Source organism: Natronolimnohabitans innermongolicus JCM 12255 (genome assembly GCF_000337215.1).
In the GTDB taxonomy this organism is placed as follows: Archaea; Halobacteriota; Halobacteria; order Halobacteriales; family Natrialbaceae; genus Natronolimnohabitans; species Natronolimnohabitans innermongolicus.
This window is the reverse complement of sequence record NZ_AOHZ01000081.1, coordinates 1-113,944: the sequence shown is the minus strand read 5'-3', so window position 1 is coordinate 113,944 and position 113,944 is coordinate 1. Positions and strand designations below refer to the sequence as shown.

General features: G+C 64.9%; 107 protein-coding genes and 3 pseudogenes (1 of these 110 cut by a window edge). 46 read left to right on the top strand and 64 right to left on the bottom strand.

Annotated features, from left to right (window positions below; genetic code table 11):
- Together C493_RS17055 and C493_RS17050 are read right to left on the bottom strand one after the other, a co-directional pair.
- Positions 1-735, bottom strand: the 5' portion of a protein-coding gene (locus C493_RS17055) for a PQQ-dependent sugar dehydrogenase (protein WP_007260730.1). The gene continues 501 nt to the left of window position 1, outside the view; the window shows 735 of its 1,236 coding nt (coding positions 1-735); its start codon is at positions 733-735; its stop codon lies beyond the left edge, outside the window.
- Between the two features lie 178 nt (positions 736-913).
- Positions 914-2,041: an RNA ligase gene (locus C493_RS17050; protein ID WP_007260729.1), complete on the bottom strand. Its 1,128-nt coding sequence runs from the start codon at positions 2,039-2,041 to the stop codon at positions 914-916.
- A 118-nt stretch (positions 2,042-2,159) separates the two neighbouring features.
- Here C493_RS17050 and C493_RS17045 point away from each other — a divergent pair, with 118 nt between their 5' ends.
- From C493_RS17045 to C493_RS17035, 3 genes are all read left to right on the top strand, one after another.
- Positions 2,160-2,606, top strand: a complete 447-nt coding sequence (locus tag C493_RS17045; RefSeq protein ID WP_007260728.1) for a hypothetical protein — start codon at positions 2,160-2,162, stop codon at positions 2,604-2,606.
- A 98-nt stretch (positions 2,607-2,704) separates the two neighbouring features.
- Positions 2,705-3,379 carry an RNA ligase partner protein gene (locus C493_RS17040; protein ID WP_007260727.1) on the top strand — a complete coding sequence of 225 codons (675 nt, stop codon included), beginning with the start codon at positions 2,705-2,707 and terminating at the stop codon, positions 3,377-3,379.
- Positions 3,380-3,554: 175 nt separating this feature from the next.
- Entirely contained in the window at positions 3,555-4,082 is a 528-nt protein-coding gene (locus C493_RS17035; protein WP_007260726.1) for a DUF7097 family protein, read from the top strand.
- A gap of 15 nt (positions 4,083-4,097) precedes the next feature.
- Here the strand turns inward: C493_RS17035 and ppc are convergent, their stop codons facing one another.
- The 5 genes from ppc to C493_RS17010 all read right to left on the bottom strand — a co-directional run bounded on the left by ppc (position 4,098) and on the right by C493_RS17010 (position 12,887).
- Positions 4,098-6,788, bottom strand: coding sequence for a phosphoenolpyruvate carboxylase (ppc, locus tag C493_RS17030; RefSeq protein ID WP_007260725.1), 2,691 nt, complete (start codon positions 6,786-6,788; stop codon positions 4,098-4,100).
- A 478-nt stretch (positions 6,789-7,266) separates the two neighbouring features.
- Entirely contained in the window at positions 7,267-8,214 is a 948-nt protein-coding gene (locus C493_RS17025; RefSeq protein ID WP_007260724.1) for an isocitrate lyase/PEP mutase family protein, read from the bottom strand.
- A 75-nt stretch (positions 8,215-8,289) separates the two neighbouring features.
- Positions 8,290-8,934, bottom strand: a complete 645-nt coding sequence (locus C493_RS17020) for an isochorismatase family protein (RefSeq protein ID WP_049889442.1) — start codon at positions 8,932-8,934, stop codon at positions 8,290-8,292.
- Between the two features lie 36 nt (positions 8,935-8,970).
- A complete protein-coding gene (locus C493_RS17015) occupies positions 8,971-10,830 on the bottom strand; it encodes a hydantoinase B/oxoprolinase family protein (protein WP_007260722.1) in 1,860 nt (619 codons plus the stop codon).
- Positions 10,827-12,887, bottom strand: a complete 2,061-nt coding sequence (locus C493_RS17010; RefSeq protein WP_007260721.1) for a hydantoinase/oxoprolinase family protein — start codon at positions 12,885-12,887, stop codon at positions 10,827-10,829. The genes C493_RS17015 and C493_RS17010 overlap by 4 nt, the downstream gene beginning before the upstream one ends.
- Before the next feature lie 153 nt (positions 12,888-13,040).
- Between C493_RS17010 and C493_RS17005 the strand changes: the two genes are divergently transcribed.
- Together C493_RS17005 and C493_RS17000 are read left to right on the top strand one after the other, a co-directional pair.
- A complete protein-coding gene (locus C493_RS17005; RefSeq protein ID WP_007260720.1) occupies positions 13,041-13,709 on the top strand; it encodes a helix-turn-helix domain-containing protein in 669 nt (222 codons plus the stop codon).
- A gap of 418 nt (positions 13,710-14,127) precedes the next feature.
- A complete protein-coding gene (locus tag C493_RS17000) occupies positions 14,128-14,430 on the top strand; it encodes a hypothetical protein (RefSeq protein ID WP_007260719.1) in 303 nt (100 codons plus the stop codon).
- A 41-nt stretch (positions 14,431-14,471) separates the two neighbouring features.
- Here the strand turns inward: C493_RS17000 and C493_RS16995 are convergent, their stop codons facing one another.
- From C493_RS16995 to C493_RS16970, 6 genes are all read right to left on the bottom strand, one after another.
- Positions 14,472-15,182: a phosphoglycerol geranylgeranyltransferase gene (locus C493_RS16995; protein ID WP_007260718.1), complete on the bottom strand. Its 711-nt coding sequence runs from the start codon at positions 15,180-15,182 to the stop codon at positions 14,472-14,474.
- A gap of 73 nt (positions 15,183-15,255) precedes the next feature.
- Positions 15,256-16,260: a hypothetical protein gene (locus tag C493_RS16990; RefSeq protein WP_007260717.1), complete on the bottom strand. Its 1,005-nt coding sequence runs from the start codon at positions 16,258-16,260 to the stop codon at positions 15,256-15,258.
- Between the two features lie 304 nt (positions 16,261-16,564).
- Positions 16,565-17,494 (bottom strand): branched-chain amino acid transaminase, encoded by a 930-nt coding sequence (locus C493_RS16985; RefSeq protein WP_007260716.1) that lies wholly within the window; start codon positions 17,492-17,494, stop codon positions 16,565-16,567.
- A gap of 161 nt (positions 17,495-17,655) precedes the next feature.
- Positions 17,656-19,764, bottom strand: coding sequence for a copper resistance CopC/CopD family protein (locus C493_RS16980; RefSeq protein ID WP_007260715.1), 2,109 nt, complete (start codon positions 19,762-19,764; stop codon positions 17,656-17,658).
- A 3-nt stretch (positions 19,765-19,767) separates the two neighbouring features.
- Positions 19,768-21,009: a YncE family protein gene (locus C493_RS16975; RefSeq protein WP_007260714.1), complete on the bottom strand. Its 1,242-nt coding sequence runs from the start codon at positions 21,007-21,009 to the stop codon at positions 19,768-19,770.
- Positions 21,010-21,116: 107 nt separating this feature from the next.
- Positions 21,117-21,644 (bottom strand): winged helix-turn-helix transcriptional regulator, encoded by a 528-nt coding sequence (locus C493_RS16970; RefSeq protein WP_049889437.1) that lies wholly within the window; start codon positions 21,642-21,644, stop codon positions 21,117-21,119.
- Positions 21,645-21,953: 309 nt separating this feature from the next.
- Here C493_RS16970 and C493_RS16965 point away from each other — a divergent pair, with 309 nt between their 5' ends.
- A complete protein-coding gene (locus C493_RS16965) occupies positions 21,954-22,382 on the top strand; it encodes a DUF7471 family protein (RefSeq protein WP_007260712.1) in 429 nt (142 codons plus the stop codon).
- Positions 22,383-22,431: 49 nt separating this feature from the next.
- Here the strand turns inward: C493_RS16965 and ribB are convergent, their stop codons facing one another.
- From ribB to glpK, 8 genes are all read right to left on the bottom strand, one after another.
- Complete coding sequence (gene ribB / locus C493_RS16960; protein WP_007260711.1) at positions 22,432-23,154, bottom strand: 3,4-dihydroxy-2-butanone-4-phosphate synthase; 723 nt, start codon at positions 23,152-23,154, stop codon at positions 22,432-22,434.
- Entirely contained in the window at positions 23,151-23,858 is a 708-nt protein-coding gene (locus C493_RS16955; RefSeq protein ID WP_007260710.1) for a DUF120 domain-containing protein, read from the bottom strand. Before C493_RS16955 ends, ribB begins: the two co-directional genes overlap by 4 nt.
- A 174-nt stretch (positions 23,859-24,032) precedes the next feature.
- Positions 24,033-24,839: a DICT sensory domain-containing protein gene (locus tag C493_RS16950; protein ID WP_007260709.1), complete on the bottom strand. Its 807-nt coding sequence runs from the start codon at positions 24,837-24,839 to the stop codon at positions 24,033-24,035.
- 130 nt (positions 24,840-24,969) lie between these two features.
- Entirely contained in the window at positions 24,970-26,004 is a 1,035-nt protein-coding gene (gene twy1 / locus C493_RS16945; protein WP_007260708.1) for a 4-demethylwyosine synthase TYW1, read from the bottom strand.
- A 102-nt stretch (positions 26,005-26,106) separates the two neighbouring features.
- Entirely contained in the window at positions 26,107-26,394 is a 288-nt protein-coding gene (locus C493_RS16940; RefSeq protein WP_007260707.1) for a hypothetical protein, read from the bottom strand.
- A 655-nt stretch (positions 26,395-27,049) separates the two neighbouring features.
- Complete coding sequence (locus tag C493_RS16935) at positions 27,050-27,733, bottom strand: HAD-IIB family hydrolase (protein ID WP_007260706.1); 684 nt, start codon at positions 27,731-27,733, stop codon at positions 27,050-27,052.
- A gap of 147 nt (positions 27,734-27,880) precedes the next feature.
- Positions 27,881-29,020 carry a hypothetical protein gene (locus tag C493_RS16930; protein WP_007260705.1) on the bottom strand — a complete coding sequence of 380 codons (1,140 nt, stop codon included), beginning with the start codon at positions 29,018-29,020 and terminating at the stop codon, positions 27,881-27,883.
- Complete coding sequence (gene glpK / locus C493_RS16925) at positions 29,017-30,561, bottom strand: glycerol kinase GlpK (protein ID WP_007260704.1); 1,545 nt, start codon at positions 30,559-30,561, stop codon at positions 29,017-29,019. The genes C493_RS16930 and glpK overlap by 4 nt, the downstream gene beginning before the upstream one ends.
- Before the next feature lie 305 nt (positions 30,562-30,866).
- Here glpK and glpA point away from each other — a divergent pair, with 305 nt between their 5' ends.
- From glpA to C493_RS16905, 4 genes are all read left to right on the top strand, one after another.
- Positions 30,867-32,630, top strand: coding sequence for an anaerobic glycerol-3-phosphate dehydrogenase subunit GlpA (gene glpA, locus C493_RS16920; protein ID WP_007260703.1), 1,764 nt, complete (start codon positions 30,867-30,869; stop codon positions 32,628-32,630).
- Position 32,631: 1 nt separating this feature from the next.
- Positions 32,632-33,984, top strand: coding sequence for a glycerol-3-phosphate dehydrogenase subunit GlpB (glpB, locus tag C493_RS16915; RefSeq protein WP_049889436.1), 1,353 nt, complete (start codon positions 32,632-32,634; stop codon positions 33,982-33,984).
- 130 nt (positions 33,985-34,114) lie between these two features.
- Positions 34,115-35,503 (top strand): anaerobic glycerol-3-phosphate dehydrogenase subunit C, encoded by a 1,389-nt coding sequence (locus C493_RS16910; RefSeq protein WP_007260701.1) that lies wholly within the window; start codon positions 34,115-34,117, stop codon positions 35,501-35,503.
- Positions 35,504-35,508: 5 nt separating this feature from the next.
- Positions 35,509-36,699: a Cdc6/Cdc18 family protein gene (locus C493_RS16905; protein ID WP_007260700.1), complete on the top strand. Its 1,191-nt coding sequence runs from the start codon at positions 35,509-35,511 to the stop codon at positions 36,697-36,699.
- 171 nt (positions 36,700-36,870) lie between these two features.
- Here the strand turns inward: C493_RS16905 and C493_RS16900 are convergent, their stop codons facing one another.
- On the bottom strand, positions 36,871-37,797 hold the full coding sequence (locus C493_RS16900) for a DUF368 domain-containing protein (RefSeq protein WP_007260699.1): 927 nt from the start codon (positions 37,795-37,797) through the stop codon (positions 36,871-36,873).
- Between the two features lie 278 nt (positions 37,798-38,075).
- On the bottom strand, positions 38,076-41,156 hold the full coding sequence (locus tag C493_RS16895; protein ID WP_007260698.1) for an oligosaccharyl transferase, archaeosortase A system-associated: 3,081 nt from the start codon (positions 41,154-41,156) through the stop codon (positions 38,076-38,078).
- Between the two features lie 184 nt (positions 41,157-41,340).
- On the opposite strand from C493_RS16895, the gene aglG reads away from it, so the two are divergent.
- The 3 genes from aglG to C493_RS24245 all read left to right on the top strand — a co-directional run bounded on the left by aglG (position 41,341) and on the right by C493_RS24245 (position 43,007).
- The gene (gene aglG, locus C493_RS16890) at positions 41,341-42,300 is read left to right on the top strand and encodes a glucosyl-dolichyl phosphate glucuronosyltransferase (protein ID WP_007260697.1); all 960 of its coding nucleotides are present in this window, start codon (positions 41,341-41,343) and stop codon (positions 42,298-42,300) included.
- Between the two features lie 67 nt (positions 42,301-42,367).
- On the top strand, positions 42,368-42,661 hold the full coding sequence (locus C493_RS16885; protein WP_007260696.1) for a DUF433 domain-containing protein: 294 nt from the start codon (positions 42,368-42,370) through the stop codon (positions 42,659-42,661).
- Between the two features lies 1 nt (position 42,662).
- A complete protein-coding gene (locus C493_RS24245) occupies positions 42,663-43,007 on the top strand; it encodes a DUF5615 family PIN-like protein (RefSeq protein ID WP_007260695.1) in 345 nt (114 codons plus the stop codon).
- Between the two features lie 42 nt (positions 43,008-43,049).
- On the opposite strand, the gene C493_RS16875 is transcribed toward C493_RS24245, so the two are convergent.
- From C493_RS16875 to C493_RS16865, 4 genes are all read right to left on the bottom strand, one after another.
- Positions 43,050-43,517 carry a nucleotidyltransferase family protein gene (locus C493_RS16875; RefSeq protein ID WP_007260694.1) on the bottom strand — a complete coding sequence of 156 codons (468 nt, stop codon included), beginning with the start codon at positions 43,515-43,517 and terminating at the stop codon, positions 43,050-43,052.
- A 62-nt stretch (positions 43,518-43,579) separates the two neighbouring features.
- On the bottom strand, positions 43,580-44,470 hold the full coding sequence (locus tag C493_RS16870) for a glycosyltransferase (protein ID WP_007260693.1): 891 nt from the start codon (positions 44,468-44,470) through the stop codon (positions 43,580-43,582).
- Positions 44,471-44,793: 323 nt separating this feature from the next.
- On the bottom strand, positions 44,794-45,555 hold the full coding sequence (locus C493_RS22810; protein ID WP_152421193.1) for a hypothetical protein: 762 nt from the start codon (positions 45,553-45,555) through the stop codon (positions 44,794-44,796).
- Entirely contained in the window at positions 45,545-45,745 is a 201-nt protein-coding gene (locus tag C493_RS16865) for a hypothetical protein (protein WP_007260692.1), read from the bottom strand. Before C493_RS16865 ends, C493_RS22810 begins: the two co-directional genes overlap by 11 nt.
- A gap of 375 nt (positions 45,746-46,120) precedes the next feature.
- On the opposite strand from C493_RS16865, the pseudogene C493_RS16860 reads away from it, so the two are divergent.
- From C493_RS16860 to C493_RS22805, 3 genes and pseudogenes are all read left to right on the top strand, one after another.
- A pseudogene (locus C493_RS16860) lies at positions 46,121-47,307 on the top strand (ISH3 family transposase).
- Between the two features lie 225 nt (positions 47,308-47,532).
- Positions 47,533-47,665: pseudogene (locus tag C493_RS23900) on the top strand (IS1595 family transposase); the annotation flags it as partial.
- Between the two features lie 72 nt (positions 47,666-47,737).
- Entirely contained in the window at positions 47,738-48,586 is an 849-nt protein-coding gene (locus tag C493_RS22805) for a hypothetical protein (protein ID WP_152421192.1), read from the top strand.
- A gap of 46 nt (positions 48,587-48,632) precedes the next feature.
- Here C493_RS22805 and C493_RS22315 read toward each other — a convergent pair whose 3' ends face one another.
- A complete protein-coding gene (locus C493_RS22315; protein WP_152421191.1) occupies positions 48,633-49,838 on the bottom strand; it encodes a glycosyltransferase family 61 protein in 1,206 nt (401 codons plus the stop codon).
- A 90-nt stretch (positions 49,839-49,928) separates the two neighbouring features.
- Entirely contained in the window at positions 49,929-50,762 is an 834-nt protein-coding gene (locus C493_RS22800; RefSeq protein WP_152421190.1) for a hypothetical protein, read from the bottom strand.
- Between the two features lie 336 nt (positions 50,763-51,098).
- On the opposite strand from C493_RS22800, the gene C493_RS16855 reads away from it, so the two are divergent.
- Positions 51,099-52,544 (top strand): oligosaccharide flippase family protein, encoded by a 1,446-nt coding sequence (locus tag C493_RS16855; protein WP_007260688.1) that lies wholly within the window; start codon positions 51,099-51,101, stop codon positions 52,542-52,544.
- 88 nt (positions 52,545-52,632) lie between these two features.
- Here C493_RS16855 and C493_RS16850 read toward each other — a convergent pair whose 3' ends face one another.
- A complete protein-coding gene (locus C493_RS16850; RefSeq protein ID WP_007260687.1) occupies positions 52,633-52,890 on the bottom strand; it encodes a winged-helix domain-containing protein in 258 nt (85 codons plus the stop codon).
- A 292-nt stretch (positions 52,891-53,182) separates the two neighbouring features.
- On the bottom strand, positions 53,183-53,446 hold the full coding sequence (locus C493_RS16845; protein ID WP_007260686.1) for a hypothetical protein: 264 nt from the start codon (positions 53,444-53,446) through the stop codon (positions 53,183-53,185).
- 221 nt (positions 53,447-53,667) lie between these two features.
- On the opposite strand from C493_RS16845, the gene C493_RS23645 reads away from it, so the two are divergent.
- The 5 genes from C493_RS23645 (at position 53,668) to aglF (ending at position 57,557) form a co-directional block, all read left to right on the top strand.
- Positions 53,668-54,222 carry a hypothetical protein gene (locus C493_RS23645; RefSeq protein ID WP_007260685.1) on the top strand — a complete coding sequence of 185 codons (555 nt, stop codon included), beginning with the start codon at positions 53,668-53,670 and terminating at the stop codon, positions 54,220-54,222.
- The gene (locus C493_RS16835) at positions 54,215-55,339 is read left to right on the top strand and encodes a hypothetical protein (RefSeq protein ID WP_007260684.1); all 1,125 of its coding nucleotides are present in this window, start codon (positions 54,215-54,217) and stop codon (positions 55,337-55,339) included. Before C493_RS23645 ends, C493_RS16835 begins: the two co-directional genes overlap by 8 nt.
- 464 nt (positions 55,340-55,803) lie before the next feature.
- On the top strand, positions 55,804-56,115 hold the full coding sequence (locus C493_RS16830; protein ID WP_007260683.1) for a hypothetical protein: 312 nt from the start codon (positions 55,804-55,806) through the stop codon (positions 56,113-56,115).
- On the top strand, positions 56,112-56,615 hold the full coding sequence (locus C493_RS16825) for a PIN domain-containing protein (protein ID WP_007260682.1): 504 nt from the start codon (positions 56,112-56,114) through the stop codon (positions 56,613-56,615). Before C493_RS16830 ends, C493_RS16825 begins: the two co-directional genes overlap by 4 nt.
- A 204-nt stretch (positions 56,616-56,819) precedes the next feature.
- Entirely contained in the window at positions 56,820-57,557 is a 738-nt protein-coding gene (gene aglF, locus C493_RS16820; protein WP_007260681.1) for a UTP--glucose-1-phosphate uridylyltransferase AglF, read from the top strand.
- A gap of 13 nt (positions 57,558-57,570) precedes the next feature.
- Here the strand turns inward: aglF and C493_RS16815 are convergent, their stop codons facing one another.
- The 3 genes from C493_RS16815 to C493_RS16805 all read right to left on the bottom strand — a co-directional run bounded on the left by C493_RS16815 (position 57,571) and on the right by C493_RS16805 (position 58,861).
- Entirely contained in the window at positions 57,571-57,957 is a 387-nt protein-coding gene (locus C493_RS16815; RefSeq protein WP_007260680.1) for a PIN domain-containing protein, read from the bottom strand.
- Positions 57,957-58,181: an antitoxin VapB family protein gene (locus C493_RS16810; protein WP_007260679.1), complete on the bottom strand. Its 225-nt coding sequence runs from the start codon at positions 58,179-58,181 to the stop codon at positions 57,957-57,959. The genes C493_RS16815 and C493_RS16810 overlap by 1 nt, the downstream gene beginning before the upstream one ends.
- 134 nt (positions 58,182-58,315) lie before the next feature.
- Positions 58,316-58,861, bottom strand: a complete 546-nt coding sequence (locus C493_RS16805; protein ID WP_007260678.1) for a CDP-2,3-bis-(O-geranylgeranyl)-sn-glycerol synthase — start codon at positions 58,859-58,861, stop codon at positions 58,316-58,318.
- 225 nt (positions 58,862-59,086) lie between these two features.
- On the opposite strand from C493_RS16805, the gene C493_RS16800 reads away from it, so the two are divergent.
- The 4 genes from C493_RS16800 (at position 59,087) to C493_RS16785 (ending at position 62,647) form a co-directional block, all read left to right on the top strand.
- Positions 59,087-60,265, top strand: coding sequence for a M24 family metallopeptidase (locus tag C493_RS16800; RefSeq protein ID WP_007260677.1), 1,179 nt, complete (start codon positions 59,087-59,089; stop codon positions 60,263-60,265).
- A 90-nt stretch (positions 60,266-60,355) separates the two neighbouring features.
- Positions 60,356-61,648 (top strand): glutamate dehydrogenase GdhB, encoded by a 1,293-nt coding sequence (gene gdhB, locus C493_RS16795; protein WP_007260676.1) that lies wholly within the window; start codon positions 60,356-60,358, stop codon positions 61,646-61,648.
- 131 nt (positions 61,649-61,779) lie between these two features.
- Positions 61,780-62,169, top strand: a complete 390-nt coding sequence (locus tag C493_RS16790; RefSeq protein WP_049889440.1) for a PIN domain-containing protein — start codon at positions 61,780-61,782, stop codon at positions 62,167-62,169.
- A 148-nt stretch (positions 62,170-62,317) separates the two neighbouring features.
- Positions 62,318-62,647, top strand: a complete 330-nt coding sequence (locus tag C493_RS16785) for a hypothetical protein (RefSeq protein WP_007260674.1) — start codon at positions 62,318-62,320, stop codon at positions 62,645-62,647.
- A 147-nt stretch (positions 62,648-62,794) separates the two neighbouring features.
- Here the strand turns inward: C493_RS16785 and C493_RS16780 are convergent, their stop codons facing one another.
- Complete coding sequence (locus tag C493_RS16780; protein ID WP_007260673.1) at positions 62,795-63,766, bottom strand: NAD(P)-dependent oxidoreductase; 972 nt, start codon at positions 63,764-63,766, stop codon at positions 62,795-62,797.
- Positions 63,767-63,916: 150 nt separating this feature from the next.
- Here C493_RS16780 and C493_RS16775 point away from each other — a divergent pair, with 150 nt between their 5' ends.
- The 3 genes from C493_RS16775 to C493_RS16765 all read left to right on the top strand — a co-directional run bounded on the left by C493_RS16775 (position 63,917) and on the right by C493_RS16765 (position 67,371).
- Positions 63,917-65,266, top strand: a complete 1,350-nt coding sequence (locus C493_RS16775; RefSeq protein ID WP_007260672.1) for an amidohydrolase — start codon at positions 63,917-63,919, stop codon at positions 65,264-65,266.
- A complete protein-coding gene (gene ilvA, locus C493_RS16770; RefSeq protein ID WP_007260671.1) occupies positions 65,263-66,519 on the top strand; it encodes a threonine ammonia-lyase in 1,257 nt (418 codons plus the stop codon). The genes C493_RS16775 and ilvA overlap by 4 nt, the downstream gene beginning before the upstream one ends.
- 75 nt (positions 66,520-66,594) lie before the next feature.
- The gene (locus C493_RS16765) at positions 66,595-67,371 is read left to right on the top strand and encodes a hypothetical protein (protein ID WP_152421189.1); all 777 of its coding nucleotides are present in this window, start codon (positions 66,595-66,597) and stop codon (positions 67,369-67,371) included.
- Between the two features lie 168 nt (positions 67,372-67,539).
- On the opposite strand, the gene C493_RS16760 is transcribed toward C493_RS16765, so the two are convergent.
- The 4 genes from C493_RS16760 to C493_RS16745 form a co-directional block, all read right to left on the bottom strand.
- Positions 67,540-68,901: an aminotransferase class III-fold pyridoxal phosphate-dependent enzyme gene (locus C493_RS16760; protein ID WP_007260669.1), complete on the bottom strand. Its 1,362-nt coding sequence runs from the start codon at positions 68,899-68,901 to the stop codon at positions 67,540-67,542.
- A gap of 104 nt (positions 68,902-69,005) precedes the next feature.
- Positions 69,006-70,646 (bottom strand): BCCT family transporter, encoded by a 1,641-nt coding sequence (locus tag C493_RS16755; protein ID WP_049889439.1) that lies wholly within the window; start codon positions 70,644-70,646, stop codon positions 69,006-69,008.
- Positions 70,647-71,199: 553 nt separating this feature from the next.
- Positions 71,200-71,847, bottom strand: coding sequence for a hypothetical protein (locus C493_RS16750; protein ID WP_007260667.1), 648 nt, complete (start codon positions 71,845-71,847; stop codon positions 71,200-71,202).
- Positions 71,848-71,975: 128 nt separating this feature from the next.
- Complete coding sequence (locus C493_RS16745; RefSeq protein ID WP_007260666.1) at positions 71,976-73,256, bottom strand: amidohydrolase; 1,281 nt, start codon at positions 73,254-73,256, stop codon at positions 71,976-71,978.
- Between the two features lie 213 nt (positions 73,257-73,469).
- Between C493_RS16745 and C493_RS16740 the strand changes: the two genes are divergently transcribed.
- Together C493_RS16740 and C493_RS16735 are read left to right on the top strand one after the other, a co-directional pair.
- Positions 73,470-74,072 (top strand): hypothetical protein, encoded by a 603-nt coding sequence (locus C493_RS16740; RefSeq protein WP_007260665.1) that lies wholly within the window; start codon positions 73,470-73,472, stop codon positions 74,070-74,072.
- Between the two features lie 50 nt (positions 74,073-74,122).
- Complete coding sequence (locus tag C493_RS16735; RefSeq protein ID WP_007260664.1) at positions 74,123-74,629, top strand: DUF4870 domain-containing protein; 507 nt, start codon at positions 74,123-74,125, stop codon at positions 74,627-74,629.
- A 233-nt stretch (positions 74,630-74,862) separates the two neighbouring features.
- Here C493_RS16735 and C493_RS16730 read toward each other — a convergent pair whose 3' ends face one another.
- Positions 74,863-75,684, bottom strand: a complete 822-nt coding sequence (locus C493_RS16730; protein WP_007260663.1) for an alpha/beta fold hydrolase — start codon at positions 75,682-75,684, stop codon at positions 74,863-74,865.
- A 203-nt stretch (positions 75,685-75,887) separates the two neighbouring features.
- Between C493_RS16730 and C493_RS16725 the strand changes: the two genes are divergently transcribed.
- A complete protein-coding gene (locus tag C493_RS16725; protein ID WP_007260662.1) occupies positions 75,888-76,574 on the top strand; it encodes a helix-turn-helix domain-containing protein in 687 nt (228 codons plus the stop codon).
- Positions 76,575-76,582: 8 nt separating this feature from the next.
- Here C493_RS16725 and C493_RS16720 read toward each other — a convergent pair whose 3' ends face one another.
- From C493_RS16720 to C493_RS16685, 8 genes are all read right to left on the bottom strand, one after another.
- Positions 76,583-76,972, bottom strand: coding sequence for a Rid family detoxifying hydrolase (locus C493_RS16720; protein WP_007260661.1), 390 nt, complete (start codon positions 76,970-76,972; stop codon positions 76,583-76,585).
- Between the two features lie 23 nt (positions 76,973-76,995).
- A complete protein-coding gene (locus tag C493_RS16715; protein ID WP_007260660.1) occupies positions 76,996-78,378 on the bottom strand; it encodes an aspartate aminotransferase family protein in 1,383 nt (460 codons plus the stop codon).
- Positions 78,379-78,669: 291 nt separating this feature from the next.
- Complete coding sequence (locus C493_RS16710) at positions 78,670-79,839, bottom strand: ion channel (protein ID WP_007260659.1); 1,170 nt, start codon at positions 79,837-79,839, stop codon at positions 78,670-78,672.
- 140 nt (positions 79,840-79,979) lie between these two features.
- A complete protein-coding gene (locus C493_RS16705; RefSeq protein WP_007260658.1) occupies positions 79,980-81,224 on the bottom strand; it encodes a lactate racemase domain-containing protein in 1,245 nt (414 codons plus the stop codon).
- 67 nt (positions 81,225-81,291) lie between these two features.
- Positions 81,292-82,134 (bottom strand): phosphatase PAP2 family protein, encoded by an 843-nt coding sequence (locus C493_RS16700; RefSeq protein WP_007260657.1) that lies wholly within the window; start codon positions 82,132-82,134, stop codon positions 81,292-81,294.
- Positions 82,135-82,207: 73 nt separating this feature from the next.
- Entirely contained in the window at positions 82,208-84,982 is a 2,775-nt protein-coding gene (locus C493_RS16695) for an AAA domain-containing protein (protein ID WP_007260656.1), read from the bottom strand.
- A 67-nt stretch (positions 84,983-85,049) separates the two neighbouring features.
- Positions 85,050-86,246, bottom strand: coding sequence for a carboxylate--amine ligase (locus tag C493_RS16690; RefSeq protein ID WP_007260655.1), 1,197 nt, complete (start codon positions 86,244-86,246; stop codon positions 85,050-85,052).
- A complete protein-coding gene (locus C493_RS16685; protein ID WP_007260654.1) occupies positions 86,239-88,173 on the bottom strand; it encodes an asparagine synthase-related protein in 1,935 nt (644 codons plus the stop codon). The genes C493_RS16690 and C493_RS16685 overlap by 8 nt, the downstream gene beginning before the upstream one ends.
- A gap of 598 nt (positions 88,174-88,771) precedes the next feature.
- Between C493_RS16685 and C493_RS16680 the strand changes: the two genes are divergently transcribed.
- A complete protein-coding gene (locus tag C493_RS16680) occupies positions 88,772-89,347 on the top strand; it encodes an SPW repeat domain-containing protein (RefSeq protein WP_007260653.1) in 576 nt (191 codons plus the stop codon).
- Positions 89,348-89,356: 9 nt separating this feature from the next.
- Here C493_RS16680 and C493_RS16675 read toward each other — a convergent pair whose 3' ends face one another.
- Entirely contained in the window at positions 89,357-89,626 is a 270-nt protein-coding gene (locus C493_RS16675) for a hypothetical protein (RefSeq protein ID WP_007260652.1), read from the bottom strand.
- Positions 89,627-89,784: 158 nt separating this feature from the next.
- On the opposite strand from C493_RS16675, the gene C493_RS16670 reads away from it, so the two are divergent.
- A complete protein-coding gene (locus tag C493_RS16670) occupies positions 89,785-90,336 on the top strand; it encodes a helix-hairpin-helix domain-containing protein (protein WP_007260651.1) in 552 nt (183 codons plus the stop codon).
- Positions 90,337-90,435: 99 nt separating this feature from the next.
- On the top strand, positions 90,436-91,518 hold the full coding sequence (locus C493_RS16665) for a mechanosensitive ion channel family protein (RefSeq protein ID WP_007260650.1): 1,083 nt from the start codon (positions 90,436-90,438) through the stop codon (positions 91,516-91,518).
- Between the two features lie 27 nt (positions 91,519-91,545).
- On the opposite strand, the gene C493_RS16660 is transcribed toward C493_RS16665, so the two are convergent.
- Positions 91,546-92,376, bottom strand: a complete 831-nt coding sequence (locus C493_RS16660; protein WP_007260649.1) for a YgaP-like transmembrane domain — start codon at positions 92,374-92,376, stop codon at positions 91,546-91,548.
- Between the two features lie 129 nt (positions 92,377-92,505).
- Between C493_RS16660 and C493_RS16655 the strand changes: the two genes are divergently transcribed.
- Positions 92,506-92,952: a nuclear transport factor 2 family protein gene (locus tag C493_RS16655; RefSeq protein ID WP_007260648.1), complete on the top strand. Its 447-nt coding sequence runs from the start codon at positions 92,506-92,508 to the stop codon at positions 92,950-92,952.
- Positions 92,949-93,170, top strand: coding sequence for a hypothetical protein (locus tag C493_RS16650; RefSeq protein ID WP_007260647.1), 222 nt, complete (start codon positions 92,949-92,951; stop codon positions 93,168-93,170). Before C493_RS16655 ends, C493_RS16650 begins: the two co-directional genes overlap by 4 nt.
- A 112-nt stretch (positions 93,171-93,282) precedes the next feature.
- Here C493_RS16650 and C493_RS16645 read toward each other — a convergent pair whose 3' ends face one another.
- Both C493_RS16645 and C493_RS16640 read right to left on the bottom strand, forming a co-directional pair.
- A complete protein-coding gene (locus tag C493_RS16645; protein ID WP_007260646.1) occupies positions 93,283-94,245 on the bottom strand; it encodes a zinc-dependent metalloprotease in 963 nt (320 codons plus the stop codon).
- 60 nt (positions 94,246-94,305) lie between these two features.
- On the bottom strand, positions 94,306-94,641 hold the full coding sequence (locus C493_RS16640; RefSeq protein ID WP_007260645.1) for a hypothetical protein: 336 nt from the start codon (positions 94,639-94,641) through the stop codon (positions 94,306-94,308).
- Positions 94,642-94,797: 156 nt separating this feature from the next.
- Between C493_RS16640 and C493_RS16635 the strand changes: the two genes are divergently transcribed.
- The 4 genes from C493_RS16635 (at position 94,798) to C493_RS16625 (ending at position 97,603) form a co-directional block, all read left to right on the top strand.
- Positions 94,798-95,025: an LSM domain-containing protein gene (locus tag C493_RS16635; protein ID WP_007260644.1), complete on the top strand. Its 228-nt coding sequence runs from the start codon at positions 94,798-94,800 to the stop codon at positions 95,023-95,025.
- Positions 95,022-95,198: a 50S ribosomal protein L37e gene (locus C493_RS22310; RefSeq protein WP_005577453.1), complete on the top strand. Its 177-nt coding sequence runs from the start codon at positions 95,022-95,024 to the stop codon at positions 95,196-95,198. The genes C493_RS16635 and C493_RS22310 overlap by 4 nt, the downstream gene beginning before the upstream one ends.
- Positions 95,199-95,544: 346 nt before the next feature.
- A complete protein-coding gene (locus C493_RS16630; protein ID WP_007260643.1) occupies positions 95,545-96,243 on the top strand; it encodes a DUF4013 domain-containing protein in 699 nt (232 codons plus the stop codon).
- Between the two features lie 166 nt (positions 96,244-96,409).
- Entirely contained in the window at positions 96,410-97,603 is a 1,194-nt protein-coding gene (locus C493_RS16625) for a threonine synthase (RefSeq protein WP_007260642.1), read from the top strand.
- A 52-nt stretch (positions 97,604-97,655) separates the two neighbouring features.
- Here the strand turns inward: C493_RS16625 and C493_RS16620 are convergent, their stop codons facing one another.
- From C493_RS16620 to C493_RS16610, 3 genes are all read right to left on the bottom strand, one after another.
- Positions 97,656-98,372 (bottom strand): DUF502 domain-containing protein, encoded by a 717-nt coding sequence (locus C493_RS16620; RefSeq protein WP_007260641.1) that lies wholly within the window; start codon positions 98,370-98,372, stop codon positions 97,656-97,658.
- Between the two features lie 84 nt (positions 98,373-98,456).
- Complete coding sequence (locus C493_RS16615) at positions 98,457-99,338, bottom strand: proline dehydrogenase family protein (RefSeq protein WP_007260640.1); 882 nt, start codon at positions 99,336-99,338, stop codon at positions 98,457-98,459.
- Positions 99,339-99,392: 54 nt separating this feature from the next.
- On the bottom strand, positions 99,393-100,394 hold the full coding sequence (locus tag C493_RS16610; protein ID WP_152421188.1) for an ABC transporter substrate-binding protein: 1,002 nt from the start codon (positions 100,392-100,394) through the stop codon (positions 99,393-99,395).
- Positions 100,395-100,681: 287 nt separating this feature from the next.
- On the opposite strand from C493_RS16610, the gene C493_RS16605 reads away from it, so the two are divergent.
- On the top strand, positions 100,682-101,068 hold the full coding sequence (locus tag C493_RS16605; RefSeq protein WP_007260638.1) for a MaoC family dehydratase: 387 nt from the start codon (positions 100,682-100,684) through the stop codon (positions 101,066-101,068).
- A 93-nt stretch (positions 101,069-101,161) separates the two neighbouring features.
- On the opposite strand, the gene C493_RS16600 is transcribed toward C493_RS16605, so the two are convergent.
- The 7 genes from C493_RS16600 to C493_RS16570 form a co-directional block, all read right to left on the bottom strand.
- A complete protein-coding gene (locus C493_RS16600) occupies positions 101,162-101,356 on the bottom strand; it encodes a hypothetical protein (RefSeq protein WP_007260637.1) in 195 nt (64 codons plus the stop codon).
- Between the two features lie 121 nt (positions 101,357-101,477).
- Entirely contained in the window at positions 101,478-102,473 is a 996-nt protein-coding gene (locus tag C493_RS16595; RefSeq protein ID WP_007260636.1) for an AIR synthase family protein, read from the bottom strand.
- 323 nt (positions 102,474-102,796) lie between these two features.
- Positions 102,797-103,453, bottom strand: a complete 657-nt coding sequence (locus tag C493_RS16590; protein WP_007260635.1) for a ribonuclease HI family protein — start codon at positions 103,451-103,453, stop codon at positions 102,797-102,799.
- Between the two features lie 671 nt (positions 103,454-104,124).
- On the bottom strand, positions 104,125-105,090 hold the full coding sequence (locus C493_RS16585) for a phosphatase PAP2 family protein (protein ID WP_007260634.1): 966 nt from the start codon (positions 105,088-105,090) through the stop codon (positions 104,125-104,127).
- Between the two features lie 104 nt (positions 105,091-105,194).
- Positions 105,195-105,614 (bottom strand): DUF4870 domain-containing protein, encoded by a 420-nt coding sequence (locus C493_RS16580; protein ID WP_007260633.1) that lies wholly within the window; start codon positions 105,612-105,614, stop codon positions 105,195-105,197.
- 127 nt (positions 105,615-105,741) lie between these two features.
- Positions 105,742-106,746, bottom strand: coding sequence for a TIGR04024 family LLM class F420-dependent oxidoreductase (locus C493_RS16575; RefSeq protein WP_007260632.1), 1,005 nt, complete (start codon positions 106,744-106,746; stop codon positions 105,742-105,744).
- A 199-nt stretch (positions 106,747-106,945) separates the two neighbouring features.
- Complete coding sequence (locus C493_RS16570) at positions 106,946-107,722, bottom strand: SDR family NAD(P)-dependent oxidoreductase (RefSeq protein ID WP_007260631.1); 777 nt, start codon at positions 107,720-107,722, stop codon at positions 106,946-106,948.
- 216 nt (positions 107,723-107,938) lie between these two features.
- Between C493_RS16570 and C493_RS16565 the strand changes: the two genes are divergently transcribed.
- The 3 genes from C493_RS16565 to C493_RS16555 all read left to right on the top strand — a co-directional run bounded on the left by C493_RS16565 (position 107,939) and on the right by C493_RS16555 (position 110,614).
- Positions 107,939-109,165 (top strand): lactate 2-monooxygenase, encoded by a 1,227-nt coding sequence (locus tag C493_RS16565; protein WP_007260630.1) that lies wholly within the window; start codon positions 107,939-107,941, stop codon positions 109,163-109,165.
- Positions 109,162-109,902, top strand: coding sequence for an HAD family hydrolase (locus tag C493_RS16560; RefSeq protein ID WP_007260629.1), 741 nt, complete (start codon positions 109,162-109,164; stop codon positions 109,900-109,902). Before C493_RS16565 ends, C493_RS16560 begins: the two co-directional genes overlap by 4 nt.
- A 100-nt stretch (positions 109,903-110,002) precedes the next feature.
- A complete protein-coding gene (locus C493_RS16555; protein WP_007260628.1) occupies positions 110,003-110,614 on the top strand; it encodes a TetR/AcrR family transcriptional regulator in 612 nt (203 codons plus the stop codon).
- Between the two features lie 99 nt (positions 110,615-110,713).
- Here C493_RS16555 and C493_RS16550 read toward each other — a convergent pair whose 3' ends face one another.
- Positions 110,714-112,021, bottom strand: a complete 1,308-nt coding sequence (locus C493_RS16550) for an MFS transporter (RefSeq protein ID WP_007260627.1) — start codon at positions 112,019-112,021, stop codon at positions 110,714-110,716.
- A gap of 491 nt (positions 112,022-112,512) precedes the next feature.
- Here C493_RS16550 and C493_RS16545 point away from each other — a divergent pair, with 491 nt between their 5' ends.
- Entirely contained in the window at positions 112,513-113,574 is a 1,062-nt protein-coding gene (locus tag C493_RS16545) for a phosphotransferase family protein (protein ID WP_007260626.1), read from the top strand.
- A gap of 44 nt (positions 113,575-113,618) precedes the next feature.
- On the opposite strand, the pseudogene C493_RS23895 reads toward C493_RS16545, so the two are convergent.
- Positions 113,619-113,849 (bottom strand): annotated as a pseudogene (locus C493_RS23895) (IS200/IS605 family transposon protein TnpB); the annotation flags it as partial.
- Between the last annotated feature and the right edge of the window lie 95 nt (positions 113,850-113,944).

The following is a 113,944-nucleotide window of genomic DNA, read 5'->3' as shown; positions in this document are numbered from 1 at the left end:
GATCGCGTCTTCTACGTCGTCCCCGTCGACGGCGTCGCCGTCTGCTCGAGGGAGTTCCGTCCCCTCGCTGTCGACGAACGGGTTGTCGTCCGGAACCGACCCGTCCGGCTCGAGGCGCAGCGTCGCGCCGAGTTCGTTCGTCGGGTCCTGGGAAACGTGCTCCGGGCCGAAATCCTTGAATTGCCGGTCGCCGGTCGTCACGTAGAGTGCGCCGTCGGGACCGAAAACCGCACGCGAGCCGAAGTGGCCGCTGTCCTCGACGAACGGCTCCGCGACGTGGAGTTCCTCGAACTCCTCGAGGGCACCGCCCTCGCCGTCGTCGTCGACCTCGAGTCGGCCGCGGCCGAGGTGCGTCGCCGACTCGCCGTCGTCGTTCGTCGCGGCGTAGGTCAGGTAGACCCAGGGCTCCTCGTCGAAATCGGGGTGGAGGGCGACGTCGAGCAGTCCGCCCTGACCCTCGGCGAAGACGTCCGGCGTGCCATCGATCGTTGCAGCCTCGTCTTCTTCCCTATCGATCAGGCGCAGCGCTCCCTCCCGTTCCGTCACGAGCAGCCACGGCTCGTCCGGCACGAATTCGAGGGCCCAGGGGTGGGCCAGCCCGTCGACGACGGTCTCGACCTCGCCGGGGAAATCGTCCTCGTCGTCGAGCAGACTCGTACAGCCCGCGACGGAGAGCGCGCCCGCCGTCGCGCCGGCCGCGAGCAGGGATCGTCGGGTGTACTCTGGCGTGGACATCGGTGGACTCCCGTCTCGACTATCGTCCGGAGACAGTTGAAGGGTATCCCAGCGACCGCCTTCCGACCGCGTTCGCTCGAGTCCCGACCTCGCGCTCGTACGGACGACCGTCCGTCAGTTCCGGCGCACCCGCGACACGTCCTGCGATTGCGCCGGTACAGTGGTACAGCAGACCGTCTCACTCCCGAACGATGTGCCCCTCGAGGTAGTTTCGCGTCTTGTCGGTGGTCGATTGCGTCCGCTTCAGGAACGTACAGACGCGGTCGCCGTCCTCGCGGCGATCGGCTTCGATCTCGAGGTCGAGTCCCTGATTGCAGAGGTGCTCGAGCAGGGCGTCGACGGCCTCCGGGGCGGCACGGACGGTGTGACGGTCGCCGGCGTCGGCGCCCTCGTCGACAGCGTCGATCGTCTCCCGCATCGAGAGCAAGATCGCCTCACCCAGATCGTGGGCGCGCTCGCGCGCGGCCGCGTCGGACTCGTCCCACTCGACGCTCTGGAACGCCTCGCGGACGAGCCGGCGGAACACGAACGATCGCCCGTAGTCGAACGGCAACGAGAAGGCGTACGCGAGGTCGCCGCGGTTCGCGGCCGCGGTCGTGTACTTGAGTTGCGTCCGACCGTCGGTCGACTTCATCACGACGCCTTCCCGCCCCTCGTCGTCGAGCGCGTCGACGATCGGTCTGACCCAGCTTGCGGCGTCCTCGACGGCGTACGTCCCGAACAGTCGAACCTGCGGAACGCCGAACCGATCGTAGCGCTCGCGGCGCATCTCGACCGGCAGGGGTTCGCCCGTCTCGCGGTCGCGCCAGTCGAACGCCCGAAACGCGAGCGAGTCGATTTCGGGGTAGTCGTGGGCCGTGTAGGGATTCTCCGGCCCGACCATCTCGCCGCAAACCATCGCCTCGGGGTGGGCGTCGAAGAGCGCCTCGAGGTCCAGCCGTCGCTCGACGAGTCGGGTCGTGAACGGGCAGATCATCCCGCTGCGGGTGAACGCGAGCACGTCGCCGTCGACCCGGGCCACTCGAACGTTGTAGCCGTTTAGCTTCTCCTCGACCGCGATTTCGGCGGTGTCGGCCGCGAACTGCGCCGGAATACCCGTCCCGAGGACGAGCGCCCGCGGGACCTTCGGGAAGCCGCGGACGACCGCGCCGTCGAGTAACGCGGTGCCGCGCTCGACGCCCTGTCGGTGGTCCGGAAGGTGGCGGTACGACCGACCCTCGTACTCGCGGCGCTCGAGGTTCGACTCGAGGGTTCGGAAGGCCCCCTCGCCGATCCCGAGCGTTCGGTGGTATTCGGTAACACTCATCACGAAGCGGTACGGCGCGGCGGGGCAAAAAACGCGCACCCGAAGCCGTCGGCCCGGCCGGTCGCGGCGGTTCCCGGAAACGGAATTCTCATCGGTCTCGAGGCACAACGACAGTTCAATGCGACTCGAACTTCGCGTCTGTCAGCACTGTCTCGAGGGCGACGACGGACACGGCGGCGAGCAGAAGTCCCAGCTCCTCCAGGATATGGTCAGCTGCGCCGAGGTGATCCAGGAGCACAAAGACGCACTGGACCTCGAGGCCGTCCACATCCGGCGGGTCCGCGACGACGAACAGGGCAAACCCGAGGCGCTGCCCGTCGTGGCGGCGACGATCCAGAACGACCAGATCGTTCTGAACGACACGCAACTGGTCGCGGAGGGCGAAGACGGTAACATGTTGCTGTACGCCAATCCGGACGACATCCTGACGGTGCTCGCGGGCAACGTCGACGAGATCAGCAAGGTCGCCCCCGGCGACGTCTCCGTCGAACTCTCCTCGATCGGTGCGGAGATCGTCTCCGAGGCCGGGCTGGGTGCGGATCCGGAGAAACAGCCCGACGTCTAGGCGCCGTTCCGGCGGTCGAAGCGTAGCCCGCGACGCGGATCCATTTCCGGCCCGCGACCCGGGTCCACTTATTTCCCCGTTCGCCACGAACACGCGGTATGGCCACCGAGGCGTTCAAACAGCGGTTCGTTCTCGACACCTCGCTGTTTATCACCGAGGAGATCCGCCGCGACGACGAGTCCCTCGAGGACGCCGTCCTCCGGTTGCTCGAGTTGATCGCGAACGCGCGCCTCAACCTCGGCATCTCCTGTTACGTGCCGCCGACGATCCACGACGAGTTGACGACGATGCTCGCGGCGCGAGATGTCGACGACGAAATCTACTCGAAGCTCAACACCTGGGTGATCCGAAAACACCCCGATCGGTACGCGGTTTCGGTGCCCGCGAACGTCGTCTACAGCTTCGTCGACGAGATGAGCGACCGCGTCGACCGCGGGCTGCGCGTCTCCGAGGAAGCCGTCCGCGAGGTCGAGGCGATCGACGACGGACCGCTCGCGGATCACGAGCACATGACCGAGACCGACGCCGTCATCTCGGATCTGCGCGAGAAGTACCGTCGGGCGATGCGCACCGGCGTCCTCGACTCCCGCGAGGACTTCGACCTCCTAATCTTGGCCCGCGAACTCGAGGCCGGCGTGGTCACCGAGGACAACGGGATCATCGACTGGACCGAGGACTTCGGGCTGCGCTTTATTCGCGGGCGGGAGTTTCCCGACCTCCTCGAGCAGTACCTGACCGCGGTCGATTCGGACTCGAAGCGGACGGTCGACTGAGGCGGGCCATCGTAAGAGGCCGACTCGAGCAGTCGCTCGTCGTTGTCGTCGATCGGTACCATATCGTTCGTTTCGTTCGTACCGTTCGCGTCGGTCACGATCACACCGGACGGTCGCTCGTCGAACGGCAGCCGTGAGGTTCAACTCCGCCGCGTTCGAACGGGTGCTAACAGACATGGAGAAGACGCCACGGGGAACGTCGGTCGGCGTCGACGATCCCTACGAGTTCGCCGGCGTCTGTGACTACCTCACCGGCGACGGAAACTGCCGGTACGCATTCGACCACTACGAACACGACCCCGAGTTCGCCCGCGAGCGCGCCGAAGACGACTACGAGTGCCCCGTCGTCGACCCCGAGTCGGACTGGTCGTGGGCCGACTGTCCGCAGTTCCGGTCTCGCAACCGCGACCGAGAGTGCGTCCGCTGCGGGCTTGAGGAAAAACGGATGGCCCACGACGACGAGCGCCCGTTGCTCGAGGAGCACCACCTCTCCTACGCTCGAGACGGCGAGCGGCTGACCCACGAGATCACGGTCTACCTCTGTCGGTGGTGTCACGCCAAGGTCCACAACTCGTGGGCGCGGATCACCGACGACGCGTCGCCGGAACCCGACGCCGTCGCGGAACTCGAGGGGCGCCGGAGTCGCGAGTACGACGAACTCGGCTTCGAGTCGGCCGCGGAGCGATACGGCGAGGACGAGTAGAGTCGGAGCCTCCCTCTACCCGGTGTTTTTCATCCCGGCGGCGATCCCCTTGACCGTCAGCCGCAGGGTCCGTTCCTCAAGGTCCGTGCGGTGATTCTGCCCGAGCAGGTGGACCTGCAGCAGGTTCAACGGATCGACGTAGGGGTTGCGCCGCTCGAGGTTCTCGCCGAGCCAGTCGCGGGTGTGGAGCGTCTCGCGCTGGGCGATGGTGGTGATCAGGTCGCTCGCGCGCTCGTACTCCGCGGAGACCCGCGGGAAGAACCGCTCGCGGAGCTCCTCGTCGGCGAGGTCGGCGTACTGGTCGGCGATCTCGAGTTCGCTACGCGACAGCGAGAGCGAGGCGTTGTCGAGCGTGGTCCGGAAGAAGGCCCACTCGTCGTACATCTCCTGGAGGGTTTCGACGGCTCCACCGTCGTCCAAGTAGGCGTCGATCCCCGATGCGATCGCGTACCAGCCGGGGAGGATACACCGCGACTGGGTCCAGGAGAACACCCACGGGATCGCTCGCAGGTCCTCGACGGTGCGCTCGCCGCTGCGCGAGGCCGGCCGCGATCCCAGGTCGAGGTTCTCGATGACGGTGATCGGCGTCGCCTGCTCGAAGTAGCGGACGAAGCCGTCGCTCTCGAGGAGGTCGCGATACTCCCGGCGGGCGGCGTCAGCCATGGTCTCCATGGCCTCGACCCACTCGTCGGGGACGTCTTCTTCGGGCTGGTCCATCGCGTCGAGGCGCGCGCGCAACTGGGCGTTGAGCATCTGTTCGATGTTGCGCTCGGCGATGCGGGGGTTGGCGTACTTCTCGGCGATGGCCTCGCCCTGCTCGGTGAACTTGACCTGCCCCGTCACGGTCGAGTTCGGCAGCGCGAGCAACGCTTCGTTCATCGGGCCGCCGCCGCGGGAGATCGAGCCGCCGCGGCCGTGGAACAGCCGCATCGTCACGTCGTGGTCGTCGCAGATCTCCCCGAGGCGGCGCTGGTTCTTGTACAGCGACCAGTTCGCGGCGAGAAAGCCGTTTTCCTTGTTCGAGTCGGAGTAGCCGAGCATGATCTCCTGGGTTCGGCCGCGGGCCTCGAGGGCCTGCGCGTAGGCCTCGTTCTCGAACAGCGTCCCCATGATCCGTCGGGCCCCAGAGAGGGCGTACTCGGTCTCGAGCAGCGGCACGATGTCGATCCCAGAGTGCTCGGGCAGGGAGACGACGCCGGCCTGATCGGCGAGGAACAGCACCTCGAGGACGTGACTGGGCTCTTCGGTCATCGAGATGGCGTAGGTGTCGATGGCCTCGACGCCGTATTCGGTTTGCCAGTCGCCGAGGCTGTCGAACAGCGTCAACACCCGTGCGGAGTCGTCGGAGAGATCCGCCGTGTCCGTGAGGTCGACAACGGGATCGTCCTGGAGGACGGCGTCGGTCAACAACTCGACGCGTTCGTCCTCGGAGAGCGCTCGGTAATCGATGCCCTCTCGCTCGAGGGCTTCGGCGATGGCGTCGGTATGTTTCTGCTGGTGTTCGCGCAGGTCGAGGCTGGCAAGCGAGAAGCCGAAGGTGGCGACCTGCCGGCGGATGGGGTCGACGTGGGCGTCGACGACGCTCTCGGCGCCGTTGTCCCGCAGGCTCTCGGCGATGATCTCGAGGTCCTCGAGGAGGTCGTCGACGTCGTTGTAACCGCCCGGGCGCACGTCGCCGACGCGTTCGAGGCGCTCGCGCATCAGCTTGAGCTTCTGGCGGTAGGGCTCGTCGGGGTAGCGCTCCTCGGCGGTGCGTGCGCTGCCGGGCAGGCGCTCGCGGTCGTCCTCGAGGGAGGCCGCGAACGACGAGCCGGGGTCGATGCGACTGCCGTCCTGGCTGAGGACGCCCGAGAGGCGTTTGAGTTCGTCGCGGTACTTCTCGAGGACGACCTCGCGCTGAGTCTCGAGGGTGTTGGCGGTGACCTCGGGGGTGACGTAGGGGTTGCCGTCGCGGTCGCTGCCGGCCCACGAGCGGAACTCGAACAGTTTGGGAATCTCGAGACCGCCGTCGATTTCGTCGTCGATGGCGTCAGCGAGTTCGTCGTAGACCTCGCCGACGACGTCGAACAGCGTGTTCTCCAGGTACCACTGGACGTTTCGGGCCTCGTCTTCGGGTTCGGGCTGGCGGTTGCGGACCTGGGGGGTCTGCCAGAGGCTCGTCACCTCGGCGTCGATATCGCGCCAGACCTGTCCCGCTTCCTTGTCGGTCAGTAGCCGTTCGTCCAGCGTCTCGATGTGCGTCGAAATCGTCCGCAGCTTCGACTTGACGGTCTTCCGACGCGCCTCCGTCGGGTGGGCCGTAAACGTCGGCTCGATCAGGACGTCGTCGAGCACCTGCGTTACCGTCTCCGTGTCGCTCTCGCCCAGTTCCGCGGCGGCGGTCTCGAGGCTGTCCTCGAGGGTCCCCTCCTGGGAGGCCGTTCGGATCGTGCGAACGCGCTCGCGTTCCTCCGCGAGGTTGATTAGCTCGAAGTAGGTGGTAAAGCCGCGAGCGACGATCCCCTGCTGGTGGGGGGAGAGTCCCTCGAGTTCCGAGATCAGCGGTTCCCGGGACTCGAGGTCACCGGAGCGATAGTCGATCGCTGACCGGCGACACGACTCGACCGTATCGAACGCCCGACGCGACGTCTGGTCCTCGAGGACGTCGCCGAGCAACGCACCCAGTTCGCGGACGTCCTGTCGAACCGCCCTGTTGTGTAGAACCATACCGAGACCGTACGACTACGACCCCAAAAATCCCCGTGTAGACGGCCTACACGGACGATAATAGAAGTAGATGATAGTTACTGGCGGTTATTATTTCCCCGGAAATTGAATAAATACCAATAGCGGGCGACGACAGTAGCTGTGGGCTGCTCACCGCCGTGAGCCGCCTACTGGCGACCGGTCACAACTCGACACCGAGTACTCATTTTCGAGTTGCCAACTCCGGCGCCATTAACTATCACGAACGTCCGTTGTGGTTTCGCGAGTTCGAACGCGCCGTACTCCGCCGGCGCGCGGTGTGACCGTCGCCAGCGACGTCCCCGGCAGCGGGCCGTCAGAGTGGCCATCGATTAGTACTGCCGGACAGACCTATTCGACGCTCGGTCGCTCGAATTCGGCCGTCGCTGTCGGAGACGGCTAGACGTTCGCGACCGACGGTGCACTGACTGCTGTCCGGCAGCATACCGGGCGCCGTCGATCACTCGCCCTCGAGGTCGTCGCCGAGCGATCCCTCGTACTTCTCCTGGTCCTCTTCGGGGAGGTACCGCTCCTCCCACTCGACGACCTCGGGGAAGCCCGAGAACTCGTGGAGGCTCCCCAGCGGCCGGTCGTTGAACGCGTCGTCGATGTCCCGCATCGCGTCGACGGGGTCCTCGGCGAACGCCGCCAGATCGGCGTGGACGTTCGCGATCGTCGACAGCGTCGACGCGATCGGAAAGAGCACGAGGTCGAAGCCGTACGACTCGAGCGCCTCCAGCTCGACGTACGGCGAGGAGCCGAGGTCCCCGACGAAGTTGTAGACGAGCCATCCATCGACCTCGCGCCCGATGCGCTCGAGTTCATCCTCGTCGGTCGGCCCCTCGACGAAGGCGACGTCGGCGCCGGCCTCGAGGAAGTCGTTGACGCGGCCGATCGCCTCGTCGAGCGAGCCGTCGCCGGTGCCGCGGGCGTCGGTTCTGGCGATGAGCACGAACTCCTCGCCGCGCTCGTCGCGGACGTCGGCGGCGGCGCGGATCTTGCCGACCGCCTCCTCCCGTGGAACGACCTGTCGGCCCTTCGTGTGGCCACAGCGCTTGGGGAAGGTCTGGTCTTCGATGTGGATCGCGCCCACGCCGGCTTTGATGTACTCGCGGACGGTTCGGACGACGTTCGTCGCGTTCCCGTAGCCGTTGTCGGAATCGGCGATCAGCGGCACGTCGATGCGCTCCTGGATGGTCGCCGCGTTGTCGATCATCTCCGGCATCGTGATGAGGCCGGCGTCGGGGTAGCCCGTCTTCGAGAGCGAGGTTCCGTACCCGGTCATGTAGATGGCGTCGAAGCCGACGGCGTCGGCGACGGCCGCGGTGAGCGGGTCGTGGACACCGGGACAGACCAGCAGTTCGTCGCGCTCGAGCAGTTCGCGGAGTTGGGCACCTGCGTCGGTCATGGCCGATCACTCGGGAGTAGCGGGGAAGTCGGTGTCGATGCGGTTCGCGGGTCGTCGGTGGAATCGGGCGTTGTCTCACTCGTCATTTGCAGGGAACGTCTCGAGTCGCTCGAGGAGGTGGTCGGTCGTCACGACGTCGCCGTACTTCGCGTCGATGTCGAAGAGGTTCGCGTGATGCGGGCCCTCGGCGCGGTCGCCGACGGCATCGGCGGGGACGATCGTTCGGTAGCCGTGCTGGAGGCTGTCGACCGCCGTCGCGCGGACGCAGCCGCTGGTCGTCACGCCCGTCAGCACGAGCGTGTCGACCCGATCCGTCGTCAGTTCCGTCTGCAGGTCGGTCCCGAAGAAGGCGCTCGCGTACTTCTTCAGAATCACGCGCTCGTCATCGACGGGCGCGACGCGGTCGTCGACATCGACCGCGTCGGTGCCCAGTCGCAGTTCGCGAAGCGCAGGCACCTTCTCGACGAATCGCCCGGCGTCGCCGTAGGACTCCTCGTAGGCGACCGTCGTGAAGTACCGCGGCAGGTCGCGCTTGCGGAAGGCCTCGAGCAGTCGGCTCGTCTCCGCGAGGACGTCCTCGACGTCCGAGCCGAGACTCCCCTCGGGATCGGTGAAGGCGTTGATCAGGTCGATCACGAGCAGTGCGGGACGGTCGCCGAGGCCGACGCTCGAGCCGAAGTCGGTCTCGTCGTAGCCGTCGAAGTCGTGTGGCCAGTCCATCGTGCGGTGGGTGGTGTGGCGTTCGTCTCCCACGAGTCAGTCGTGTCGATCCTCGAACTCGCGGCGTTCAGCGGCGATGCGTTCCTCGAGGTCGGCGTCGTCCGGCAGCGGCCCGTAGTCGAAGGCCGCGGGCTCGTCGCGTTCGGACCGGAGCTCCTCGCGGCGGTCCGCGGTCGCCGCCTCGTCCACGCCGCCGTCGTCGGCGAGGACGACGCCGTACTCGTCACTGGCAGCTGATTCCGTCACGAGGCCGCGCTCGACCTCTTTCGCGACGACCGCGGGGTCGCGCTCGAGCGGGTCGCCGAGTCCGCCGCCGCCGGCGGTGCTGAAGACGAGTTTGTCGCCGGCCGAGACGGGAACGTTTTCGACCTTCGAGGGGAGCTCCTCCTCGGTGCCGTCGGTTCGGAGTAATTTCTTCTCGCTCGTCTGGGCGTGCTTGCCGCCGTCGACGCCCCACGGGTACGTGTGGGCGCGGTCGTCCTGGAACGTGATCGCGCCCTCGGCCTCGAAGGTGTAGACCTTCGTGATGCCGTGGCCGCCGCGGAACTCGCCGGCGCCGCCGGTGTCGGCGCGGGTGCTGTACTCGTCGATGGTCAGGGGGTAGTAGGCCTCCTGGTACTCCGCGGGGACGGTCCGGAACAGCGGCCACCAGGAGTGGCCGTCGAGACCGTCGCCGCCCGGCCGCGCCGGAATGCCGCCGTAGAGGATCTCGAGCATCTGGAAGTCGTTGCCCTCGGAATCGGTGCCCGCGTAGACGAGGTTCGGCGAAGTCCCGTAGCTGCCGGCCACGGAGAAGCCGTCGATGAGCTTCGAGAACGTCGCCTGCAGGACGTCGAACTGGCGGGCCATCAGCGGCAGGCGGTTGCCGAGCGCCGCCGGGAACTCCGGCTGGACGACCGAGCCCTGGGGCAGCGTCACCTCGAAGAGGTCGTAGTAGCCGTCGTTGAAGGTGAGCAGGGGGTCGAAGGCCATGATGAGGAAGACCCCGGTGAACATCTTGAACATCTGCTCGTTCAGCAGGAAGTTCACCGTCCCCGGCACCTGCTCGTCGGTTCCGGTCCAGTCGAGGTAGACCGTATCGCCCTCCCGGTAGATCTCGAGGTGGAGCTTGATCGGCCCGTTGCCCATCCCGTCGTCGTCGACGTAGTCCTCGAAGGTGTAGCGCTCGCCCTCGGGGACGAACTCGTGGATGAGGTCGATCATCCCGGCGCGAGTCCGGTCGAGGATGGCGTCGCAGGCCTCGACGTACGTCTCCTTCCCGAACCGGTCACAGAGTTCGTGGACGCGCGTCTCGGCCGCTTTCGTCCCCGCGGCCAGCGCCTTGATGTCTGCCTCGGCGTGCTCGGGCAGGCGCGTGTTGTGCGCGAACGTCTCGAGCAGTTCGCTGTCGAACTCGCCTTCCTTGTAGAGTTTGACCGGCGGCAGCCGCATCCCCTCCTCGAAGATGGTCGTCGCCTGGACGGGCATGCTGCCCGGCGTCTTCCCGCCGACGTCCATCAGGTTCCCCCACTGGCTCGAGAAGCCCACGAGATCGCCCTCGTAGAAGATCGGACGCAACAGGAGCATGTCCGGCGTGTGCGAGACCGCGCCGGCGCAGGCGTAGGGATCGTTGGTCGCGATCACGTCGCCGTCGTTCAGGTCGTCCCGGTCGAACGGCGAGTTCTCGAGGATGGTGTCGATGGCGGAGCCGAACTGGCCCATCACCATCCGCCCCTGGGCGTCCGCGATGAGCGGGAACTGGTCGGACTGCTCGCGGATGACGGGGCTGATCGCGGTCGTTTCGACGACTCGGTCCATCTCGTGGCGGGTGTTCGAGAGCGTGCTCTCGATGATGTCGAGCGTGGTCTGGTCGACGTCGTGGTCGCCGACGAAGTCGGGGGTTGCGGTGTCGCTCACTGGTCTTCACCTCGGGTGATTTCGATGTTCGCGTAGCGGTCGATCGTCGCGACGTGGTCGGGCTGGACGACGACCGTCGAGTCGTCGTCGGTGACGATCGCCGGCCCGTCGAGTTCGTTGCCCGGCCGCAGTTCGGTTCGGTCGTAGATCGGCGTCTCGTCGGTGTCGCCGTCGAAGTAGACGTCGTCGACGTCGATCTCGGCGTCGCTCGGATCCGCATCGCCCAGTTCGCGCTCCTCGATCGTGACGCCCTGTAGCATCCCCTTCCCGATCACGCGAAGGTTGGCGATCTCGAGGGGCGCGTCGAGCGAGAAGCCGAACTGGCGGTCGTGGCGCGCTTCGAAGTCGTCTCGGATCTCGGCGAGCCCGGTCTCGCGGAGCTCGTCGATCGCGATCGGGATCGACATCCGGATGTCCTGGCGGAAGTACCGACACTCGGCGACGTAGTCGAACGCGTGGTCGTCCTCGGGAACGCCCTCCGAAGCGAGCCACTCGCCGGCCTCGGCCTCGAGTTCACGCAACTTCTCGTAGACGTCCTCGCCGTCGACGTCGTCCTCGGTCTCGAGGTAGGTCTCGGAGAACTCGTTCTGGACGTCCGAGGTGAGAAAGCCGAACGCCGACATGACGCCCGGTCCCGGCGGGACGATCAACGGATAGGCACCCATCACGTCCGCGAGCGCGTTGGCGTGCATCGGCCCCGCGCCGCCGAAAGCGACGAGCCCGAACTCTCGAGGGTCGTAACCGCGCTCGACGCTTACGACGCGCAAGGCGCCGTGCATGTTCTCGTTGACGATGTCGAGGATCGCTTGCGCGGCCTCCTCGACCGTGCTCCCGCGCTCGTCGGCGACCGTCGCGACGGCGTCGCGGGCGGCCTCCCGATCGAGTTCCATCCGGCCGCCGAGGCGAACCGACTCCGGAATCCGACCGAGAACGACGTTGGCGTCCGTGACGGTTGGCTCCTCGCCGCCCTGTCCGTAACATGCGGGCCCGGGATCCGCGCCGGAGCTCTCGGGGCCGACCTGCAGCGACCCGCTCAACTGGACGCGGGCGATCGATCCCCCGCCCGCGCCGACCGTGTTCACGTCGACGGAGCGGGATTTGAACTCGCGATAGCCCACCTTCGTCTGGCGCGTCGTCTCCGGACTGCCGCCCTCGACGAGCGAAACGTCCGTCGAGGTGCCGCCCATGTCGAGGGTGAGCACGTCCGGGACGCCCTTCTTCGAGGCGATCGTCGCCGCGCCGACGACGCCGCCGCTCGGCCCCGAGAGCGCGAGTTCGACCGGCCGCTCCGTGGCCGCGCCGGAACTCATCAAGCCGCCGTCGGAGCGGACGACGTTCATCGTCGCCGTCGAGCCGGCGTCGGCCAGCGAGTCGTCCAGCTCCTCGAGGTACTCGATGACCGTCGGGCGCGCGTAGTCGTTGATGACCGTCGTCAGCGTTCGCTCGTACTCGCCGTACTCCGGAACGATCTCCGAGGAGATCGACACCGGCAGCTCCGGGGCTTCCTCCGCGACGATCTCTCGAACCCGCTCCTCGTGGGCCGGGTTGAGATACGCGTTCAGCAGGGCGACCGTCAGCGACTCGACCCCGGCGGCCTCGAGGTCGCGGACGGCCTCCCTGACAGCGTCCTCGTCGAGGGGCGCCGTCTCCTCGCCGTCGGGCGAACTGATCGTCCCGTCGACGCCGCGGGTGTCGACCAGATCCGCGAGCGGCTCCGGCTTCTCCATGTCCATCCAGCCGTACAGCGGGCCGGGGGTCCACGCTCGAGCCAGGTGGAGGACGTCCTCGTGACCCGAGCTGGTGATGAGGCCGACTCGCGCTCCCGTCTCCTCTAAGAGCATGTTCGTCACGACCGTCGTGCCGTGAAAGAGGAGTTCGAGGTCGGCGACCGACGTGTCCGCCTTCGTCGTCGCTTCCTCGATGCCCCGAATGACGCCCCTGGAGGGGTTTTCGGGTGTCGAGAGCACCTTGTCTATCGTGAGTTCGTGTGTCGCTTCGTCGAAGACGATCACGTCCGTGAACGTCCCACCGACGTCGACGCCGAGGTTATGTGTCATATGGTATCGTACAGTGTGGGGTGTGGTCGCGTTGGGGAGTAAGGATTCCCCCAACAGCTGTTGGTCCGTTATATTCTCCGTTCGCTACTCGGCCGATTCCCGGTTCGACGCGCAGCTTTTTATCCTTGGGTTGTCTCCACACACCACGCTGAGATGTTCACCGCGACGCTTCATTTCACCCAGCACCGAGAGTGCATCCTCCGACGGCTCACGGCGGATCTCGAGTCGCCCATTCCGATCGAAATCGAGGAGATTCAGAACGGGTTCGTGACGTTCGTCCTCCGGGCGGGCCCGCACGCGGACCCGTTTCAGTCGGCACTCGAGGACGCGGACCACGTCGAACACGTCGACCGACTCGACGAGGAAAATCTGCTCGTGACGAAACCGTCCTGCGGGGCGTATTCGGCGATCTACCAGAACCACGGGACGCTGCGGCGGGCGAATACGGTCTCGGGGCGCCAGCGCGAGTACAACGTCCTCGTCTTCCGACGCGAGGATCTCAAAGCCATCATCGACGACTTCGAAACGTTCGGAACCGTCACGCTCGGCAAGCTCGAGGAGTTCCGGGCGACCGACTCGCCGCTGACCGAGCGCCAGCGCGAGGTCGTCACCGAAGCCCTCGCGCGCGGCTACTACGACTGGCCCCGCGAGATCACGAACGAAGGGCTCGCCGAGGAACTCGGAATCAGCCGCGCGACGCTGCACGAACACCTCCGCAAGGCCGAGCACACGCTGCTCTCGGCAGCGCTGGCAAACGGGTACCGGCAGACCGGTCGCGGCCAGTTCGAGCGCGTCGACCTCGCGCTCGAGGGTGACGATTGAGCGACTCGTGTGGACTCGAGTCGTAACAGTAGATAGTAGTACAGTTTCTTTATACAGAGTTCTGTGCGAAACTCGTGTTCAATATAGGTGGAGACGTTACCGTTAGCAGCCGCGAGCGAACGGAGTGAGCGAGCGGGCCAAGGAATCCCTCGAAGCCGCGCCAACGGCGCGGCTGAGGGGGTGACGCCGCGCTTTTCATCAACGTTTTGCCGAGTGCGGTCGCGAAGCGACCGCACGCAGAGCAAAAGGTTGGCACCTGTAGGTGACGAATCGACCAATTAAAATTCGCGGTTCTACCTGAATAAAGAAGCCGTATTACCAACTACTGGTAACGCAGCATTGACTGCACCTCTCGAATCCGACTCGAGCACGCCGCAGTTCCCGAGTCGTTTTGCCGGTAGGGAGCGTATAGCCGCCGATGTCGACGACGTGTGCGCTGTGTCGGCGCGTCGTTCCCGACGAGCGTATCGACGACCCCCAGGTCGTACAGGAACACCACCTCCGACCCGAAGAGCGCGCCTCGAGTCCGACGGTACTGCTCTGTCGCCCCTGTCACAAGCAGATCCACGCCGTCTTCTCGAACGACGAACTCCGCGACGAGTACGATACGATCGCTTCGCTCCGCGCTGCGAATCGGTTACAGGCGTACCTCGAGTGGATCCGCAACACGCGAAAACTCGATATTCAGGTCGAAAACGGCGACCGAACGCGGTCGGGCTGACGGCCGTTTCGCTCGCCGCTCGAGTTTCGGCCGACTTCCGCTCAGACGTCTCGAGCCGCCTCGACCGTCTCGCGAACCGCCTCGACACCCTCATCGTGGGCCAGGTCGCCGACGACGATCACGTCGGCGTACTGGGCCATCGTCGCCGCCGACTCGTAGTCGTGGATTCCGCCGCCGTAGAACAGCGTCGACTCGTCGGTCGCCCCGGCGGCCGCCTCGACGACGTCCTCGTCGCCGAACGTACCGGAGTACTCGAGGTAGACGATCTCCTGGCCGAACATCCGCTCCGCGGTCTCGGCGTAGGCCGCGACGTCGTCGGCGTCGAGATCGCAGTCGGCCTCGGTGTAGGTCGCGACGTCGGATTCGGGGTTCATCACGATGTAGGCCTCCGTCCAGGTGCGATCCCAGTCCATGTCGCCGTCGAGGCGGACCCACTCCTTGTGGGCGCCCGTGATCCAGAACGGCGAGCCGGCGTTGAAGACCGTCGGGATGAGATACCCCTCGAGCGCGCGGTTGTCGATGACGACGTCGGGGCTCGAGGGTTCCTGGTAGAGGGGGACGTTGTGTTCGGCGCAGGCGTCGACGACGGCTTCCATGTTCTCCTCGGTGATCCCCATCGTCCCCCCGACTTCGATCGCGTCGGTGCCGGTCGCACAGAGATCGCCGTAGGTGACGCCCTCGGGAAGCTCCTTGTCCGGATCGATCTTGAGAATATGGTTCCAGTCGTCCCAGGGGCGAGTAGAGGTAGTCATACCGCCCCGTTTCCCGACAACCGGCAAAAACGCTACGAATCGGTCGCCGGTCGAAAACACCCCGAAGAATCGCTCACGAGCCCCGTTCGGCGATGCGCGCGGAGAGATCGAGGAGGTCCCGGACGGCCGACAGCGCCTCGTCGACCGCCGACGGATCGACCTCGAGGCTCCCGCGACCATCGTCGCCGGAATCAGCCGCTGAATCGGCCTCGCTCGAGTCGGACGCGAGCGACGGGACGGACAGGCGTAACACGAGCGTCTCGCCGTCGGTCAGGAAGTTCGTCGTCGGCGGGAGTACGGTCGCGTACCGGGCGGCGAAGGGCTGGAGGTGCGCCGCGGCGCCGGGGATGCGGAGCTCGATGGTCCCCTCTCGTAGCGAGTGGAGGAGGCGATGGTCGTCGGCGAGCGACGGCCCGTCGATCGCCACCGTCGCGCTGTCGGTCTGCGCCGACGCGTCGGCCGCCTCGAGGTCGACCGACGGCTCGCGTTCGGCCAGGTGGGCGCGGTAGTCGTCGACGATCGTCGGCGCGTCAGATGTGCGTCCCCGATCACCGATCGCAGCCGCGAGCAGCGACGCCCGAAACGCGCCGCGTTCGGTGTCGCGGGCGGCGAACCGATCCCGAAGCGACTCGAGCGAGATCGTCGCGTCCATCGGTGACTCGGCGCCGGTCGTCCCGGTCTCGAGCGCGGCCGCCGGTGCGACCGCTACCGTCTGGCAGTCGTCCCACTCTCCGTCCAGCGCGCGGTCGCGTCGCGTCCGAATCGACTCGAGTGCGTCCGCGTCCGCGTCGGCTTCGAGTGCAGTGTCGATCGTCAGGACGAGGAGGACTCGTTCGTCCGCGATCTCGAGGCCAGCCTCGATCGCGGCCCGTTTCCGGTCGGCATCGAACTTGACGGTTTCAGTCCCGCCGAGGGAATCCCGCGCCTCGAGGACGGTCGTCGGTTCGGTCTCGCCCTCGAGACCGCTCGCCTCGAGCAGCCACGAGCGAAACGCGGCCGAACACGTCAGTTCCTCGAGGACGATCAGCGAGACGTCTCGAGCCGTAACCGACTCGAAGCGAACGGGGTCCGTGGGCATCTCTCTGTCTCGGTGCTGGCGGGCCGCCGACAAGAGCGTTCGGCTCTCGAGTCGATCGTCCGAACCTATCGTTCAGTACAGCGAAGTTTTTTTACCGGGGTCCTCCCTCATTCGCTTCGCTCACTCGGTCGAACCCCGGCAAAAAACGTCGATGAAAAAAGGCCGCCGTCGCGGAGTTTCACTCCGCTCCGGCGGTGAATCGCTCACTTCGTCCGCGAATGCTCGAGCGCAAGCGAGCGATACGGTTCCGAACGCTGATTCGAATACAAGTCAGCGGAGCGTCACTGCGCCCACGCGGCTCAGTTCAGACGTACTCGAACCACTCGTCGTACGCGTCGGTTTCGCGCTCGACGATCTCGAAGAATCGCTGCTGGATCTCCTCGGTGACGGGCCCGCGCGAGCCGTCGCCGATGACGACGTTGTCGACCTTCCGGATGGGCGTGACCTCGGCCGCGGAGCCGGTAAAGAACAGTTCGTCGGCCGTGTTGAGTTCGCCTCGAGAGATCGAGACGTTGTCGTGGACCGTGTAGCCGAGATCCTCGGCGATCTCGATGACCGTGTCGCGGGTGATGCCGTCGAGGATCGACTCCGAGAGGCCGGGCGTGTGAATCTCGCCGTCGCGGACGAGGAAGATGTTCTCGCCGGGCCCTTCGGCGACGTTGCCCTCCTTGTTGAGGACGATCGCTTCGGCGTAGCCGTTCCGTCGCGCCTCCTCGCCGGCGAGCATGCTGTTGACGTACAGGCCCGTCGTCTTCGCGTTCGTCGGAATCTGACTCGAAGCGTGCTTGCGCCACGAGGAGATCATGACCTCGATGCCCGCTTCCAGAGCCTCCTCGCCGAGGTAGGCTCCCCACGGCCAGACGGCGATCGCCGTTCGGGTCGGACAGTCCTCGGGGCTGACGCCGAGGGAGTTGTAGCCGTAGAAGGCGATCGGGCGGATGTAACAGGACTCGAGATCCTGGCGCTGGATGAGCTCTTTCGTCGCCTCGGTCAGTTCCGCTTTCGTGTGATCGATCTCCATCTCGTAGGGCTTTGCCGACTGGTAGAGCCGATCCAGGTGCTCCTCCCAGCGGAAGATCGCGGGGCCCTCCGCGGTGTCGTAACAGCGTGCGCCCTCGAAGACGCCGCTGCCGTAGTGCAAGCCATGTGTGAGGACGTGGACCTGCGCGTCGTCCCAGTCGACGAACTCGCCGTCCATCCAGATCGTGCTGACGTCCATCTCGTCGAATCCCATGATCGAGAGTGTTACGAGCCACTGTACTAAGTGTTCGCGATTTGCGAATGGGATGGAGCGCTCGAGTCGGGGCGTTACTCGACGCGGACCGGATAGTCGCGGAATCGACGCGGGCCGGATAGTCGCGGAATCGACACGGGCCGGGTGGTCGCGACGCCGACCTAGCTCGAGCGATCCCGGAACCGAACGACTTCAGTGACGACGGCGACCGTGCCGCCGACGCCGATAGCGACGGCGCCGAACTGCAAGAGCGTGGCGAACGCGCCGTCGGTCTCGTCACCGACGTCGTGGTCTGCGTGCTCGTCGTCGTGGTCTGCGTGTTCATCACCGTGGTCGTGCTCGTTATCACCGTGGTCGTGGTCTTCCTCGCCGTGGTCGTGCTCGTCATCGGGGAGCACGTGAACGTCGACGGTCTCGCTCGAGAGGGCGCTGTCGTACTCGTAGGAGAGCTCGAGCTCCCAGTCGCCGTCGTCTGCGAACGGCTGGACGATCGTGTAGGTGCCGTCGTCGGCTCGCTCGAGGGTATCGTCGAACGAATCGTCGGGGCCGTCCACCGACAGTCTCGGCTCGCGATCGGTTTCGACCTGCTCGCCGTCGTCGGTCAGATTCGCCTCGAAGACGACCGGGTCACCCTCCTGGACGTACACGACCTCCTCGTCTTCGTCGTAGTCGGCGGGCGTCACGGTCAACTCGAGGTCGGCGCTCCCCTCGCGCTCGATCGTCGCCGTTCCGAGGTCGTCATCGCCGGCGACGGCCGCGGTCGGCACCGACGTGAGCAGCCCCGAGAGCAAGAGTACGACGACCAGGAGGGCGACCTCGAGGCGGACTGCGCGGCGAAATCGGGTGACCGTTCCGTCCGCGGGACTCGGGTCGGAGACGGACGCGATTCGGCCGCCGTCTTGGCGGGTCTGCGCGCCAGCGTTTCCGAGCGCGTCCGCATCGTCACTCAGGCTGGCGGATTCGTCGCCGGCGTCGGCCTCGAGTCGGCGAAGTAGGACGAACCGGGTGAATCCACCCAGTCCGAGCGCCAGCAGGACCAGGAGCGTCTTCGCGGAGAGGGCGGTGCCGTAGACCGTCTCGCCGAGCGCGTCGATGCTCGGAACGTGCCAGGCGGCGAGGACGAGTCCGGTCGCGCCGGCGAGCGTGACGCCCGCGACCGCGAGCAGCGAGTAGCGCCGGATCGTCGCCGCGGCGAGCGCCGCGCGGTCCTCGGCGGCCGTTCCGCGGAGCAGCGGCGGGACGATCAGCGCCAGTACGACCAGACCGCCGACCCACAGCGCCGCGCCGCCGATGTGGGCGAAGTCGACGGCCATCCCCTGCAGGCGGTCGATCGCCGTCGCGGAGTGGCTCGTCCAGCCGACCGTCGCGCCGACGCCGAGTGCGCCGACGAACGTCCCAGCGAGCCAGCCTCGCCGCGGAATCGCGCCGCGGCGCGGACCGCCGACGGCGACGAACGCGAGCAGCGCGACGGCGAGTGCGAGCTGGAGCAGCCACACCTGTCCGAGCGGCGTGGCGACGAATTGCTCCAGCCCCTCGAGGGTGAACGGTCCGGGATCCGGGACTCTGCTCAGCCCGAGGGCGAGCGCCGCGGCGAGCAACAGCGCGGCCCCGCCGGCGAGCAGTCGAGAGAGTCGTCGATCGACGGCGCGCGTCGACGAGCCGAATCGGTCGGCAGCCGGGTAGACCGCGATGGCGGCCGTCAGCGGGGCGCCGACGAGCCCGACGAGCGCGACCAGTAACAGCCCCTTCGAGGCGGTCTCGGTCGGCGGTGGCGACTCGTCGGTCTCGTCGTCCGCGTGGGCCTCGAGAACGGCGTCGCGGTCGAGCGGTTCGTCGCCGACGGCGAAAAAGAACGTCCCGGAGGTCGTGTGACCGTCGTCCGCGATGACTTCCCACTCGACGGTGTACATGCCGTCGGCGTCCTCGCTATCGGCCGCGTCCTCGATCGGGATCCGGACGATCTGGCTGTCGTCGGGATCGATCTCGGGTTCGCCGTTCACTTCCTCGCCGTCGGGCCCGGTGATCGTCGCGTCGGTGACGATCTGGACGCCGTCGCCCGAGAACGTCAGCGTCACGTCGTCGGGCACTGCTTCGACCTGTTCGCCGTTAGCCGGATCCGATTCGCTCAGGTACGCGTGGGCCGCGACCGGCGTGGCGACCGCCCCGAGCAGGAGGACGACGGCGAGGACGACTGTGGTTGCTCTGATAGCGCTCGAGGCGCGGCGGGAACCGGCGGGCGGGCGACGGTCGGTCGATTCGCGTCCGGTCATCGCTTATCGAATTTTGCCGGAGTAGCCGACGCCGGAGTCGCCGACGTACTGGATAGTGTCGACGCCGTCTTCGACGTCGACCTGGTGGGCGACCTCCTGTTCGGCCATGTCGACGACGGCGACGAAGCCGTCGCCGTCCGCGGGCGTGAGGAAGTACTCGTCACCGGCGACGCCGGAGCGGTGGAGGTGTCGTGCTCCCTCGGGTCGCTCGATGTCGCCGACCGCGAGCGTGTCGAGGATCTCGAACTCGTCGGTGTCGATGACCGCGCCTTCGTCGTTCATCGTGTTGGCGGTGAAGGCGTATATCGTGCCGTCGTCGTCGTAGTAGCGCAGCGCGTCGGGGCCGCCCTCGACGGTGACCGAGCCGAGTTCCTCGCTGTCCTCGCTGGTCGCGTCGAGGAACCGAACGTCGTCGCCGTCGAGGACGCCGAGCAGTTGCTCGTCGGGCGTGAGGTACATCCCGCCGGCGAGGTCGAGCACGTCGACGATATCGTTCGTCTCGGTGTCGACGACGACGGTCTCGTCGCCGTACTCGAAGTAGGCGAGGCCGGTCTCGGGCGCGTAGGCCTTGTAGTGGGTGCCCTCCTCCGCGTCGATCTCGTCGGATTCCGTGAAGTCGATGAACTCGCTGCGCTCGTAGTCCTCGAGGTCGATGACTGGCGCGCCGGGGTCGTTGACGTTCGTCGCGTATCCCATCGAGCCGAAGTCCTCGTGGTAGAGCAGTTTGCCGTGCCCCTCGTCGTCGAGGCCGGATTCGACGACGCGGACGTCTCCGTCCTCCGGCGAGTCGGTCTCGACGACGTAGAACGCGCCGTTCTCGTCGGAATGGGCCCACATCTCGTCGTCGTTCGGATGATACATGTGGGTCGCATCGGGGCCGATGCCGACCTCAGCGGTGATCTCGCGCGACTCGGTATCGATCACGACGACCTGGTCCTGGGAGTCCTCGATGACGAAGATCTGGCTCAGGTCGGTCGTGATCCGCGGGTCGCCCCAGCTATAGTCGTCGATGCCGTCGGTGATCTCGTCGACGACCTCGCCCTCCGCGGGATCGATGATCGAAATCTGGTTGGGTGCGAACGCGTACGCAAGCCCCTCGTCGCCGCCGCTCTCGCCGCCGTTTCCGTCGTCATCGTCGCCGTTCTCATCGTCATCGTCGTCGCCACCGAGACAACCGGCGAGTCCGACCGCGAGACCGCCTGCTGAGAGCTGTACGAAACGTCGTCGATCGATCGACCGGGTCATACGGACACATCTATTCCATCTGCTATTTTTGGTTGTGGTCCGATCGTCGAAAAAGGGTGTCTGACGGTAGATCTGTTCGTTCGAGACGAACGAGGCTCGAGCGAACGTTACCGGGAGTTCGGCGGCCCCTCGAGCAGGCCGTCGACAAGCCGCGTAAACCGATCGAGCAGTCGATCGGGAACGGTCGGCGTCACCTCCGAGAGCAGCGGTGCGGTGCGGTCGGGGTTCGACAACGTGAGCGTCACCCGGTTTCGCTCGTCGTACTCTTTGACGACGATGTCGCGCTCGACGAGATGGTCGAGATGGTACTCGAGCGTGCTCCGGGCGATCCCGAGGTCGTCGGCGACGGTGGCCGGCCCGCAGGGACCGGACTCGATCAGGTAGACGACGATCTCGCGGGCCGTCTCCCGCCGAAACAGCGCTAACGCGGCCCGCTCCCACGCGTCGTACTGTGGCGGGTAGTAGTGGGTCTGTCCGTACAGTTCCTCGCGAACGAGGGCGTCGGCGTCGAGCAGCCGCCGGACGTGATACTGAATCTGTCCCGGGGCGAACTCGGACTCCCTGACGAGTTCGTTGAAGTGGATCCCGGCGTTTGCCTGCACGTGCGCCCTGATCTGGTTTCGAGTGTCGCTCATGGCAGTGGGTGGAAGGGTGTCCGCGTTCCGAAGCGGGTAGCTACCCGTTGCTAGCGGTGCGAGCATCATAACGGCTTCCGATCGTTCCTGATAGGTGGGAACCGTCGTACGACGGGTGGTAATCAGTACCGCGAGAGCGGACGCGAGTCCGGAGACGTTCGCGGACGCTATCGATGGGCGATTGGGGGCGGCCACGCCGTCGAAATGTGACGAAACCGGCGTCGCTCGAGAGACCGATCGACCGCGGAATCTGTAACGGATCTAACCGAAGGTCATAGATAGACCCCGCTCCGATATAGAAACGAGTAGATGGATCACACGAGCCCGTTCGAGGTCCAGTGGCTGGACCCCCAGCTGGCGCCGGTCCTGCTCGCCGTAATCGTCCTGGCCGTCCTGGGGACGACGATCCTCTTTGGCTGCGGGATCGTCGCCTACTCGCGCCGCCGGTCGACCCGCTACCTGCTGGTCACGGCCGTCCTCGGCTTACTCGTAACGCGGTCGATCGTCGGCCTCGGCACCGTCTTCGGGCTGGTGCCGATGACGATCCATCACCTCGTCGAACACAGCGTCGACTTCTCGATCGCCGTGTTGATCCTGTATGCCGTCTACCGGAGCGGACCCGGAATCAGTACCGATCCGGAGTCGAGATCGAGATCGAGATCGGGATCAGGATCAGGTTCAGGCTCGGGGTCGGAGTCGGATCCGACGCAGGCGGCGCTCGGTCCCGACGACGATTGACGAGCGGAACGTTACCAGCGAGAACGGTCGAGCCGTCGAGTCAATGTCCTCAGCCGAGGCGCTCGAGGATCGCGCTGCCCTCGAGATACGTAAAGTCGTGACGGTCGGCGTAGGCGCGGGCGTCGGCGGGCGTCATCGCCTCGCCGGTGCCGTCGGCGAGCATCTCGCAGACGACGACCGCCGAGGAGAGGTCGGCGGCTTCGGCGAGCGCGACGCCGAGTTCGGTGTGACCCTCGCGCTGGGCGAGCAGATCGGGAGCGGCCTTGAGCAGGTGGACGTGCCCGGGAACGCGAAACTCCGCGGCGAACTCGGTCGCGTCGGGGTTGGCTGCGGCTTCGCCGAGCGCCTGGATGGTCGTCGAGCGATCGTTGTCGGTGATCCCGGTGTAGGTGTCGCGGTGGTTGACCGTCAGCGAGAACGACGAGCGCTCGTCGTAGCCGAGTTCGTGGCCGCCCGCGGCGGGGTGGTCGATCTCCTCGGTGTAGAAGGGGAGGTCGAACGCGTCGGCGACGTCGTGGCCGAGCGCCACGCAGACGAGTCCGCCCGCGTCGTTTCGCAGGTGGGCGACGGCCTCGGGAGTCACCGCGTCGGCGTGGTAGATAAGGTCCGTCTCGCCCTCGCGGTCGGCCGCGTCGTGGACGAGGATCGGCTCGCCGGCGCGAAGCGACTCGAGGGCCTCCTCGACGGTGTTGGCCGTCGTCGCGGAGCCGCCGTCGGCGCTGGTGTTCGTGCCGCTGGCGTCCGATCGCGTTCCGGCGTGGTGGCCCGTCATCGGCGATCACCCACGTAGACGGTGACGTGGTCGTCGTCCTCGAGGTCGAGTTCCTCGCGGAGTTTCTCCGGCGCGATGACCTCGAGCTGGTCGTCGTCGTGATGGGTTCGCTCGGGTGCGATCGTGTGTGCGTTCTCGTAGCGGTCGCCCTCGGCCGTCTCGATCGTCGCCGCATAACAGACGGCGGGCCCGTAGGTGCGGTCGTCGTCCTCCCAGCCGTCGATCGGCACCGGCTCGAGGGAAGCGACGGCGCTGCGACGGCGAACGCTCTCCTCGCGGAGTTCGACGTTCAGCGTGCCGGGGAACGGCTCGTAGCCGAGTCGGTCCTCGAACTGTCGTTTGTAGCCCGGCAGGGAGATGTAGTGGCGCCCCTCACCCATGCCGCTGGTGACGGTGCCGTCGAGTTCGACCTCCGATTTGGCCTCGAAGATGCGCCGATAATCCTCGTACTCCGCATGCAGGAGTCGTTCGCCGTCGTCGGTGACCGCGACCCACTGCCCGTCGCTGACGGTGTCTCGCTCGAGCAAGTCCGCGCTCTCGAGGCGCTGGAGCCGTCGCGAGGCGGTCTGGTTCGACGCGTCGAGGCGATCCGCGAGGCGAGAACAGGAGATCTTGACGTCGCCCTCGAGCCCGCCCTCGAGTGCGAGAAGTTTGAGCACGGCGAGTTCGTCGTGCCCGACGGCGGACGCGGTTGAGACTGACATACCACCCGGTATGATCGGCCACCCTAAAAGCATACCGAATGTGGCATGCATACCAAAACTGTGACGAAGTTGTCGAGCGTTTAGTCGCGTACCGATCCGTTGGTGGGTCGGCGCAAAAAGCCATCGGTCGTCCTCACGGCTCAGACGGTCGCGGCGCTCGAGGTGGTCGCGAACTCAGAGTTCCCGAGCGATCGCGTCGTCGATCTCCGCGACGCGCTCGGAGTTGCGCGTCCAGACTCCCTCCCAGATCCGTGACGCGGTCTCGAGGCAGACGAGCGCCGCCGAGCCGGCGTCGGGACCGCTATCGTCGGCGGCGCCGTCGGGCCGATACACGACGAACCAGCCGTTTCGGTAGGTCGAGTCGGTACCGGTGTGGACGGTCGCCTCCACGTCGACCGTCGTTCCGTCGTCGACGCCGTAGACGTGGACGTCGACGTCCGTCGCCGCGAGTCCCTCGTATACCTCTCGCGTCCCGACCTCGTCCTCGATCCGCGAGAGCCGCTGGAACGACGAGCGAAGCGTTCCGTCGCCCGCTTCCCAGGCCCGCTGCTCGATGTGGCGCGAGAGCAGGATCAACAGGAGTTTCTCCTTGTGCGCAAGGGGATAGCCCCGGAGTCGGAGCGGGGCTTCGGCGACGCCCGCGATGACGTCCGGCAGGTCGATCTCGCCAAGTCCGCGCGCACCCGTCACGAACAGATCAGAGTTGATCGCGAGGAGCGACTCGTAGAGCGCCGTCATCGGTGACGCCGCGACGGGCTCGCCGTCCTCGAGCAAGACCGCGACGTCACCGTCGGTCTCTCCCTCGAGGTCCGCCAGGGGTCCGGAACCGACGATCGTCTCTCCGTCGGTCCGCACGTTGACCGACTGCGTCTCGAACGCCGCCTCGAGCATCGCTGCAAGCGGTCCCGGCTCGTCGTCGCTCACCACGGCGATCGTTCGCTCGGGCCCGTCGACATCGTCGATGAACGATCGAAGGGGCACTGGCGGGAGTTCGGTCGGTCGGTTTGTAAGCGTTCTCGCCGCGACGGGGGACTCGAGCGAGGTGGGGCTCAAGTGGAGCGGAGACTCGAGCCGAAGAAGGTGAAATCGGTGAAGACGAGGGATACGCCCCTCAGTCCCCGACGACCGGATCGCGCTCCCAGAACTCGCTGCCCTTCTTGAGTTTGGGGACCCAGGTGTCCTTTTGCGTTGCGAGCAGGGCGACGCGGGACTCCGGCACGCCGCGACACTCCGTGAACTCGGGCATGTACGACATGACGTCCTCGGCGAACGCGACGACGGCCTCGTGGTCGGGCATCGCCGAGCGGTCGAGGCGGCCCTGCGAGTGGCCGACGTGCATGTAGGCTTTCAGCTCGACGAAATCGGGGTCGGCCTGCTGGTAGAAGCCGGCGTACCAGTCGGGGTGGTGCATGTTCTCCCCGTCGACGAGCGTCGTCCGGAGGACCGTCCGGGTCTCGTCCTTCTCGGCGAGGACGGCCATGGTCTCGAGGAGCTTCTCCCAGGCGTCGTCCTCCGTCGCGCCGACGACGTTGTCGAAGGTGTGGCGCTCGGGGGCGTCGACGCTGACGTACAGTTGCGTGGGATCGCACTCCCTGAGCACCTCGGGGCGGGTGCCGTTAGAGACGAGGAAGGTGGTGATGTCGCGGTCGTGAAACGCGTCGATGAGCTCCGGCAGGTAGGGATAGAGCGTCGGTTCGCCGTCGAGCGAGATGGCGACGTGTCGCGGCTCCATCGCCTGGTCGAACACCTCGCGAGGGACCTCGTCGTTGCCGCCGAAGCCCGACAGTAGCTTCTTCTGGAGCCTGATCGAAGCGTCGACGACCGCCTCGGGATCGTCCCACTCGACGTCGTCCATCTCGTAGGTGTGACCCTGGTGGTCGCGCCAGCAGAAGACGCAGCGCTCGTTACAGCGCACGACGGGCGTCATCTGGATGCAGCGGTGGGACTCGATCCCGTAGTAGATGTACTTGTAGCACTTCCCCTCGCCGCGGATGGCGTTCGCCGTCCAGCCGCAGGTCTGGGCGGCCGTGTGGTTCTCGCTGTGATAATCCGGACTCGAGACCTGCATCGCACCGCCGTCTCCCGCGTCGGCTGCCTCGTCGGCGTCGGTCCCCGGATCGACGCCCGAATCGGCGGAATCACTCATGTTGACCCCGCTTGGGCGGGGGCGGACAAAAACCGTGTGGTGTCACCGGAGCGAAAACGTTCCGGTGGCAACGGCGAACTCGAGCGCGCCGGTTCGACCGGGCTACTCGAGCAGTTCTCCCGGCTCGGCGGGTTGGTCGTCGCCGCGAGTGATCTCGCGTTCGAAGCCGTACAGGACGATGCCGGTGTTGGCGGTCATGATGACGCCGGTCATCGGGACGGCGTCGATAAAGAGGTACATGCCGACCCCGAGCGCGAACGGCGCCGCTGCGACCGTCGCCCACAGCAGCGGCCTCGAGACCGCGACTCTCGAGGCGTCGAAGTAGATCGCGATGAACAGGGCGGGCGTCACCACGATGCCGAGGACCGCGGCGATAACGTCGGCGAGCATACTCGAGTGTTCGTCGGGCCGAAGAAAAGCGTTCTGAGTGTCGCGCTCGAGCAGTCCTCGTCCGCAGGCTGCGGGCACTCACCGTTCGGAGCCGGCTTCTCGTTGTTCGGACTCGAGCTATCTCTCCGCGTGGCGCACGCTGAGCCACGGTGAACGACGAGTGAACCGTGGCTCGACGTCGTGCGAGGGATGAGCGAACGAGCGAAGCGAGTGAGCGAATCGGTTGGGGAGGATGTGGAATCCCTCGTAGCCACGATCGGAAGTCAGTCGCCTACCAGTCGTTCTCGAATTAGTTGAGCGGCGGTTTCCGTATTCGACCGCTCTGAGACTTCTCACACTGGCTACGAGGATTGCCTCTCCCTCCTCAGCCGATTCGCTCGCTCATCCACTGGTAGACCCGAAGCGTCTTCCACGCGACTGATACTGCCGGACAGACCTATTTGCCGATCGGTCGCGCGACGGCGGTCGTCGCCGTCGGAGCCGACTGCGACGTCGCGACCGACGGTGCACTGACTGCTGTCCGACAGTTTGAAAACCGAGAATCTTCGCATCGCGAGACGGCGAGCCGTCTCGGCTGACCTCGCTCGCTACGCTCACGAAGCCCTCAAGCGCGACTCGAAGCGCCGCCGAGAACCCAGTCCCGGAGACCGCTACACTATCCTGACCCACGAACCCGCTCGAGGACGGCCAACGTGCCGTCGGCGTGTGCACCCTCGAGTACCTCGTCGGCCGCCGCTTTCGCCGTCTCGTCGGCGTTTTTCACGGCGAAGCTCCGGCCGACGGTTTCGAACGTCGAGACGTCGTTGACCGAGTCGCCGACGGCGACCGCGTCCGCGAGGTCGAAGCCGACGCGCTCGGCGATCGTCTCGACGCCGTCGCCCTTGTTCGGCGCGGTGTCCTTGACGTGGTAGGCGTAGCCGGTGTCGACGACCTCGAGGCCGTGCTCGGCGGCGATCGCTCGCAGCGGGCCGATCGGCTGTTCGAGATCGACCGCAATTTCGGTCTCCCGCCAGCGGTTGACGGTGTTTTCCGGCCCCCAGCCCGTGTCGTAGCCGGCGGCCCGATACTCCTCGAGGACGGCCTGAGCGGCGGCGCGGTCGGCGGTGAAGAAGACGTCGTCGCCGGTGTAGACCACGCCGCCGTTTTCGGCGACGACGAGTTCGGGAATCCCGGCGAAGTGACAGAGGGCGACGGGGTAGGGAAAAGCCTTCCCGGTCGCGATCACGACGGGGGCCTCCCAGTCACGAACGGGGTCGAAGACGCGCGGGTCGATGCCCCAGCGGTCGGGGCGCGTGAGCGTGCCGTCGATGTCGAGCACGAGCGGCGGATCGGCGGACATAGGGTGAGATGGGCCGGCCGTCGCCTAAAGCGAACGGGTCTCGGCACGCGGCTCAACTCGAGTCGAGTACTGGTGCTCGCTCGAGCGACGCGTCTCGAGTCGGACGACGAGAAAACGGACGCGGACGGTCGGCGGGCGATCAGCGGGTCAGAACCACGGGACCCAGATCGTCGTTCCGAAGACGCCGGCGACGTACAGGATCGCGACCAGGGCGGTCCCGAAGACGATCGCCGCAGCCGGCGGATCCACGTGCGTGTCGCCGTGGGCGTAGAAGACGCGCTGGAACAGTTCGCCGAACAGCGCACAGACGAGCCCGAACGCGAGGCCGACGAGCAGCGCGACCTCGACGCTCGTTCCGGCGAGTACGGCCCCGCCCTCGTAGGCGACGGGCGCGTTCGCCGCGAGCGCGTTGTCAGCGGGGACCCACGCCGCGAGCGCGGCGGTCCCGGCCGGCAGCGTGATGTGGTGGGTCACGGGCACCTTCTCGATGCCGAGGTTGAGAAACAGCAGCGACGCCGCGCTGATACCGAACCCGAGGAACGCGCTCTCGGTCATGATCGAGATCCAGGCGCCGAGAATGCCGACGAACGCACCGAGCGTGGCGACGTGACCCCACTTGTACTGGTGGGGCAGCCACGGCTCGACGGCGAACCGGCCGGCTGCCGCGGCGCCGGCCTGCCGTTCGGGAGCGATAGCGTCGCCGCCTTTGGGGGTCTCCGCTTCCGCCAGATCGACCATCTCCTTCCCGCCGTCCGCCGAGGTGCGACGCTCCTCGCGCTCGAAGGGACCCATGTCGAGGACGTTGCTGCCGCGAACCTTCCCGATGATGCTGTAGCCGAGGATGAGGCGGTGGAAGATCGCCGAGAGGACGACGCCCATCGCGATTGGGTCGTACGGCATGCCAAGCCCCTCCGAGGCGACGGTCAGCCAGTAGCCGAGCACGCCGAAGGCGGCGCCCACGAGGAGCACGTCGGGCTTGGTTCCAAGCGCCTGCGCGATGTTCTTCGCCTGGTGGTAATCGTGTTCGAAGCCGTCCATGTACCCCTTCTTCGCGGCGTAGGCCGTCGCGGCCACCCCGCCGGCGAAACTCACCGCGGGCGAGAACGCCGGGCCGAACGCGATCTGATCGGTGATCGCGCCGTCGCCACCGGCGAGCACCGAAGCCTCCCCGGCGATCACCATGAAGCCGGTGAAGACGAACGCCGGAAGCGGCCCGATCGCGGCGCCGAACGCGCCGCCGGCCAGCGAGGCGATGATCGCCGCGAGATCGGTGAGCGCGTCGATCATTTACTCCCACCGTCGTTCGCCCACCCCAGCGACCGGTCGACGGCGTCCTGCCAGCGCCCGTAGCGCGCGTCCGCCGTCTCGCTGTCCATCTCCGGCTCGAATTCGCGGTCGACCTGCCAGTTATTCCGCAGGCTGTCGACGTCGTCCCAGTAGCCCACCGCGAGCCCGGCCGCGTACGCCGAGCCGAGCGCCGTCGTCTCGTCGACGACCGGGCGGACGATCTCCGAGCCGATGATATCCGACTGGAGCTGACAGAGGTAGTTGTTCTTGACCGCGCCGCCGTCGACTTTCAGCGAGGTCATCTCGATGCCCGAGTCGGCCTCCATCGCCTCCGCGACGTCGCGGGTCTGGTAGGCGATCGACTCGAGGGTCGCCCGGACGATGTGTTCCCGTTTCGTGCCGCGAGTCATGCCGACGATGGTCCCGCGTGCGCGCTGATCCCAGTGGGGCGCGCCCAGCCCGGTGAAGGCGGGGACGACGTAGACGCCGTCGGTCGAGTCGACGCTGCGGGCCAGTTCGGCCGTCTGGGCCGGGTTGTCGATCAGCGAGACGTCCTCGAGCCACTCGATGGCGGCGCCGGTGATGAAGATCGAGCCCTCCAGCGCGTACTGGACGTCCTCGCCCGAGCGCTGGAAGCCGATCGTCGTCAGCAGGCCGTGGTCGCTCGTGACGGCCTCGTTGCCGGTGTTCATCAGGAAAAACGAGCCCGTCCCGTAGGTGTTCTTCGCGTCGCCGGCGTCGAAACAGGTCTGGCCGAACAGGGCCGCCTGCTGGTCGCCGAGTGCGCCCGCGACGGGAATTTCGGCCTCGAGGAAGCCCTCTGGATCGGTCGTCCCGTACGTTTCGTCGTCGCTCGAGGGCCGGACCTCGGGAAGCATCTCGCGGGGCACGCCGAACTCCGCGAGGAGGTCGTCGTCCCAGTCGAGGTCGTGGATGTTGTAGAGCATCGTCCGCGAGGCGTTGGTCACCTCGGTGACGTGCTGGCCGGTCAGATTGTAGATCAGCCACGTGTCGATCGTTCCGAAAAGGACGTCGCCGCGCTCCGCGCGGTCGCGGATGTCGTCGGGCCGCGAACGCTCCATCTTGATCGGATCCGCGTTGTCGAGCAGCCACTCGGCTTTCGTCGCCGAGAAGTAGGCGTCGGCCTCGAGGCCCGTCTTCTCGCGGATCTCCTCGACGAGGTCGTTCGCCTCGAGTTCCTCGACGCGGTCGGTCGTCCGGCGGTCCTGCCAGACGATGGCGTTGTGGACCGGCTTGCCGGAGTCGGCGTCCCACAGCAGCGTCGTCTCGCGCTGGTTCGTGACGCCGATCGCCTCGAGCTGATCGGGGCTGATCCCCGCCTGCCCGAGCGCCTGCGTGATCACCGACTTGGTGTTCTCCCAGATCTCCATCGGGTCGTGTTCGACCCACCCTGGCTCCGGATAGATCTGTTCGTGCTTCTCGTAGGCGTTCGCGACGACCTGTCCGCCGTGATCGAACACGATGAAACGGGTTCCGGTCGTCCCCTGGTCTACCGCACCGACGTAGGTATTTGCTGTCACTGGTGGTCACCCCGTGCGACGCGCCGTCTTTACCAACGGTCGCGTGCTACTGGTAAACAATACCTACAATCATTATAAAAGTTACCGAAACCATATGTTCGCCGAGAGATTTCGTTCCGTAGTTCGGACAGTCGACATCGATGATATTCACTCTTTGGATGGAGAGACGGACAGCTTCTCCGATATTCGTTCGAAGCGACCCGCTTCCGGGGTAGAGGTCGATCGTGAACGCCGTCGGATTGTTATGACTGTTGGGCCAGCGTCGATAAAATAATGAGTCGGGACGGCTAGCTACGAACGAAGGGATGGCAAACGACACCGAGGTCCTCGTACTCGGGGGCGGATCGACGGGCTGTGGCATCGCGCGGGATCTGGCGATGCGCGGCCTCGAGGTCACCCTCGTCGAGCGGGGCAATCTGACCGACGGAACGACCGGTCGCATGCACGGGCTGTTACACAGCGGCGGGCGCTACGCCGTCTCGGACCAGGCGAGCGCGACCGAGTGTATCGAGGAGAACGAAATCCTGCGCGACATCGCGGGCCACTGCGTCGAACTGACCGGCGGGCTGTTCGTCCAGCGTCCCGAGGACTCGGACGACTACTTCCGGGAGAAACTCGAGGGGTGTCGGGACTGTGGCATCCCCGCGCGCGTCCTCTCGGGACGGGAGGCTCGCGAGGTCGAGCCCTACCTCGCGAACGACGTCAAGCGGGCGATCGAGGTCCCCGACGGCGCGGTGGACCCGTTCCGGCTCTGCGTCGCCAACGCGTTGGACGCCGAGAACCACGGCGCGCGCATCGAAACCCACGCCGAGGTCGTCGACTTGCTGCGCGACGGCGACGACATCTACGGCGTCGAGGTACGCCACGAGTCCGGGCCGGGGAACCGAACGCACAAGGCCGCCGGGACGACCGAGGAGATTACGGCCGACTACGTCGTCAACGCGACGGGAGCCTGGGCCGGCCAGATCGGCGCGATGGCCGACCTCGAGGTCGAGGTTCGGCCCTCCAAAGGCGTCATGACGATCATGAACGTCCGCCAGGTCGACACCGTGATCAACCGCTGCCGACCGAAGGGCGACGCCGACATCATCGTCCCCCACGAGACGACGGCGATCCTGGGGACAACCGACGAGGAGGTCTCGGATCCGGACGACTACCCCGAGGAGGGATGGGAGGTCGACCAGATGATCGACACCCTGACGGAACTCGTCCCGATCCTCGAGGAGGCCCGGACGATCCGTTCGTTCTGGGGCGTCCGACCGCTGTACGAGCCGCCGGGCACCGGCACGCAGGACCCGACGGACATCACGCGCGACTTCTTCCTGCTCGATCACGCCGACCGCGACGGCGTCTCGGGGATGTCCAGCATCGTCGGCGGGAAGTTTACCACCTACCGCGCGATGGCCGAGGAGATCTCCGACCACGTCTGCGAGAAACTCGGCGTTCGCGCGTCGTGTGCGACCGCCGACGAACCGCTGCCGGGCAGCGAGCGTATCGAGACCCTCGAGGCCGGGATGGACGACTTCGGACTGCGCTCGCCGGTCGCGCGCCGGAGCAAGCAACGGCTGGGAAGCCGAGCCTCGGAAGTGCTGGACACGGACGAGGCGAACCCGGTCGTCTGCCAGTGCGAGGGCGTCACGCGCGCGGAGGTCTGTGACGCCATCGACCAGTCCGGCTCGGACCTGAACGCCGTTCGCATTCGGACGCGAGCCTCGATGGGCAACTGCCAGGGCGGCTTCTGCTGTCAGAATATGGCCAACGAGCTCCACCCAGCGTACGACGAGGAAACCGTTCGAGCCGCGCTCGACGAACTCTATCAGGAGCGCTGGAAGGGCGAGCGCCACGCCCTCTGGGGCGAACAGCTCTCCCAGGCGATGCTCAACTACGCGCTGCACGCGACGACGATGAACCGGGATCGAGATCCGGCCAACGAGGACGAAGGGGACGGGCTCGAGTACGACAACTTCGACGGCGGTCGACCGACCGCGGAGACGCGAGCCGACGGCGGGGCCCGGCTGCGAGGCGAAACCGGCGGCGAGGACTCGAGCCGCGGACGAGGTGACCGCTGAGATGGCCATCGAGGACGACGTCCTCGTCATCGGCGGGGGACTCGCCGGTTCGATGGCAGCACTCGCCGCCGCGGACGCGATCGACGACGCTCGAGTGCGCCTCGTCACCTACAAACAGAGCACGCTGCGCCACGCCAGCGGGCTGATCGACGTGCTGGGCTACACGCCCGACGGCGAGGGGCCACTGGTCGACCCCTTCGACGCGCTCGCGGACCTCCCCGACGGCCATCCCTACGAACGCGTCGGGAGCGAGGCGGTCCGCGAAGGGCTCGCGTTCTTCGACGAGATCGCGGGCGACGCCTACGCGGGCGCGCACACGGACGCGAACGCTCTCGTCCCGACCCACGGCGGAACGGTCAAGCCGACCGCGCGCTACCCCGCCTCGACCGCGGCGGGGCTGGCCAGCGACGACCGCGACGCCCTCCTGGTCGGGTTCAAGACGCTGCCGGACTTCGAGGCGCCGCTGGCCGCCGAACACCTCGCGGCCGCCGGCGCGCCGTTTTCGGCCCGCGGCGTCACGATCTCGTTCCCCGGCATCGTCCGCGACGACGCGAAGGTGACGCGCTACGCCCACCTGCTCGACCAGGACGAGTCCGTGGCGACGAGCGCAGGCGAGACCGGCGCTCGCGAGGCGCTCGCGAGGACCGTTGGGGCCCACCTCGAGGGCGAGCCGCGCGTCGGGTTCCCCGCCGTGCTAGGCGACGAACACGCCGCCGAGGTGCGGGCCGCCCTCTCCGCCGCCCTCGGTGCCGACGTCTTCGAGATCCCGATGGGGCCGCCGAGCCTGCCGGGCGTGCGACTCGAGGACCTGCTGTACGCGGCGCTCGAGGACGCCGGCGTTCGGGTCACCTCCGGCGTGCCGGTCGTGGAGTACGAAGCCGGCGACACAGCGGGGGCGGATCCGGCGGACGAGGCGGTCGCGGCCGACGGCGGCAGCGACGCGGATCGCATCGATCACGTCGTCGTCGACCGCCACGGCGCCGAGATTCCCCACCGTGCCGAGCAGTACATCCTCGCGACCGGCGGGCTCGTCGGGAAGGGCGTCCGCTCCGAGCGCGAACGGGTGTTCGAACCGATCTTCGACTGCCACGTCCCCCACGCCGCGGACCGCTACGACTGGTTCGTCGACGACGCCTTCGGTGAGCAACCCTACGCGCGGTTCGGCCTCGAGCCGGATCGCGAACTGCGGCCGCTCGACGCCGACGGCGACCCCGAGTTCGCGAACCTGCGGGCCGCGGGCGCGGTGCTCGGCGGCTACGACTTCGCGGCCGAGAAATCCGGCGCCGGCGTCTCCATCGCGACGGGGTACGTCGCCGGCCGACGGGCCGCCGAGGAGGCGGGGGCCGGGCGATGACCGGAACGAGACGGCAGCGCGACTCGAGTGCAGGCGTCGGCGAGCGAGCGAGCGTGCGTATTGACAGGCGAGTGGACGACTCGAGCGAGGACGACGAGTGCGACCGACGGACGCAGCTACTGGTGATTTCATGAGCGACGCGGAACGACCGACCGACGATCACGTACCGGGCGCGAAAGACGACGAGTTCGAACCGATTCAGGTGTTCCCCGAGGCCGAGGAGATGGACCTCCGGCCGGGCGCGGACAACTGTTACAAGTGCTCGACCTGCGACACCAACTGTCCCGTCGCGGCGGTCGACGACGAGTTCCCCGGGCCGAAGTTCCAGGGGCCCGAGCAGTGGCGTCTCAAGCGCCAGGACGACCACGACATCGACGACTCCGTGATGAAGTGTTCGAACTGCATGCGCTGTGACAGCGCCTGCCCCTCCGAAGTTCCTCTCTCGCAGATGCACAACACGGCCCGGGCGGAGTACGTCGAAGAGAACATGAGCAAGCTCTCCCGGGAGTACTGGCGCAACCGCATGCTCGCGAACTACCGCCGGCTCGCGCCGCTGGCCGCGACGTTCCCCCGGACGGCGAACTTCGTGACCGGGCTCTCGATCACGAAGTGGCTCGGCGAGAAGGTCATGGGGATCACGAGCGAGCGGGAGTTCCCGGAGTTCGCGACGGAGACGTTCCGCGAGTGGTGGACGAAGCGAGGCGGCGCGCAGGTCGAGAGCGACGAGAAGCGGATCGCCTACTTCCACGGCTGCTACGCCAACTACAACACGCCCGAGGTCGCGAAGGCCCTCGTGCGCGTCTACGAGCACTTCGGCTACGAGGTCATGGTCCCCGAGCAGTCCTGTTCGGGCACGCCGATGTTCGCCAACGGGATGCTCGATGACGCCCGCCGGGCCGCCGAGACCAACGTCGAGGAACTCGCCGCCGCCCTCGAGGACGGCGCCGATATCATCGCCTCCTGTAGCTCCTGTTCGATGTCGATTCGCCAGGAGTACCCCGAACTGTTCGACTTCGAACACACCGAGGACGTGGCCGCGAACACCTGGGACGCCGTCGAGTATCTGCGAGTCCACGAGGACCTCGAGGGCGAACTCGAGGGGACCAGCCTCGACGGGCAGTCGTTCGCCTATCACGCACCGTGTCATTCACGTAACCAGGGACTCGATGGACAGACGATAGACGTGCTCAGCGCGATCGACGGCATCGACGCCCACGACGTCGGCGACTCCTGTTCGGGGATCTCCGGCACCTACGGCTGGAAGGCGGAGAACTACGAGACGTCCATGAAAATCGGCGAGGAGATGTTCGAACACATGGAAGACGCCCCCGCGGAAACCGGACTGACGGAGTGTCCGACCTGCTCGATGCAGATGGGCCACGGCACCGGCTACGAAATCACGCACACGCTCGAGGTGCTCGAGGCGGCGCTGCTCGGGACGGAACTCGGTACAGCTGGGAGTGGGACCGGCGACGGAGACGCAGACGCGGTCGACGGCGGGCGCCGGGAGGCCAAGTAAGGGAGATGGACCTAGAGGAGCGAATCGCGCGGCGACGGTCGGCCCGCCAACACGGCGAGATTCTCGTCGACCGCGACCACCTGAGCCCGATCGTCCACCGCGCAGAGCCGATCGGCCGCGGCCCCGTCCTCGAGCAGTTACTGGACGTCTTAGAGCCAGTCTTCGACGGCGAGTTACCGCCGCCGGTCGCGGTCGTCGGCCCCTCGGGAGCCGGCACGTCGGCGGTCGTCACCGCGCTGTTCGACGCGCTGAACGAGCGGCTGGGCGAGTCGACGCGTTCGATCGGCACGACGACCCGCGCCGGCAGCACCGAACCCGTGACCTGGTTCGTCTACGTCGACGGCCGCCGCGTCGAGAGCGCCTTCGCGTTCTACCGGGCCGTCCTCTCCGTGTTGAGTCCGGAGCCGATCCCCGAGAGCGGCGTCGGCACCGACGCGCTCCGCGAGCGACTCTGTAACCGCTTGCTGCGCCCGGACCACCGCGCGGTCGTCGCCGTCGACCACCACGACGAGCCCGACACGCTCGAGTACGAGCGCGCGCTCGAACTCCTCGATCCCGTCGCCGACAGCGTCTCGACGGTCGCGGTCGGGACACGCGTCCCCGAGCGCTGGATCGAGGGCGATCCGACCGTCCCCGTGCCGGCCTACCGCCACCACGAACTCGTCGACGTCATCACCGACCGCACGTCGACCGGGCTCGCCGCGGGCGCGATCGACCACGAGTCGATTCGGGAGGTAGCGCTGTGGGCCGACGGCGACGCCCACGACGCGCTCGCTGCGCTGTTCGGCGCCGCCGTCCTCGCGAGCGACGCCGGCGCCGATCGGATCGCTCCGGACCACCTCGAGGCCGCGAAGGCCGACGTGCCCGACGACGGCGTCCACCTCGACCGCGTGCTCGCGCTGCCGGAAACGCGCCAGCGCGTGCTTCGCGACCTCGTGGCCATCGACGCCGCCGACCGACCGATTCGCGAGATCGCGGCCATCATCGCCGATCGCTCCTCGCTGACGACGGGGACGGTCAAACGGTTTCTCTACGAACTCGCCGATCAGGGCATCATCGACCGCGTGCCGCTGCCGGCGACCGGGAGCGGGCGCCGTCCGAGCGGCGTCGTCCCGGCGTTTCCCTCGATCGCGTTCCGTGCGCTCGGGCCGGCCGTGACCGAGGGTGACGGCACGGATTCGAACGGGTCCGCCTGAGAACGGAGCGAGTTTTTTGGATATTGCGTGAGTCGTGCCGTGCTCGCGGAGGGGTACTCGAGACGAACGCGGCGAGTGCAACTCATCGGTAGACGGGAGGCAACTCGAGGAACAAGCACGAGCACGAGTCCGAGAACGGATTCGGAACCGAGCGCCAAACGGCGGGTCGCGTCAGTACTCGAGGTCGTCCGTGTACCAGTTGACGAGCAACACCGCGCCGGCGCCGACGAGGCCGGCGACGACGGCCGCGCTCGTCGTTCCGTAGGCCGTCTCGCCGAGGTTCGTCGTCACCTCCACGTACGGCAGACGAAGCGCGCCGACCATCAAACTCACCAGGAAGGCGAGCGTCGCGGCCCGGTAGCGATCCAGGGCGTAGCCCACCGCGTGGGCCATCGTGAACAGTCCGATGATCGCGCCCGCGCCGAAGATGCCGACGACCGCGCCGGCCTCGATCACCGGCTCGAGGGCGGCCCCGTTGAGGAGGCCGATGACGCCGTCGACGAACTCGCTCAGCACGCCGGTGAGGTACTCGTACTGCCCGAGCACGAGCAGGAAGAACGCGCCCGAGACACCCGGCAACACCATCGCACAGATCGCGATCGCGCCCGCGACGAAGACGATCAGCGGGCCGTGGGAGACGTCGCCCGCGGTCGCGCCCGTGATGACGAACGCGATGACGATCGCCAGCAGCGAGACGCCCACGCGGGCCGGCGTCCACGCCTCGATCTGGCCGTAGAGGACGACCGCCGACGCCGCGATCAACCCGAAGAAGAAGCCGTAGGTCGGCACCGGGTACGTCGTCGCCGCGCCGTGCATCAGCCGCGAGAGGACGACGATCGCCGTCATCACGCCCAACCCGAGCGTTATCAGGAAGGGGAGGTCCATCGACTCGAACTCGTCTCGCAGCGTCGCTCTGGCCTCGGGCTCGTGGACCCGCAGCGCCGATCGGAACCGCCGCGGGTCGATCGCCGTGATCGCGGCGATCATTCGATCGTAAATCCCGACGATGAGCGCGATCGTCGCGCCCGAAACGCCGGGGACGACGTCCGCTGCGCCCATCGAGAACCCCTTCAGGTAGACGGAGAGAAGCTTCCGCATTGCGCGCCAGTATTCCGGACGGCGGCAAAAGGCTTCCCACTCTTGTAGACTGCTGCATCACGTCAGCGATGGAACTGAATCGGGTGCGGGCGCGCCGATCGGACTCGGTGTGAACGGGAACAGAGCGGGCGAACTCGAGGGCTCGAGTCGGCAGGGTGCGGTGGGTTGGGGTGGGGCCTCGAGTCGAATTCGGGTACTCGAGGAGAATCGATCGGGAAGCGAGCGAGAGAAGCGGGGAGAAGACGCGAGACAGGAGAGGTGGCGGGTCTTGGTGAGGGTTACGCGTCGCCGTCGTCGGCGTCCGCGTCGTCAGCCTCGTCGGCTTCGTCGGCTTCGTCGGCTTCCTCGGCGCCCTCGGTGTCGTCGTCGCCGTTCTCGGCGTCCGTCTCGTCGTCGGTTTCGTTACCGTCGCCGGCGTCGGTCTCGTTGCCGTCGCCGGTATCGGTCTCGTTACCGTCCTCGCCTTCGTCGATCTCGTCCTCGAGGTCCTCGTCGAGTTCTTCGTCCTCGGCGGGCTCCTCGAGTTCGACCTGTTCGAACGCGTCGGCGTCGACGGTGACGTCGCCGCCCGTGACGACGTCCTCTTCGGTCACCTCGATCTGGGCCTGGTAGCCCTCCTCGCCGAACTCGCCGACGGAGACGTTGTACAGGTCGGTCGCCTCGACGGCGCTGTTCGTGTAGCCGTCCTCGACGCCGAGGTCGTCGTCGGTCGCGTACGGCACGGTCACTTCGAAGGTGCCGTCCTCGGCGAGTTCGACCTCCTGCTCGTAGGTGAGCGCGCGCTCGGTGTTGGCCTCGAGTTCGACGTCGACGGTGACCGTCGCGCTCTCGTTGAGCAGGTCGTCCTCGTCCTCGACCTGGCCGGTGATCGTGGCGCCGTCGACGCGTTCGTAGGTCTTGACCGCGGCGCTGATCTGGGCGTCGAGGAGTTCCACGTTCGGCGACTGCTGGAGCTGCATGAGCTCCTGCTGGGGTAGCTGCTGGGTGATGATCGCCGGGTCGCCCTCGTCCGGTGCGACGATGTCGCCGCCGTCGAGGTGGAGCACGTCACCCTCGGTGTAGCCCGCTTCCTGGGCGTCCTCGTACTCCTCGGAGTCCGGTGGGAACAGGCCGTCGGTGTACACCTGCGCGTAGGTCGCGAGAAGCGCGGGCGCAGCCTCCTCGGTTTCGTGGACGAGACGGTAGTGTTCCATGCCCGCCGCGTCGTCGCTGTAGAGCTGGGCGAGCATCGTGTCGTGGTACGGCGCCTCGTCGAAGTCCGCGGCGAGGTCATCGATGGCGATGTGCTGGTCTGGGTTCTGATCCGGCGGCGTCATGTAGTGGCCGTAGTCCGGCCCGGACCACTGCGTGATCGCGTTGAACTTCCCGCCGGCCATCGAGCTGTCGATCATCACGTAGCGCAGCTCCTCGTTGCCGGCGTCTGCGGCCATCGCCTCGAGTTCCTCGAGCGACTCGTCGTCGGGCGACTCGCCCGCGGCAATGGCGTCGAGGACCAGTTCGCCGCGCTCCTCGGATTCGGCGGTGAGGAACGCCGAGGAGGACTGTGCGTTCTGCTGGAACGGGTTCGAGTGCGGGATCCGTTCGGCCTGGGTGGTTATCAGGTGGCCGTAGTCCCACCACGACATCACGCCGTAGGTTCCGTCGGGGTACTCGTAGTCGCCGTCGTCGGGGTAGTCGTAGTTGCCGAAGTAGTCCAGCTTGTGGGCGTTCTCGTGTTCGCCCCAGTTACCCGGCTCGGGGGTGTTCTCGGCGAGCCAGTGGTTGGACTCCTCCCAGACCATGGCCTCGCCGTGCGGGCCGACCGCCTCGCCGCGGTCCCAGGCCGTCTCGTCGGCGGCCATCGGCGGGAGCAGCGGCACGAACAGGAGCATGACGACCATGATGAGGACGATCACCTGGTAGGTCTCGATGCTCCGCAGCGAGTTCGCTCTGCTCTGGATGTCGAGGTTGAAGATGCGGACGACGTCCGCCACGAAGACGGCGTTGACGACCGCGACCGCGAGCACGAGGTAGTAAGCGAAGCGAACCTGCGTCGCGGCCATGCTGATCAGGAACAGCGACCAGACGACGATCAGGGTGTGCTCGGCGCGGAACTCGCGTCCCAGGAAGGGGCGAGCGAGCAGGAGCGCGAGGCCCGCGAGCATCGTGTAGAAGGCCATCCCGAACTCGTCCTGGACGTGTTCCGTGAAGTTGCCCGGCGGCTGGGCCTCGGAGATCGTGAGGTCGGTCGCGGTCTGGCCGAACGGAACGACCCGTCGCGTCGCGTTGCTCACGATCGTCGAGAACAGGTCGGGGACGACGACCCACATCGCGAGGAACGTAACCCCGATGAGGCCGGCGATCGCACCCGGATAGTAGCGTCGCTCGAGGTCGTAGCCGTCCCACTGGCGGGCGAACCAGGCCATGAACAGACAGCCGGCGCCAACGAGGGCGGCGGCCGCGGGCTGGAGCAGCCCGAAGCTGGTGACGCTCGTGCTCGGTTCCTCCATCATGAGGAGCATAAAGAGCGCCGGCACGGCCATGCTGATCGCGCCGACCATCGCGACGTGGTCGGGCGAGGTGCCCCGAACGTAGTCGAGACAGAGCTGGACGGTGAAGAAGATCGCGAAGATCCCGATGAGGACGACGCCCGGCGGCCAGACCCAGAGGTAGAGGGCCAGGGCGATGCCGGCGAGAAGGCTGAAGCCGGCCGGCTTTCGGAGGGCGTCCCAGTCTTTGTCCAGCAGGAGTTCGTAAACGGGTTTCTCGCGTTCGGCCACGCGCAGGGCGACCATCATCGCGAGGATCGAGATCGCCATGAACAGCACCTCGGCGACGTGGTGTTGGAGCTGGCCGACGGTGGTGCGGTAGAGGAACGTCCCGGGCGCGAGCGCGAGGACGACGACCGAGACGAGCCCGCCGATCGTGCCGCCGAGTCGGCGCCCGATGTAGAACACCGGGATGGCGACCAGCGCCGCCATCACGGGGACGGAGAGCAGGGCGACGGTGTAGAGGGTCTCGGTGGAGGGATCGCCGAGCCCGACGATCATCGCGACGGTGACGATTATCTGGTCGAACAGGGTCCCGAACTGCCCGACGTACCTGCCGGTCGGAAACCCGGTCCAGATCTCGTAGGGCATCGTGCTCGGGTAGTTCTCCGCGGTCCACTCGACGGTTCGCCAGTGGTACCACGAGTCGACGCCGCCGAGCGCCGGCGTGCCACCGTCGGTGACGAATCGATCGTACGCCTGGGTTCGCACCCAGATCATAAACAGCATCACGGCCCCGATGACGGGGACGTGATACCAGTCGGCCAACGTCTCGAGGAACGAGGACGACGTCTCAGTCCCCCCCTCGAGGCGTTCGGTATCCGTACTCATTAGGTTGGACCAGACACAAGTCAAGAATAAGCCTTGCCATCTACGGCCCCGTTTTTGATATGCCGGGCCGTAACCGTCATATACGCCTGAATTTCGGTTCTCTTGGATGACGGACGGTGGACGCGGTGGGCCGCGATCGACCGAAGGAAAAGGCTTATTCACCGCTCACAGCAATCGAGAGCCGATGAAGGTCTCCGTCGTCATCTGCACCTACGCGATGGAGCGCTACGACGTGTTCTCCGAGTGCGTCGACAGCGTTCTCGATCAAACGTACGAACCGCTCGAGGTCGTTATCGTCGTCGACGGAAACGAGGACGTCTTCGAGCGAGTTCGGGACGATTACGGGGGCCTCGAGGACGTCGTCCTCCACTGTAACGACGAGAATCAGGGGATTTCGTACAGCCGGACTCGAGGGGCCAGGATCGCTTCTGGTGAGGTCGTGGCGTTCATCGACGACGACGCGGTGGCCGAGCCGGACTGGGTGGCGGAGCTGGCTCGAGTGTATTCGGAGACCGACGCGATTGCTGTTGGGGGACATGCGAAACCGGACTGGGTGACCGAGAAGCCCGACTTCTTCCCCGAGGAGTTCTACTGGCTGGTGGGGTGTGACGAGCGCGGCATGGGCGAGCACATGGAGGAACTGCGGAACACGTACGGGTCGAACATCTCGTATCGCCGGGACGTGTTTTTGAACGTCGGCGGCTACGACGAGAACACGGGTCGCCACGGCGACCGCCACATCCAGGCTCACGAGGCCCCGGTGTGTATCCGGATGGCGAATGCGTACGGGAAGGGCGTGGTGTACAATACGGACGCGGTGGTCAACCACAAGCTGTTCGACTATCGCGGCGACTTTCGCTGGCTGGTGTTTCGGTCGTTCTGGCAGGGCTACTCGAAGCGGATCATGGATCTCCTGCTGCCCGAGGCCTCCGGGGATAAGAACGAGTATTTAGGGCAGTTACTACTCGAGTTCGTTCCCGACCGGATCGGGAAGTTGATTCGGGAGCCCTCGTCGGCGAAGGCGAAGCAGCTGGTGACGATCTTCGTGTTTACGGCGGCGGTCGGGTTCGGGTATCTGTACGGGCTGGCCGACGTGGATCGGTCTACGTTGACGACTGATCACGGCGATTCGATCGACGCATAGGATTCGATCGTTGGCGGTTTGTACACGACCAAACTCTTAAAGTCGATTAGTCACCTATGTTCGAGCGATGGCGACTACGCAGTATCGAATCGTCTCCGGGACCGACTCCGATATTCACGACGAGCCGCATCTCCCCGAGAGTCGACTCACCGTCAGAGAAATTCACGCCCACGTCGACGAACGAGATCTCCGTCCGGAAACGATTGCCGATCGTTTCAATCTCGACATCGCTGACGTGTACGAGGCCCTCGCGTACTACCATTCCAATCCCGAAGAAATGCGTGCGGCCGAACAGCGACACGAGCGCGCGAACGCGGTCGCAAGTGAACGCTCCTCGATGACACCGCCGAACGACGCATAAGATGGCCTACCGGTTGCTACTCGACGAAAACGTCGAGCAGGAAATCGGCTTTCGTCTCAAAAATTACGGCCACGACGTCGAACACGTCGATTTCGTTCCCGAACTCGGTAAAGGGGTCGATGATACGCAAATCGCCGACTACTCTCACTCCACTGATCGATTGATTCTCACGTACGACGACGATTTCGTTCTCGAGTTCGACGACGATGACTATCGAGCCGTTCTCTACGTTCCAGACTTGTCGATGCCGCCGGCCGACGTCGCCGATATCGTTCACGAAATGTCCGTCCACTACCCGCAACCACAGGTCCACGGACTCGAGCGCGTGAGCACCGAGTGGTTGTGATTGGGTAGATGGGTTTTGGTACGTACGAGGTTCATCTTTCTCTTAGAGTTGATCGTTCCGTAGCCGTTTCGCAGCAGCTGCCACGCGATTGCGTACGTTCTCGAACGACGGCGGATCACCTGCCACGTCCCGCTCGAGTTCGGCGCGAACGTCCTCGCTCACGACGAGGAGGGCGCCGCCGCCGTCGGTGACGACGACCACGTCGCCCTCGTCGAACGCGACGCTCGCGAACTGGGGCGTCATCGTGTGGACGTCGACAACATCGACGTCGGTCGGTAGCGCGTCTTCGAGCTCGGAACCCACCCGCAGGTACAGTTCGCTGTAGCCGTCGTCCTCCGGTCGATGCGTTTCGAACTCGAGCGTGGGATCGACGTCGCTTCGGTCGTCCATCGTCCCGCGGGCGCTCGAGCCGAATAGCATCGCGAACGAGACGGGATGGTCGGCGAGCACGCTCCGGACCGTCGTCCGAATCCGTTCGGCGGTGATCCTCGACGCGTCACCGTTGGTCATACTCGAACCAACGTGATGACCCGTCACTAGTGTGCTCACTGCGACGGTTCCTGTTGGTGTTTTCAGTCCTCGAGTCGCGGGATTCCCTCGAGGTCGTCGCGTCGCTCGCCGGTCGCGTACTCCTGGTAGTAACCCAGGCCGCGGACGCCCGTGAGGAACGTGGAGAGCGAGGAGAAGGCGAGGCGGTCTCTAGTGGGAAGGTCTCGGTCGGGCGACTTGAGGCCGCTCGGTCGCGGCGGCACGCCCGGCGTCCCGTAGCGGTCGGGGTGATAGCGCTGGAGTTGACAGAGGCCGCGGCCGACGCGGCGGTCCTTTTTGATGAGTTCGGTGAGGGAGTTTCTGGTCGGGTGGTACATCGTGGCGTCGTCGGCGAAGTGGAGGTCGTAGCCCGCCTCGTGGACGCGGTTGCCGAACTCCTTGTCGCCGCCGGAGATCAGTCTGTGGTCGAAGAGCCCGACGTCCTCGAAGACTTTTCTGCGGACGAAGAGGCAACAGGTCGGGGCGAACTGTTGGTGCTCGAGGTATTGTTCGATGGGAAAGCCCGTGTGGTGATCGTAGCGGGCTGCGAGCGTCGGGTCGGTCGGTAGGGTGAGCTCGACGTTACAGCCCATGTAGTCGGCGTCTTCGGTTTGGAAGGTTTCGAGGGCGGACTCGAGCCAGTCCTCGGGGACGGTCATGTCCGCGTCGACGAACGCAAGGATTTCAGCGGAGGTGTTTCGGATGCCCGTGTTGCGGGCTGCGTAGGAGGATTGGATTTCGGTCTCGTGAGCGAGGGTGATTCGGTCGTCGTCGTAGGACTGGACGACGTCGGGGGTTCGGTCGGCGGAGTTGTTGTCGACGACGGTGATCTGGTAGTTTGTGTGGCTTTGAGTGAGGAGAGACTCGAGGGTGGTCTGGATACCGTCAGGGTCGTTGTAGACGGGAATAATGATTGAGACGGATAAGTACGACATATAATTCTGGACAATCGTCATAGTCACCTCCAATGACAAAAAGACGTTGGTGGCATTTTCATCCAGACCCCATTTGTCTACAAGGGCTTTGAAAGATAATCTGATATTCCAACAAATCTCTACAATACGTAAAGGGTTCGATCACAAACGAGTACTTCAAGTCTTCAACACGGAGATCTGGCCTTAACCAAACACAGATGGAGCGTACATAGTATTACGTCAAACAATCAGGCACCTACTCTCGGTAGATCGTGACCGTACCTTGAGCAACCCGTCAGTGATGCCCTTAAGGAATAAAGAAGAGAATACGAAGAGGGTGGCGTTCAGTAATTGGAATACGATTTTAAATCGGATAGAATCATGTTGTATTCACTGTTAACTATGTGTTCAAAGACGAATTGATCCGCGTCAAAAAAGATAAGCGAGAGTATCTCCTTGAAACGCGATTTCTCTGCTTCAGACATTTGCTCAAATAATGTATTGCAGCGAGAAGCGTAATATTCTGGAAATTCTCCCTCTTTATCAAAAACACCTCGGCAGATGAGGTGTGCTAGTTCATCAGGTAAAGAAGGAATACTGATACCGTCAACCAACTGTCGATGTTTAAATAACTGTTCTTCAACCAGAGGGTCTACTCTGTATTCTCCACTGTTCCAAGGAGATTTATACGCAAGATGATTACGCAGGTGGACCATTATATCGTCGCTATATGCTCGCCAATCAGTGACAGTTCCTCTTCCGATTGAGCGATTGCTGCCTGATACACGGGCTATCACGTGTTCTTTTGCCTTTTTTGGGGTATTAATAACGTATTGTACTGTAGCCCGTGGGCGAGAGAGCCCTTTTATTCCGAGTTGAGCTATACCCCACCATTGGCTAGATTTCTTCGGGAGAAATCCTCGTTCTTTAGCGATATTAACGGCGCTATCAAACGAATCGGGATGAATTATAAAATCGATGTCTCCCCCCGGCGTTCTTTCGGGGAGCTGTTGATGACCTCGCGGAACGACGTATTCGATTTCGCTAGAATTGAGATCATCAAAAAGTAATCGAATTCGATTTTGTTCTGTAGTGTTATAGTTCATTTTTAGCTTGGATGAGCTTCTCCTGCCCTTCCGAAATAGCATCTGCCACTTGAAGAAACTCTTCTTTGGTTAAGTCAATCCGAACGTGTTCAGTGTGGATGTGGATTGTCCCACCCTCATTCAGTTCGATTTGATACTGTTGCCCACTCTGGGTTTCAAAATCAGCTAGTAATTGTTCAACGATCCCCATTCCGAATCACCTCCGCTGCACTTTCCACTTCATCAGCAAATTCCATATAATCGTCAATACTCATTTCCAACCTCACGTTCCGAACATGTATATGTATTGACTCTCCAATATTATCTTCGACAGCGAGTTTCGTTGCACTTTTTGGTGGCGTATCGAGGCTATCCCTAGCTAACAGATGAAGAAGTATATTCATGATGTTGAACTCAAAATAGGCTGTTCCTCATATATATATATCGCTCTTGTGTAGCACTTTGTTGATCTCACAGCATAGCTTGATGGCGTGTTTGAGTGTTTCTCTCCCTGGTTTCCGTAGTACCCTCGTCGAAATTTGAACGCTATAAGAAACTCAGTACTTCACAAAGCCGCTTAGTTAGAATATCTGCTTGTTGTGAATGTGTCTATCAAACAGCAAAAAGCAGACGTGAAATCCATGAGGACCAGCTCCTTAACTTTCTCGTTAACGTTCTTACCAGCTCATTTATACTTGACTACGGTGAGAACGCTGAAATCGACTCAGAGAACATTTTTGAGGTCCTCGTCGGCGCAACCGCCGACGGAACCTCAATCTCTTCACTCTGCGAGAAGAGTGAAGGCGCACCCTCTGGTAACGACATCCTCTATCACCTACGCACCAAGTTCGACCTCGAAACTGTCGAATCAACCGGCAATACGCTTCTCCAGCAGGATGTCCTCGAAACACTCCCTCAGCAGGTGGAGGTCGTTGCGGACCTCCAGTTGCGTCCCTACTACGGTGACGAAGACGAGACTGACAGTCTCTACTACAGCGAGGCCAAAGCAGGAACAACTGCGTTCCATGCTTACGCCACACTCTACGCCTGCGTGAACAACAAACGATACACCTTGACGGTGCGCCGTCTCACCGACGGCGACACCGCCAGCGACGTCTCGCTGAGTTTCTTGGACTGCTCACCAACTTCGACTTTGACGTCAAAGCAGTTTATCTCGACAGCGACTTCTACGACGACAAGTGTCCCACGTTGCTTCAGGCACACATTTTCGAGTACATCTCTCTGGTAATTAAGTGGGGCAGCAAGATCAAGAGCGAACTCAGCACGGGCTAGAATCGTGAGATCACTCACGATCTCACGACGTCCTACGGCGAAAACGAGTGGACTCATCGAATTCCCGGTGATGATCGATTGTACCTACAAAAACGGGCGGTACGGTGAGCATGGAGTGGCGCGTCACGGCTACGCCGTTGACGCGCCGTTCGTCAATGAACCCCGACAGGCTCGATCCCACTACAGCAAACGGTTCGGGATCGAAGCAAGCTACCGTCTCTCCGAGTTAACGATTACCTCAACGACGACGCAAGATCCTACAAGATGGCTGTGTTCGTCGTACTCAGCCTGCTGATTCAGAACATCTGGCGGTACTTGCACTGGGTGTATGTGGCGACGCCTCGCCGAGGCGGGCGTCGCCTCTGGTGGTGGCCTTTCAAAGAGTTTATCGACATGGTGACTCGGTCAGCGTGGACGGCCCTCGCGGTGCGTCGGGTCGTCCCCGCGAACCGGCCACCGGGTGATTGGTTCCACCGGTAACCGATGACCGAGAATGCCCTATCGACCAGTTGCAACACCGTCGCGTCGGCGACTGATCACCGCCGACTGCGATACCCTCTTGGCCCTTGTTGTCGGGTAGATCTACGGAGAAGAGGTTCAACTCCGATTCGTCGCCAAATCACGCTCCAAAACCAGTTAGCCGAGGAGGGTTTGTGAGGTACTGACTCTTACTTCTAAATGTAAGCAATTATTTCTAACGGCCACCATACCTGCGAGAGCCACCGAGGTATCTCCAAAGACAAACTCACGGCGTATCTCAGAGCGTTTTAATTCGTCGTTATGTCTACCGAAACCAGGGAGAGAAGCACTCAAAACCATCCTTGAAACTGCGCTCTAACTCACCAACAATCTACACCACAAAAGCGCAATAAAAAAACTCATCAACAACTAGTGATAGTATAACAGTAGAATGTCACTCTCACGCCAGCTCCGTCGAATATATGAGGTTCAAAAGTCGCAAGGAAACCGTGAAGCTTTTAACAGAGCAGTCAAGCAGAAAAAAATCTCGACCTCAAAAAAGTTGCATCGTATCCGTCGATGGATTATCTCTGACTGGGATTTCCTTCGGTTCCGACTGTGGAAACAATCGTTACTCGGCGGATATGACGCTATTGCAGACCCCTTCAAAACAATCTGGATTTCACCCACCGAAATTCGATACCTATCTTCGAAAAACCGGCCAGACCAGTATGCAGTTGGAAAAATTGAAGGTGGCGATTGGGACCAAAATTGTGAGCGGTTCGTGGACATGTACATATTTAAATGCCTTTCTGATAGGTTTGTTCACGGGAAAGAGTGGAGCGAGACGAAGTTCATTCAGGACTGTCTCTATCGACATCGTACCTGGAGAGGATGTGAAACTCCAAGGGAAATTTATAACCGCTGTAGACAGATGGATGAGCTTTATAAGAAAATAGATAGAGAAGGGTTTAAACCAACGGAAATTATGATGAATGGAGATCCTAAATCTGCTATTAAAAATGGCGGAGATATTACCGAGCATTTGGATAATATAATGGTTGATATTGGGAGAGATGGGCAATTTCTTTTTGTTGACGGAAAGCACCGTCTCTCTATCGCCAAGATACTGGATATCGATAAAATCCCCGCCAACATTCTTGTTAGACATAAAGAATGGCAAACCGTCCGTGAGGAGGTTGCACAAGCAAGTAGTGCTGACGAATTAAACGATCGAACGTATAATTACCTGCAGCATCCCGATATTGCTGATATTGTTCCTAACACAGGACATCAATAGCCCTATTCAGTACAATTTCTACTTAATCCAACGCCTAAATTAGAGTTTATATACTAATTGATTGTATTGCATTCCTGAGATTGTCAATATTCGCAACCAAGTCTTTATGCCTTGGCTTAATACCTTTGCCAACTACATCACAAAGAAGAAAATCATAATCTAATCCTAATTCTTGGGATAATAGGAAAAAGTGATATGTGGGCGGTCCCTCCTCAGAGAGCAGTTCTATGACAGTAGCGTTTTCGGCGAATAATAATGATGATAGACCAGCACCGTGTGGTCCGACGATAATGTCTGCGTTGTTGAACATCGATATCTGTTCACGGAGTGTGTACCTTCCTGGTTCGTACCGTTCAAATCCAAACGGACGCAGTAGGTCCATCACTTGAGTTTCATTCCTGACAAGACGCCTCTCAGCATCTTCTCGAGATACATAAATAAGGTTTGAGAACTTATCATCTATATCGGAGGTTGCCGATATCAGTCGATTTCGCAACCATCGAATTTCACGCGGAGAGGGAGACACTTCACCGTGGCCTCGTCGCAACAGGTTCGCCGTTACGAATAGTCGTTTGACGGATGTCGGTTCGCCCGACCATTCAATCCAATCCCCTTCATCATACCCTAACAGCCTAAGACATTGCTTCTGGACTTCCTTCGTATTCTTTGGAATGATGTATCTAGGTTCGATTCCAGTTTTATCTGAGAATTGTTCGTAGCGTTTGACTCTTGGGAGAATTTCACAAAGCCACATCGGCATTCCAGTGCGGTGTGACGTCAAGAGAAAAGCAGATTCAATTGAGTTCTGGGGTTTATTTTTAGCAATTGAATAGTATGCTGCGGAAAGGGGACCAATATCTTCGTAAAAGATTTCACGTCCAAAGGAGGTGTCTAATCCGAGGGTCGTGGGAACGAGGTACTTATTCTGTACTCTGATCAGGGGACTATTCCCGATCAGTTCGGATTCGGATAGTTCGTAAACGTATCTTTCTGCAATTTCAAACTCCCCCTCCGCTTTACGTAGATTGGCTGGTGAAGAGACATGTAGAGACCCAGAGTAGTCAATCATCTCAGTATATGACGCTGCGACTTTTGTCTTACTTTGAGACAAATCTTCAATGGTTAATTGGGGGTAGTGGAGAAAAAAACCGGCTGGTTTCTTTTTAAAAAGGAGAGTTGCTCCGGCGTTCAACGTCCCAAATAAACCATCATAGTGGAAACGATGGATTGCCCTCTCCGTGATCGATCGCATATCCAAAGCAGGCTTGGGGACAATTTATACCTTCTGACCGACGGTGAGTCGAATTTTACACAAACCATAGCCTTTCCCAGCAAGTTATATTCAAGAAGAAGAGAGCCCTTCATAGAGATTCCTCAGATCAGGGTGGCCGAGGTGTTTGTGCGTTTGATCTCCAATTTCATTTCCATTATCTGAATTACGAATTTTATCCCTTAATTTTTGCCATTTTTTGTGTCTAACCCTGACCACCACCGGTATTTTATCAATATCTAATATTTTAGCTATTGAAAGCCGATGATTTCCTGAGCTTCGCTTGGCCAATGTGCCGTCTCGATATATATTGACACAAATCTCGTTTAGTGCAGGATGTGGATTATCGTGTGTAGAATCTTTGACCTTCTCAGGTTCTCTGTTCAAAATAGTCTGCTGGGTTAGATACCCTTGAGAATCTATCCGGTAGTATAGCTGATCGATTGTTTCAAAATACGAATCGATATCAGTCACTCCCTTGATAGACGACTTCTTGCCGGAGTTGAGTTCTTTATTGTATTTATTATATAGGTCGGTGTCTTCCCAGTTTTGACCGTTAGTGAACCGGTCGACCAATGATTGGTGTAAAGTAGTGTTTTCGAACCGCTGTTGGGGCACATCCCAATCACCACCTACCACGTGGCCAAATCTCCATGGGCCACCACTATGGTAATATTCAATATCAGCCGGATCAACCCAAATCAAACGGAGTGGGTTTGCATCACTTGTCCACGGCACTAACACGGATCGAATCTCAAACCAATACCATAGCACATCTATAGGAAGTTCCTTTATAATAGCACGTCTCCAAAACACTTTCTGAAATGAAAATGCTGCCGTCCTTCGTATCGAATTCGCAATTCCACTTTCTGGATAGAATGTATATAATGGGTGGGGATTCGTCATTGGTTCTTCTCACCTGATAACAAATGTTGAACCTACCTTTAGAATGGGACAATAATAAATTCTCTGCAATGGTTCTGTTTATTATCCACAACGAAGCTGTGACTCCCCTTCTAATTTATTCTTTGGATCATCAATAGCTCTGTGCATTACGTCTGGAATTATGGGTTGTGAATAGCATGGGTATTGAACTTACGGCTTCAGTAATCTATCGCGATCATAGTACGAAATCTCCATATCGTAGTGGTACCGTGGCCGACGAACAAGACAATGATTTTACGTCGATCGTTCGTCCGATAGTCCATACGGTAATCGTTCCGTTTCGAAAATAGTCAAGTCATGCGCCTCGGACAGACCTCCGCCGTCTACCTCGTCTCGAAGGTCCTCGGATCAGTTCTTGGGTTCCTCGCGACGGTGTACTTTGCGCGTGTCCTTGGTGAGGACGTACTCGGCCAGTATGCACTGGTACTAGCGGTGGTCACCTGGCTCGGAATCGGTGGCAAAGTAGGAATCAACCGAGCAATCACCAAACGGATCAGCGAGGGTGAAGAGCCAGAAGAGTTCACGGGGGCCGGCCTGGTCGTCATGGGGGCGATGATGACGATCGTCGCTGTTGCCGTGATCGTCTTTCGCGAGCAGGTCAACGCCTACGTCGGCGTTCCCGTCGCCGAGTTCGTCGTCTTGCTGCTATTCGTGACACTGTACAAGTCACTTATCAACGCGTCGCTGAAAGGGAATCACCTTGTCCACGTCTACGCGATCCTCTCGACGGGCAGACAGGGTACGCGAGCCGTCGCTCAGATCGGGCTGGTCGCTCTGTTCGGCCTCGGACTCTCCGGCATGCTGTGGGGATATGCGATCGGCTACCTCGTGACGGCCACAATCGGTCTCTGGGTACTCGGACTGCGTCCGTCGATGCCCGGGAAAGAGCACATCGTTAGCCTGTTCGAGTACGCGAAGTACGCCTGGCTCGGCAGCATCCGCGGGGAGTCGTTCGAGACCGTCGACATCGCTGTGCTCGGCTTTTTCGTGACCCAGGGGCTGGTCGGGATCTACTCGGTTGCCTGGTCGATCGGCAAGTTCCTCGATATCTTCGGCAGTGCCGTGAGCAACACGCTCTTCCCCGAGATGAGCAAAGTGTCCGCGGAGAACGACGCCAATGCCATTGCCGGACTTGCCGAAGACGGACTCACTTATGCCGGGCTGATCCTGATCCCAGGGCTCGTCGGGGCGCTCGTAATCGGTGACCGACTGCTACAGATTTACGGCGACTCGTTCGTCGCCGGTACGGACGTCCTCGCGATTCTCGTCCTCGCGCTGTTGATCTACACGTACAACAAACAACTACTGAGCATCCTCAACGCGATCGATAGACCCGACCTCGCGTTCCGAGCCAACGGGGTCTTCATCGTCGTGAACGTGATCCTGAACGTAATCCTGATCTGGCAGATCGGCTGGGTCGGTGCCGCCGTCGCGACCGCACTTTCTGCTGCAGTTGGTCTCGTTCTCGCGTACTATTACGCCAGTTCGTACGTACCGTTCTCGCTTCCGGTAGCCGAAATTACCCGTCAGTGGATTGCGGCTATCGGAATGGGTGCTACGGTATACGTCGTCCGCCAGCTCACCGAAACACACTGGCTCGCGGAGTACAATGCTGCCTTCGTCGTCGCACTCGTGAGCGTCGGAGCGGCAGTGTACTTCGGCACGTTATTCGTCATCTCGAGGACGTTCCGAACCACCGTTACGGATAACCTGCCGTTCGATCTGCCCTTCGTTCCAAATTGAGCAGCGATCATATTCACGCTGATTTTCCAAGTACTCCATGAGAAGCACGGCTAACGGCTATTCAAGATACTGATCAGTGCAACTAGGCTTAGTCCATTTCTTCCAAGTCGCTCAACTCGAGTTCCCCCTCGAGATACGCCATCCCCTTCTCACTAACCTGATAGTACCCAGCGTCGTCGACCTTTTCGACCAGTCCGTGTTCCTCGAGTTCCGTCAATCGCTTTCGGACGGTCGAGTAGCCGATTTCGTGACCAGACCGATTCAGATTCCGGTACAGCGGCTTTGCCGGGAGCTCGAGGTCGTGTTCCGCGAGGAACTCGAGAATGAGTCCGTCTTTCAGCGACATCCACGCAGGTCGGGGGCGCATTCGACGCAGTCGTCCCACTGGCGGACATTAACTTGGGTTGGTTCTCTGAAATTCGACACAATACCGTTCCCACTTATAGCGTAAATACGCTAGAATATAAGTACTGAAAGCGTGTTCGTAGAACATATAGATCGGTCAGATGAACGCACTACCCGTCTACCCGACAACAGAAACCCGGTGCGTACAGCCTACTCTTCCCGATTTGGCTCCGACTCAGCGACCAACTGGCGCATCGAAGACCTTCACAAAAGAGGTAGAACCGCAGACGACGTTACGACGCGTCGTCGGCCTCGAGCGTCCCCGCATCCAACTCCCCGTCCAAATACGCTTCACCAGAATCAGCCAGCACGTAGAAGCCTCGAGAGGGCTTTTCCACCAGTCCACACGAGGCCAGTTTTCGACAGCGAACACCTACGTAGTCGTTGTTCCGGTCGATTTCCTCCGCGATGGATTTCGGCGTTCCCGCGCCGTGGGCCTGCAGGTACTCGAGAATCTCGTCGTCGGCTCGCGTCATCCACTCGGCACGCTTTCGCATCTGTGTAGCACTGTTGGAGGGAGTTCTATCAAGGTCCGTCGTAGCAGTGCTGTAGAACTGCAATAGCCATCTAAAACTACGCAAAACATACTTTTATGTTTCTACAGTAACCAGTATGCAACAACGGGATACCGGATCGACCACGGCGATCCGTGAAAACCGCGGTCCGGTGGTAGAGACACCGTGCCCGCGAGAAGCTCCCGTAACCACACTACGGAAGCATGTCCAACGACGATTCGCGGGGTAATGAAAGCCCCGACCGACGGGACGAACCGACGCCCTCGAGCGCCATCCGAACCCACCTCGAGGCTCTAGACAAACTCACGCACGCGTTACTCGAGGCGCTTCACGACCCCCGGACGAAAATCGACGGCCGGACGCTCGCCGACCACGAACGCCGCGAGGCCAGCCTGCGCTGTCGCGAGATCAGAGCGGAGACGAGCCAGCTCGGCCTGTTGCTGTTCGGCACGGAGGCGTTGATCCCCTACCACCCGGAGGGATCGGTCGACCTCGCCGACGCGGGCTCGGGCGTGACGGTCTACTCGGGTCCGGATCCGGATGCGTTGCGGCGCGACCAGCATACCGACGATACCCAACGCGACCAGAACACTAACGACCCAGAACACGACCAGCGTTCCGACGACACCAAACGCGACACGGACCCCAACGATCCAGAACGCGACTCGAGCGACCACACTAACAACCTCGAGGACGCCCACTCCGAAAACAAGCACCCTGACGACGATCGAACGGACGAGGAGGGAACCGATGACTGAGGCCGCCCACGGCGCCGACGATGCCCCCGACCTCGAGACCGTCCTCGAGGAACTGCGCGCCCTCCGCGCCGAGACGGAGACCCTTCGAGCGAAGACCGACCGCCTCGAGACGCGAGTCGCGGATCTCGAGTCCGAACTCGCCGACCGCGACCGAACGATCGCGAGCCTCGAGGCGACGGTCGACGCGCTCGAGACCACGCTGTGCGAGCGGCTGGACGAGCACGACGACCGGCTGTCCACTCACGCCGACCGACTCGAGGACCACGACGCCCAACTCGAGGACCACCACGACCACCTCACCACCCACGACACCCGACTCGAGTCCCACGACACCCACCTCGAGACCCTCCGGCGAGAAACCGACCGCCTGGACGCCCTCGCCGAAGCCACCCGCAACCGCACGGGTGCGAACAAGGCCCGCCTCGAGGAGCTCCAGACCCGCGAACTCGAGAAGGGCGCCCACCTCCGCGAGTCGAACGTCGACGTCCACGAGATCGAGGTGCCCGGCGACCGACTCGAGCGCGTCACCAAATCCGACGGCGAGCGCTACCTCAGGGTCCCGGCACACGACGACCCGCTCGAGCGCACCCAGGACGTCGCGCTCGCCCACGGGGACCTCCTCCCGGTCCAGCAACTCGCCCGACTGGACGAGGACCTGCGGCGCTCGAGCACGGACGCCCTGCCGACCAGACTCGCGGCGAAGCTCTGGGAAGCCCGCGCCGACCCCGCCGTCGACGACGATCCCTGGAAGAACGGCTGCAAGTCGATCCGGGAGTACGTCACCGCCGGCGATCTGAAACACTGGATCCGCAGGCAGGAACCCGGGACGAGCGACGCCTACGCGAAGAAGCTCGTCTCCCGCACGATCGACGCGATCCTCGAGCTCTCAAAGAACCGCCTCGCGGTCCGCAAGCGAACCCAGCGGAAAAACGGCCTCGAGTACACCGAACGCCGGCTGATCCTCCCGGCCGACGCCGAGATTCCGGGCGAGACGAACCGTTCGACCTCGAGCGGTACCCGGGCCGACTCGAGCACTCCCCCGACCGACTCGAGTTCGAGCGCTCGCTCGAACGACGGCGACGCCCCGGACCCGGAGACAGCTGACGTCCTCGGCTGACCGTGGACGCCCGCGAGTACCCCCACCTCGAGCGCGCCTCGAGCGAGGCCCCCACCCGCTGACCCACCACACGATCCCACGCCAGCGGTCGTCTAGCTCGTGTCGGTAGCCGTGGCTGTCCCTGCTCGAGCAGTCCTCGGCAGTCCACGGCGGGACGCCCTCGAGGTTCCCGCCGAAGACGACGGTTGTCCACGGGCGTCGAATCGATGAGGTAACGAGACGGTGGCGTACCACCAACTCGGGACTCATGCCTATATAAAATATAAATAGAATTTGAACGCCAGCGCTACCGTGGAATTCAGCAACAAAACGAATTGAATCGGCGAGCTCCGTACACGATGTCCCGTCGGTCCCGGTACAGCCCGTACTCGCTGCGGTGGTCAACGAGCCCGATTCCTCGAGTCATCACCGAGAACACCCGACCCGCCGACAGAACTACGGTGGTATGCACACAATGTACGCGTATGAGTTCGAGCACTCGCGTCCATTTTCGCGCGCCCGAGCGATTGATCGAACAAGCCGACGCGCTCGCCATCGCGGAGGACAAGAACCGAACCGACGTCCTCGTCGAGGCGCTTCGAGAGTACCTCGCGAACGCGAGCGACGAAGAACAGGTCCAGCAGGCGATCGCGAACGCATACTACGAGGACCGACTCGAGTACGAACAGGTGAAAGCGATCGTCGGCGTCGAAACCGCACAGAACTTCCGAGTGCTCAAGCGTCAGTTGACGGACGATCAGCTGAGTGAGGACCTCGCGGTCGCACTCGACGAATGACTCTCGTCGCAGATACGTCCGCGCTCGTCAGTATCGCGAGTACCGACGACGCGCGGAAAACGGCGCTTCCGTTGCTCGTGGACGGATACGACGTTATCGTTCCCGAACGCGTACTCGAGGAACTCGAGTCGATCGCAGCGTACGAAGACGCGCACGGAACGGCGGCGCGAGCAGTTCTCGACGAACGTAAGCGGCTGACGATCCGAGCGGCGGATCTCGATCCGGAGTTTCCGCTCGACGACGGTGAGAACGCAGCGGTACAGCTAGCCGACGAACTCGAGGCGACGTTTTTCTACTGTGACGAATACAACCAGCTCGCGCTCGTTCACGCGTCGCTTTCAGACGCGCGACTCGTGACGACGCCCCGGCTCCTGAAGGCGTTCGTCGTCAATGGAAACTGTTCGGCGACGACGGCGAAAGCGTTGCTCGAGGGCATCGCGCAGCAGCGAAGCTGGGACGGAAACGCGTACGTTCAGCAGGCGACTCGCCTATTCGAGTGATTCGAGGCGAACCCGTCGAGCCGATCGCGAACGCGTTCGGACTCCCTGCCCGCTCGAAACCCGACCGAGCTGACCGCTCGAGACCTGACCGACCTCGATTCGATCACGGGTCCGAGAGTCGCCCAACGTCGACGAGCGCGACGCGCCGGTTCCGAGACCGCTCGCTCACAAAGTATATACGACCGCATCGGAACCGTCTGTCACATGCAAGCAGTCGTATTAGCGGCGGGCAAGGGAACCCGACTGAAGCCCCTGACTGACGACAAACCCAAAGCCCTCGTCGAGGTCGACGGCAAACCCCTCGTCGAGGACGTTTTCGACAACCTCCTCGAGATCGGCGTCACGAAGCTCGTCGTGGTCGTAGGCCACATGAAAGAGCAGATCATCGAACGCTACGGCGACGAGTACGAGGGCGTGCCGATCACCTACGCCCACCAGCGCGAACAGCTGGGTCTCGCTCACGCCATCCTCCAGGCCGAACCGCACATCGACGACGATTTCGTCCTGATGCTCGGCGACAACGTCTTCCGGGGGAACCTCGGCGACGTGATCAACCGCCAGCGAGAGGAGCGAGCGGACGCCGCCTTCCTCGTCGAGGAGGTGCCCTACGAGGAGGCCTCCCGCTACGGCGTCCTCGACACCAACGAGTACGGCGAGATCGTCGAGGTCGTCGAGAAGCCCGACGATCCGCCGTCGAACCTCGTCATGACCGGCTTCTACACGTTCACGCCGGCGATCTTCCACGCCTGCCACCTCGTCCAGCCCTCCGACCGCGGCGAGTACGAACTCCCGGATGCGATCGATCTGCTCCTCCAGTCCGGCCGCACCATCGACGCCATTCGGATGGACGGCTGGCGCATCGACGTCGGCTATCCGGAGGATCGCGAGGCGGCCGAAGAACGGATTCAGCGAGCGGAGAAAGCGCCGGCACCCGCAGAATAAGCGCGACGGTCGTTCAGTACGTTCGGATCCGGAGATCCGGAACGCGTTCGAAATCGGAAGCGCCCGTAACCAGCGGCTCCCCGTGTTCGATCGCGGTCGCGGCGATCAGGCAATCGTTGAATCCGAGTTCCGAACCGGATTCGATCAGTTCGGCCTGGATCCGTCCGGCTCGACGCGCACAGGATCGAGTGATCTCGAGCCAGAGCAGCGACTCGAGGAGCTCCTCCGTTCGACGAAACTCTTGCACCGAGCCGAGGTTCGCGCCGATCCAGAGTTCAGCCGCTGTAACCGGCGAAACGGCGTGTCTCGTCCCCTGATCGTCGAGATCGGTCATCGTCTCTGCTGCGGCATCCGTTCCGTTGAGGAGATCGATCAGGAACGGCGTATCGAGACAGGCCATCAGTCGTAGAGACGTTCGAGACGCTCGTCGTTTCGGTCTCGACTCGTTTCGATCGCAGCGCGAGCTCGGTCAGCGGTATCGTCATCCCACGCGTTCCAGAACTCCGAGAGTTGCCGCTGACCGAGGAGCCGATCGATCGCCTCGCCAAAGCTCTCGTCGGCTCGGCGTTCTTCGCGGAGCTTTTCGTAGACGTCGTCCGGGATCGAGATGTTCTTGCTGCCCATATTGTATTGTGTGTGCTGTGTGTGCAAACATATGTCGGCGACTGAACCTGTACTACGGGGAGCGATGCAGATGAAGACGGAAATGGGTAGTTGTCGACCGTTCGGACGAGATATCGAACTGTGGTCGAATCTCCCTACCAGGGCTCGTTCTTCAGCCCGAGTTTGTAGGCGATCATGTTCGTCGAGACGTGGAGGATCGGCGTGAGGATCACGACGACGAGGATGACCTCCCACGTGAAGACGTCGGTGAACCACGCGAAGTCGAGCACCGCGGCGAGCGGCAACGAGACCACGACGAAGTCGAGCTGGTCCAGCCCGGGGAACATCGCGCCGCGCTGGCGGCCCGTTCGCCGTTTCAGGAACGAAGCGAGGATGTCCCCGAGCATGGCACCCGCGGCCAGACCGAGCGCAGCGAGCGGCGTGAACTCGGGGACGTCGACGCCGATCGCGCTCTCGACGTCGCCCGCGAAGAGACTCAGAATACCTGCGAGCGCCAGCCCGGCGACGATTCCGGCCGCGGTGCCGCGCCAGGTCTTCCCGTCGCCCAGAACCCGCTTGTCTCCCCAGGTCCGACCGCCGTCGATCGGACGGCCCCCGCCGGCCAGCACCGCCGCGTTGTTGGGGACGTAGGCGGGCAACATCGCCCAGAACGCGATCACGAGCGTCTCGAGTAGTGTCATGTCCGGCCGAACGAACCCGGGTGTCTTAATCGCCGGTGGTTCGCCGCGAGTGAGTGACCGGCTCCCGTGACTGACGCTCGTTTCGAACGGTTCCGAAGACCGGCCGCCTCTCGGCCCCGACCGACCCGTTCTCGACGGCCACAGTCGAGTAAACAATATCTGTAACTACTATACACGAAAAGTTTTTACTATTCCTGATCGATCACCCACGTAGGGCCTGTTACCATGTCTCGAGACGTTTTCGACGACGCGGAGTACGAACGGCGGGTCGAGCGGACGAAAGCGCGGTTGCGCGAGGAGAACCTCGACGCGCTCGTCGTCTCCGATCCGGCGAACATGAATTACCTCACGGGCTACGACGGCTGGTCGTTTTACGTCCACCAGGCGGTCGTCGTCACGCCCGACCGCGAACAGCCGGTCTGGGTCGGCCGCGAGATGGACGGCGGCGGCGCGCGGGCGACGACGTATCTCGACGACGAGAACGTCCTGTCCTACAGCGACGATCACGTCCACTCGCCACACGACCTCCACCCGATGGATTACGTCGCGGGCGTTCTCGAGGACCTCGAGGTCGCGGACGGCCGCATCGGTCTCGAGATGGACGCCGCCTACTTCACCGCGAAGTCGTACACCCGACTCCAGCGGAACCTCCCCGAGGCCGACTTCGAGGATCAGACGCTGCTGGTGGGGTGGGTCCGGATCAAGAAGTCCGAGCAGGAACTCGAGTACATGCGCGAAGCCGCGCGCATCTCGGAGAACGCGATGCAGGCGGGGCTCGACGCCATCGAGGAGGGCGTGCCGGAGTACGAGGCCGCGCGAGCGATCTACGACGCGCTCATCGCCGGCACCGACGAGTACGGCGGCGACTACCCTTCGATCGTCCCGCTGATGCCTTCGGGCGATCACACGGACACGCCGCATCTCACCTGGACCGATCGTCCCTTCGAGGACGGCGACCCGGTCATCATCGAACTGTCGGGCTGTCGCCACCGCTATCACTCCCCGCTCGCCCGAACCACGTTCGTCGGCGACCCGCCGGAGGAACTCGAGCGCACCGCGGATATCGTCGTCGAGGGGATCGAGGCGGCCCTCGACCGCGTCGAACCCGGCGTCACCTGCGAGGCCGTCGAGGAAGCCTGGCGCGAGACGATCGCCCAGTACGGCCTGGAGAAGGAGGACCGAATCGGCTACTCGATGGGCCTCGGCTACCCGCCGGACTGGGGCGAGCATACCGCGAGCATCCGTCCCGGCGACGAAACCGTCCTCGAGGAGAACATGACGTTCCACATGATCCCCGGCATCTGGACCGAAGCGGTCGGCATGGAGATCAGCGAGACGTTCCGCGTGACCAGCAACGGGGCGGAGACGCTGGCTGAGTTCCCGCGACGGCTGTTCCGAACGTAGCTCGGCGGCCGGATCGACGACACCGAACCTCGCGTCCCACGTAATGCCGGCACAACACCGAACCCACTACGCGCAGTACCACACCCTACTATGACCACGACACAATCGACATCGGAGACCGAATCGTCCGGCGACGGCGACCACGACTCGGCGCTCGTCACCGCGCGCCGACAACTCGAACACGCGGCGGCACACGTCGACGTCGACGAAGGCGTTATCGAGCGGCTGAAACACCCGACGCGCGTCCAGCGGGTCTCGGTCCCCCTGGAGCGCGACGACGGCACCGTCGAAGTGTTCACCGGCTACCGCGCCCAGCACGACGACGTCCGCGGCCCGTACAAGGGCGGGCTGCGCTACCACCCCGAGGTCAACGCCCAGGAGTGCATCGGGCTCTCGATGTGGATGACCTGGAAGTGCGCCGTGATGGACCTCCCCTTCGGCGGCGGCAAGGGCGGCATCGCGGTCGACCCCAAATCGCTCAGCGAGGACGAGACCGAGCGGCTCACGCGCCGCTTCGCCGAGGAGATTCGCGACTCCGTCGGGCCGACGAAAGACGTTCCCGCACCCGACATGGGGACCGACGCACAGACCATGGCCTGGTTCATGGACGCCTACTCGATGCAACAGGGCGAGACCATCCCCGGCGTCGTCACGGGCAAGCCCCCCGTCATCGGCGGCTCGTTCGGCCGCGAGGAAGCGCCCGGCCGCTCGACCGCGATCATCGCCCGCGAAGCGATCGAGTACTACGGAAACGACGTCTCGGACGTGACCGTCGCCGTCCAGGGCTTCGGCAGCGTCGGCGCCAACGCGGCCCGCCTGCTCGAGGATTGGGGCGCGACGGTCGTCGCCGTCTCGGACGTCAACGGCGCCATCTACGACCCCGACGGGCTCTCGACTCACGAGATTCCGACCCACGACGAGGAGCCCGAGGCCGTCTTGGAACAGGACGCGCCAGAGACGCTCTCGAACGAGGAGGTGCTCGAACTCGACGTCGACGTGGTGATCCCGGCTGCGGTCGGCAACGTCATCACCGCGGACAACGCGTCCGACATTCAGGCGGATATCGTCGTCGAAGGGGCCAACGGCCCGACGACGTTCGCCGGCGACGAAATCCTCGAGGAGCGCGGCGTCCACGTTATTCCGGACATCCTCGCGAACGCGGGCGGCGTCACCGTCAGCTACTTCGAGTGGCTTCAGGACATCAACCGCCGCCAGTGGACCCTCGAGGAAGTGAACGAGGAACTCGAGGAGAAGATGCTCTCGGCGTGGGCCGACCTCCGCGACGAGGTCGAGGAGCACGACCTGACGTGGCGCGACGCGGCCTACGTCGTGGCGCTGTCGCGGATCGCCGAGGCGAAGGCGGTGCGCGGGCTCTGGCCGTAGGGCCGAAAGAGGGGGTTCCCCGGTCAGATTCGCTCGAGACCGATATACGAACCGAGTTGGCCGACGACCTCATCGACGAGTTCGTCGTCGAGCACGCCGAGTTCGCGATTGATTCGGGTCGCTTCGCGACTATGAAGCCCTTTCTCGATACGAACGTTATCGTCGCGGCTGTCACCAGAGATACCGAGCGTTCCGAGACCGCTGTTCGCGTTCTCAACGACGTTGACGAAACGTATACGTCGGTACTGAACCTCATGGAACTGCGGACGGTACTCACGAAAAAGAAACAGTTCGAACGGGATCGCGTCGAACGAATCGAACAGCGGGTCAGTTCCCGGACGACCGTCACGTTTCCCGACGCCTCCGATATGATGACTGCGAACCAACTCCAAGACGAGACACTGCGTTACCCGATGGACGCGCTCGTACTTGCCGCTGCCGACGCCGTAGATGCAACGCTCCTTTCGTTCGACGGCGAGTTACGAGATCACGGTGCGAAACGTCCGCAAGATCTCGTCTGACCGGAGTCGCTTCTCGAAACTCCCCAATCGCTATTTGCGCCTGCCGATGCAACAGGTCAGTGACCCCCTCGAAGGTACCAGTCGAAAGCGGGTTCTCGATCGACGCTGCGAGCGAAACAGTCATTGCACCTGTTACGAATCCATCAGTATGAGTAATCGCCTCGACTCACTCTGGACGACGATAGAGTTCCTCGGGACGCTGACAAACCTCGAGTTCGCCCGTCGATCCGACCGGGGGATCTCTCCCGAACACGTCGCGCTCGGTGGCGCCGTCGGCTTCGCCTACTACGTCGTCAGGGACGCGTTCGTCGGGACGTTCCGAGAGCGTCCGCTGCGCTATCTCGTCTTCGTCACGGTCTGGACGGCGATCGCGTCGGTGCTGTTCACGTCCGACGAGGACACCGACTGGTCGACCTGTGCGGGCGTCGGCATCGGCTCGCTGGCATACAGGGTCGCCGACCGGTCGCGAAACGCCTGACGGGATCGACCACCACGACCGACCACCGCGATGGCGCAAGCGTCGGACCCGACGGCGCTCGAGCGCGCTTCTCGAGTCATCGGATTTCGCGAGTCGTCGAAACCGACAGCGTCGAACCGAGGCCGAACGCCGTCAGTTCAGTTCAGCTCAGTTCCCTTCCGGCACGTAGACCGCGTTCTCGAGGTCGCCGCCGTCCTCGAGCACCTCGACGTTCGCCGCGACGATGTCGGCCAGCCGATCCCAGTGTTTTGGCGTGTGACCGCCCGTGTGAGGCGTGATGAGGCAGTTCTCGAGATCCCAGAGCTCGTGGTCGTTGGGCAGCGGTTCGGGGTCGGTGACGTCCAGTGCGGCCCCTCGAATCCCGTTGAACTGCAGCGCGGAGACCAGCGCGTCGGTGTCGACGATCCCGCCGCGGGCGGCGTTGACGATCACCGCGTGGGGCGGCAGCGTCGCCAGCGCGTCCTCGTCGACGAGGTGGCGCGTCAGGTCGTTCAGCGGACACGCGAGAACGACGTAGTCGCTGCGCGAGAAGGCCTCGTGGACGTCGTCTTCCTCGAAGCTCAGCACCTCGTCGGTCGGCCCGCCCTTCGAGGGCGTGTAGCGGATGCCGATCGTCTCCACCTCGAAGCCCTCGAGTCGCTGGACGATCTCCTGGCCGATCGAGCCGAGGCCGACCACCGTGACGGTGCTGTCGGTGAACTCGCGGGACTGGAAGTGGCGCCACTCTCCGTTCGATTTGCGCCGCCAGCCCTCGTGGAGGTTCCGCGCGAAGACGAGCATGTTGGCGATAGATTGCTCGGCGATGCCGGGCGCGTGGATCCCGCCCGCGTTCGTGACGGCCACGCCGTGATCGGCCAGGGCGTCCATCGGGACGTGGTCGGTCCCGGCGAACGTACACGCGAACAGTTCGAGTCGGTCGGCGGATTCGAGCAGTTCCTCCTCGATCGTAATTCCGGTCACGACCCGCGCCTGCGGGACGAGTTCGCGCTCCTCCGTCGGCGTCCGCGCGAGCGCGACCGTGTGCTCGGGGAGTCGCTCGCGCAGCGTTTCCGCGTACGATTCCATCGACAGGCCTTCCGTTCCCTCTCGCAGAACGACGACGTCTGGGTTCGTGCTCATAGTAGTGTCTCCCGCGCCGCGTCGACGGCTTCGGGCCGCCGCGGCGCGTCGATACCTGACGATTGTCACGATCTGTCTTATCCTTTTTGTGTACCCATCGTAAACACTGATTGTGTATAATTAAGTCCCCGGGGCGCGTTAGTGACTGTCATGAACGAGCCGATACGCGACCGGCTGGTCTCCCTCCGTCGCAGCCTGCACCGCCATCCCGAACCCGCCTGGCGCGAGTTCGCCACCACCGCGCGCCTCGTCGAAGAGATCCGCGCGATCGGCGTCGACGAACTCGCCGTCGGCCCCGACGCCTACGACCCCGCAGATCGGATGGCCGTCACCGACGACGACCTCGAGCCCTGGATCGAACGCGCCCGTGCACGCGGCGCGGATCCCGCCGTGCTCGAGCGCATGACCGGCGGCAACACGGGCGCCGTTGCGGTCCTCGAGCGCGGCGAGGGGCCGGCGATCGGCCTGCGGGTCGACATCGACGGCCTGTTCATCGAGGAATCGAAGCGCGAGGACCACGACCCCGTGAGCGAGGGCTTTCGCTCGGAGATCGAGGGCACGATGCACGCCTGCGGCCACGACGTCCACATGACCTGGGGACTGGCCGTCCTCGAGGCGATCGCCGAGAGCGACTTTTCGGGCCGGTTCGTCGTCTTCTTCCAGCCCGCAGAGGAGACGAGCGGCGGCGGCTGTCCGATGGCGAAGAGCGACTTCGCCTCGGATCTGGACTACCTGCTCGCGGTCCACGTCGGCCTCGATCACCCGACGGGCGAGGTTATCGCGGGCATCGAGAAACCCCTCGCCATGTGCCACGTCGACCTGACGATCGAAGGTACCTCGGCCCACGCGGGCAAGGCGCCCAACGAGGGCGCGAACGCGATGCACGCGATGGGGACGACGATCGAGAACGCCTACGGCATTCCTCGCCACGCCGACGGGATGACCCGGGTGAACATCGGCTACGCGGAGGCCGGCTCCGCGAGCAACGTCATCGCCGAGCGCGCCCACATGGAGGCCGAGGCCCGCGGCGAGACGACCGAACTGATGGAGTTCGTCAAGGAGCGACTCGAGCGCACGGCTCGCTCCGCCGCCCGCATGCACGGCTGTCAGGCGACCGTCGACGTCGTCAGCGAGTCGCCGCGCGCCGACAGCGACCCCGAGTTGCAGGCGCTCGTCAGCGAGGTCGCGGAGGGCGTCCGGGGGATCGACCGCGTCGTCCCGGCCGCGGACTTCGGCGCCAGCGAGGACGCGACGTTCCTGATGGAGCGCGTCCAAGCTGACGGCGGCCTCGCCACCTATCTGATCGTCGGCACCGACCACCCCACCAGCCACCACACGCCGACGTTCGACGTCGACGAGCGCAGCCTCGCACACGGCGTCGACGTCCTCGTCGAGACGATCCGGGAACTCGAGCGTCGGCATCCGGTCCCGCACATCGACGGCGTGCCGGAGTCGGTCGGCGCCGAAGCCGAGCGGACGGAGGCGGAGGGCCGCGAATGAGTCGGGAACGGGGGGGAGAGCGATCGCTCGTCGGCCGCGCGGACGTCGACGACGCCCGCGAGCGCATCGCGGACGTCGTCCACCGGACGCCGCTGGACACCTCGAGCACCGCCGCCGAGCTGAGCGGCGCGGCCTCGGTCGGCCTCAAACTCGAGACCGTCCAGCGGACGGGCTCGTTCAAGATCCGCGGGGCGTACAACACGATGGCTCAACTCTCCGAGGCCGAGCGCGAGGCGGGCGTCATCACCTCGAGCGCGGGCAACCACGCCCAGGGCGTCGCGCTGGCCGGGCAACTTCTGGGGATCGAAACGACCATCGTCGTCCCCGAGGTCACGCCCGCGGCGAAGATCGAGGCCACTCGCGGCTACGGCGCCGAGGTCGTCGTCGAGGGCGACATCTACGAGCGATCCTACGAATACGCCCTCGAGCGAGCCGACGAGACGGGCGAGACCTTCGTCCATCCCTTCGACGATCCGGCGATCATCGCTGGCCAGGGGACCGTCGGTCTCGAACTCCTCGAGCAGTACCCCGAGATCGATACCGTCCTCGTCGCCATCGGCGGCGGCGGGCTGATCTCGGGGATCGGAACCGTGCTGAAGACTCACGATCCCGATATTCGGGTTATCGGTGTGCAACCGGAGGGGGCCGCCCACGCGAAGCCGTCGCTCGAGGCCGGCGAGATCCGCGAACTCGAGACCGTCGACACCGTCGCGGAGGGGATCGCCGACACGCGGATGCTCGAGACCACGTTCGCCAACGCCCGCGAGGTCGTCGACGACGTGGTGAGCGTCACCGACACCGAGATCGCGACCGCCGTCACGCTGCTGGCCGAGCGCGCGAAGACCGTCGCCGAGAGCGCCGGCGCGGCGCCGCTGGCCGCCGCGCTCTCGGATGACGCCGACCTGGACCTCGAGGACGAGCACGTCGGCGTTATCGTCTCCGGCGGCAACGTCAACCTCACCGAACACGCGGAACTCACTCGGACCGGCCTGCACGCCCTCGAGCGCTACGCCGAGGCCAGACTGGCCGTCGCGGGGTGGCCGACTGCGGTGGGTGACGTCGTCGAGACCGTCGAGTCCGAGGGCGCCGAACTGGACGTCCTCGAGCGCGCTCGACGGACCGCCGGTGACGAACCGAATCGGGTTCCAGTTACCGTCGGTCTCGAGGGCAGCGGTCGGGAGCATCTCGCGGGCGTGCTCGAAAAACTGGACGGACTCGGTGGTGTGTCCGTGCTCGAGGACTCGCTCGACTGACCACGAATCGGACCCGAATCCAAATCGCGGTTCGATACCAAACGTATTTATTAGTGATGTTTATATCGTTGAATGATGCCCTCCGACAGCGTTTTGACGCCCCGTCGACGGGACGTTCTGCTCGGTCTTCTCGCGCTCTCGCTGCTCAGCATGCCGATCGTCGTCGGCTCGCTGGGTCTCGACGAGATGGTCCATACCTACGAGCGAGCGGAGGTGTCGACCGATCAGGGCAACGTCTGGCTCGACGGTCACAGCAACATCCGTACCGACGCGATCAGCGACGAGATTGCCTGTTCCGACGGCACCGCCCCGTACGCAGACAATATTCGAATGTGTGCGTTCGAACGTTACCTCGCGGAGTCCGACGAGGACGATCGGTTCGACGCTGGATTCAAAACCGGTAATCCAGACTGGATGTCACCAGCGTGGGGCACACCAGCGTACCAGTATGTCTGGGTGAACGGCACGATCTACGAGACAACGTTCGCGTTCGGCGACGAGGACGACGGTGGCTACCATCCCGTTTACCTCGAACTCGAGGAGACCGATCCCGAGGCGGCACTCGAGGACGTGTCGCTCGACCTCGAGGCAGACCGAGACGAAATTCCGTCGGCTGTGGTCGAGGCCATTGAGGACGGTGAGACACAGACTCACGGCGAAGTCGACGTTCCTGAAACGACGATTCGAACCGATGACGGAACCTACTACCGGGTCGGAGGGACCGCCCAGATGCGCCCCTCGAATTTCCGTGAAATCGTCACCTGGTTGGGCCGCTACGCCGCGCCGCTCGCGGGACTCCTGTTGGCGGGACTGCTCTCGCGGCAGATCGACGTGACCTACGTTGGCGACTGATCGTGACCCGGTACGCTACGAGAGGAAGAAAATATAGTAGCCAGTGAAAGTCAATGCACACCCGATCGCAGGACAGCGTCGAGATCGGTGTGTAAATCGTTTCACTGGCTACTATAGAACCAGAATCGAAAGCGAAAGCGGTGACTCGATCGGCAGACCTCGTTTCGATCAGGCCGCCTTTGCGCTCGGCCCGACGGCCTCGATCGCTTCACAGAAGATCCCCACGCCGAGTTCGATCTCGCGCTCGCTCGAGTCCAGCGGCGGCAACAGTCGAATCGTCTTCTTGCCGCAGCCGAGCGTCAACAGGCCCCGCTTCAGCGATTCGGCCACGACGTCGTTGCGCCGCTGGGCGGTGTCGAACTCGACGGCGAGCATCAGGCCCTTCCCGCGGACGTCCTCGACGTACCCGGGCGTCTCGTCGCGCAGCAGTTCTTTGGCCTGCTCGCCGCGTCGCGTCGCGTTCTCGAGCAGATCGTGCTCCTGAATCGCCTCGAGGGTGAACGTCCCCATCATCGACCCCAGGAGATCGCCGCCGCCGAACGTCGAGCCGAGCCGGTTTTTCTGCTCGGGGAAGAGTTCCGATCGAGAGATGGTCGCGCCGACGCGCAGCGCCTTCGCGCTGGCGATCACGTCCGGTTCGATGGGGTAGTGGTCGGAGGCCCAGATCTCGCCGGTGCGGCCGACGCCGGACTGGATCTCGTCGACCACGAGGGGGATGTCGTACTCGTCGGTCACGTCCGCGACCTCCTGCATGAACGCCTCGCTGGGGAAGCGGTAGCCGCCGACGCCCTGGATCGGCTCGAGGGTGAGGAAGGCGATCTCGTCGGGGTTGATGTGGCCGCCTTCGGGTGCGAGCATGCCGCGGAGCTGCGAGCCGCCGCCGGCGAAGAAGCCGCAGTCGCAGCTATCGGCGTCACAGCCCCGATCCGCACAGAACGGCACCGTCTCGATGCCGTCGATCTGCGGGTAGTGGCGGGTGTAGACTTCCTTCGACTTCGTGATCGAGAGCGTCCCGAGCGTCCGGCCGTGGAAGCTGCCGGCGAACGAGACCCCGTACTTCGCGGGTGCGCGGTAGTCGTTCGTGATCTTCATCGCGTTCTCGACGGCCTCCGCGCCCGAGTTCGAGAGGAACACGGTGTCCATCCCGTACTGACTCGAGACCTCGGTCAGCTTGTCCATGAGGTGACTCGAGCCGGGAACGTCGGACTCCTCGGGCGTGGGGCCGGCGCCGAAGTACATGTCCTGGCCGGCGATCTTCATCGGCTCGACGAGGTCGAACGCCTCGAGTTTCTCGAGGAGTTTCTCGTTGTTGTAGCCGAGCGGCGCCGCGCCGATGTGGCAGGTAAAATCGAGCAAGACGTTACCGTCGACGTCGGTGACGAACGGGCCGTCGGCCTCGCGCGTGATATCCCAGACGAACTCGTGGGAGTACTCGCTGGGCGCCGAGTTCGACTGGTGGAACTCGACCCACTGCTGGGCGTTGGGTCCGGGGAAGGCGGCCACGTCCGGTTGGGCAGTGTCCCTGTTCATACACAGATAATGTGTACGTCGTACATTAAATCTTGTTATAGGTGAGCACGACCATCCGGACGGCAGCCACGCGACGATCGGCGAAAAGAAGAGCAGCCGTTAGCTCAGTCGTCGCCGGGGTCGGCAGTGACGGACGGATCCTCCTCGCTCTCGGACGTCACGCCGCTCGAGCCGAAGATGACCGTTTGTTCCTGCAGTAACACGCGGCCGTACGTTCCGCTGAAGTCCTTGGCGAGCGAGAGCAACGCGAGCAGACAGACGAACGCGAACGGCGCGCCCGTGATGACGACGGCCTGTTCCAGTGCGCCGGCGCCGCCTTCGCCGCCGAGGATCATGAGGATCGCGGCGGTGAGTCCGAGGACGACGCCCCAGAAGACGCGGTTGATGTTCGACGGTTTGGCCTTCCCGCCGGTCGTCATCATCGAGACCGCGAGCGTCGAGGAGTCGGCGGACGTGATGAAGAACGTCGTCACGAGGACGAGGAACGCGATCATGAACACCGATCCGAGCGGGAACGCGTCGAAGAGGATGAAGCCGGAGACTTCGGCGCCGGCCTCGAACGCCATGACCTCGCTGAAGTCCGCGATCCCTTCGTGCTGGTAGAAGACGGCGGTGCCGCCGACGAACGTGAACCACGGAACCGTCGCCGCGGAGGTCGCGACGATGCCGGTAAAGGCAACTTCGCGGACGGTCCGGCCCTTCGAGATGCGGGCGATGAACAGCCCGGCGAACGGCGACCACGAGAGCGCCCACGCCCAGTAGAAGACGGTCCAGTCTTCGACCCAGCCGGTTCCCCCCTCGGCGGCACCGGTGTAGAGGCTCATCGAGACGAAGTCGCTGATCATGCCGCCGAGGGCCTGCGAACCGAGCAGCATGAGGAACATCGTCGGACCGACGATGAACGTCGCGAGCATGATGACGACGAACAGCCCCATGTTGAAGTTCGAGAGGCGGCGAATCCCCTTGTCGATTCCGAGCACCATCGAGATCGTAAACAGGATCGTCATCGTCGTCACCACCAGCAGGATTCCAGTGTCACCGAAGTTCAGCCCCCACTGGTAGTCGAGCCCGGTGACGAACTGGCTCCCGATGAAGCCGAGCGAAGTCGCGACGCCGCCGATCGTCGCGAAGACGGCGAGGATGTCGATTACCTTTGCGGCCGGCCCGTCGAGGTTCTCCTTGCCGAGGATCGGCGTCAACGCCGACGAGACGCGCAGCGGAACGCCGTCGTAGTTGTACGCGAAGTAGCCGATCGCGATGCCCATGATCGTAAACACCGCGAGCTGGGGCAAGGCCCAGTGGAACAGCGTCTGCTGGACCGCGAGCGGAATCGCCTCGGCGGTTCCGCCCTCGGTCCCGAACATCGGATTCGGCGTATCGTAGTAGAACAAGCCTTCGGTCGGTCCCCAGAACACCACGCCGGCGGCGAAGCCGGCCGAGTACAGCATCGCGAAAAACGAGAGGAAGCTGTACTCCGGATCCGAATCGCCGAGCTTGATCTTCCCCCAGGGCCCGACGATCAGGAACAGGAGAAAGAGCACGACCAGGAAGACGATCACCAGCAGCGCCCAGCTGAAGTAGCTGAGCATCTCGTCGTGAACGGTATCGATACCGCCAGCGACGAAGCTCCGATCGACGAAGAACGCGACGATCACGCCCACCGTCAACAGCGCTCCGAACGCGAAAACGACCGGATCGAGTTCGTCGAAGAACCGTTCGATCGTCCCCTGTTCGTCGGCGCTCATGGTCTCACCCCGTCGCTCGAGCGACAGCCGAACTGTTCGATAGCGCTCGACCACCCAGTTGCCGTGCTGCGCGATGGCATACCGAACCAAACCACAGCGTACACAATAAACGTTTCTCTAACTCGACTCGCATAACGGATTGTGTTTATTTGTCGTTTGTCTCAGCCGATACCGCTCAAGGCGAAATAATTGGACGGTCGTATATTATACTCCGTTTCGGAATCCGATACTGACAAAACAGCCGCATCTATCGCGAGTTCTTTTAGCCACAGCAGCACACGGGCGAGCAATAGCGGCCGTCTCGAGACTGAGACGGGACCGACCATCCGCTCCCGACGACGTCTCGATGATCGGTTTCGGTGACGATTATCGAATGCGACGGCCCGGTCGGTGCGCTACGTGTGCGCTCACCGTGATCGTGGTCCGATTCGAGTCGCTCGTCGGTCGGCGGCCGAGCGGAAAACGAGAGCCGACGGGCGCGAGAAGCCGCTGCTCGGTATCGGTAGGTGTGTCACCGAGGTGATCGACGACGATTCGGCGGTCTGACCGCTTATCAGTTCGTCAACTCCTCGAGTTTCTCCTCCCGTTCTGCCGCGCTCTCGGCGACACGTTCGGAGAACTCGTCGACGCGGTCCTGAATCTCCTCGCGGCTCTCGGCCGGCGAGAAGCCGTCGGACATCGTCAACAGCCGGACGAACGCGCGCAGTTCCTCGTCGGTGAGCTGGGCGAACTCCTCGTTCTCGAGTTTTTCGACGACCTCGTCGACGTCGATCTGGCCGACCGGTTCGACGTTGAACTCGACGTTGACCATCCGGTAGTTCGAGCCAGCGAGGCGCTGTTCGGCCTTGCCGACGCCCTCCGAGAGCATGTCCTTGAACGGGGTGTGATAGCCCATCGTCCCGAGGTGGAGGAACGCGAGCATGTCGGTGATCCCCTGCGTGTAGGCGTCGCGGTCCTCGGCGTCGGGGTCGAACACCGTCTCCCGGTCGCGTTCTTCCATGTACTCGAAGAGAATGCTAAAATCGAGAATCGCGTTGCGGACCCGCCGGCGGATCCGGTTTCGCTTCTGCTTTTTCGAGTGGTCCGTGTAGTCGGTCTTCCGACCGAGCAGGAAGTCGCGGTCGGAGGGGGTGAGAATGCCACGCGGCCGATCCGAGTCAGCCGCCGTTTCCAGCGACTCCGGCACGTCGTCCTGGCTCATACCTCACACACAGTTGGCGCGCGAATTAACGTTTCTGTTCCGCGCGACGTGACTGCACGCTAACGTGTTCTGCTGGAACGGTCGTTCGGCGGGCCACCGACGGTTCTCGAGGATATCCACCGGCGCGCTCAGACCGGTCGCTTCGAGAGTTCCAGCGCCGTCTCGGCCAGCACCGAGACGCCGATCTCGAGGGAGCGCTCGTCGATGTCGAACGTCGGCGTGTGGTGGTTCGTCGGGTGGTCGGTCCCCACCAGCAGGTAGGAGGCGAGGCCGCCGTCGTTTTGCACGCGCTCCATCAGGTAGGTGACGTCCTCGCTGACGCCGAACTCCGTCGTCGGGACGACTCGTTCGACGCCGTCGACCTCGCGGGCGACCTGCCCGACGAGGTCCCGAAGCGCGGGGTGGCTGTCCGCCCGCGGCGACTCGCTGATGACCCGCGGCGTCACGTCGCAGTCGTGCATCTCCGCCGCGGCGTAACAGACCCGCTCGAGTTCGGTGCGCATGTACTCCATTAGGCCAGTCGTCTCGCCGCGGACCTCCGCCTCCATCGTGATTTCTTCGGCGATGACGTTGCTCGCGGTGCCGCCCTCGATGTGCCCGACGTTGACTCTGGTCATCCCCTCGGCGTGGCGGGGGATCGCGTAGGCGTTCTGGATCGCCGTCGCCGCGGCCTGCATGGCGTTGCCGCCCTCGTTGGGCGCTTTCCCCGCGTGGGCGCTCGCGCCCTCGAAGGTCGCCGTCAGGTGGGCCATCGCCAGCGGCTTCTCGACGCCCGCGACGACCTCGCCCGTGGGATGGTCGAGGCCGACGTGGACCGCGAGCAGGTAGTCGACGTCCTCGAGGTAGCCGCCCTCGGCCATGGCCTTCCCGCCGCCGGAGATCTCTTCTGCGGGCTGGAAGAAGACGACGAACCGACCCGCGAAGTCGCTGTCCTGGAGCGCCTCGATCGTTCCGAGCGCCATCGCGATGTGGGCGTCGTGCCCGCAGGCGTGCATGTAGCCCTCGTGTTCCGAGCGAAAGCCCTCCGCAGCGGGGCGGTGGTCGTCGGCCGCCGACTCCGCCATCGAGATCGCGTCGAGGTCGACGCGCAGTCCCACTGTCGGCCCCTCGCCCTGTTCGAGGACGCCGACGACGCCGGTGTGACCGCCCGCGGTCCGCTCGAGAACGTCCTCGCGGACGCCGGCCTCGCGGGCGCGCTCGAGCCAGGGCTCGAGGTCGTCGTCGTCGGGGACGGCCATCCGCGCGTCGGTCGACAGCGCCTCGCGACCGACGGCAATCTCGTCGACGCCGAGGGACTCGAGTTCGTCGACGATGCGGGCGGTCGTCTTGAACTCCCGCCAGCCGGGTTCGGGGTGGCGGTGAAACGCCCGCCGGAGGTCCGATAGTCTGGTTCGCACGTCGTAGGCCATTCTTGCCGTTTCTAGGAGCGGCGAATACTTAATCATGATCGACATCCGCGGCGGTATGGTGGCGGAGCTGAACGTGGTCGAGACCACACTTTCCGGAGAACCAGTACCGTTCAATCGCGGCTTGAACCAGTTGCGAGGGCACGAATGTGCGTTTGGAGACCGCCAAATTCGGTCCGGGGTTTATACGATCGCCGTTCGACGACACAGATAGCAATGACGACCCTCCCCGTGTGGATCGACGACCGGATCGATCCGACGCTCGAGAAAAAGCTCACGCAGCGCCACGTCGTCGAGGTCATGCTCGAGGCCGAGCGTCCGTTTTTCTCCGTCCACCAGCTACAGGCGCTGGTCGGACCGACGGTGAGCGAGGAAACGGTGCGAAACCGGCTCAACGAACTCCGGGAGATCGACGTCGTGGCCGCCGAGACGTACCCGGAGACGCTCACGCTCTACTACGTCAATCACCCCGAGTCGCAGTGGCCGCTCTCGCCGGAGGGAAAACGCGCGCTGGCACGAGACTCCGCGCTCGACACCCTCTCGGTCGGGCAGTTCCTGCGCCTTCGGAATCCGGCCGGAATCAGGACGCTGGTGCTCGCCGGATTTCAGCTCTCCCTCGTGCTGTTCGGCGCCGGCATCGGTCTCTGGGTCTTCGGACTGGATTCGCCCGTGGAAGCGACGTCGGCGATGGTCGAAGCCGCCGCCAACCTCTTCCTCGTCTGTCTGGTCCTTCTCGTCGCCGAACGCGCCGCTCGTGAGCTACGTGCCGGCGACCGCGGTGAACGCTCTGCGACCGTCGACCGATTCGCGCCGAAGTGACTCGAGACGAAAATCCAACCCACTCTCCGACTCTCCATCACGTTCGATCCATGTCCACGAACCCATCATCGACCGACTCGCCGTCGACCGAGCCGTCGACGCAACCAGGCCCGGAACTGCTAGCCGAACGATCGCTCCTCGGCATCTCCGTCCACCTCATCGGGGCGATTCCGCTCTGGGGCATCCTGATTCCCGGACTCCTGTATCGGTACTCGAGCCACGAGTTTACGCGCGCCAACGCGCGTATCGCGCTCAACTGGCAGACGATCGTCACGGCCGCGTGGGTCGTCGCGCTCGCCGGGCTGTTCGGCCTCGCCGGACTGACCGATCGGATCGCGCTGCCCGGCGCGCTCGAGACGGTGCTCTCGCTCCCGGTGTTGGCAGCCGTTATCGCGGTGTTCGTCCTCTCCTGGGTGAACGTCGTCTTTCCGTTGATCGGAATGGGAAAGGCCGTTTTCGGCGACGTCTGGGCGTACCCGATGGTGCCCGACGTCGTTCGATTCGTTACGACGCGGACGAGAGTCGGGTCAGACGACCGACGAACGAATGCCGAGTAGCGGATGGGCGGTGAGCTCTCGAGGACGCATACGGATTGCTGTCCCGCTGTCCCGGCGCAACCGCCGCCCGGGTCGCGGGTGCGCCGGACCTGACGGACAGTAACCCGTATGAAACGGAGCACCGACCCACAGCGATCGCGCGACCGGATCTGCATTGACGTACAACGGCTACAATACCGTCGTTCTCTCGATCAGACGCCGACTCGAGAACGGCGGCCGAAATAGCGACTCGATCAGCGCAAAGGCGTCGGGACCGCTCTCGAGTTCGCGTGGAGAAACGAGCGGATCGTCGCGGCGATCCGTTCGGGCGCTTCGGCGGGACCGGCGTGGCTCACGCCGTCGAACTCGACGAAGCGACTGTGCGGGGCCGCCTCGTGAACAGCACGCGCACTCTCGCGGAGAAAGTCGGGGCCGTCGGTCCCGGATAACACGAGCACGGGGGCGGACACGTCGAGGCGATCGGGAAGTCGGTACTGTTCGACGGCCCGGTTCATCCGGACGACTTCCTCGGCGAGATCGACGCACGTCGGCCAGGGGGGCCACGCCGCCAGCCACGCGTCAAGGTCGTCGACGCCGTCGGGATGGAGGACCTGCTCGACGTATCGCTTCACCGCTTCCCGTCGTTTTCCGGCCTCGAGGAGCGACTGCATCCGGTCTGCGAGGTCGGCGTCGCGCCGATAGTCGTCGGGAAGGATCGCCGGTTCGTAGGCGACGACTGCGCTCGCGACAGCATCCGTCGCGGCTTCGATCGCGGTGAGGGCGCCGTAGGAGTGGCCGACGAGGATCGGCTCGTCGTCGACGGCGTCGACGAGCGCTCGCACGTACTCGACCTCGCGATCCAGCACGTCGGCGGCGCCGATCTCGTCGCGATCGGCGAGGCAGGTTCCGAACCCCGGTCTCCGCGGAACGATCGTCGTGAAGTCGTCAAGGTGCGAAACGACCGGCGTCCAGTACTCTGCGGGAGCCATTCCGCCGTGGAGGAGGATCAACGGCGGCCCGTCGCCGCGACGTTCGTACGGTACGTCGATTCCGCTTTCGGACTGTATCGTCTGCATGCGTCTCCGCGTTCGAGCGTGGTCGGGCTAAGCCGTTCTCTCAGTGGTGGGGCCGTTTATATCGGGGTCGGCACAGCAGATCGGACCGTCCGTGGACATCCCGATCGACGCTCCAGGGGTATTCGTACCGAACGATTCGCGGTTCGTTCGCGGTCCCCGACCGTCTTCGTCACGTCCATTACCCGCTATCGAGACGCGGTCGTATGGGACTCGTCGCAGCGTTCGATATCCACTGCAACGCGCTTCCGCTCGTCGAGGTCTCGAGGACGGTGCCCGAGGCGACAGTCCTCCTCGAACTCCAGTACAATCACGGAGAGCGGCCGCTGTTCATCCTCACCGTTACGGACGGTCCGTGGAGGACGGTCGAAACGGCCCTGACGGACGCCGCCGACGTCAAAACGTGGACGGCGATCGGCGCGTCCGACGCAACGAGACGGTATCAGGCGGTCCCGACGCTCAGCTTCGAGCAACAGCTCGGCGGCCAGATCGACGATCTCGAGGGGCTCGAGGCGCTCGCCACCGTCGACGCCGTCATCGATCGAATCGAGGTGAACCCGGACGGGTGGCGACAATCCGGCTGGTTCGCCGATCGGGAGGCGTTCGGCGAATTCGCCTCGTTCTGGCGGGAAAACGCCGGATTTCGACTCTTGCGCCTCACTCGAGACGGGGCGTCCGAGCCGCCCGGAGACGGGCTCACCGATCGCCAACGCGAGGCCCTTCGAATCGCGTACGAGATGGGTTACTTCGAAATCCCGCGACGAACGTCGCTGGAAGCGGTCGCGACGGAACTGGAGATCTCTGCGTCGTCGGCGTCGGAGCGGCTGCGTCGCGCGCAAACCCAACTCATCGAGGAAACGTCGGCCGCGACGTGGCCCCCCCTTCCCGAGTAGCGGCGTCCTCAACCGAGGTACGCAACTGCGTCCAGTTCGACCCGCACGTCCTCTGGCAGCCGCGAGACCTCGACGCAGACGCGGGCCGGCGGCTCCGCGCCGAAGCGCTCGCCGTAGGCTTCGTTGACCCGCTCGTAGTCCTCGAGGTCGGTCAGGTAGACCGTCACCTTCACCACGTCCTCGAGGCCGTCGCCGCCGGCCTCGTCGACCACGGCTTCGATGTTCTCGAGGACGCGGACGGTCTGGTCCTGTACGTCGCCGTCGACGACGTCGCCGGTGTCGGGGTCGACGGGGCCGTAGCCGGAGACGTACAGCGTGTCGCCGGCGCGGACGCCCTGCGAGTAGGGGTTGTCGGTGCTCGGTGCGCCGTCGGTTTCGATGGGCTCCGTGTCTGCCATGGGTTGTCGCTCGAGTCGATCGTTCAGGCGGTTTGTTTGGCTTCCTCGGTCGCGTGCTCGATGGCGTCGACGACGACGTCCAGCGCGGTCTCGGCCAGTTCGTGGGTGAGCACGAGCGGCGGGAGGAACCGCAGGACGTTGCCGTGGCGGCCGGCGGTCCAGACGAGGACGCCGTGCTCGAAGCAGTACTGCTGGATCTCGTCGACGACGTCGCCGTCCTGCTTCCCGTCCTCGTCGACGAACTCGGCACCGATGAACAGGCCCTTGCCGCGGATTTCGGCGAGACGATCGGTGTCGTCGGCCGCCTCGCGGAGTCGGTCCTGAATGTACTCCCCGAGGTCACGGGCGTGGGCGAGCAGGTCGTGCTCCTGGATGTACTCGATGGCGCGGGTGCCGGCGCGCATGCCGACGACGTGACCGCGGTAGGTGCCAGCGTGGTCGCCCGAACCCCACGTGTCGAGGTCCTCGTGGTACATCGTCGCCGAGAGCGGGAAGCCGGTGCCACCCAGCGCCTTCGCGGAGGTCATCGCGTCCGGAGCGACGCCCGCCCAGTCGCTGGCCCACCACTGGCCGGTGCGACCGAGGCCGCTTTGAATCTCGTCGAAGACGAGCGTGACGTCGTTGTCGTCGGCCAGGTCCCGAAGACCTTGCAGGAACCCCTCCGGGGGCGTGACGATGCCGCCCTCGCCCTGAATCGGTTCGACGATGATCCCCGCTGGATTTGCGAGGCCGCCGTAGGGATCCTCGAGAATGGCCTGGACCTCCGCTAAAGCGTGGTCGACGGCCGCTTCGGGCGTCTTGTCCTGGCGGAACGGGTGCGGATACGGCGCGTGGACGACGTCCGACAGCAGCGGCGTGTAGTGGCCCTTGAACTCCTTGTTCCCGGTGACGCTCATCGCGCCCGTGGTCGCGCCGTGGTAGGCGCCGCGGAACGCGATCAGCCCGTCGCCGCCGGTGTTGTACTTGGATAACTTGATCGAGGCTTCGATGGCGTCGCTGCCCGTGGGACCGCCGAAGACCACCTTCTGGTTGCCCTGCAGGCCGTCGGGGGCGATCTCGTCGAGTTTCTCGATCAACTCGAGTCGGGCCTCAGTCGGGAAGTCGACCGTGTGGACGAATTTGTCGGCCTGCTCGTGGACGGCCTCTAACACGTAGGGGTTCGCGTGGCCGACATTGAGTACGCCGATGCCCGCGAAGAGGTCGATGTAGGTGTTACCGTCGGCGTCGCGGACCGTCGCGCCCTTGCCGTCCTCGAAGGCGATCGGAATGTCGCCGGGGTAGGCGACCGCGTTGCTGTCGATCTCCTCCTGTTTCTCGAGCAGCGAGCGGGTCTTCGGCCCGGGTACGGAGTCGACGTTCGGTGCGTCCTCGAAGTGGAGTTCGTCGATCGGCGGTCCTGCCGTCATACGTGAAACCAGGTGAAACAACTATTAATAACTTGTCCACAGTATCCATGAAGAGCGTATACAGTAATCGGTGACCAGTCTGATTTCGAAACCCGTCGCTGATATCGGTTTCATCGGAAACTGTATTCGAAATCGGGCTCGCGCGGTGTTCGAGTACCGCAGTTGCGTCTCGAGGAGGGACACACCCGAATCGGTTCGAACGGGAGCCAACCGGCTGTCGTGTGCCGGGCAACAGAAAGCGGTCACCCGCCTCGAGTGCGCCCCAAAATGCGTCTCGAGCGAGGGCGACCGCTATCCGCGCCGGAAAACGTCCGCTGGGGACGACTGCGCCGCGAATCCGTCCGGATCCAGCAGCGCGTCCGTGGTGACCTCGGCCACCACCGCCTCGGGATCGACGACGGCGTCCGCGCCGTTACGTTCGAACGCTCCGCTCGAGTCGCCGGCGGCCACGGCGACGATCCGGGCGTCGGTCAGCGACCGCGCGGCGGCGACCGCCGCCTCGACGTCGCCCGCGTCGGGTCCGACGAGGACCGCGTCGCACGAGGTCACGCCCGCCCGCTCGAGCGTTCGAGTCGCCGTCGGATCCCCGACGACCTCGTCGGCGCCGTCCGGGAGGCTCGAGGTCGCGCCGTCGCTCGTCACGGCGACGACGGACGCGCGTCGGGCGAGCGATTCGACGATCGAAGCGACGCCCGCGCCGACGCCGAGGACGACGACGTGCGGACCGGAGCCGGCGTCGGTCTCGGCGCTCGAGTCGACCTCGGAGTCGCGAGCGGTCGTCGCTCGGCGCCCGGTTCGCTCGAGGTAGCGTTCGATCGCGGGTCGGACCAAGCTGCCGACGGCCGCGGCGACCGTCGTCGGCCCGAGGGCGACGAGTGAAATAGCGAACAGGCGCGCCGTGTCCGTTGCGGCGTGGACGTCGCCGTAACCGACGGTGCTCGCGGTTACGACGGTGAAGTAGGCCGCGTCGACGACGGTCTCCACGCCGTCGAACTGCGCTCTGAGCGCGAAGGTTCCCGCGGTTCCGTAACAGAAGACGCCGACGATCGCCAGCAGCGCCCCGATCTGGGTCGCGTCGAAGGCCGTCGAGCGTCTGAACCGGTCGCTCGTCGTCACGAGCACGACGAGCCCGCCGACCGAGAGGAGGATCAGCGGCACCGACAGCGTCCGAAACTGAACGATTCCGTGGGCCGCGGACAGACAGACGAAGCCCACGGCGGCGACGTACGCGATCCGGTAGCCTCGCTGCATTCCCCAGGCGGTGACGAGCAGCGCGAAGCCGACGACGGTGCCGCTGAACTCCGCCACCGACTGGACGATTCCGAGGACGCCGTCGGCATCGATCGCCGGGTCGGTGAGAATCGCGACGACGCCGGTCGCGATGGACACGAGCCCGATCGCCGCGACGACCCACACCGCGATTCGACGGCCGTGATGGCGCGGCTGCAGCCAGTCGAGCATGGCGGTACCACACCGCCGGCGGCGGTAAACCCCCTCCCCACCGGCTCACGCGCGTCGGCGCCGACGACGCCCGAAAGAGGGTGAGACGAGGTGGTCCCGCCGACCGCTCCCACCGCGTCACGTCGCACCGCGTCGCGTTTTCAACGGCCGTCGACGAGCAGCGTGTTCAACGCGTCGGGCACGACCAGTACCTCGCTGCCCGCCTCGAGTGCGTCCTCGACCTCGTCTTCGGCGCGCATGAGACACGCTTCGACCACGTCTGGAGCCTCGCTGTTCGTGACGTGGAGTTCGTACTCGCGCAGGACGCGGGCCACGACGAACGCCCGCTGGGCGCCGGGTTCGTACCCCTCGCGCATCTCTCGGTAGAGCGTTTCGGCGTCGGTCGCCTCGCTCAAGCGACGGTGGAAGCGCTGTTCGCCGGTTCCGTCGCCCGCCCCCTCAGGAAGTTCGGCGGGGACGACCAGTCGGCCGCCGTCCCGGAGCGGATCGCGATCGCCGAGCGCGACGTAGGTCGCCCCGCGGGTCGCCTGGTAGAGGTTCGCGTCCTTGGGCGCGCCGACGCCGCAGACGACGGCGTCGAACTCACGGTCGCTCGGCACCGAGACCGAGAGGGCGTCTCGAGCCACCGCGGCGAGTTCGCGGACGACGCGGCGACCGTCGCCCGCGCGGACGCCGAGGACGCCCGCGGGGCCGTAGGTGGGGTTCACCGAAAAGTCGACGCCGGCCAGGTCGCCGGCCGCGTCGAGCGTTTCGCGAAACGGGTTGCCGTCGACGCGACCGAGACGAACGCCGTCGTTGGCGAGCATCTCCGGGCCGTGGGTGTATCGAATGATCGACTCGCTGCCGGCGCCGATGACGACGGTCTTCGCGCCGCCGCTGAAGCCCGCGTACTGGTGGGGTTCGACGACGCCCGTCGAGAGCACCGTATCGGCCTCGGCGACCGGTTCGCCGATTTCGACGGGAACGTCGCGCTCACCCGCGTCGACGGTGCCGACCTCGACGACCGACTCCGGGTCGTGGTTCACCGCCAGTTCCGCGTGCGGGCCGAGCATCGTCTCGATCTCCGCGTCGGTCATCGGGCGGTGGAGTCCGAGGCCGATCACGACCGTCACCTGCTCGCGGGCGACGCCACGGGACGACAGTCGCTCGAGCAGGACGTCGAGCAACACGTCGTCCGGCGCTTTGCGCGTGATATCGGTGACGACGATCGCGACGTCGTCGTCGGGATCGACGCGCTCCGACAGCGCCGGCCCGAGCGGATCGTCGAGCGCGTTCTCGGCGGCCGAACGGACGGCGACCGACTCGCCGCCTGGCGGCTCGGCGACCGTCACCTCGCAGGCGGGCAGGGAGACGTCGATCGTTCCCTCGCCCAGGGGTAGGTTCATGGCGGCGCTTCGGTGTCGACCGAGAAAAGCGTCGGCGGTTCGAGGGGGCGAATCGGCGACGACGACGCTACGACTCCACTCGAGTCCGATCGAGCGCGCTCGAGAGCCGCCCCACGAGTTCGGGCGCGAACACGACCCACGCGACGAACGCGGCGTAGAGCGCGACGAGCAGCGGCGCGAACTCGAGGGCCGTCTCGACGAGCCGAATCGCCGCGACGACGGCGACGCCGGCGACGACGAGCACGGCGGCTTCGAGTCGCGAGCGCGGCGACGGCAGGCGGTCGATCCAGCCCGCGGTGAGCAAGCCGCCGAGCGCCGCGCCGAGTGCGAGGACGTCGTACGCGGCCGTTTCGGGGAGGAAGACGGCCAGTCCGGCAAGGACGGCCGCGATCAGAAAGCCGACGACCGGCGCTCCGCGGGTGAGCCGATTCATCGCAATCACGAACCCGACGCCGAGGGCAGCGCCGACGAGGACGTCGCCCAGGTAGTGGGTGCCGAGGATCACGCGCGACAGCGAGACGGCGACGATCAGCGCTCCCGCGATAGCGACGGCGAGCGGGTCTCGGAGGCGCTCGTACGCGCCGACCAACCCGCCGTAGACGACCATCGCTCCGAAGGCGTGTCCGCTCGGAAAGCCGTCAGCACCGACTTCGGCGGGTGCGAGCAACGCGCTCTCGAGGGAGTGTGGCAGACCCAGCAACGCCTCGAGACTCACGTAAAAGCCGAGCGCCGCGACGCCGTAACTGAGCACGAGCGCGGTCCGGCGTCGGTTGCCGACCCAGAACACCACTGCGAGGATCGTCAGTAACACCGCCGGCTCGGCCAGGCTGGTGACGGCGGCCGCGAGATCGGCCGACTCCGCCGAGGCCGCGTCGCGGATGGCTTCGCTTTCGTCCTCGAAACGGATCACGGATACTGATTTGTCGGTACCGTTAAAAATCGCTCGCCTGTCAACGTTGGATTCGCGGAGACGGCGGTCGCGATCAGGCCTGCGCCCACTCGAGCATCCGTCCGTAGACGGGATCCGAACCCAGCGCCGACGCGTCGCCGACGAGCACGAGCGCGCGTTTCGGCCGGGTCAACGCGACGTTGATCCGCCGGTAGTCCTCGAAGATCGGTCCCTCGAGCGTCCCCGTCGCGGTGAACGAGACCACGATGAGCTCCTGGCTCGAGCCCTGGAAGCGATCGACGGTGTCGACGGCGACGTCGTCGGGGACGTGCGTCGAGATCTCCGACACCTGCGCGCGGAACGGGGCGATGATGCCGATTTCGCTGCGCTCGAGGCCGGCGGCCTCGTAGGTCTCGATCAGGTCGGCGATCTCCGCGGCTTCCTCGCTGTCGGTGTACTGGCCCCCGTCGCCTTCGACGTCGACGAACGCGACCGGATCCCGGAGGGCGGCGGGGAGCGCGTCGCGGGTGACGCCCTCGAGGTCGTCCAGCGTCCGCGCGGCGACCTCGGGTTCGGCGGGCCGGAGCGCTCCGTCGTAGAACTCCCGCGAGGCGAACGCCTGAATGCGCTGGTTCATCCGGTACTGGCGGTCGAGCATGACGCCCGCGTCGGGGTGCAGCTCGATGAGCCGCTCGAACAGCGACTCGGTGAGGTCGTTCTCCGCGCGGACGACCGGCGGCAGTTGCTCGTGGTCGCCGACGAGGACGAACCGGTCGGCGAGGTTGATCGCCGCGTGCGTTCCCGGCTCGGTCAGCTGGGCGGCCTCGTCGACCAGCGCGACGTCGAAAGCCTGCTCTTTCATCACGCGGGAGCCACAGGTCGCCGTCGTGGCCGCCACCACCTGCGCGTTCTGCAGTTCGGCGAGTCGATCCTCGGGGTCGCCCGCGCGCTCGAGGCGGTACGGCTCCATGTCGTCGCGAACGCCGCTCTCGGAGCCGACGCGGACGACGCGGTCGGCGTCGATCTCGCCGCGTTCCTCGAGTTGCTCGAGTACGGCCTCGAGGGCGTTGTCCACGGCGCGGTTCGTAAACGCCGACAGCAGGACGCGCTCGCCGCGCTCGACCATCGCGCGGATGGCGCGGGCGATGGTGTAGGTCTTGCCCGTCCCGGGCGGGCCGTGGATCAGCGCGCAGTCGCGGGCGCCGACGGCCTTCGTGACGGCCTCGTTCTGGGCCGCGTTGTTGTCGATGAACGGCTCCTCGACGGGTTCGAACTCGGGGTCGGTCCGGCCGAACAGCACGTCCTTGCGCCGTTCGTCGCCCTTGAGGAGCGCGTCGTGCAACGCGGCGAGCAGCCGGTCCGTGGTCAGCTCGGAGGGGTAGACGTCGAGTCGCGTGACCTCGACGGGCTCGTCGGCCGTGAGGACGACCTGGTCCTCGTCCAGTCGCTCGATACGGGCGTGTTCCGCGTTTCCGCGGACCGGGTGACCGTCGCTGGCCAGGACGAAATCGCCCTCCCGGATCTTCGAGGTCGCCCCGCTCGTCCGGCGAGCGTGCAGTTCCCAGCGACCTTCGTCGAGCGGGCGCTTCTCGACGAACTCGAGGTCGATCAGCGCGCGGTCGTCGTCGGCCCGTTCGGCGGCGTCTTGCTTCCAGAGCTTGGCGTACTCGCGGTGGACCTCCCGGCGTTCCTCCTCGATCGCCCGGTAGAACCGCTCGAAGTACTCGAGTTCCTCGTCGGGCAGCGCCTGCCCGATCTGGCCGGCCTTGGACTCCTGGTCGAGCCGGCCCGAGACGACCATGCAGGTATCCTGTTCGAAACAGTACTCGCACTTCGCGGAGCCCTCGTACCCCGTCGGAACGTCCCCCTTGATCTCCATCGCGGCGAGTTCGTTGCGCAGCCGAACGACGAACTTCAACAGTCCGTCGCCCATCGTGAACTCCTTGGCCGGCGTGAGGTCGCCGGTTTCCTCGTTTCGATCGAGCGCCGAGTTCTTCGTGTAGAGGAGGGTCCCGAGGTCGACGTCGCCGCCGTGTTCCTCGAGCATGAGCGCGTAGCAGGCGGCCTGGACCTTGTCCTTGAACCGCGGCTCTTTCTTCAGGTTCTTCCCGGTCTTGAGCTCGACCGGCGCGCCCCGCCGGATGGCGTCGGCGCGGCCCCGAATGCCGAACGTCTCGCTGATGAGCAGCTGTTCGGAGCGCCAGCTATCCTCCTCCGTCAGGCGACCCTGCTCGAGCCAGCCCTCGATCGCCCCGGCGTTCTCGCGGACGTCCTCGGCGACGCTCTCGGGCGACTCGCCGAGCAGGCCGAGCTCGAGGCCGCGCTCCTCGACGCGGGCGTCGATGGATTCCTCGAGATCCCGCCCCCGAAGCAGATCGCCGAACACCTCGTGGACGAGGGTCCCCTTCACGACGGGATAGTTAAGCGGCACGCCGGAGAGCTTGTTCAGGTAGTAGAGTCGGGGACACTCGACCCAGTTGCGGATCGCGGTCACGTTCACCAGGAAGGAGGGCTCGACGACGACGTAGGAGTCGCCGGTCGTCGCGTACCGGTCCTCGCCGCGGAACGTCTTTTCGGCGGCGTTCGTGACCAGCAGCTCCATGCCCGGCTCGAGGAGGTCGGCCGACTCGGTCCACTTTCCCCACAGCGTCAGCGTCGTCGTCTCGTGCTCGGCGACGGTCGTCTCGCCGTCGTCGACCGCCGATTCCGACTCGGCGGTACCGCCGTCTCCGGCGAGGGAGTCGTCGGTCGCCGGCCCGTCGTCCGCGTCGTCGCGCTCGCGGTCGAGTCGCACCGGTACCTCGGCGAGTTCGCTCCCGTTGACCGACTTCGTCTCGACCGCGCCCGCCACGGTTCCGCGTACGTACACGACTGATCGTCACGGCCGAGTCCTCAAAAACGCTATCGGTCTCGCGGACGCCCGGCTTCGGGGCGTTTCAGCGCCGTCTGGCCACCGCGTCCTCGAGTTCGGTTCTGACCTGCCGGAGGAGCGGTCGCGGATCGTCCGGGTGGAGGTAGTCGAACGCGGGCGTCGTCGCACACGAACGCAGGATCTCCGCCGCTCGACCCGGCAGCGACGGGCGCTCGACGAACGGCGACGCCTCGCGAGCGACGCTCACCAGGTGCTCGAGTTCGCCGTAGAGGTAGTGCGTGCCGACGCCGGGCTCGTAACCGGGCTCGATTCGGTCGGTCCGGTCGGCGGCCGCCAGCCAGTACCACGCGGGGAAGTCAGCGCCCGCGCGGGTCGCACACGCGAGCGACTGCCACATCCGCGGGTTGATCTCCACGATGCTGAACTCGCCGGTCTCCGCGTCCCGAACGTACTCGATGCAGGCGAGTCCGTGCCACTCGAGTTCGTCGAGGATCGCCCGGCCGGCCGCCTCGAGATCCGGGATCGCGACCGACTCGCGGAAGACGCCGCCGCTTCCGGTGTAGGAGTCGCCGCGAATCTGGCGGTGCTGGAAGGTCGCGAGCGCCTCGCCGCGATCGTACAGCGCCCCGAAGAGGTACTCCTCGCCCTCGACGTACTCCTGGACGATCGGCTCGTGGCCCATCGCCTCGGTGAGCGCGTCGACGTCCGGCGTCTCGCCCGCCGGCACGTGCTCGACGGATTTGGCGATCGTCGAGTCCTCGAACGCGAACTCCTCGAGGTAGGCGTCGGTGAGCAGGTTGTACCGTGACTTGACGATTCGATCCCCGCTCCAGTCGTCGACGTCGCCGAGCAGTTCGGTCGACGGAATCGCCGCGCCCGCACGCTCAGCGGCCTCGGCGAGTCGCTTCCGGTCGTGGACCGAGCGCAGCGTCTCGAGGTCCGGGACGACGACGTCGACGTGGCGTTCGAACTCGTCGGCGTACTTCGCCAGAACGTACGGATCGTGGGGCCGATGGGGAACGATCGTCCGCACGTCCGGGCGAGCGGCGAGTCCCAACAGCGCGTCCCTGTACGCCGGGAGGGCACTCGGCGGCGGGATCAACACCGACTCGTCGCAGTGGCGCGAGGCGGTGACGCTCAGGCGCTCGTCGTCGACCGCGGCGATAGTGTGGACGCCGCGACCGGCGAGCGATCTGACGGTCGCGTACCCGTGGGGGTACCGCGAGGCGGTGACGACGACGGCGTCGCGGTCGCTATTCAACGTCGATCACCTCCGGCTCCGGCTTGCGACACCGACCGAACGGCACGGCCGGGCGACCGCGGCCTCGCGTCGATTCGCGGTCGAGTACGCGCGCCGTCGCGGGCATCGTCAGGACGGTCAACAGCGTGTAGAGTCCGCCGACGTGGTTCTCGCCGCGGCGGTGGGCGCGGTACAGGTCGCACGCCCCCTCGAGGTCGGGACCCGGGAGCGCGTCGACGAGGTCGGCATTCGACTCGAGGACGGCGGGCGCGAACTCGAACGAGCGCAGCAGTTCGGCGTCGTCCAGCCACGGCCCGTCGGTCAGGTACGGCTCCGGCGGCGACCGCGGAGAGAGGTACTTGTCCCAGAGCTCCGTCGCGTGTTCGCCGGCGTAGGACGCCGGAAACGATCGCGAGAGCGACACGCCGGTGCTCGCGTGGGGGATCGCGGCCAGTTCGGGCGCCAGCCGCTCGACCGCCCGGTCGACGAGATTGCGGCGGAGGCGGTACCGGATCGGCATCGACAGCGAGAGGTCGACGAGCCGGTTGTCGAGAAACGGCGACCGGTAGGGAAGCGTCCGCCGGAGGGCCCCGTGAAACCGCAGGTCGTCGTCGTTCGAGAGCGGGTAGCAGTCGCCGTAGTAGACGAGTTCGTCGAGCGAGTCGTAGGCGACGCCGTGGTGGACGATCCGGCCGCCGTCGCGGCGGATGTTCGACTCGAGCACCGTCCGGAGGTCGGTCGGCATCTCGAGGTCGTCGTGGGCCCGCTCGAGCAGCAAGTCGACGTAGTCGTCGATCGTCTCGACCGATCGCTCGACGGGCAGCGTCACCGAACCCAGCGGGCCGAGCGACGCCGTCGGCGACGGGATCGGGTATCCGCCGAACAGCGAATCCGCGTACAGTCCCGAGAGGAGTCCGTCGACCCGAGCGGTGATCGCGTCTTCGAACCCGCTCGTGTACGGCTGCGTGAACCAGCCGTTGAACGAGTCCGCCCACCGGTTGCGCTCGAGCGCACCGATCCGGTAGTCGGCGCCGCGCTCGAGCAGTTCGAACTCGACGCCGGTCTCGAACGCGACCCGTTCGGCGATGCGGGCCTCGCGGTTCATCCAGTCGTTCATGTGGAACGCCGTCGCGTCCTCGAGGCCGGCCAGCACGAGCCTGGAGTCGCTGCCGCCGGAGAGCAACACGCCGTACTCGTTCTCGTCGCGGGTCCACTCGTCGACGACGGTGCGGAATCGACGCACGAACTCGTCGACGAACCGGTCGAACGACGCGTCGCGAGGTCGGTACTGCGGTCGCCAGTACCGATCGGTCGTCGACTCGCCGCCGGCCAGCGGGATCGTGGTGACCGTCCCGGGCCCGAACGTCTCGATTCCCTCGAACGGCGTTTTGACCCCGAACGTCCGGCGGAACGCGAGATACTCGTGTAGGTACGCCGGGGAGAACGCGGTGTCGACGGCCGGGTGGAACGGGAGCAACTGCACGTTCGTCGCGAAGACGATCGTGTCGTCGTCCGGTCGCGCCCAGTAGAGGGGGACCGTCCCGAGCCGGTCGGTACAGAGCGCGACCAGCTCGCGCTCCTCGTCGTACAGAAGGAGCGCGAAGTTCCCGTTGAGGTCGCCGACGAAGTCGAGGTCGTCGGACTCGTAGCGCGACAGACAGTACCGTGCGGGATCGACCGACGCGGGACGCGGCTCGTACGCGCCGTCGTCGCCGGTCGCGTCGGTGGCACCGTAGACGTCGCCGATCACCCAGCACCGAACCGCGCCGTCGTCTGACCCACGGGTTCGACTCGAGTTCGAGTTCGAGGAGCGGTGCACGCGCGGGGTCGCCGAGATTGCCACGTCGTCGCTCGCGTACTCCACGCCGACGCCCGGCGACGTCCACTCGTCGAGCGCGTCCGCTGCCGAAGCGCCGTCGGTGCGGATCACACCGCGCGTGGAACTCATCCGCCCCCACCTCCGCGTCGGGACGCCGTCTGCCTGTCGCGTGACCCAATCATCGTGGTCGAACGGCGTCTCCGGAGGACGTTTATTATACTCGGGGTAGCGTGTTGCCGCCAGCCGAACGCACCAGTTTCGATCGGTTCAAAATCGATCGCGGAGGAACCATCTCGGTCGAGTACGACCGGAGTGCGGATTCTGCCACGTGGCGGCGATACGACCCGGACGTCGTCCGTCGCGGGCGATCGTATCGACGGCGAACTCGAGGAGAGGGAGACGATTTCGCAATTCGAAACCGTTCGCAACCGTTTCTTTATAAGTTGATTCGGTAGCGGCGTCAGCAAACCGCACTACGGCGCCGTGATCGACGATGGAGCGACCAGTCCGATGGCGTCACGTTCGAGGTGGATCGGCGGTTGGTACACCGGCCCAATCGGCGGACCGCGGCGGACGAACTGGACGAGCGCGTCGACGAAAACGATCGGACCTGCCGAACAGACCCCCGTTTGCGCCGCGGTAACGACCGATTACTCGAGTCCGTCCGCCGTTCCGAGTGGAACAGTCGTCGACGTTTTTGCCCGTCGCGGGCGGATAATCGAGCACAATGAGTGACTCGAACCGGGACGACCGCGACCCGGAGACGGCGAGTGGGACCGAAACGGGACCCGACGGCGAGGAGCGAGTCAACGCCCCGTCCGACGACGTCGACTCCGGCACCGGCGTCGGAGATCGGGACGACCCCGGTCGGGACCCGCGAGACGACGCGACCAAGGTCGCAAACGAAGAGCGACGACGGAAAGTGTCGGTCATCAGCGGTGTCATCGCCGTCATCGGCGCGTGGGTCGCCCTGTCAGTGATCGGCCTCTACGACGTCTCGGCCGCGGCGTTCTGGAACAACGTCCTCGTCGGCGGCGTCGTCTTCGTCGCCGCCGGCTACAACTACTACCGAGTCACCAACGACATCCCGCTCAGCGTCGGCGTCTCGGGACTGATCGCGCTGCTCGGGATCTGGCTGATCGTCGCGCCCGCCGTACTCGAGATGCCGGCGGGCGCGGGGCTGGCCGACAGTCCGTTCTGGAGCACGCTCGGCTCCGGGCTGCTCATCGCGGCGCTGGCCGGGTACAACGCCTACGACGCCCGCGAGGCACAGCGGGTCGCGACCGACACTACGGGGGCGTAGTCGCGCCCGTTACCGCAGCGAATCCGCATCCGGCGAGGATTCGAGGTCGGCCTCGAGTCGCTGGAGTCGGTGCTCGGCGGCGTGGTGTCGCATCGCCACGACGGCGAAGCCGAGCATGACGAGTGCGAAGCCAACGGCGACGACGGGTGAGATACCGTTGACGTAGCTGTTGCCGAGCTGGCCGAGTGCGAGCACTAGCGGACCGAACGCCAGCAGCGAACTCTTCGCCGGGGTCGCGAGAAACAGTTCGACGAGCGAGAGCGTATTACGGACGGACATTATCAAACGTCGGTTACCATCTCTGGTGAGAGCGCCATCGTATTCCTTTTGGTTCGCGTCCCGTTAGCCGGTGAGACTGTCGTCTATCTCGATCAGTTGCGGCGGCGACGTTCGTCGCGACCGATACGTTCATTCCGTCCGCGTCGCTACTGTCACCTATGCGGATTCGCGAGTGGCAGGACGTACTCGAGGACGTCACCGACCGAAACGTCGACCCGGAGGGCTGGCGCGCGGTCGCCGGGGACCGCGCCGGCGGCGTCGGCGAGGACATGTACCTCGCGCATCCGGCCGCCGGCGTCTTCTTCCTGAAAACGTACGCGAAGAACCCCTTCGAGGTCCGCGGCGTCGGCGGCCGAGTCGCCCGTCACCTCGACGACGAGATCGGGTCGTTTCTCCCCCGTGAGGAGGCCGGCGGCCGCTTTGCCGTCCAGTCGCCGCCGGAAGACGAAGACCACGCGGAGACGGTCTCGAAACGGCTACAGACGGTTCTCGAGACGCACGCGGACGCGCCGACGCGCCCGCAGGACCTGTTCGACGACGTGATGGATGCCGTCGAGAGTCCCGCGTTCGGCCCGATGGAGTACGATCAGTACGACCGGCCCGACGAACTCGACGAACTCGCCGATCGCTTCGAGGAGGCCGACGAGCTCATGAACGCCGAACTCGAGGACCTGATCGAGACCGACGAAGTCGATCGGGGTTTCATGTAGGCGACCCCGAACTAGAGCCCGCGACGGCGCCGCTCGACTGGTCGAGACCCGGCGACCGCCACGTCGACCTTTTCTTGTCGCCTCGAAAAACCAACCGTCGTGGCGTCGATACCACTGCCGGCAGGACTCGCCATCGAACGGATCGAGGGAGCGATCGTCGGCGATATTCTCGAGTTCATCGACGTTGCGTGGCTGTTCGCCATCATCGCGGTGATCGTCGCCTGGTTCGGGTCGCGGCTCCTGGCCGAGCGGCTCCGACCGCGACTCGAGGAACGGGTGCTCCGGCCGTCGACGGCCAATGCGGTTCTGCTGGCCGCCCGGATCGCCGTCGTCCTCTACGCGTTCGTTCCGATCGCCGGGTTACTCGGATTCCGACCGCAGAATATCGTTCTCTCGTTTACGGTCATCTCGCTCGTCCTCGGCGCAGTATTGGCACCGGTCGGACGAAGCTACGTTAGCGGGCTGTTCATCATGTTCAACCGTCCCTACGAGGTCGGGGACATGATCGAACTCGTCGAGCGGGAGGAACGAGGGTACGTCGAGGACATCACGATGGGGTACACGAGAGTGTTCACGCTCGAGAACTCCTTTCTCGTGATTCCCAACGAGACGATGCGCGAACGCGACGTGCGCAACCTCTCGGCGGAGGACGAGCGCAGTCGACTCACAGTGGCGGTCTGTATCACCTACGAGAGCGACCTCGATCGAGCCTGCGAACTGCTTCAGGAGGCCGCGAAGGACGTCGACGGCGTCATTTCCGGCGGACCGGCGATATCCGTCGGTCGCTCGAAGTTCCCCGCGGCGCCGACGCCTTTCGTTCGGGAGTTCTGCGATCGCGGAATCCTGATCGAACTGAAATGCTGGCTCGAAGAACCGTATCTGTCCCTGAAGGCGCGGTCAGCGATCCATCGAAACGCGTGGACCGCCCTCGAGGCGGCCGACGAGACCGTCGAAATCGCCTATCCGCACACCCACCACGTCTTCGACGAGACGAGCGGGCGCGCGCGAATCGACGTCGACGCGCTCGGAGACGAGTTGCGACAACCGAGTTCGTCCGATGCCGAACGAGACAGTCGGTCGGATCGACCGGATCGGTCGGCTACCGTCGCCGACCGTCCGCACGAACGCAGCCCGAGCGCCGGCTGGTCGCTCGGCGATGTGGACGACGAGCGGTCCGAGTAAGCAGTCCGGTCGAATCGGGACGGGCGTTCAGAGCAGGTCCCCCGTCCCGCGAGCGGACGGATTCTTCTCGATCGTCGGAATCTCGCCCGTCTCGGCGAGGCTCTTGAACCGGCCGAGCATCTCGCCCGCGAGCGTGGCCGGAACGATTCCCAGCCGCTGCATCGTCGCGTCGCCGAACGCGCCGCCCGGCGGGTCGTAATCGAGTCGGAACGTGACCGTCGTGCCGCGGTCGCCGGTCGCCTCCTCGAACTGGATCGTCGCCGCGTAGGGGATCGGCGCTCCATCGAGGGTCTCCCAGCGGAGGTACTCGCCGGGCGACGCGTCGACGAGTTCCGTCTCCCACTCGAGTCGCCGACCGAACGGCCCGTCGACGCGCCAGCGGTGACGGGTGGCGTCTTCGGACCGACCGGCTGTCGCCGCCGAGACGTCGGCGAAGTCGCCGACCAGCCGCGTCAGCCGATCGGGATCCTGCCAGTACGACTCGAGGTCCCCGCGGTCGCCGGTGACGGTGACCGAGCGCTCGATCGCCGGACCGCGGACGGCGCCGGCCGAATCCGGGCGTTCGTGGCCGGCGACGGTCTCGTCCTCGAGCAGGCGATACAGCCGACTACGGCCGGTGATGCCCCGGTAGACTAGGCCGGCGCCGACGGCCGCGGTCGCCAGTCCGCCGATCGAACCCCGTCTGATTCCACGAGCGGCGAGCGCGCTGCCGGCGATAACCGACGCCGCGCGTTCGACTCGGCCGACGTTCCGACTCGAGTCCTCGACGTGCTGGCCGTACTCGAGCGGCGCTTGCTCGGCTCCGGCAGTTCCCGGTCCCCGTTGCTCGTCGGTCGCCGCGGAGTCGTGTCCGGACATGCGTCTCTCGGGAGTACTCCCGACGACCGGCTCATTGGAAGTTCACGCTGCACCTGCAACGCGCGCCGTGGCGCGGACGCCTGCGTCTGCGTCCGGTGGGTCTTTGCCGTCGGCCTCCGAATTCGGCCCATGAGCGACCGCGCCGAATCCGTCGTCCGTGACTACTACGACGCGCTTTGCGAGGGCGACCCGCTCGCGCCGTACTTCCTCGAGGGCGATTCGACCGTGAAGTTCGGGCTCAGCGAGGGACTGTTCGGCTACGCCGACGTCGCCGCCGCGCTGAAAGACCAGACCGAGTCGACGGCGAACTGGTCCGTCGAGAGCGGCCACCTCGTCGTCGACGAGCGCGAGGCGTTCGCGACGTTCGCAGACGAGGTGACGATGGCCTGGACCGACGCCGAAACGGGCGAAAATCGGCGGTTCGAGACGCGCTGGAGCGGGACGCTCGTCCGTCGTGAGCCGGACGGACGGAGCGATGATAGCGGGGGGAACGACGGAAGCGACACGGACGGTGACGATACCGTGCCAGCCTGGCGGTTCGCGGCGATGCACGTCAGTACGGCCGACGAACTATGAGACGCGGCGATCGCGATCCCGGCCGACGTCGGTCCTCGAGCTCGCTGACGAATCCGTCTGACAGGCTCAAGATCGCCTTCGTCGCGCTCGTCGGCCTCTCGGGCGGGATGATGGCGTTGCAGGGTGGGGCATCGCTACAGGTGATCGGCGCGATGGTTCTCGGCGGCGTCGTCGTCGGCGGCGCGCTGTTGTGGTATCTGCTGTGGATCCTCGGGTGAGCCGCGACTGCAAACGGCGATCCGTCGTCCGTTGATCGATACCGTCACGCACAGCTATCGTCACAATACCCACAGCGGTCGGCGCGACACGCCCAGCCGTCTATCGACGCGTTCAGGGGTCGACGCGCTCGAGCCACAGCCCCGGTGCGTCGAGTTCGTCCTGGGTCGGGAGCGCGTCGGGTCCCTCCCAGACCAGTCCGGCGGTCTCGAGGTCGCGTCGCTCGACGACCGTCTCGAAGAACTGCTTGCCGCGCTGGTACTGGCGTTCCTTGAGACCGAGGCCGAGCAGTCGGCGCAAGAGCTGCTGGAGCGGGCCGCGACCCTGTCGCCGAGCGTCGAGTTTCCGGCGCAGGTCCGCGTACTCGCCGTCGAAGGCGTGGTCCATCAGCAGTTCGGCGTAGCCCTCGACGACGGTCATCGTCGCGTCCAGTTCCCGGAAGGCGTCGCGGTCGAACGAGCCCTCCGAGAGCGTCGAAATGCCCTCTTCCATGCGGGCCTCGAGGTGGTCGGAGAGCCACGGCGCCGCGCCGAACTCCGCGGCGTGGGTGACCTCGTGGAACGCGATCCAGCGGCGGAAGCGCTCGGGATCGACCTCGAGGCTCTCCGCGGCGCTGAGGATGTTCGGGCGGACGAAGTAGAGCGCGTGGTCGTCTTCGGGCGTCTCGGCGAGTAAGAGCGGGTCGTACTGGCCGAGCACGTTTCGGCCGAGGAACGCGAGCAGCACGGTCATCGTGCCCGTGTTAATCGTCCGGGCGACGCCGGGGAACGCGCCGTCTGGCAGCTGGTGCTGAAGGGTGCCCATGACGCGCTCGAAGGTCGCGATGTTGGCGTCGATCCAGTGGTGACGGTTCTGGACTTCGATCGTGTCGGGGACGTCGAACGCCGCGCCGGAGACCTCGCGAATGCCCTCGCGGGCGTCGCGGACGTCGCGGGCGTAGGCCTCGCGTTCGCCCGGCTCGAGGTCGAGCGAGCCGGGATCGGTCACCGCCTTCGCGGCGTCGGCGGCCGACTCCCAGTCGATCATATCGTCGCCGGACGCCCCGGCGACGGCCCGGGCGCTGCGATAGAGATTCACGTCTCCGAGTACGGGCAGGGAGCGCAAAAGGGTTCGGTCGCCGCCCGCGCCGACCGGCGATCAGTTGACGATGACGTCGGGTTCGTCGTCGGCCTCGTCCTCGAGGTCCTCGTCGCCGCCGCGGAACTTCTTGGCGGCCGCGGCGATAGCGACGAGCACCACGAGCGCGACGGCGGCGCCGATGGCCTTACCCGAGCCGCCGTCGTCGGCCTCGTCTTCGTCGACGTCGAACTCGGTTTCGGCCTCGAACTCCGGCGTCTCGGCTCCGTCAGTGTCGGTTTCCGCGTCAGCGCCGGCGCTCGAGCCGAACGGGAGCGCGGTACCGAGCGAGCCCAGTCCGAGCTGGGGGTCGCCGTCCAGATGCAACTCGATGAGGGTGAAGTTCGTATCGCCCATAGCAGTTCCTGCAACGAGCGCCCACTTATCCGTTGGGTTCCGTTCCTGTTAGCGAGACGTCACCGTGGCTCGAATTCCGGTGAGTATCTCCGTCGGAGCGGTCGTCTCGAGCGCAGGACCGGTACGATTAAGTGTCCATCACCTGCGGTCTTTCGTATGAGTGGACGACCGCTGGACGTCCTCGAGGCGTCGCTCGGCGAACGCGTCACGGTACGACTCAAGAGTGGCGACGAGTACGTCGGCGATCTCGCCGGCTACGATCAGCATATGAACCTCGTGTTAGAGGACGTCACGATCCCCGTCGAGGGCGGAGTCGAGGACGAGGCGCCGGCCGAAGACACAACGATTATACGCGGCGATAACGTCGTTTCGATCACTCCATGACTGGCGCAGGAACCCCAAGCCAAGGAAAGAAGAACAAGACGACCCACACCAAATGTCGTCGCTGCGGAGAGAAGTCCTACCACACGAAGAAGAAGGTTTGCTCCTCGTGTGGCTTCGGCAAGTCGTCCAAACGACGCGACTACGAGTGGCAGTCGAAGGCCGGCGACAACTGAGCTGCACCGACGGATCTTCTCACCTTCTCGGTACACCGCTCCCCTCGAGCGACGCGTCTAGGTGGCCGCTTACCGACCGCTTTCGCACCGACTCCGCCTATCGAGTCGCACGGGTCGCATCCGGCCGACCTCCCGACTCGCGGTTTCGTACTCGACCTGACTCGAGGAGGCGGAACCGACCTCGGTAGTGCAGTCGGAATTCTGTCTATATCGATTCCAGTGATTCACAATTTCCGGTGCATAGGCCCCAACCTATCTAATTCTGGGCCTAACGCGAGTTTATATAGTTGTCAACCGTATACTACGATGACCGCGCTGGGAACGGCTGTCGGTCGAGGAGGAGACGATGCTTACCGACGCACTCACGTACCTAAAACACAGTACCGACGCCTGGAAGACCACGCTTATCGGCGGCCTGTTCGTGCTGCTGAGCGTATTTATCGTCCCCATGTTCTTCGTGTGGGGATACGTCGTCCGCGTGCTCGAGCGAACGGCTCGAGGGAACGACGAGGCGCCGACGTTCGACGACTGGCGCGAACTCACGGTCGACGGCGCGAAGGCGGTCGCGATCCTCGCCGCGTACGCGCTCGTCCCCATCGTTGTGGGCGGGCTCCTGTTCGGCGGCCTCTGGTTCGCGGTGGGAACCGACCCCGGAACGCTCGGCTCCGCCGCGATCGCGGTCGCGAGCCTCCTGATGCTCGCGCTCACGATTACGGTGGCCTACGTCGTCCCCGCGGCGCTGGCTCGCTTCGCGACCGAGGGCCGACTCCGCGCCGGCTTCGAGTTCGACGCACTGCGACCGAGCCTCGCGACGAGCACCTACGCGGTCGGCTGGCTGCTGGCGCTGGGGATCGTCTTCGCCGGTTCGCTGCTCGCCGGCCTGCTCGGCGAGGTGCCGGTCGTCGGCGCCCTGCTGGGCGCGATCGTCTCGTTCTACGCGCTCGTGGCCGCCTACTACGTCGTCGGGCAGACGTGGGCGGACCTCCACCCCGTCTCCCTCGAGGAGGGTCGGGAGGAACCGTCGTCCGAGCGACCCGCTGTCTGAATCGACCGCCCCGGTCCCGCGATCCGAACCGGCCTCTCGGTCCCGCGATCGCTTCGGCCCGCTTTTCCACCGCTTCGAATACGCCCGTCGAACGACGGCTCCGCGCCGCGAACGCCGTTCGAGCACCGATGGACAGCCATTAGTTCCGTCCCGCGAACAGTCGCCTATGGAGACGACGGACGCCTTCGCCGGCCTCGAGTGTGTCGACTGCGGGGGAACGTACGACGCCGCGAACGTATCCCATCGCTGTCCCGACTGCGACGGCTTTCTGGACCCGAGTTACGACTACGACGCGATCGATCTCGATCGCGAGACTCTCGCCGAGCGCCCGTTCGACTCGCAGTGGCGCTACGAGGAACTGCTGCCGTTTCCCCGCGAGTCGGCGGTGACGACCGACGAGGGCGCGACCGCGCTGGTCGACTGCCCCGATCTGGCCGACGAACTCGGCGTCGGCCGCGTGCTGATCAAGGACGAGGGCCGAAATCCGACCGGCTCGACGACCGATCGCGGCCAGTCGCTGACGGTCACCGCGGCCGCCCAGCACGACGCCGAGGCGGTCGCGCTCACCTCGACCGGCAACGACGGGCAGGCAGCCGCCGCCTACGCCGGCCGTGCCGGCCTCGAGTCGCACGTGTACGTTCCCTCGCGCTCGAGCTTTTCGAACAAGGCGATGATCAACGTCCACGGCGGCGACATGAACGTCGTGGGCGGCCGGTTCGACGACGCCGTCGGCGCCTACGAGGAGGCCATGGGCGAACACGACGACTGGTACTCGCTGCAGCCCTTCGAGACGCCCTACCGCCACGAAGGCGCCAAGACGACGCTCTACGAGATCGTCGAGCGCCTCGACTGGAACGTTCCGGATGCGATCGTGTATCCGACGGGCCTCGGCGCCGGCATCGTCGGCGCCCACAAGGCCGCGACGGAGCTGCTCGAACTCGGGCTCATCGACGAACTGCCGCCGCTGTACGCCGCGCAGGCCGACGGCTGTGCGCCGATCGTCGACGCGATCGAGAACGACCGCGAGGAGTCCGCCCCCGTCGAGACGCCCGACACGATCTGCGGCGAAATCGAGATCGCCGACCCGGCGGCCGGCCCGCTAGTGCTCGAAGCGATTCGCGAAACCGGCGGCGGCGCGGTCGCTACCGAGGATCCCGACGTCCTCGAGGCCGGCGTCCAGGTCGCCCAGCATACGGGCCTCGAGATGGCGCCGAGCCCGGCCGCAGCGGCCAGCGGCGCCTGGGAGCTCGCCGAACGCGGGACGTTCGACGACGACGAGACGATCGTCATCGTCAACACTGCAGCGGGGAACAAGGAGGGAGACGTGTTGCGAAGCCACCTGATGAGTCAGGGAATCTGAGGCTCTGAAAATCTGAAAATCTGAAACCCCCACGATCGAACCCGTTCGACCGTCAGTCGTCGTCGGCCCGATCCGAGTTACCGTCCTCGAGTCGTTTCGTCTGCGCTTCGTCGACGACGTCGATCGAAACGCCCGCCTCGAGTCCGCGATTGCGGTTGGAATCGCCGAAGCCCGCGCTCAGAACCCGCGTGAGGGCGTCTTCGACGTCCTCGTCGAGTTCGGAGATGCGTTCGGATTCGACTTCGATGACGAAGCCCGTCGTGATGTTCGGGGAGGTCGGAAGAAACAATACTTCGCGGCCGTCGTCGGTCGTTTTCCCCGTCTTGAACGCGGTCATCCGGAGTCCGTTCCAGGTCTCGAGTTTGACGGGTTTCTGGAGCGCTTCCTGTTCGCCGAAGGCGGTCTCGGCGGCCATCTTCGAGGCGTTGTAGACGACGCGCATCACGGGAACGCGGTTGGCGACGTTGTCGACGATCCGTTCGAAGAGTCCGCCGATGGTCGTCCGCATCAGGTAGCCGACGGAGAAGGTAAGAATCACGAGGACGGTCAACGCGACGACGACGCGAAGGAACTGTGCGAGCTGTTCGCGAGTCTGCTCGGCCTGCGAACCGTCGCCCGGAATAAGCGGCTCGAGGGCCTCGGGCTCCAAGATGAGGCCGGGCGTGAGTCCGGCTATAAGGCCGTAGAGCCAGTAGATGACGTAGAGAGTGACGAGGATCGGGCCGAGGACGATCAGCCCACTCGCGAAGTCCCGCTTCCACGAAGCCATGTACAGCAACTCACACCAGGGGCTAATGAGCCCTTCCTTTTATCCTCTTCCGTCTGAACCGAGTGGGGCGCCGCCAGACCGACGCTACCGGCCGAAAATAGCCCGTAGCGCGAAGCGGATATTTTCGGTCCGTTCGGTCATCCGCCGGTAGAAGTACGATTTCCATCGGTTGCCGTAAGGGACGTACTGATAGACGGGATACTCGCCGGCGAGATCGGTCTGTGCGTCCTCGCGGACGCCCATCAGCATCTGGATCTCGAAGTCGGTGCCGTGTTCTTCGTGGCGGTCGATCGCGTAGTCGATCATCTCGGGGTCGTGACTGCCGACCGCGATGCCGTCGTCGTAGTGATTGAAGGCGTACTCGAGCAGGTTCCGATACTCGCGGTCGATCCGATCGGCGTCCTGGTAAGCCACGTCGGCCGGCTCGTCGTAGGCGCCCTTGACGAACCGCACCTTGCCGGGCACGTCGGCGAGTCGTTCGACGTCTTCGCGGGTTCGCCGGAGGTTCGCCTGCACGCAGACGCCGATACCGCCGGCGGCGCCGTTGGCACCGTGACCCGACGCGGACCGCTCGCCGCCCCAGTGCTCTCGAGCGAGGGCCTCGAACGCGTCGAGCGTCGCGTCGGTCGTCGTGTGGTCTTCCATATCGATCCAGACGAAGACGCCGTGGTCGGCGGCGACCCCGACCACGTCGGCCAGCGTCTCGCGGAACACGTCCCCGCCGAGGTCGAGACCGAACTGGGACGGCTTGACCGAGATCGTCGCCTCGAGATCCGACCTCGCGATATCGCGGATCAGCGCGCGGTACTCCGCCGCGTCGGCGCGGACCGGCGGCCGCGTCTCGTAGTGTTCGCCGAGCAGATTGAGGATCCCCGCGACGTTGCGATCGTTGAGTTGCCGGACGTGCTCGAGCGCTACCGCGGACGTCTCGCTCGCGACGAACCGGTTCGCGATCGGCGGTATCATTCGGTACCACTGTTCGTGGTCCTCTCGTAAGGCAGTTTTCCGCCGACGGACCGTTCAGACGTACTCGTTAGTGATGTACTCGGTCCAGTCCCGTTGCTCGTCGAGGTAGCCGAGGTCGACTAGCTCGTCTAACGTCTCGTCGAACCGGTCCGTCTCGAACTCGAGTTGCCTGTAGAAATCGTACTCCGTCAGGTAGAACGCGTCGATGGCGGGTTCGGGGATGTCGAAGTGGTCGGCCGCCAGCGAGACGACCTCCGACCGATTCTCCTGGACGTACTCGAAGAACGAGGCGCAGTCGTCGGCCCACGCCGCGATGGCGTCATCTTTCTCCTCGAGCGAGTCGTTCGTCGCCGCGACGAACGAGAACGGGTACATCTCGTCCCACGCGTCGTGGCTGGTGAACACCTCGGTGAACCCTTCGTCCCGCGGCTCCGACGCGAACAGCGGCGGGTAGAACCCCGCGTCCATCCGGCCGTCCTCCAGTGCGGCCGTCGTGGCCGGAAACTCGAGTTCCATGAACTCGACGTCGTCGTCGGGATCGAGGCCGACCTCGGAGAACATCTTCACGTAGACCGCGTGCGTGGCAGTCCCCAGTGCGTTGATGCCGAGGGTCTGGCCCTCGAGGTCTTCGGGATCGGTGAGATCCGAGTCCGGCAGCGAGTAGACCGTCGAGCCGTAGTAGTCGGGGTGGGCGTCGTAGAAGTCCATCATGATTCCCGTGATTCCCCCCGGAACGGCGTCCTCCTCGATCGCGGAGCCGAAGCTGACGGTGGTCAGAAACGCCAGGTCGACCTCTCCCGAGGCCATCCCCATCACGGCGTCCGGCGTCCCCGAGACCTGGTTGACGTTCAGTTCGTACTCGTCGCCGTAATGCTCGAGTTCGTCCTGCAGTTCCGGAATCCCCTGAATCGATCCCAGCGCTTCGATCGGGACGACGTAGTTGTACTCCAGTGTCGGGATTCCGTTCCCGTTACCGCCGACACAGCCGGCGAGTCCGGCCAGTCCCCCCGCGGTCGCTACCCCTGCCGACTTGAGATACGTCCGTCGATCCATCATGTCCCTTGTCAACACTCCACTCACTCAAGAGATAAGCGTTACTGAACATGTTCGGCCGTCTGAATTTCAACGTTGAACCCGTCGTACGGTGACGCTCGTCTGGCGGGCAAAAGGGTCGCTCGAACGATACTCGCTGACCGGTTCGATCGGCGAACCGCCGAACGGACTCAAGAGTCGCTGCAGAAGGCGTCTCCACGACGACTCGAGTCACTCCGAACCCATCGTGACGTTCCCTCATCCCGACCGCTTTTGTAGTTTCGAGTGCGACGGTACGGCTACCGATTTCGATGACACGACCGACCGAGGGCGAAACGCGGACCTACGAGCGAACGTTCACCGTCGAGGACGTACAGCAGTTCGCAGAACTCACCGGGGACGACCAGGCCCGCCACACCGAGCCGGACGAGAACGGGCGCGTGATGGTACAGGGACTGTTGACCGCGACGCTGCCCACGAAACTGGGCAGCGACAACGAAGTGTTAGCCAGTACGATGGAGTTCGACTTCCGCCGACCCGTCTACACCGGCGAGACCATCAGCTGCCGGTCGACGTACGACGAGGTCGTCGAACGGGACGACCGCTACGAGTTCACGTCCGACGTCGTCTGCGAGAACGGCGACGGCGAGGTCGTCCTGACCTCGCGGACCGAGGGACTCATCTGGAAGGACGAGTAGCGCTATCCGAACGTGGTTCTCTTCGAACGTCGCGCATCGGATCGGACCGACGCCGAGACGAGCCACAGCGTCGCGCGTCTCACACCGGGACCGTCACGCCGACGAGTAGTCGGCTCTTCCCTCCTCCGCCGTCATGCGAACCCAGTATACCCGAGTGTAGGGAAGGTGGATGTAGCCGTCCTCGAGTTTGATCCGAAGCCCCTGGACTTTCCCCGAGTCGGTGATGTTGTCGGCGTCGACGGTCTCCTCGGCGGTGCCGTCCGGTCCCTCGTAGGCGATCGTCGCCATACCGGACGGAGCGCGCCCGTGCCAATAAGACGCATGCAAGCACGTACGCGCACCGCGACGCCGCCGTCTGCGAGTTCGCCCGCGGTCGCGACCGCGATCGAGTTCGATCTCGCGGCGTCGATCACGCGTCGCCGTCGGCCCGCTCCCAGAGCGGGTAGAGATCGTCCTCGATCGGCTCGGTGAGCGACTCGCCGTCCAGGACGAGTTCCGCGTCCCCGTCCGCACCCAACTCGTGAACCGTTCCGATCTCCGCACCCTCGAGTCCCGCGTCCTCGAGCGCCGCCAGACAGTCGTCGACCGCCGCGGACGGCACCGTCGCGAGCAACGCTCCGGAGCCGAAGATCCGCAGCGGATCGACGCCGGCGGCCGCACACAGCCGTTCGGTCTCCTCGCGGATCGGAACGGCGTCGCGATCCACCTCGAGTCGAACGTCCGACGCGCGGGCGATCTCGAGCAGGCCGGCCGCGACGCCGCCCTCCGTTGGGTCGTGCATCGCGGTCGCGTGCCCGCGAATCGCGCGCGCGTCGGGAAGGACGCTGAGCTCCTCGACGAACGCCTCGGCGCGCTCGCGGACGCCGTCATCGACGTCGAGGTCGTCGCCGAAGTCGGCCGCGAGAATGGCCGCCCCCTCGAGGCCCGCAGCCTTCGTCAGGAGGACCTTGTCACCGGGTTCGGCGCCGCCGGTCGGGACGAACGCCTCGGCGGTTCCGATCGCCGTCAGCGAGAGCAACGGTCGCTCGAGCTGGTCGACGTACTCAGAGTGACCGCCGACGATGGAGGCCCCGACGTCTCGCGCCGCGGCGTCGAGGTCTCGGGTGATCGCCTCGAGGTCCGTTTCCTCGTCGGGCAGCATGATGACGACGGTCAGCCAGCGCGGGTCGGCCCCGGAGGCGGCGACGTCGTTGGTGGCGATCGGGACGGCGAGCGAGCCGACGCCCTCGGCCGCCAGCGAGATCGGATCGGAGCTGACGACCAGCGTCTCGTCGCCGGGCGGCGCGATGGCGGCGGCGTCTTCGCCGTTCGCCGGTCCCTGCAGTACCGTCTCGTCCTCGGCGGCCGTTCCCGTGCGGCCGAAGACGTGTGCGAGCAAGTCGTCCGGACTCACCTTCCCGGGCATACCACGAACTGGGGGCATCTGCGGTTTGTAGCTGTCGGGCCGTCGGCGTCGGTTCGAGTACCGCGATGGCAGATACGATGGCGCCCTTCGTTCACTATAGGCGGAGGCGTTACCGCTCCGTTCTGCTCATCCGGCGTGCGGTGGCGCGTGCTGTCGGCTGGCCGAACGATAGTGAGGCCTGCCGATGACACGCGCGAGGGATGAGCGACCGAACGCAGTGAGGGAGTGAATCGGCTGGGGAGGACGAGGCAATTCCTTGTGGCCACGAGAGCAGCGTCTCCTCATTTCGTTCATACCTCCACGAATATCGCATTCACTCACGATCAGGGTCCGAAGGCTGCGATATCGGCGCCCACCGTCGCCAGTGCGTCGGCGGGGTTCGGGTCGCTGTCGGCCAGATGCGTGTACCGATGCTCCGGGATACTCGAGAGTGCCGTCGCGACGGCCTCGCTGTACCTCTCGACGCCGGGTTCCGTCGGCTCGTCGCCGCCCCAGACGTCTCGGATGACCGTCATCGAGTCGATGCGAACTTCGAGTCGGCGCGGCTCGTAGCGAGCCACCAGTTCGGCGAGTCCGAGCTGGAGGGCGACGTACTCGGCGGTGTTGTTCCCCGCCCGGGAGCCGACGGGGCGGCCGAGACGAGCGAGTTGATTCTCCGAAGCGTCCATGATAACGGCGCCAGCCCCCGCGGGACCGGGGTTGCCGCACGAACTGCCGTCGACGTAGCAGACGAACGCGTCGCTTGTCGGCTCGGGCTCGGGGACGGCCGGCCGACTGAGTCCCGACTCCAGTACGTCCTCGAGCGCGCACCGCAACTCGTCCCGGGTAGTTTCGGGATCGAAGAGCCCGCCGTAGCCGGGGACGGCGTCGTCGACGGCCTCGGTGGCGGCCGCCACCTCGTAGCCGACGCCCGCGAGCACCTCGTCGACGAGCGCGGCGAGCGGCGAGAGGTGTTCGGCCGGGAGGGAGTCGTCGGTCACGCCTGTCCCTCCGGGCTTCGGTCCCGGGCCCGCATACCCTCGGTCCCGGACGATTTCGTCGGGTGGTCGCACGGCTGCATATCGGGCCTCGGCGCTCGAGCGGGATAATCCCTTCAGGTGGCACGGGAACAGGCCGTGGTGGAGTCGACCCTGAACACACCGCCATACTGTGGCTGCTGAATAGTGAGGATTGTTGCACGACGATGAATGTATTTTCGCTGGCTCCACCGCGTCGCTCCCGAGCGATCGTTTGTAGACGACTGTCGCTCTCCGAAGACCTCCACGGTACTTATTGTGAGGGTTGAAGTTGCTGGCTCCCCTTACCGAATAGGAGGTGCTCGCTATGGGCGACCACAATCGGCTTGTGGCCGTCTGTGAAGAGTGTGAGTCGGTATACGCGGCGAAAGAGTGCTCTAATGGTCGGATTCGCCCAATAGGTGTTGACTCCTGTTTGTGTGGGTCCAGCACGTTTCGGCCACGTCACTGAACGGTACCGCACTCAATCAGCACACGCACCTCGTTATTTCGAGACCGGTCTCGAAACTTTCACGATCAGTACCGAGTCTGTCCTGTCCGATAGGCCGCTTCGGGCGAACACAGAGCGCAATTCACCAACGAATACCGAGCGGACGCTACCACCGACGAGGAAACAGCAGTGTCGGAACTGACCGTCACGCACCGCCTCGAGCCGGGTCCAGACCGAGCGTCGCCGCGAACTCGTCTCGAGTCGGCACGACGTGGGGAAGCGCGATGATCGCGCCGAAGGCGACGGCCGCCCAGCACATCGTCACGAGGGGGTGCGTGATCGTCGTGTGGATCGCGTACGTCACGCCGACGACGGCGAGCACGGCTGTGAAGGTCCCGACGCGGCCGAGCGCGTCGCGGGCGTACCGCCACTCGGTGGCCCGGCCGACGCGCCAGGCGAGTAGGCCGCCGACGGCGCCGCCGAAGGCGAGGACGCGATTCGAACCCTGAATACCGTCCCACGTCGGGACGCCGAATCCGTTGCTGCGCAGCCAGACGCTGGCGAACGCGACGACGAGCGCGACGACGAACATCGCGCCGACGCCGTCGTCGAAGACGCGCCGACAGAGCAAGACAACGCCGACCAGCCCCAGTCCGAGGGCGATCCCGCCGACGACGTCGATCGGGTAGTGGACGCCGAGCCCCAGCCGGGTAAAGCCGATGGTGGCGATGGCGAAGCCGCCGACGAGCGCGCGCCGGCGGAGCGTGCTGATCCGAAGGTCGACGATCAGCAGGCCGATGATCACCGCCGGCACCATCGCGTTGCCGCTGGGAAAACTCGTCGAGGAGATGGCCGTCGCATGGCCGTACCACGTCGAGTACAGTTCGGGGAACACCTCGGCACCGACGGCGGGATCGACGTCCGGCCGCGTCGCCGAGTTCAGCGATTTGATGCTCGCCATCAACCCGTAGTAGGCGAAGAAGGCGGGGATCAGCGCGCCCAGCCGATCCGGTGCCCACCAGTAGGCGAGGATGATAGCCGGGACGATCACGAAGACGCTCCCGATATACGTCGTCGGAACGAGCAGCGCGCCGAGCCACTCGGGTATCGCCTCGACGATCGCCTCGAGGAGTTCTGGCTCCAGTACCGGATGTCGCCGACCACTGAACATAGCGTACAGTAAGGCGAGAAGTTTTACTTGCTTCAACGTTCCGAATGAACGCTATTGTGGGCGACGGCCTCGAGTCGTGTGTCGCTGCAATCGAGCCGCTCCCCTCAAAAGGTCCGCGAGACGTCCGTCGACTCTGTTACCCGGATCGCGACGGGGTACTCCCACTGCTCGCCCCGGAGCGCTCGGACGGCGGCGACGGCACAGAACAGCAGATTGGCGCCGAGGACGAGTACGCCGAGGACGGAACTCCAGAGGACGAACAGGGAGTCGCTCGTGAGGGACGTCGCGACGACGAGCGCGCCGGCCACGTACGCGACGATGCCGACCGTGAGCTGCCAGTTCAACGCGTTTCGCGCGTGTTCTTTCGCGTACTCGCTTCGCGAGAGCCACATGACCAGCAGGGGGCCGACGATCCACGTCACGAGCGCCAGCAGATGCGTGCCGGCCGCGAGCGTCCGCACCACGGTCGACTGCGAGCGCGTCGCGGCCGTCTCGACCGACGGAGTCGCTGTATCGGGGACCATTCCTCTCGCGAAGCAAGGTGTCAGCGCGTTTTGATTCTATCGATACCGTTCGGCCGTCGATTCGTCTCATCTCGAGCCGGCGGCGACTCGAGACGACGCGAAACGAGCCCGCACCGTCCCGTCCGGCTCAGGCCGCGTCGGGCGCCATCGCATCCATCGTCTGGCGAACCTCGTCCTCGTCGGCGCCCCGCGGGAAGCTCACCGCGACGGCGTCGATGCCGTCGACGGCTTCGTAGCGCTCGAGTCGCTCGCGAGCGGTTTCCGGGTCGCCGAAGGCACAGAGGTCCTCGAGGATGTGCTCGTCGACCAGTTCGAGAGCGCGCTCGCGGTCGCCGTCCTGCCAGGCGTCGTGGACCTCGGTGGCCTCGTCGTAGCCCTGTCGCTCGAGCGCGTCGCGGTAGAAGGTGCCCATCCCGCCGACGTAGAACGCGAGGTGCTGGCGGGTGAGTTCGCGGGCGCGTTCGGCGTCCTCGAGGGCACAGCAGGTGACGCCCGCGGTGACGTGGACGTTGTCGGGGTCGCGGTCGCCGAGTTCGGCGCCGCGTTCGATGTCCTCGATTCGGTCTGCGGTCCCCTCGGGCGTGAGCATGATGCCGTGCCAGCCGTCGGCGAAGCGGCCGGCGAGTTCGACGGCCTTCGGACCCATGCCGGTGACCTCGACGGGCGGCTGTTCTTCCGGCGGGTCACAGCGCAGGCGGAATCCGGAGAGATCGAAGTCGTCGCCGTCGTAGTCGACGGGGTCGCCCGACAGGACCTCGCGGACGATTTCGACCGTTTCGCGGGTCCGCCGGAGCGGGTTGCCGTACTCCACCCCGTGCCAGTTTTCGATGACGACGGGGCCGCTGGGACCGAGTCCGAGACGGAATCGGCCGTCGGAGACCTCCTGTAGCGTCGCCGCGGTCTGGCCCAACAGTGCGGGCGAACGCGAGTAGGTGTTGAGGATGCTCGAGCCGACGTCGATCTCGTCGGTGCGTTCGGCCATCGCGGTCAGGACGGTAACGCCGTCTCGGCCCCACGTCTCCGGGAGCCAGGCGCAGTCGTAGCCGCCGTCTTCGGCGCGCTGGGTGTAGTCGACGATCGAGTCGACGGTCGGCTGTGCGGCGACCGGAAGGTGTACGTCTCTGTCAGTCATCGTCACTCACAGACGGTCGCCGGCCTTTTGGGTGTATGGAAACCGGCGGCGACGGACTCCGCGTTGTCGCCGTGTGCGACCGGTTCTATCAGCGGTATCGAACACGAAAAATGAAACTGGTCTCGAGCGCCGAGCCCCACCCGGCGAGGTCGCGACGGCGGGCACCGTCGTGAGTGGCGACGAAGCGAGTCGTCGCCGCTTAGGTGTCTCGCGCTTCGCCCATCGTCGGCTTGCCCTTGATCGTGATCGTCTCGCCGACGATGTAGGAACTGGCCGGACTGGCGAGGAACTGGGTCAGGTCCGCGACCTCCTCGACGGTACCGATCTGGCGGTCGACGGCGGTGCGATCGATGTCGTCGGCGGTGATACCCATCTGGCTCGCGACGCCGGGCGTCGCGACGAGCCCCGGCGCGATGCAGTTGACGCGGACGTCATCTGCGGCCCACTCGTAGGAGAGCGTCGACGTGAAGTTGACGACCGCCGCCTTGGCCGCGCCGTAGGGGCTCATCTGGGGGGAGCCGTCCTGTCCGGCGACGCTGGCGAAGTTGATCACCGTGCCGCCGCCGTCTTTCAGGTACTCCGCGGCGGCGTGGGTGCAGTGGTAAGTTCCGTTGATGTTGATGTCGATGATCGTCTTCCAGCCGTTCGGCGAGATGTCGTCGAAGTCGGCCATGAACGAGGCGCCGGCGTTGTTCACGAGAATGTCGATGCCGCCGAACTCCTCGACGGTGGCCTCGACGAGCGCGTCGACGGCCTCGCGGTCGGTCACGTCGCACTCGACGGCCAGCGCGCTACCGGGCGCCTCGCTCTCGTTGATCTCCTCGGCGACGGGGTCGACATTCGCCTGCTCGCGCGAGCAAACGACGACGTCGACGCCGTCCTCGGCGAACTGGTTCGCGATCCCCCGACCGATCCCGCTCGAGGCACCCGTCACGATGGCGACCTCGCCGTCGACGCTGAACTGGTCGGTACTCATACTCGCTCACCTGTGACCGGTGGTTTCGATGTTACCATTGTTAGATCCATTCGTCGATATGCAACGTCTGTTAATAAAGGTGCGTGTAGATACCGTACCGTTAAGTGGTTGGCAATCGCTGACACAGACACGCAGACAGCGGCGGGCTCGAGTGACTCCGGCGGCGAATCGGTGCGTCGCTCGCGGTTTCACGATCGAGTCGCCGCGAGACAAGCCATGACAGACGAGACAGCAGACGATCCACAGGACACTCCACAGTACGGACCGCAGCGCCAGCAAGACGTCTACCGGACGGGCATGCTCGAGGGCGAACGACCCGAGTTCCCGGTCGCCTACGAGGACCTCGTCGAGCGCGCCCGCGAGGAACTGAGCGAGGAGGCGTTCGCCTACGTCGCGGGCGGGGCGGGCTCGGAGACGACGGTTCGAGCAAACGACCGCGCGTTCGACGACTGGCAGATCGTTCCGCGGATGTTGCGGGATATTTCGACCCGCGACCTCTCGATCGACCTCTTCGGGCGCGAGTACCCCGCGCCCGTCTTGCTCGCGCCGATCGGCGTCCAGGGAATCCTCCACGACGAGGCCGAACTGGCCGTCGCCCGCGCGGCCGGCGAGTTCGACGTTCCGATGATCCTGAGCTCCGTCTCCTCGCAGCTGTTCGAGGACGTCGCCGACGAACTCGGCGACAGCCCGGGTTGGTTCCAGCTCTACTGGAGTTCCGACCGCGACGTGGCCGCGAGCTTCCTGGAGCGAGCCGAGGACGCGGGCTACGAGGCCGTCGTCGTTACGCTCGACACGCCCAAGATGGGCTGGCGCGAGCGCGACATCGAACTCGGCTACCTTCCCTTCCTGCAGGGCCAGGGCCTCCAGAACTACTTCGAGGATCCGGCCTTCCGCGACCGGCTCGAGGCGGACGATCCGTGGGCCGACCCCGAGGCCGCGATCGAGTCCTGGCACGAGTGTTTCGGCGACGCCTCGCTGACCTGGGACGACCTCGAGTGGCTCGAGGAACAGACCGACCTCCCGGTGCTCCTGAAGGGGATTCTCCATCCCGACGACGCCCGCGAGGCGATCGAACGGGGCGCCGACGGCGTCATCGTCTCGAACCACGGCGGCCGACAGGTCGACGGTGCGATCCCCGCGCTGGACGCGCTGCCGGACGTGGTCGACGCCGTCGAGGACGCGACCGGCGACGGCGAGGATGCGCCGGTGCTGTTCGACAGCGGCGTCCGCCGTGGGAGCGACGTCTTCCGTGCGGTCGCACTCGGCGCCGACGCGGTGTTGCTCGGGCGGCCCTACGCGCTCGGGCTCGGCGTCGGCGGCGAAGACGGCGTCCGCGCGGTCCTCGAGAACCTGCTCGCCGACGTCGATCTCACGGTCGGGCTGGCCGGCTGTGCGAGCATCGACGAGGTCGACCGCTCGACCGTCCGGAGGGCCGAGCGATGAGCGACGTCGACGGCGCTGACGCGGCTGGCGCCGACGCCGAGGCGCCCGCCGAGTGGGAGGCCGTCTTCTGGGACATCGGCGGCGTCATCCTCGAGCTCGAGTCGGTCCAGAGCGCCCACGCGTCGTTCGTCGAGGGGTTGGTCGACGAACACGGCCTCGAACTGGCCGTCAGCGACGCCGTCGAACGGTGGCGGTCGGCCGTCGGCGACCACTTCCGCGAGCGCGACGGCACCGAGTTTCGCTCGGCTCGCGAGGGGTACGCGACGGGCGTCGAAGAGCTCGTCGGCGATGACCTGTCCCGAGCGGAGTGGGAACCCGCGTTCGAGGACCAGGTCGAATCGTCGATCGAACCGATCGACGGCGCGCCCGAGACCATCGAAGCCCTCGCCGAGCGAGACCTCCACGTCGGCGTCATCAGCGACGTCGACGACGACGCCGGGAAGGGGATGCTCGAGACGTTCGGCGTCCGCGAGCACTTCGACTCGATCACGACCTCCGAGGAAGTGGGGCGGACGAAGCCCGATCCGGCCATGTTCGAGACCGCGCTCGAGAAGGCCGACGTGGCCCCTGAACGGTCGCTGATGATCGGCGACCGCTACGATCACGACGTTCGCGGCGCCGACGAGATGGGGATGCACGGTGTGGCTTTCGGCGCTGACGACGGCCCCGCGGTCGCCTATCGAATCGAACGCATCGAGGAAATCCTCGAGATCGTCGACGGTGAGGGCGACGGCTGACTCGAAGCGCACGAGGCTCGCAAGGGGCGTTTCGGGATGCAGCGGCTGATTCGATCGATACCCAAACCTTTTCCGACCGTTTTGCGACGGAACGTCTGTAATGGCGGCCACCGACGACTCCGTCGACACCGAGGAGGCGATCATGCGCGCGACCTACCGGGCGATGTGTACCCACGGCTACGCCAACCTCACGATGCAGGCCATCGCGGACGAGTTCGACAAGACGAAGGGCGTTCTCCACTACCACTACGACACCAAGGAAGACCTGCTCGTCGCCTTCCTCGAGTACCTTCTCGACGCCTTCGAAGAAACGATCGCCGTCGACGAAGCCGTCGCTCCAGACGACCGCCTCGAGGAGTTTATCGACACGCTGCTGTTCGGTCCGCCCGAACGAAGCACGTTCGACCACTGGGAGCTGACGACCGCGATGCTCGAGGTGCGCACGGAAGCGCCACACAACGCGGAGTTTCGCCGCCAGCTGAGCCGCAACTACGAGACCGTCGAGGCGACCGCCGTCGCTATCGTCGAAGACGGCATCGAACGCGGCGTCTTTCGGGACGTCGATCCCGAGGGAGTCGCGACGTTGCTGCTCGCCGGGATCAACGGCGCGCGGATCTACCAGGTGACCCTCGAGCGCGACGACGTCGCCGAGCGCGCCGCGACGGTCCTCCGGTCGATCGTGCGCGAGTGGCTCTGTCAGGAGTCGAACTGACGCCTTTCGATCGGCCTCATACGGATTACTGTCCCGATGTCCCGGCGCAACCGCTGCCCGGGTCGCGGGTGCGCCGGACCTGACGGACAGGAAACCGTCTCAGTCGGCGTGCTCGGACCGTCCCGTTCCCGTGCTCCTGGCGGCCGCTTCACTCTCGAGGTAGCCGACGTCCGGGAGGAACTGGCCGGTCTCCCGGTAGAGACCGCCGAGGAGGATGGCGCCGGCGACGACCGGAAGGATCGCGCAGGCGAGGTACACCGGCCCGAAGCCGACGACGTCGACGATCGGCAGCGAGACGATCGGCCCGAGACCGCCGCCGACGTCGCCGAGGACGTTGTTCGTCCCGACCGCCCGCCCCATTCGATCGTCGGGCGTGAGGTCGGCGAGCAGCGCCATCAACGGGCCGCTCGTCCCGCCCTGACCGGCACCGATTAGCAGACACGCAGCCGTCAGCGTCGCGACCGAGTCGGCGGTCGCGAGCAGAACGAATCCGACGAACGTGGTGCCGAGGAAACACAGCAGCGTCGGAACCCGCGAGCCCGTTCTGTCGCTGATCGTCCCGCCGAGGAACATGAAGACTCCCGCCGAGACGACGGTCATCGCCATGAAGATCCCCGACGACGCCTGCGCGTCGAAGCCGAAGACGCTGAGCTCGTTCGTCTGCAAGAAGAGCACGAGCGTCGCGAACAGGGCGCCGATGTAGGCGAACAGGACCGCGAAGTTCACCAGTCCGACCGTCAGCGCGGGGATGCTGGTGTCGACGTCGAACACCGAGACCGATCGGTGCTCGTCCCCGTCGACGTGGGTCTCCGGAATGCTCGCGTAGGCGATCGCGGTCGCGAGAATCGCGAACACGGTCGCAACGGCGAACGCGAGCACCTCGCCGCCGAACTCGGTGATGAGGCCGCCGATGACGATGCCGCTCGGGAATCCGAAGAGGACGCCGCCGCGGATGAGCCCCATGTTCGCCCCCCGAGAGCCGCCGTCGCTGACGTTGGCCGCGATCGTGTACGCGGTCGCGAAGACCGCCGCGCTGCCGAGACCCCAGACGAGCCTCGAGCCGAGGAACCACGCCTCGGGGACGTCCGGGAGGAACCAGAACTCGGGTCTGGCCGCGACCATGGCGACGACGTAGCCGAACGTCGCCACGCTCTGGATGAGCATCCCGACTACGAACGGCGTTCGCGTACCGATGCGGTCGACGAGAACGCCCGCGGGCGCGTTCGCGACCAGCCTCGAAAACCGGTTCGCGCTGAGGATGATACCGACGAGGACCGGCGAGATGCCGAGAACGACGCCCAGGTTCGGCAGGATCGGAAAGATGACGCCGCCGCCGAAGCCGACGAAGAACGTACTGAGAATAACGGCACCGACGACGAGGGTGCGATTCGTCTCCGTCCCGCTCACGCCGTCTCCCCACCGGTCGATCGATCGGTTCGAACACTCGCAGTCATCTCAGCCGCGCGCACCTCGGTTCCGTTCGCGGTTCGTTCGACTCGCCGTGCGCTCGAGGCGAACGGCGGCCGACGACGTCGATAGCCGGACCGCTCGGTCCGACCAACGAAAAGGTATTCATCTGACTAACTAGTTAGTCAAATTCGGGCAAAAGCGTTCCGGGAGACGCCGTCACACGGGTTCGAGTCGCTCACACGCTCGAGCGTGTGTGATCGTCGGTAAGATCAAACCGCCCGATTTCGGCGCCCACAGCGCTCAGCAGGCGGTTGAAACGCTACTCGAGTAGTTTGCGTTGTGCGTGGTTATGACACGCACTATATAAACAATGTACGGAACCGAACGTGGCGAAACTATTTTCGTAAAGGAGAGTCGCTATAGTACTGTCCACAAATGTCGCGTTCGCATCGCCAGCCGACGGAGCCCGCCGTACTGACACAGAGACTATGAGCGAGACCTACTACGAACGACTCGTCGACGAAGAGGCGCTGGTCGCCTACCTCACGGAGCACCTCGGCACGGTCGACGACTACGAGATCGATCGCCACCAGGAGGGCCACTCCAACGAAACGCTGTTCGTCACCTGGGGTGACGAGGACCTGGTCATCCGGCGTCCGCCGCCGGGCGAAACGGCCGATACGGCCCACGACGTGCTCCGCGAGCACCGCGTGACGGCCGCGCTGGCCGACACCGACGTGCCCGTCCCCGAGACGAAAGTCGCCTGCGACGACCACGACGTCATCGGCAGCGACTTCTACGTGATGGAGCGCCTCGAGGGCGACGTGCTCCGCGACGAGGAGCCGGAGCGGTTCGCCGCGCCCGAACACCGCGAGCGAATCGGCGAGGAACTCGTCGACACGCTCGCGAAGATCCACCGCCTCGATTACGAGGAGATCGGGCTCGGCGAGTTCGGCCGACCCGAGGGCTACACGCAACGGCAGGTCGACCGCTGGGGCAAACAGCTCTCGTGGGCGTTCGACGTCACCGAGGACGAACGGGAAGTGCCAACCCTCCACGAGGTCGGCGACTGGCTCCGGGACAACGTTCCCAAGGACCACCCCCACGCGCTGGTCCACGGCGACTACAAACTCGACAACGTCATGTTCGCCCCCGGCACGCCGCCGACGCTCAACGCCGTCTTCGACTGGGAGATGGCCACGCTCGGCGATCCGCGGGCCGACCTGGGCTGGATGCTTTCGTACTGGCGCGACGCGAAAGACCCCGAGCCGTCGATGCCGGAGCTCAACACCCGGTTCATGGAACGGGAGGGGTACTCTACGCGCGTCGAACTCGTCTCCCGCTGGGAGGAGCTCACCGGCCTCGAGTTCGAACACGAGCGGTTCTACCGCACGCTCGCCGTCTACAAGCTCGCCGGCCTCGGCGAGATGTTCTTCCGGCGCTACCTCGAGGGCAACAGCGACAACCCGATGTACCCGAAGATGGAAGAACGCGTACCCGCGCTCGCCGCGCGCGCAGAGCGGATTATCGAGGGCGAGGAACCGCTTTGACATCCACCCACGACTGAAGTCGTGGGATTCCTCTCGTGGGAGTCTCAGTCGTTCTGAGCTTCTCCGAGAGCGATATTCCCGCTTGACGCGGTACTTTGGTTTGTGTNATGTTCCCGCCAGTTGTGATTGTTCCACTTGAGGTACACGGGCCGTGCCATCGGCCTTCCTTCTGTTGTCTGTCGTCTCAGGAACGATTTTGACGCTACGAGGCCTGCATGTCCTTCGAATCCACACGGACACGTCAACGAGTCCTCGTGGCGTACTGGCCTTCGAGTTTGCCTGTGTCTGCGTCCCAGACGGATTCGTCGTTGAGGAAGGCTTGGCGGCGAGCGTAGTTGGTCTCGTTCCAGAGACTGGCAGAAGCGTCCAA

Coding starts and splice junctions, on each gene's coding strand:
- C493_RS17050 (WP_007260729.1), bottom strand. CDS start 2,041: ATGAGTGTTACCGAATACCACCGAACGCTCGGGATCGGCGAGGGGGCC.
- C493_RS17045 (WP_007260728.1), top strand. CDS start 2,160: ATGCGACTCGAACTTCGCGTCTGTCAGCACTGTCTCGAGGGCGACGAC.
- C493_RS17040 (WP_007260727.1), top strand. CDS start 2,705: ATGGCCACCGAGGCGTTCAAACAGCGGTTCGTTCTCGACACCTCGCTG.
- C493_RS17035 (WP_007260726.1), top strand. CDS start 3,555: ATGGAGAAGACGCCACGGGGAACGTCGGTCGGCGTCGACGATCCCTAC.
- ppc (WP_007260725.1), bottom strand. CDS start 6,788: ATGGTTCTACACAACAGGGCGGTTCGACAGGACGTCCGCGAACTGGGT.
- C493_RS17025 (WP_007260724.1), bottom strand. CDS start 8,214: ATGACCGACGCAGGTGCCCAACTCCGCGAACTGCTCGAGCGCGACGAA.
- C493_RS17020 (WP_049889442.1), bottom strand. CDS start 8,934: ATGGACTGGCCACACGACTTCGACGGCTACGACGAGACCGACTTCGGC.
- C493_RS17010 (WP_007260721.1), bottom strand. CDS start 12,887: ATGACACATAACCTCGGCGTCGACGTCGGTGGGACGTTCACGGACGTG.
- C493_RS17005 (WP_007260720.1), top strand. CDS start 13,041: ATGTTCACCGCGACGCTTCATTTCACCCAGCACCGAGAGTGCATCCTC.
- C493_RS17000 (WP_007260719.1), top strand. CDS start 14,128: ATGTCGACGACGTGTGCGCTGTGTCGGCGCGTCGTTCCCGACGAGCGT.
- C493_RS16995 (WP_007260718.1), bottom strand. CDS start 15,182: ATGACTACCTCTACTCGCCCCTGGGACGACTGGAACCATATTCTCAAG.
- C493_RS16990 (WP_007260717.1), bottom strand. CDS start 16,260: ATGCCCACGGACCCCGTTCGCTTCGAGTCGGTTACGGCTCGAGACGTC.
- C493_RS16985 (WP_007260716.1), bottom strand. CDS start 17,494: ATGGGATTCGACGAGATGGACGTCAGCACGATCTGGATGGACGGCGAG.
- C493_RS16980 (WP_007260715.1), bottom strand. CDS start 19,764: ATGACCGGACGCGAATCGACCGACCGTCGCCCGCCCGCCGGTTCCCGC.
- C493_RS16975 (WP_007260714.1), bottom strand. CDS start 21,009: ATGACCCGGTCGATCGATCGACGACGTTTCGTACAGCTCTCAGCAGGC.
- C493_RS16970 (WP_049889437.1), bottom strand. CDS start 21,644: ATGAGCGACACTCGAAACCAGATCAGGGCGCACGTGCAGGCAAACGCC.
- C493_RS16965 (WP_007260712.1), top strand. CDS start 21,954: ATGGATCACACGAGCCCGTTCGAGGTCCAGTGGCTGGACCCCCAGCTG.
- ribB (WP_007260711.1), bottom strand. CDS start 23,154: ATGACGGGCCACCACGCCGGAACGCGATCGGACGCCAGCGGCACGAAC.
- C493_RS16955 (WP_007260710.1), bottom strand. CDS start 23,858: ATGTCAGTCTCAACCGCGTCCGCCGTCGGGCACGACGAACTCGCCGTG.
- twy1 (WP_007260708.1), bottom strand. CDS start 26,004: ATGAGTGATTCCGCCGATTCGGGCGTCGATCCGGGGACCGACGCCGAC.
- C493_RS16940 (WP_007260707.1), bottom strand. CDS start 26,394: ATGCTCGCCGACGTTATCGCCGCGGTCCTCGGCATCGTGGTGACGCCC.
- C493_RS16935 (WP_007260706.1), bottom strand. CDS start 27,733: ATGTCCGCCGATCCGCCGCTCGTGCTCGACATCGACGGCACGCTCACG.
- C493_RS16930 (WP_007260705.1), bottom strand. CDS start 29,020: ATGATCGACGCGCTCACCGATCTCGCGGCGATCATCGCCTCGCTGGCC.
- glpA (WP_007260703.1), top strand. CDS start 30,867: ATGGCAAACGACACCGAGGTCCTCGTACTCGGGGGCGGATCGACGGGC.
- glpB (WP_049889436.1), top strand. CDS start 32,632: ATGGCCATCGAGGACGACGTCCTCGTCATCGGCGGGGGACTCGCCGGT.
- C493_RS16910 (WP_007260701.1), top strand. CDS start 34,115: ATGAGCGACGCGGAACGACCGACCGACGATCACGTACCGGGCGCGAAA.
- C493_RS16905 (WP_007260700.1), top strand. CDS start 35,509: ATGGACCTAGAGGAGCGAATCGCGCGGCGACGGTCGGCCCGCCAACAC.
- C493_RS16900 (WP_007260699.1), bottom strand. CDS start 37,797: ATGCGGAAGCTTCTCTCCGTCTACCTGAAGGGGTTCTCGATGGGCGCA.
- C493_RS16895 (WP_007260698.1), bottom strand. CDS start 41,156: ATGAGTACGGATACCGAACGCCTCGAGGGGGGGACTGAGACGTCGTCC.
- aglG (WP_007260697.1), top strand. CDS start 41,341: ATGAAGGTCTCCGTCGTCATCTGCACCTACGCGATGGAGCGCTACGAC.
- C493_RS16885 (WP_007260696.1), top strand. CDS start 42,368: ATGGCGACTACGCAGTATCGAATCGTCTCCGGGACCGACTCCGATATT.
- C493_RS24245 (WP_007260695.1), top strand. CDS start 42,663: ATGGCCTACCGGTTGCTACTCGACGAAAACGTCGAGCAGGAAATCGGC.
- C493_RS16875 (WP_007260694.1), bottom strand. CDS start 43,517: ATGACCAACGGTGACGCGTCGAGGATCACCGCCGAACGGATTCGGACG.
- C493_RS16870 (WP_007260693.1), bottom strand. CDS start 44,470: ATGTCGTACTTATCCGTCTCAATCATTATTCCCGTCTACAACGACCCT.
- C493_RS22810 (WP_152421193.1), bottom strand. CDS start 45,555: ATGAACTATAACACTACAGAACAAAATCGAATTCGATTACTTTTTGAT.
- C493_RS16865 (WP_007260692.1), bottom strand. CDS start 45,745: ATGGGGATCGTTGAACAATTACTAGCTGATTTTGAAACCCAGAGTGGG.
- C493_RS22805 (WP_152421192.1), top strand. CDS start 47,738: ATGTCACTCTCACGCCAGCTCCGTCGAATATATGAGGTTCAAAAGTCG.
- C493_RS22315 (WP_152421191.1), bottom strand. CDS start 49,838: ATGCGATCGATCACGGAGAGGGCAATCCATCGTTTCCACTATGATGGT.
- C493_RS22800 (WP_152421190.1), bottom strand. CDS start 50,762: ATGACGAATCCCCACCCATTATATACATTCTATCCAGAAAGTGGAATT.
- C493_RS16855 (WP_007260688.1), top strand. CDS start 51,099: ATGCGCCTCGGACAGACCTCCGCCGTCTACCTCGTCTCGAAGGTCCTC.
- C493_RS16850 (WP_007260687.1), bottom strand. CDS start 52,890: ATGTCGCTGAAAGACGGACTCATTCTCGAGTTCCTCGCGGAACACGAC.
- C493_RS16845 (WP_007260686.1), bottom strand. CDS start 53,446: ATGCGAAAGCGTGCCGAGTGGATGACGCGAGCCGACGACGAGATTCTC.
- C493_RS23645 (WP_007260685.1), top strand. CDS start 53,668: ATGTCCAACGACGATTCGCGGGGTAATGAAAGCCCCGACCGACGGGAC.
- C493_RS16835 (WP_007260684.1), top strand. CDS start 54,215: ATGACTGAGGCCGCCCACGGCGCCGACGATGCCCCCGACCTCGAGACC.
- C493_RS16830 (WP_007260683.1), top strand. CDS start 55,804: ATGAGTTCGAGCACTCGCGTCCATTTTCGCGCGCCCGAGCGATTGATC.
- C493_RS16825 (WP_007260682.1), top strand. CDS start 56,112: ATGACTCTCGTCGCAGATACGTCCGCGCTCGTCAGTATCGCGAGTACC.
- aglF (WP_007260681.1), top strand. CDS start 56,820: ATGCAAGCAGTCGTATTAGCGGCGGGCAAGGGAACCCGACTGAAGCCC.
- C493_RS16815 (WP_007260680.1), bottom strand. CDS start 57,957: ATGGCCTGTCTCGATACGCCGTTCCTGATCGATCTCCTCAACGGAACG.
- C493_RS16810 (WP_007260679.1), bottom strand. CDS start 58,181: ATGGGCAGCAAGAACATCTCGATCCCGGACGACGTCTACGAAAAGCTC.
- C493_RS16805 (WP_007260678.1), bottom strand. CDS start 58,861: ATGACACTACTCGAGACGCTCGTGATCGCGTTCTGGGCGATGTTGCCC.
- C493_RS16800 (WP_007260677.1), top strand. CDS start 59,087: ATGTCTCGAGACGTTTTCGACGACGCGGAGTACGAACGGCGGGTCGAG.
- gdhB (WP_007260676.1), top strand. CDS start 60,356: ATGACCACGACACAATCGACATCGGAGACCGAATCGTCCGGCGACGGC.
- C493_RS16790 (WP_049889440.1), top strand. CDS start 61,780: ATGAAGCCCTTTCTCGATACGAACGTTATCGTCGCGGCTGTCACCAGA.
- C493_RS16785 (WP_007260674.1), top strand. CDS start 62,318: ATGAGTAATCGCCTCGACTCACTCTGGACGACGATAGAGTTCCTCGGG.
- C493_RS16780 (WP_007260673.1), bottom strand. CDS start 63,766: ATGAGCACGAACCCAGACGTCGTCGTTCTGCGAGAGGGAACGGAAGGC.
- C493_RS16775 (WP_007260672.1), top strand. CDS start 63,917: ATGAACGAGCCGATACGCGACCGGCTGGTCTCCCTCCGTCGCAGCCTG.
- ilvA (WP_007260671.1), top strand. CDS start 65,263: ATGAGTCGGGAACGGGGGGGAGAGCGATCGCTCGTCGGCCGCGCGGAC.
- C493_RS16765 (WP_152421189.1), top strand. CDS start 66,595: ATGCCCTCCGACAGCGTTTTGACGCCCCGTCGACGGGACGTTCTGCTC.
- C493_RS16760 (WP_007260669.1), bottom strand. CDS start 68,901: ATGAACAGGGACACTGCCCAACCGGACGTGGCCGCCTTCCCCGGACCC.
- C493_RS16755 (WP_049889439.1), bottom strand. CDS start 70,646: ATGAGCGCCGACGAACAGGGGACGATCGAACGGTTCTTCGACGAACTC.
- C493_RS16750 (WP_007260667.1), bottom strand. CDS start 71,847: ATGAGCCAGGACGACGTGCCGGAGTCGCTGGAAACGGCGGCTGACTCG.
- C493_RS16745 (WP_007260666.1), bottom strand. CDS start 73,256: ATGGCCTACGACGTGCGAACCAGACTATCGGACCTCCGGCGGGCGTTT.
- C493_RS16740 (WP_007260665.1), top strand. CDS start 73,470: ATGACGACCCTCCCCGTGTGGATCGACGACCGGATCGATCCGACGCTC.
- C493_RS16735 (WP_007260664.1), top strand. CDS start 74,123: ATGTCCACGAACCCATCATCGACCGACTCGCCGTCGACCGAGCCGTCG.
- C493_RS16730 (WP_007260663.1), bottom strand. CDS start 75,684: ATGCAGACGATACAGTCCGAAAGCGGAATCGACGTACCGTACGAACGT.
- C493_RS16725 (WP_007260662.1), top strand. CDS start 75,888: ATGGGACTCGTCGCAGCGTTCGATATCCACTGCAACGCGCTTCCGCTC.
- C493_RS16720 (WP_007260661.1), bottom strand. CDS start 76,972: ATGGCAGACACGGAGCCCATCGAAACCGACGGCGCACCGAGCACCGAC.
- C493_RS16715 (WP_007260660.1), bottom strand. CDS start 78,378: ATGACGGCAGGACCGCCGATCGACGAACTCCACTTCGAGGACGCACCG.
- C493_RS16710 (WP_007260659.1), bottom strand. CDS start 79,839: ATGCTCGACTGGCTGCAGCCGCGCCATCACGGCCGTCGAATCGCGGTG.
- C493_RS16705 (WP_007260658.1), bottom strand. CDS start 81,224: ATGAACCTACCCCTGGGCGAGGGAACGATCGACGTCTCCCTGCCCGCC.
- C493_RS16685 (WP_007260654.1), bottom strand. CDS start 88,173: ATGAGTTCCACGCGCGGTGTGATCCGCACCGACGGCGCTTCGGCAGCG.
- C493_RS16680 (WP_007260653.1), top strand. CDS start 88,772: ATGAGTGACTCGAACCGGGACGACCGCGACCCGGAGACGGCGAGTGGG.
- C493_RS16675 (WP_007260652.1), bottom strand. CDS start 89,626: ATGTCCGTCCGTAATACGCTCTCGCTCGTCGAACTGTTTCTCGCGACC.
- C493_RS16670 (WP_007260651.1), top strand. CDS start 89,785: ATGCGGATTCGCGAGTGGCAGGACGTACTCGAGGACGTCACCGACCGA.
- C493_RS16660 (WP_007260649.1), bottom strand. CDS start 92,376: ATGTCCGGACACGACTCCGCGGCGACCGACGAGCAACGGGGACCGGGA.
- C493_RS16655 (WP_007260648.1), top strand. CDS start 92,506: ATGAGCGACCGCGCCGAATCCGTCGTCCGTGACTACTACGACGCGCTT.
- C493_RS16650 (WP_007260647.1), top strand. CDS start 92,949: ATGAGACGCGGCGATCGCGATCCCGGCCGACGTCGGTCCTCGAGCTCG.
- C493_RS16640 (WP_007260645.1), bottom strand. CDS start 94,641: ATGGGCGATACGAACTTCACCCTCATCGAGTTGCATCTGGACGGCGAC.
- C493_RS16635 (WP_007260644.1), top strand. CDS start 94,798: ATGAGTGGACGACCGCTGGACGTCCTCGAGGCGTCGCTCGGCGAACGC.
- C493_RS22310 (WP_005577453.1), top strand. CDS start 95,022: ATGACTGGCGCAGGAACCCCAAGCCAAGGAAAGAAGAACAAGACGACC.
- C493_RS16630 (WP_007260643.1), top strand. CDS start 95,545: ATGCTTACCGACGCACTCACGTACCTAAAACACAGTACCGACGCCTGG.
- C493_RS16625 (WP_007260642.1), top strand. CDS start 96,410: ATGGAGACGACGGACGCCTTCGCCGGCCTCGAGTGTGTCGACTGCGGG.
- C493_RS16620 (WP_007260641.1), bottom strand. CDS start 98,372: ATGGCTTCGTGGAAGCGGGACTTCGCGAGTGGGCTGATCGTCCTCGGC.
- C493_RS16615 (WP_007260640.1), bottom strand. CDS start 99,338: ATGATACCGCCGATCGCGAACCGGTTCGTCGCGAGCGAGACGTCCGCG.
- C493_RS16610 (WP_152421188.1), bottom strand. CDS start 100,394: ATGATGGATCGACGGACGTATCTCAAGTCGGCAGGGGTAGCGACCGCG.
- C493_RS16605 (WP_007260638.1), top strand. CDS start 100,682: ATGACACGACCGACCGAGGGCGAAACGCGGACCTACGAGCGAACGTTC.
- C493_RS16600 (WP_007260637.1), bottom strand. CDS start 101,356: ATGGCGACGATCGCCTACGAGGGACCGGACGGCACCGCCGAGGAGACC.
- C493_RS16595 (WP_007260636.1), bottom strand. CDS start 102,473: ATGCCCGGGAAGGTGAGTCCGGACGACTTGCTCGCACACGTCTTCGGC.
- C493_RS16585 (WP_007260634.1), bottom strand. CDS start 105,090: ATGTTCAGTGGTCGGCGACATCCGGTACTGGAGCCAGAACTCCTCGAG.
- C493_RS16580 (WP_007260633.1), bottom strand. CDS start 105,614: ATGGTCCCCGATACAGCGACTCCGTCGGTCGAGACGGCCGCGACGCGC.
- C493_RS16575 (WP_007260632.1), bottom strand. CDS start 106,746: ATGACTGACAGAGACGTACACCTTCCGGTCGCCGCACAGCCGACCGTC.
- C493_RS16570 (WP_007260631.1), bottom strand. CDS start 107,722: ATGAGTACCGACCAGTTCAGCGTCGACGGCGAGGTCGCCATCGTGACG.
- C493_RS16565 (WP_007260630.1), top strand. CDS start 107,939: ATGACAGACGAGACAGCAGACGATCCACAGGACACTCCACAGTACGGA.
- C493_RS16560 (WP_007260629.1), top strand. CDS start 109,162: ATGAGCGACGTCGACGGCGCTGACGCGGCTGGCGCCGACGCCGAGGCG.
- C493_RS16555 (WP_007260628.1), top strand. CDS start 110,003: ATGGCGGCCACCGACGACTCCGTCGACACCGAGGAGGCGATCATGCGC.
- C493_RS16545 (WP_007260626.1), top strand. CDS start 112,513: ATGAGCGAGACCTACTACGAACGACTCGTCGACGAAGAGGCGCTGGTC.